At 73.2% G+C, this 111481-nt stretch carries 107 protein-coding genes and 1 riboswitch (1 of these 108 running past the window's edge); of the genes, 58 read left to right on the plus strand and 49 right to left on the minus strand.

Going from position 1 to position 111481, the window contains the following annotated elements; translation table 11 throughout:
* Positions 1-69 precede the first annotated feature (69 nt).
* Positions 70-2235 (minus strand): ATP-binding domain-containing protein, encoded by a 2166-nt coding sequence (locus tag AB0J76_RS23015; protein WP_364390390.1) that lies wholly within the window; start codon positions 2233-2235, stop codon positions 70-72.
* Positions 2236-2576: 341 nt separating this feature from the next.
* Between AB0J76_RS23015 and AB0J76_RS23020 the strand changes: the two genes are divergently transcribed.
* The 6 genes from AB0J76_RS23020 (at position 2577) to AB0J76_RS23045 (ending at position 9234) form a co-directional block, all read left to right on the plus strand.
* Positions 2577-3773 (plus strand): ROK family transcriptional regulator, encoded by a 1197-nt coding sequence (locus tag AB0J76_RS23020; RefSeq protein ID WP_352330747.1) that lies wholly within the window; start codon positions 2577-2579, stop codon positions 3771-3773.
* A gap of 64 nt (positions 3774-3837) precedes the next feature.
* Positions 3838-5169, plus strand: a complete 1332-nt coding sequence (locus AB0J76_RS23025) for an ABC transporter substrate-binding protein (protein WP_352330748.1) — start codon at positions 3838-3840, stop codon at positions 5167-5169.
* A 6-nt stretch (positions 5170-5175) separates the two neighbouring features.
* The gene (locus tag AB0J76_RS23030; protein WP_364390392.1) at positions 5176-6117 is read left to right on the plus strand and encodes a sugar ABC transporter permease; all 942 of its coding nucleotides are present in this window, start codon (positions 5176-5178) and stop codon (positions 6115-6117) included.
* On the plus strand, positions 6114-7004 hold the full coding sequence (locus AB0J76_RS23035) for a carbohydrate ABC transporter permease (protein WP_352326807.1): 891 nt from the start codon (positions 6114-6116) through the stop codon (positions 7002-7004). Before AB0J76_RS23030 ends, AB0J76_RS23035 begins: the two co-directional genes overlap by 4 nt.
* Positions 7001-8260: a 6-phospho-beta-glucosidase gene (locus AB0J76_RS23040; RefSeq protein WP_352326806.1), complete on the plus strand. Its 1260-nt coding sequence runs from the start codon at positions 7001-7003 to the stop codon at positions 8258-8260. Before AB0J76_RS23035 ends, AB0J76_RS23040 begins: the two co-directional genes overlap by 4 nt.
* Positions 8260-9234: a BadF/BadG/BcrA/BcrD ATPase family protein gene (locus tag AB0J76_RS23045; RefSeq protein WP_352326805.1), complete on the plus strand. Its 975-nt coding sequence runs from the start codon at positions 8260-8262 to the stop codon at positions 9232-9234. Before AB0J76_RS23040 ends, AB0J76_RS23045 begins: the two co-directional genes overlap by 1 nt.
* A 116-nt stretch (positions 9235-9350) precedes the next feature.
* Here the strand turns inward: AB0J76_RS23045 and AB0J76_RS23050 are convergent, their stop codons facing one another.
* From AB0J76_RS23050 to AB0J76_RS23070, 5 genes are all read right to left on the minus strand, one after another.
* Positions 9351-9836, minus strand: a complete 486-nt coding sequence (locus AB0J76_RS23050; RefSeq protein WP_352326804.1) for an Lrp/AsnC family transcriptional regulator — start codon at positions 9834-9836, stop codon at positions 9351-9353.
* Between the two features lie 23 nt (positions 9837-9859).
* Positions 9860-10453 (minus strand): ATP/GTP-binding protein, encoded by a 594-nt coding sequence (locus AB0J76_RS23055; RefSeq protein ID WP_352326803.1) that lies wholly within the window; start codon positions 10451-10453, stop codon positions 9860-9862.
* A gap of 248 nt (positions 10454-10701) precedes the next feature.
* Positions 10702-11568 carry a terpene synthase family protein gene (locus tag AB0J76_RS23060; protein WP_352326802.1) on the minus strand — a complete coding sequence of 289 codons (867 nt, stop codon included), beginning with the start codon at positions 11566-11568 and terminating at the stop codon, positions 10702-10704.
* A gap of 394 nt (positions 11569-11962) precedes the next feature.
* Positions 11963-12727, minus strand: a complete 765-nt coding sequence (locus AB0J76_RS23065) for a protein phosphatase 2C domain-containing protein (RefSeq protein WP_352326801.1) — start codon at positions 12725-12727, stop codon at positions 11963-11965.
* 4 nt (positions 12728-12731) lie between these two features.
* Entirely contained in the window at positions 12732-13847 is a 1116-nt protein-coding gene (locus AB0J76_RS23070; protein WP_352326800.1) for a Xaa-Pro peptidase family protein, read from the minus strand.
* A gap of 176 nt (positions 13848-14023) precedes the next feature.
* Here AB0J76_RS23070 and AB0J76_RS23075 point away from each other — a divergent pair, with 176 nt between their 5' ends.
* Both AB0J76_RS23075 and AB0J76_RS23080 read left to right on the plus strand, forming a co-directional pair.
* Positions 14024-15268, plus strand: a complete 1245-nt coding sequence (locus AB0J76_RS23075; protein ID WP_352326799.1) for a SpoIIE family protein phosphatase — start codon at positions 14024-14026, stop codon at positions 15266-15268.
* A 10-nt stretch (positions 15269-15278) separates the two neighbouring features.
* Positions 15279-16172, plus strand: coding sequence for a 5'-3' exonuclease H3TH domain-containing protein (locus AB0J76_RS23080; RefSeq protein ID WP_352326809.1), 894 nt, complete (start codon positions 15279-15281; stop codon positions 16170-16172).
* On the opposite strand, the gene menD is transcribed toward AB0J76_RS23080, so the two are convergent.
* Both menD and AB0J76_RS23090 read right to left on the minus strand, forming a co-directional pair.
* The gene (menD, locus tag AB0J76_RS23085; protein WP_352326798.1) at positions 16162-17823 is read right to left on the minus strand and encodes a 2-succinyl-5-enolpyruvyl-6-hydroxy-3-cyclohexene-1-carboxylic-acid synthase; all 1662 of its coding nucleotides are present in this window, start codon (positions 17821-17823) and stop codon (positions 16162-16164) included. The two genes, AB0J76_RS23080 and menD, sit on opposite strands and share 11 nt — an antisense overlap.
* The gene (locus tag AB0J76_RS23090; protein WP_364390397.1) at positions 17820-18746 is read right to left on the minus strand and encodes an o-succinylbenzoate synthase; all 927 of its coding nucleotides are present in this window, start codon (positions 18744-18746) and stop codon (positions 17820-17822) included. Before AB0J76_RS23090 ends, menD begins: the two co-directional genes overlap by 4 nt.
* Positions 18747-18795: 49 nt before the next feature.
* On the opposite strand from AB0J76_RS23090, the gene AB0J76_RS23095 reads away from it, so the two are divergent.
* The 3 genes from AB0J76_RS23095 (at position 18796) to AB0J76_RS23105 (ending at position 21844) form a co-directional block, all read left to right on the plus strand.
* Positions 18796-19941 (plus strand): AMP-binding protein, encoded by a 1146-nt coding sequence (locus AB0J76_RS23095; protein ID WP_352326796.1) that lies wholly within the window; start codon positions 18796-18798, stop codon positions 19939-19941.
* Positions 19942-19985: 44 nt separating this feature from the next.
* Positions 19986-20336 (plus strand): hypothetical protein, encoded by a 351-nt coding sequence (locus AB0J76_RS23100; protein WP_364390399.1) that lies wholly within the window; start codon positions 19986-19988, stop codon positions 20334-20336.
* 170 nt (positions 20337-20506) lie between these two features.
* Entirely contained in the window at positions 20507-21844 is a 1338-nt protein-coding gene (locus AB0J76_RS23105; protein WP_352331384.1) for an RNA polymerase sigma factor, read from the plus strand.
* Between the two features lie 189 nt (positions 21845-22033).
* Here the strand turns inward: AB0J76_RS23105 and AB0J76_RS23110 are convergent, their stop codons facing one another.
* Positions 22034-22432 (minus strand): hypothetical protein, encoded by a 399-nt coding sequence (locus AB0J76_RS23110; RefSeq protein WP_352331214.1) that lies wholly within the window; start codon positions 22430-22432, stop codon positions 22034-22036.
* 130 nt (positions 22433-22562) lie between these two features.
* On the opposite strand from AB0J76_RS23110, the gene AB0J76_RS23115 reads away from it, so the two are divergent.
* Both AB0J76_RS23115 and AB0J76_RS23120 read left to right on the plus strand, forming a co-directional pair.
* Complete coding sequence (locus AB0J76_RS23115; RefSeq protein WP_352331216.1) at positions 22563-23102, plus strand: TetR/AcrR family transcriptional regulator C-terminal domain-containing protein; 540 nt, start codon at positions 22563-22565, stop codon at positions 23100-23102.
* A gap of 198 nt (positions 23103-23300) precedes the next feature.
* Entirely contained in the window at positions 23301-23498 is a 198-nt protein-coding gene (locus tag AB0J76_RS23120; RefSeq protein ID WP_125637444.1) for a DUF5999 family protein, read from the plus strand.
* On the opposite strand, the gene AB0J76_RS23125 is transcribed toward AB0J76_RS23120, so the two are convergent.
* Positions 23455-24090: an alpha/beta family hydrolase gene (locus AB0J76_RS23125; RefSeq protein WP_364390401.1), complete on the minus strand. Its 636-nt coding sequence runs from the start codon at positions 24088-24090 to the stop codon at positions 23455-23457. The two genes, AB0J76_RS23120 and AB0J76_RS23125, sit on opposite strands and share 44 nt — an antisense overlap.
* An 82-nt stretch (positions 24091-24172) precedes the next feature.
* Between AB0J76_RS23125 and AB0J76_RS23130 the strand changes: the two genes are divergently transcribed.
* Positions 24173-24535 (plus strand): hypothetical protein, encoded by a 363-nt coding sequence (locus AB0J76_RS23130; RefSeq protein WP_352325608.1) that lies wholly within the window; start codon positions 24173-24175, stop codon positions 24533-24535.
* Positions 24536-24553: 18 nt separating this feature from the next.
* On the opposite strand, the gene AB0J76_RS23135 is transcribed toward AB0J76_RS23130, so the two are convergent.
* From AB0J76_RS23135 to AB0J76_RS23170, 8 genes are all read right to left on the minus strand, one after another.
* A complete protein-coding gene (locus tag AB0J76_RS23135; RefSeq protein WP_352325609.1) occupies positions 24554-25354 on the minus strand; it encodes a hypothetical protein in 801 nt (266 codons plus the stop codon).
* Positions 25355-25481: 127 nt separating this feature from the next.
* On the minus strand, positions 25482-28307 hold the full coding sequence (gene gcvP, locus AB0J76_RS23140) for an aminomethyl-transferring glycine dehydrogenase (RefSeq protein WP_364390404.1): 2826 nt from the start codon (positions 28305-28307) through the stop codon (positions 25482-25484).
* Between the two features lie 166 nt (positions 28308-28473).
* Positions 28474-28570: riboswitch (glycine riboswitch) on the minus strand.
* Positions 28571-28618: 48 nt separating this feature from the next.
* Positions 28619-29239: a MerR family transcriptional regulator gene (locus AB0J76_RS23145; RefSeq protein WP_352325612.1), complete on the minus strand. Its 621-nt coding sequence runs from the start codon at positions 29237-29239 to the stop codon at positions 28619-28621.
* A 147-nt stretch (positions 29240-29386) separates the two neighbouring features.
* Positions 29387-29857 (minus strand): bifunctional nuclease family protein, encoded by a 471-nt coding sequence (locus tag AB0J76_RS23150; RefSeq protein WP_090771501.1) that lies wholly within the window; start codon positions 29855-29857, stop codon positions 29387-29389.
* A 132-nt stretch (positions 29858-29989) separates the two neighbouring features.
* The gene (locus AB0J76_RS23155; protein WP_352325613.1) at positions 29990-30616 is read right to left on the minus strand and encodes a MerR family transcriptional regulator; all 627 of its coding nucleotides are present in this window, start codon (positions 30614-30616) and stop codon (positions 29990-29992) included.
* A 23-nt stretch (positions 30617-30639) separates the two neighbouring features.
* Complete coding sequence (locus AB0J76_RS23160; protein ID WP_352325615.1) at positions 30640-31152, minus strand: FHA domain-containing protein; 513 nt, start codon at positions 31150-31152, stop codon at positions 30640-30642.
* Between the two features lie 261 nt (positions 31153-31413).
* Positions 31414-33918, minus strand: a complete 2505-nt coding sequence (locus tag AB0J76_RS23165; RefSeq protein ID WP_352325616.1) for a mannose-1-phosphate guanyltransferase — start codon at positions 33916-33918, stop codon at positions 31414-31416.
* Between the two features lie 4 nt (positions 33919-33922).
* Positions 33923-34504 carry a CDP-alcohol phosphatidyltransferase family protein gene (locus AB0J76_RS23170; protein WP_352325617.1) on the minus strand — a complete coding sequence of 194 codons (582 nt, stop codon included), beginning with the start codon at positions 34502-34504 and terminating at the stop codon, positions 33923-33925.
* A 181-nt stretch (positions 34505-34685) separates the two neighbouring features.
* Here AB0J76_RS23170 and AB0J76_RS23175 point away from each other — a divergent pair, with 181 nt between their 5' ends.
* Entirely contained in the window at positions 34686-36320 is a 1635-nt protein-coding gene (locus AB0J76_RS23175) for a hypothetical protein (RefSeq protein ID WP_352325618.1), read from the plus strand.
* An 89-nt stretch (positions 36321-36409) separates the two neighbouring features.
* Here AB0J76_RS23175 and AB0J76_RS23180 read toward each other — a convergent pair whose 3' ends face one another.
* The 5 genes from AB0J76_RS23180 to AB0J76_RS23200 all read right to left on the minus strand — a co-directional run bounded on the left by AB0J76_RS23180 (position 36410) and on the right by AB0J76_RS23200 (position 40522).
* Entirely contained in the window at positions 36410-37159 is a 750-nt protein-coding gene (locus tag AB0J76_RS23180) for a GNAT family N-acetyltransferase (protein WP_364390407.1), read from the minus strand.
* Positions 37152-37742, minus strand: coding sequence for a phosphoribosylanthranilate isomerase (locus tag AB0J76_RS23185; protein ID WP_352325620.1), 591 nt, complete (start codon positions 37740-37742; stop codon positions 37152-37154). The genes AB0J76_RS23180 and AB0J76_RS23185 overlap by 8 nt, the downstream gene beginning before the upstream one ends.
* A gap of 10 nt (positions 37743-37752) precedes the next feature.
* Entirely contained in the window at positions 37753-38172 is a 420-nt protein-coding gene (locus tag AB0J76_RS23190) for a hypothetical protein (protein WP_352325622.1), read from the minus strand.
* A 62-nt stretch (positions 38173-38234) separates the two neighbouring features.
* Complete coding sequence (locus AB0J76_RS23195; protein WP_352325623.1) at positions 38235-38933, minus strand: response regulator transcription factor; 699 nt, start codon at positions 38931-38933, stop codon at positions 38235-38237.
* On the minus strand, positions 38930-40522 hold the full coding sequence (locus tag AB0J76_RS23200) for a histidine kinase (protein ID WP_352325624.1): 1593 nt from the start codon (positions 40520-40522) through the stop codon (positions 38930-38932). Before AB0J76_RS23200 ends, AB0J76_RS23195 begins: the two co-directional genes overlap by 4 nt.
* Before the next feature lie 128 nt (positions 40523-40650).
* Between AB0J76_RS23200 and AB0J76_RS23205 the strand changes: the two genes are divergently transcribed.
* Together AB0J76_RS23205 and AB0J76_RS23210 are read left to right on the plus strand one after the other, a co-directional pair.
* On the plus strand, positions 40651-41241 hold the full coding sequence (locus AB0J76_RS23205; RefSeq protein ID WP_352325625.1) for an SAM-dependent methyltransferase: 591 nt from the start codon (positions 40651-40653) through the stop codon (positions 41239-41241).
* Between the two features lie 26 nt (positions 41242-41267).
* Positions 41268-42449, plus strand: a complete 1182-nt coding sequence (locus AB0J76_RS23210; RefSeq protein WP_352325627.1) for an acyl-CoA dehydrogenase family protein — start codon at positions 41268-41270, stop codon at positions 42447-42449.
* Between the two features lie 6 nt (positions 42450-42455).
* Here AB0J76_RS23210 and AB0J76_RS23215 read toward each other — a convergent pair whose 3' ends face one another.
* The 4 genes from AB0J76_RS23215 to AB0J76_RS23230 are packed head-to-tail and all read right to left on the minus strand — an operon-like array spanning position 42456 to position 45438.
* Positions 42456-43007 (minus strand): hemerythrin domain-containing protein, encoded by a 552-nt coding sequence (locus AB0J76_RS23215; protein WP_352325628.1) that lies wholly within the window; start codon positions 43005-43007, stop codon positions 42456-42458.
* Between the two features lie 44 nt (positions 43008-43051).
* A complete protein-coding gene (locus AB0J76_RS23220) occupies positions 43052-43831 on the minus strand; it encodes an enoyl-CoA hydratase/isomerase family protein (RefSeq protein ID WP_364390411.1) in 780 nt (259 codons plus the stop codon).
* Positions 43828-44742, minus strand: coding sequence for an alpha/beta hydrolase (locus tag AB0J76_RS23225; RefSeq protein WP_364390413.1), 915 nt, complete (start codon positions 44740-44742; stop codon positions 43828-43830). Before AB0J76_RS23225 ends, AB0J76_RS23220 begins: the two co-directional genes overlap by 4 nt.
* 9 nt (positions 44743-44751) lie before the next feature.
* Entirely contained in the window at positions 44752-45438 is a 687-nt protein-coding gene (locus AB0J76_RS23230; protein ID WP_364390415.1) for a gamma-glutamyl-gamma-aminobutyrate hydrolase family protein, read from the minus strand.
* 349 nt (positions 45439-45787) lie between these two features.
* Between AB0J76_RS23230 and AB0J76_RS23235 the strand changes: the two genes are divergently transcribed.
* Positions 45788-46906: a globin domain-containing protein gene (locus AB0J76_RS23235; protein WP_352330101.1), complete on the plus strand. Its 1119-nt coding sequence runs from the start codon at positions 45788-45790 to the stop codon at positions 46904-46906.
* A gap of 19 nt (positions 46907-46925) precedes the next feature.
* Here the strand turns inward: AB0J76_RS23235 and AB0J76_RS23240 are convergent, their stop codons facing one another.
* The gene (locus AB0J76_RS23240; RefSeq protein WP_358009331.1) at positions 46926-47696 is read right to left on the minus strand and encodes a helix-turn-helix transcriptional regulator; all 771 of its coding nucleotides are present in this window, start codon (positions 47694-47696) and stop codon (positions 46926-46928) included.
* Between the two features lie 213 nt (positions 47697-47909).
* On the opposite strand from AB0J76_RS23240, the gene AB0J76_RS23245 reads away from it, so the two are divergent.
* Positions 47910-48989 (plus strand): exo-alpha-sialidase, encoded by a 1080-nt coding sequence (locus AB0J76_RS23245; protein ID WP_352330105.1) that lies wholly within the window; start codon positions 47910-47912, stop codon positions 48987-48989.
* Positions 48990-48992: 3 nt separating this feature from the next.
* Positions 48993-49313, plus strand: coding sequence for a hypothetical protein (locus tag AB0J76_RS23250; RefSeq protein WP_352330107.1), 321 nt, complete (start codon positions 48993-48995; stop codon positions 49311-49313).
* Positions 49314-49317: 4 nt separating this feature from the next.
* Here the strand turns inward: AB0J76_RS23250 and thyX are convergent, their stop codons facing one another.
* From thyX to AB0J76_RS23270, 4 genes are all read right to left on the minus strand, one after another.
* Positions 49318-50100: an FAD-dependent thymidylate synthase gene (thyX, locus tag AB0J76_RS23255; RefSeq protein ID WP_352330108.1), complete on the minus strand. Its 783-nt coding sequence runs from the start codon at positions 50098-50100 to the stop codon at positions 49318-49320.
* A 133-nt stretch (positions 50101-50233) separates the two neighbouring features.
* Positions 50234-52873, minus strand: coding sequence for a M4 family metallopeptidase (locus AB0J76_RS23260; RefSeq protein ID WP_364390418.1), 2640 nt, complete (start codon positions 52871-52873; stop codon positions 50234-50236).
* Between the two features lie 204 nt (positions 52874-53077).
* A complete protein-coding gene (locus tag AB0J76_RS23265; RefSeq protein WP_352327553.1) occupies positions 53078-54220 on the minus strand; it encodes an amidohydrolase family protein in 1143 nt (380 codons plus the stop codon).
* Between the two features lie 91 nt (positions 54221-54311).
* The gene (locus AB0J76_RS23270) at positions 54312-56438 is read right to left on the minus strand and encodes an anthranilate synthase component I (RefSeq protein WP_352327554.1); all 2127 of its coding nucleotides are present in this window, start codon (positions 56436-56438) and stop codon (positions 54312-54314) included.
* 238 nt (positions 56439-56676) lie between these two features.
* Between AB0J76_RS23270 and AB0J76_RS23275 the strand changes: the two genes are divergently transcribed.
* Together AB0J76_RS23275 and AB0J76_RS23280 are read left to right on the plus strand one after the other, a co-directional pair.
* Complete coding sequence (locus AB0J76_RS23275; protein ID WP_352327555.1) at positions 56677-58116, plus strand: glycosyltransferase family 39 protein; 1440 nt, start codon at positions 56677-56679, stop codon at positions 58114-58116.
* 138 nt (positions 58117-58254) lie between these two features.
* A complete protein-coding gene (locus AB0J76_RS23280) occupies positions 58255-61752 on the plus strand; it encodes a S8 family serine peptidase (RefSeq protein ID WP_352327556.1) in 3498 nt (1165 codons plus the stop codon).
* A gap of 141 nt (positions 61753-61893) precedes the next feature.
* Here AB0J76_RS23280 and AB0J76_RS23285 read toward each other — a convergent pair whose 3' ends face one another.
* Entirely contained in the window at positions 61894-62679 is a 786-nt protein-coding gene (locus tag AB0J76_RS23285; protein WP_352331113.1) for an SGNH/GDSL hydrolase family protein, read from the minus strand.
* Between the two features lie 89 nt (positions 62680-62768).
* On the opposite strand from AB0J76_RS23285, the gene AB0J76_RS23290 reads away from it, so the two are divergent.
* Positions 62769-64370 (plus strand): CocE/NonD family hydrolase, encoded by a 1602-nt coding sequence (locus AB0J76_RS23290; protein ID WP_364390422.1) that lies wholly within the window; start codon positions 62769-62771, stop codon positions 64368-64370.
* The gene (locus AB0J76_RS23295) at positions 64352-65296 is read left to right on the plus strand and encodes a WYL domain-containing protein (protein WP_352329970.1); all 945 of its coding nucleotides are present in this window, start codon (positions 64352-64354) and stop codon (positions 65294-65296) included. The genes AB0J76_RS23290 and AB0J76_RS23295 overlap by 19 nt, the downstream gene beginning before the upstream one ends.
* A gap of 61 nt (positions 65297-65357) precedes the next feature.
* Here the strand turns inward: AB0J76_RS23295 and AB0J76_RS23300 are convergent, their stop codons facing one another.
* Entirely contained in the window at positions 65358-66248 is an 891-nt protein-coding gene (locus AB0J76_RS23300; protein ID WP_352329971.1) for an SDR family oxidoreductase, read from the minus strand.
* Between the two features lie 78 nt (positions 66249-66326).
* Between AB0J76_RS23300 and AB0J76_RS23305 the strand changes: the two genes are divergently transcribed.
* From AB0J76_RS23305 to mctP, 4 genes are all read left to right on the plus strand, one after another.
* On the plus strand, positions 66327-66875 hold the full coding sequence (locus AB0J76_RS23305) for a VOC family protein (RefSeq protein ID WP_352329972.1): 549 nt from the start codon (positions 66327-66329) through the stop codon (positions 66873-66875).
* Positions 66875-67504 (plus strand): carboxymuconolactone decarboxylase family protein, encoded by a 630-nt coding sequence (locus AB0J76_RS23310; protein WP_352329974.1) that lies wholly within the window; start codon positions 66875-66877, stop codon positions 67502-67504. The genes AB0J76_RS23305 and AB0J76_RS23310 overlap by 1 nt, the downstream gene beginning before the upstream one ends.
* Before the next feature lie 228 nt (positions 67505-67732).
* The gene (locus AB0J76_RS23315; RefSeq protein WP_352329975.1) at positions 67733-67945 is read left to right on the plus strand and encodes a DUF3311 domain-containing protein; all 213 of its coding nucleotides are present in this window, start codon (positions 67733-67735) and stop codon (positions 67943-67945) included.
* A complete protein-coding gene (gene mctP, locus AB0J76_RS23320; RefSeq protein WP_352329977.1) occupies positions 67942-69537 on the plus strand; it encodes a monocarboxylate uptake permease MctP in 1596 nt (531 codons plus the stop codon). Before AB0J76_RS23315 ends, mctP begins: the two co-directional genes overlap by 4 nt.
* Before the next feature lie 3 nt (positions 69538-69540).
* On the opposite strand, the gene AB0J76_RS23325 is transcribed toward mctP, so the two are convergent.
* The gene (locus tag AB0J76_RS23325; protein ID WP_364390426.1) at positions 69541-69885 is read right to left on the minus strand and encodes a DUF6285 domain-containing protein; all 345 of its coding nucleotides are present in this window, start codon (positions 69883-69885) and stop codon (positions 69541-69543) included.
* Positions 69886-70229: 344 nt separating this feature from the next.
* On the opposite strand from AB0J76_RS23325, the gene AB0J76_RS23330 reads away from it, so the two are divergent.
* From AB0J76_RS23330 to AB0J76_RS23350, 5 genes are all read left to right on the plus strand, one after another.
* On the plus strand, positions 70230-70415 hold the full coding sequence (locus tag AB0J76_RS23330) for a hypothetical protein (RefSeq protein WP_364390428.1): 186 nt from the start codon (positions 70230-70232) through the stop codon (positions 70413-70415).
* 167 nt (positions 70416-70582) lie between these two features.
* Positions 70583-71428 (plus strand): hypothetical protein, encoded by an 846-nt coding sequence (locus AB0J76_RS23335; RefSeq protein ID WP_364390430.1) that lies wholly within the window; start codon positions 70583-70585, stop codon positions 71426-71428.
* 2 nt (positions 71429-71430) lie between these two features.
* Entirely contained in the window at positions 71431-72222 is a 792-nt protein-coding gene (locus AB0J76_RS23340) for a hypothetical protein (protein ID WP_352327739.1), read from the plus strand.
* A gap of 9 nt (positions 72223-72231) precedes the next feature.
* On the plus strand, positions 72232-73422 hold the full coding sequence (locus AB0J76_RS23345) for an acyl-CoA dehydrogenase family protein (RefSeq protein ID WP_352327738.1): 1191 nt from the start codon (positions 72232-72234) through the stop codon (positions 73420-73422).
* Positions 73419-74444: a phosphotransferase family protein gene (locus tag AB0J76_RS23350; protein WP_352327737.1), complete on the plus strand. Its 1026-nt coding sequence runs from the start codon at positions 73419-73421 to the stop codon at positions 74442-74444. Before AB0J76_RS23345 ends, AB0J76_RS23350 begins: the two co-directional genes overlap by 4 nt.
* A gap of 48 nt (positions 74445-74492) precedes the next feature.
* On the opposite strand, the gene AB0J76_RS23355 is transcribed toward AB0J76_RS23350, so the two are convergent.
* Together AB0J76_RS23355 and AB0J76_RS23360 are read right to left on the minus strand one after the other, a co-directional pair.
* A complete protein-coding gene (locus AB0J76_RS23355; protein ID WP_352327736.1) occupies positions 74493-75068 on the minus strand; it encodes a TetR/AcrR family transcriptional regulator in 576 nt (191 codons plus the stop codon).
* Positions 75065-75484: a hypothetical protein gene (locus AB0J76_RS23360; protein WP_352327735.1), complete on the minus strand. Its 420-nt coding sequence runs from the start codon at positions 75482-75484 to the stop codon at positions 75065-75067. Before AB0J76_RS23360 ends, AB0J76_RS23355 begins: the two co-directional genes overlap by 4 nt.
* A 55-nt stretch (positions 75485-75539) precedes the next feature.
* Between AB0J76_RS23360 and AB0J76_RS23365 the strand changes: the two genes are divergently transcribed.
* Genes AB0J76_RS23365 through AB0J76_RS23385 form a run of 5 tightly spaced genes read left to right on the plus strand, consistent with a single transcriptional unit; the run spans position 75540 to position 80866 of the window.
* On the plus strand, positions 75540-76220 hold the full coding sequence (locus AB0J76_RS23365) for a class I SAM-dependent methyltransferase (protein ID WP_352327734.1): 681 nt from the start codon (positions 75540-75542) through the stop codon (positions 76218-76220).
* Positions 76221-76270: 50 nt separating this feature from the next.
* The gene (locus AB0J76_RS23370) at positions 76271-77041 is read left to right on the plus strand and encodes a hypothetical protein (protein WP_352327733.1); all 771 of its coding nucleotides are present in this window, start codon (positions 76271-76273) and stop codon (positions 77039-77041) included.
* The gene (locus AB0J76_RS23375) at positions 77038-78168 is read left to right on the plus strand and encodes a hypothetical protein (RefSeq protein ID WP_352327732.1); all 1131 of its coding nucleotides are present in this window, start codon (positions 77038-77040) and stop codon (positions 78166-78168) included. The genes AB0J76_RS23370 and AB0J76_RS23375 overlap by 4 nt, the downstream gene beginning before the upstream one ends.
* Positions 78156-79592 carry a hypothetical protein gene (locus AB0J76_RS23380; RefSeq protein WP_364390434.1) on the plus strand — a complete coding sequence of 479 codons (1437 nt, stop codon included), beginning with the start codon at positions 78156-78158 and terminating at the stop codon, positions 79590-79592. Before AB0J76_RS23375 ends, AB0J76_RS23380 begins: the two co-directional genes overlap by 13 nt.
* The gene (locus AB0J76_RS23385) at positions 79583-80866 is read left to right on the plus strand and encodes an AAA family ATPase (RefSeq protein WP_352327730.1); all 1284 of its coding nucleotides are present in this window, start codon (positions 79583-79585) and stop codon (positions 80864-80866) included. The genes AB0J76_RS23380 and AB0J76_RS23385 overlap by 10 nt, the downstream gene beginning before the upstream one ends.
* A 23-nt stretch (positions 80867-80889) precedes the next feature.
* Here AB0J76_RS23385 and AB0J76_RS23390 read toward each other — a convergent pair whose 3' ends face one another.
* Positions 80890-81837, minus strand: a complete 948-nt coding sequence (locus tag AB0J76_RS23390) for a GNAT family N-acetyltransferase (protein WP_364390436.1) — start codon at positions 81835-81837, stop codon at positions 80890-80892.
* Between the two features lie 68 nt (positions 81838-81905).
* Here AB0J76_RS23390 and AB0J76_RS23395 point away from each other — a divergent pair, with 68 nt between their 5' ends.
* Positions 81906-82226, plus strand: coding sequence for an STAS domain-containing protein (locus AB0J76_RS23395; RefSeq protein WP_352330798.1), 321 nt, complete (start codon positions 81906-81908; stop codon positions 82224-82226).
* Here the strand turns inward: AB0J76_RS23395 and AB0J76_RS23400 are convergent.
* A complete protein-coding gene (locus AB0J76_RS23400) occupies positions 82207-83781 on the minus strand; it encodes an MDR family MFS transporter (protein WP_352330796.1) in 1575 nt (524 codons plus the stop codon). The genes AB0J76_RS23395 and AB0J76_RS23400 overlap by 20 nt on opposite strands.
* A gap of 100 nt (positions 83782-83881) precedes the next feature.
* Between AB0J76_RS23400 and AB0J76_RS23405 the strand changes: the two genes are divergently transcribed.
* On the plus strand, positions 83882-84430 hold the full coding sequence (locus AB0J76_RS23405; RefSeq protein ID WP_352330794.1) for a helix-turn-helix domain-containing protein: 549 nt from the start codon (positions 83882-83884) through the stop codon (positions 84428-84430).
* A 91-nt stretch (positions 84431-84521) separates the two neighbouring features.
* The gene (locus AB0J76_RS23410) at positions 84522-84953 is read left to right on the plus strand and encodes an ATP-binding protein (RefSeq protein WP_352330793.1); all 432 of its coding nucleotides are present in this window, start codon (positions 84522-84524) and stop codon (positions 84951-84953) included.
* Between the two features lie 182 nt (positions 84954-85135).
* On the opposite strand, the gene AB0J76_RS23415 is transcribed toward AB0J76_RS23410, so the two are convergent.
* Both AB0J76_RS23415 and AB0J76_RS23420 read right to left on the minus strand, forming a co-directional pair.
* The gene (locus tag AB0J76_RS23415; protein ID WP_352331442.1) at positions 85136-85513 is read right to left on the minus strand and encodes a hypothetical protein; all 378 of its coding nucleotides are present in this window, start codon (positions 85511-85513) and stop codon (positions 85136-85138) included.
* A gap of 58 nt (positions 85514-85571) precedes the next feature.
* The gene (locus AB0J76_RS23420) at positions 85572-86531 is read right to left on the minus strand and encodes a Ppx/GppA phosphatase family protein (RefSeq protein ID WP_352331440.1); all 960 of its coding nucleotides are present in this window, start codon (positions 86529-86531) and stop codon (positions 85572-85574) included.
* A 164-nt stretch (positions 86532-86695) separates the two neighbouring features.
* Between AB0J76_RS23420 and AB0J76_RS23425 the strand changes: the two genes are divergently transcribed.
* The gene (locus AB0J76_RS23425; protein ID WP_352325246.1) at positions 86696-87946 is read left to right on the plus strand and encodes a UDP-N-acetylglucosamine--N-acetylmuramyl-(pentapeptide) pyrophosphoryl-undecaprenol N-acetylglucosamine transferase; all 1251 of its coding nucleotides are present in this window, start codon (positions 86696-86698) and stop codon (positions 87944-87946) included.
* Here the strand turns inward: AB0J76_RS23425 and AB0J76_RS23430 are convergent.
* The 3 genes from AB0J76_RS23430 to AB0J76_RS23440 form a co-directional block, all read right to left on the minus strand.
* A complete protein-coding gene (locus AB0J76_RS23430; RefSeq protein ID WP_352325245.1) occupies positions 87916-88815 on the minus strand; it encodes a hypothetical protein in 900 nt (299 codons plus the stop codon). The genes AB0J76_RS23425 and AB0J76_RS23430 overlap by 31 nt on opposite strands.
* Before the next feature lie 61 nt (positions 88816-88876).
* The gene (locus tag AB0J76_RS23435) at positions 88877-89764 is read right to left on the minus strand and encodes a hypothetical protein (RefSeq protein WP_352325244.1); all 888 of its coding nucleotides are present in this window, start codon (positions 89762-89764) and stop codon (positions 88877-88879) included.
* Between the two features lie 49 nt (positions 89765-89813).
* Positions 89814-91274 (minus strand): hypothetical protein, encoded by a 1461-nt coding sequence (locus AB0J76_RS23440; RefSeq protein ID WP_352325243.1) that lies wholly within the window; start codon positions 91272-91274, stop codon positions 89814-89816.
* A 155-nt stretch (positions 91275-91429) separates the two neighbouring features.
* Between AB0J76_RS23440 and AB0J76_RS23445 the strand changes: the two genes are divergently transcribed.
* Together AB0J76_RS23445 and AB0J76_RS23450 are read left to right on the plus strand one after the other, a co-directional pair.
* Positions 91430-92086, plus strand: a complete 657-nt coding sequence (locus AB0J76_RS23445) for a response regulator transcription factor (RefSeq protein WP_352325242.1) — start codon at positions 91430-91432, stop codon at positions 92084-92086.
* Positions 92083-93222: a HAMP domain-containing sensor histidine kinase gene (locus AB0J76_RS23450; RefSeq protein WP_352325241.1), complete on the plus strand. Its 1140-nt coding sequence runs from the start codon at positions 92083-92085 to the stop codon at positions 93220-93222. Before AB0J76_RS23445 ends, AB0J76_RS23450 begins: the two co-directional genes overlap by 4 nt.
* Positions 93223-93261: 39 nt before the next feature.
* Here AB0J76_RS23450 and AB0J76_RS23455 read toward each other — a convergent pair whose 3' ends face one another.
* Together AB0J76_RS23455 and AB0J76_RS23460 are read right to left on the minus strand one after the other, a co-directional pair.
* Positions 93262-96087 carry a hypothetical protein gene (locus AB0J76_RS23455; protein WP_352325240.1) on the minus strand — a complete coding sequence of 942 codons (2826 nt, stop codon included), beginning with the start codon at positions 96085-96087 and terminating at the stop codon, positions 93262-93264.
* 75 nt (positions 96088-96162) lie between these two features.
* Positions 96163-98028, minus strand: coding sequence for a propionyl-CoA synthetase (locus AB0J76_RS23460; RefSeq protein ID WP_352325239.1), 1866 nt, complete (start codon positions 98026-98028; stop codon positions 96163-96165).
* A gap of 57 nt (positions 98029-98085) precedes the next feature.
* Between AB0J76_RS23460 and AB0J76_RS23465 the strand changes: the two genes are divergently transcribed.
* Both AB0J76_RS23465 and AB0J76_RS23470 read left to right on the plus strand, forming a co-directional pair.
* Positions 98086-98724, plus strand: coding sequence for a nucleotidyltransferase domain-containing protein (locus tag AB0J76_RS23465; protein WP_352325238.1), 639 nt, complete (start codon positions 98086-98088; stop codon positions 98722-98724).
* Entirely contained in the window at positions 98721-99476 is a 756-nt protein-coding gene (locus AB0J76_RS23470; RefSeq protein WP_352325237.1) for a nucleotidyltransferase domain-containing protein, read from the plus strand. Before AB0J76_RS23465 ends, AB0J76_RS23470 begins: the two co-directional genes overlap by 4 nt.
* 32 nt (positions 99477-99508) lie before the next feature.
* On the opposite strand, the gene AB0J76_RS23475 is transcribed toward AB0J76_RS23470, so the two are convergent.
* Positions 99509-100444, minus strand: coding sequence for a GNAT family N-acetyltransferase (locus AB0J76_RS23475; RefSeq protein WP_352325235.1), 936 nt, complete (start codon positions 100442-100444; stop codon positions 99509-99511).
* A 241-nt stretch (positions 100445-100685) separates the two neighbouring features.
* Here AB0J76_RS23475 and AB0J76_RS23480 point away from each other — a divergent pair, with 241 nt between their 5' ends.
* Positions 100686-101732, plus strand: a complete 1047-nt coding sequence (locus AB0J76_RS23480) for a hypothetical protein (RefSeq protein ID WP_352325234.1) — start codon at positions 100686-100688, stop codon at positions 101730-101732.
* Between the two features lie 154 nt (positions 101733-101886).
* Positions 101887-102402 (plus strand): hypothetical protein, encoded by a 516-nt coding sequence (locus AB0J76_RS23485; protein ID WP_352325233.1) that lies wholly within the window; start codon positions 101887-101889, stop codon positions 102400-102402.
* A 22-nt stretch (positions 102403-102424) separates the two neighbouring features.
* Here the strand turns inward: AB0J76_RS23485 and AB0J76_RS23490 are convergent, their stop codons facing one another.
* Positions 102425-103219 carry a methyltransferase domain-containing protein gene (locus tag AB0J76_RS23490; RefSeq protein WP_352325232.1) on the minus strand — a complete coding sequence of 265 codons (795 nt, stop codon included), beginning with the start codon at positions 103217-103219 and terminating at the stop codon, positions 102425-102427.
* 124 nt (positions 103220-103343) lie between these two features.
* On the opposite strand from AB0J76_RS23490, the gene def reads away from it, so the two are divergent.
* From def to AB0J76_RS23515, 5 genes are all read left to right on the plus strand, one after another.
* Complete coding sequence (gene def, locus AB0J76_RS23495) at positions 103344-103910, plus strand: peptide deformylase (RefSeq protein ID WP_352325231.1); 567 nt, start codon at positions 103344-103346, stop codon at positions 103908-103910.
* A gap of 7 nt (positions 103911-103917) precedes the next feature.
* On the plus strand, positions 103918-104538 hold the full coding sequence (locus AB0J76_RS23500) for an XRE family transcriptional regulator (protein WP_352325230.1): 621 nt from the start codon (positions 103918-103920) through the stop codon (positions 104536-104538).
* Positions 104531-105952: an aminotransferase class V-fold PLP-dependent enzyme gene (locus AB0J76_RS23505; protein ID WP_352325228.1), complete on the plus strand. Its 1422-nt coding sequence runs from the start codon at positions 104531-104533 to the stop codon at positions 105950-105952. Before AB0J76_RS23500 ends, AB0J76_RS23505 begins: the two co-directional genes overlap by 8 nt.
* Positions 105953-106083: 131 nt before the next feature.
* Positions 106084-106500 (plus strand): CBS domain-containing protein, encoded by a 417-nt coding sequence (locus tag AB0J76_RS23510; protein ID WP_352325227.1) that lies wholly within the window; start codon positions 106084-106086, stop codon positions 106498-106500.
* Positions 106501-106509: 9 nt separating this feature from the next.
* On the plus strand, positions 106510-106860 hold the full coding sequence (locus AB0J76_RS23515; RefSeq protein ID WP_352325226.1) for an MmcQ/YjbR family DNA-binding protein: 351 nt from the start codon (positions 106510-106512) through the stop codon (positions 106858-106860).
* Between the two features lie 15 nt (positions 106861-106875).
* On the opposite strand, the gene AB0J76_RS23520 is transcribed toward AB0J76_RS23515, so the two are convergent.
* Positions 106876-107730 carry a hypothetical protein gene (locus AB0J76_RS23520; RefSeq protein ID WP_352325247.1) on the minus strand — a complete coding sequence of 285 codons (855 nt, stop codon included), beginning with the start codon at positions 107728-107730 and terminating at the stop codon, positions 106876-106878.
* 108 nt (positions 107731-107838) lie between these two features.
* Here AB0J76_RS23520 and AB0J76_RS23525 point away from each other — a divergent pair, with 108 nt between their 5' ends.
* The 5 genes in view from AB0J76_RS23525 to AB0J76_RS23545 are tightly spaced (at most 32 nt apart) and all read left to right on the plus strand, a layout consistent with a single transcriptional unit that may run on beyond the window.
* Complete coding sequence (locus AB0J76_RS23525) at positions 107839-108600, plus strand: DeoR/GlpR family DNA-binding transcription regulator (protein WP_352329377.1); 762 nt, start codon at positions 107839-107841, stop codon at positions 108598-108600.
* On the plus strand, positions 108597-109580 hold the full coding sequence (pfkB, locus tag AB0J76_RS23530) for a 1-phosphofructokinase (RefSeq protein ID WP_352329379.1): 984 nt from the start codon (positions 108597-108599) through the stop codon (positions 109578-109580). Before AB0J76_RS23525 ends, pfkB begins: the two co-directional genes overlap by 4 nt.
* A 32-nt stretch (positions 109581-109612) precedes the next feature.
* On the plus strand, positions 109613-110818 hold the full coding sequence (locus AB0J76_RS23535) for a PTS mannitol transporter subunit IICB (RefSeq protein WP_352329381.1): 1206 nt from the start codon (positions 109613-109615) through the stop codon (positions 110816-110818).
* A gap of 3 nt (positions 110819-110821) precedes the next feature.
* The gene (locus AB0J76_RS23540; protein ID WP_352329383.1) at positions 110822-111130 is read left to right on the plus strand and encodes a PTS lactose transporter subunit IIB; all 309 of its coding nucleotides are present in this window, start codon (positions 110822-110824) and stop codon (positions 111128-111130) included.
* Positions 111123-111481 carry the 5' portion of a PTS sugar transporter subunit IIA gene (locus AB0J76_RS23545; RefSeq protein WP_352329385.1) on the plus strand. It continues 67 nt past the right edge of the window, so only the first 359 of its 426 coding nucleotides appear in the window; it begins with the start codon at positions 111123-111125; the stop codon falls past the right edge of the window. Before AB0J76_RS23540 ends, AB0J76_RS23545 begins: the two co-directional genes overlap by 8 nt.

Below are 111481 nucleotides of genomic sequence, written 5' to 3' on the forward strand. Positions count from 1 at the left end.
GTGTCCCGATCAGCGGGAACATCAAGTTTCCGCAGGTGGGACATGTTCGGCCTGCCATCGCAAAGCGGGTCAAAGCCCATTTGCCGACGTCGGGGACCTGCCCGGCAGGCCCGACAGCGCCTGCGACAACGGCCCTTCGTGGACGACGCCCAGCCGTTGCGTGGCACGGGTCAGAGCAACATACAGGTCGCTCGGCCCGCGTGGCGACTGGGCGGCGATGAGGTCCGGCTCGGCCACGATCACCGAGTCGAACTCCAGGCCCTTGGCGTCGGCCACGCCCATCACCGCCAGGGGCGCGTCCAGGGCGGCGGCCCCGGCGGCCCGTCCGGCGCCGGGCGTGACCACCGCGGCGCCCTCCACGGCCGCGACCAGCCGCGCGCCGAGCGTGTCCAGCAGCGCGTCGGGCACCACGACGGCGACCTTGCCGCCCTCCGCGACCTCCGCCCCGGCCAGCTCCGGCAGCGCGGACAGCGGCGCCGACCAGGGCCGCGCGCCGAGCTCGCGCACGGACGTCGGCGCCTGCAGGGCCGGGTCGATGGTGGCCAGCACCCGCGCGGCCACCTCCATGAGCTCCACGGGCGTGCGGTAGTTGACCGCCAGCCGCTCCTGACGCCAGCGCCCGGCCACGTACGGGTCGAGCACCTGCGCCCACGAGCGCGCCCCCGCCGCCGAGCCGGTCTGGGCGATGTCGCCGACGATCGTCATCGACCGCGTCGGGCAGCGCCGCATGACCGCCCGCCAGGCCATCGGCGACAGCTCCTGCGCCTCGTCCACGATCACGTGCCCGTAGGCCCAGGTGCGGTCGGCGGCGGCGCGTTCGGCGGTGGTGAGGTAGGGGCCGTCGCCGCGCTGGCGCTCGGCCAGCCGCTCGGCCTCCATGACGTCGGACAGGCCGGTCAGCTCCAGCACCTCGCGCGCGTAGGCCAGCTCGGCCTCGCGCTGGTGCTCCTCGGCCTGCCTCGCTGCGGCCAGCTCCTCCTCGGCCTGCATCGCCGAGGCGCGCAGCACGTGCTCGTCGATGTCGCCGAGCAGTTCGGCGGCCTCGTCCAACAGCGGCACGTCGGCGTCGGTCCACTCGGCCGAGTCGCGGCGCAGCAGCGCCCTCTCCGCGGGGCTCAGGACGCCCCCCGCCGCCTCGAGCCGCTCGGGTGACCCGTACAGGCCGAGCAGCAGCCGCTGGGGCGTCAGGTACGGCCACAGCCGGTTGAGGGCCGCCTTGACCACCGGCTCGGTCCGCAGCTCCTCGCGCAGGTCGGCCAGCTCGTCGTCGTCGATGAGCCCCTTGCCGATCTTGCGGGCCTGCTGCCGGGCCAGCGCGTTCAGCAGCGACCTGACGAACACCGCGCGCGCCTGGTTGTGCGGGCGGCGCGAGCGCACGGCCTTGTTCTTGGCCGCGTCGAGCATGGCGCGGTCGACGGTGAGCGTCAGCCGCCCCACCGTCAGCTCGACGGGCTTGCGCGGCACCTTCTGCCGCTCGCGCACCGCGCGCTCGATCACCTGGGCCATCCGCGCGTCGCCCTTGACCGCGGCCACCTCCGGACGGTCGCGCCGGGTGGCGGTCACGCCGGGGTACAGCTCGCCCACGGTGGACAGCAGCACGTCGGTCTCGCCGAGCGAGGGCAGGACCTGCTCGATGTAGCGCAGGAAGGTGAGGTTGGGGCCGAGGATGAGCACGCCGCGGCGCTCCAGGCGCTCCCTGTGGGTGTAGAGCAGGTAGGCGGCCCGGTGCAGGGCCACGACGGTCTTGCCCGTGCCGGGGCCGCCCTGCACGACCAGGACGCCGTTGAGGTCGCTGCGGATGACGCGGTCCTGCTCGGCCTGGATGGTGGCGACGATGTCGCGCATCCGGCCGGTGCGGCGCTCGTCGAGGGCGGCCAGCAGCGCGGCCTCGCCGTTGAGGGTGGCGCGATCGTCGTCGGTGAGCGCGTCGAGGTCGAGCAGGTCGTCGTCGACGCCGACGACGCTGCGTTCCCTGGTCTGCAGGTGGCGGCGCCTGGTCACGCCCATGGGCGCGGCGGGGGTGGCGCGGTAGAACGGCTGCGCGACGGGCGCGCGCCAGTCGATGAGCAGGCGGCGTTGCTCGTCGTCGGTGAGGCCGAGCTTGCCGATGTAGAGGCGGCCCTCCTCGACGTGGTCGAGCCGGCCGAAAACCAGGCCGCGCTCCACCGCCCAGAGCCGGGCCAGGCGCCCGGCGTACATGTCGGCGAAGGAGTCGCGCTCGGATCTGTTCTGCATCGTGCCGACGGCACCCGTGGCCAGCACCTCCTTGAGCCGGCGCTGGGTGCGCTCGCGCAGCTCGTCGAGGCGGTCGTACAGACCGGTGACGTAGGACTGCTCCTTGGCGAGCTCCGTTTGACGAGTTGCCGCCTGACCATTATTGTGGTTAATGGGACACTCCGGGCCATTCTGCTTGTTGTTGCGACAAACGATGACATTAGCACGCCTGTCGAGGCACTCCCATCTTCCCTTCCCCCTTCCGGGTCACGGCTTGGTTTCGCCCTCTTGACCAGCATGGGAGAACTCCCTATGTTCTCGAGTTAGGAAAGTTTCCTAACTTCGTCGAAGGGGTCCTCCTGATGAGCGGTCCGGTTCCGGGAACGCCCAGCCTGCTGCGCGCGATCAACGACCGCGCGGCCCTGCGGGCGCTCCTCGAGCGCGGGTCGCTGACCCGTCCGGAGCTGGGCGCGCTGACGGGCCTGTCCAAGCCCACCGCCTCCCAGCTCCTGTCGCGCCTCCAGGACGCCGGGCTGGTGGTCCTGGACGGCATCAGGGAGGGCCTGCCGGGCCGTACCGCCGAGGTCTACCGGATCAACCCGGCGGCGGCCTACGTGGGCGCCCTCGACGTCACCCCCGACCGCATCGAGGCCCGCGTCGCCGACATCACCGGCACCGTGGTGGGCTCGTACACGCTGCCCACGCCCCGGCGGCCGGGCGGCGAGCTGGTCGACCGGCTGGGCGCGGCGCTGGCCGGCGCGAACCCGCCGGACAAGCTGCACCGGGTCGTGATCGGCGTGCAGGCGGCGATCGACCCGGCCACCGGCCGGCTCGGCTACGCCGCCGCCAAGGACGTGCCCGGCTGGCAGATCGACGACCTCGTGCCCACCCTCAGCGCGGGTCTCGGCACGGCCGTGGACGTGGAGAACAACGTCAACCTCGTCGCCCTGGCCGAGCAGGCGCACGGCGCGGCGCGCGGGCACTCCGACTTCGTGCTGCTGTGGGCCGACGAGGGCATCGGCTCGGCCATCGTGCTCGGCGGGCGCATGCACAGGGGCGCGACCGGCGGCGCGGGCGAGGTGGGTTACATGCCGACCCCGGGCGCGCCGACCGCCCGCGAGGCCGGCCGCTACGCCAACCACGGCTACCAGGCGCTCACCGGCGGCCCGGCCGTGCTGCGGCTGCTGCGCTCCTACGGCGTGCACGGCACCGACTTCCGCCAGGCCATCGCCAAGGCGGTACGCGTCTCGGAGGGCTCGGGGCAGAAGGCCGACGACGCCAAGGCGGGGCTGCGCGACATCGCCGCCCGCCTGGCGGTGGGCCTGGCGGCCATCACCTCCGTCATCGACCCGGGCCTGATCGTGCTGACCGGCGGCGTCGTGCTGTCGGGCGGCGAGCCGTTGCGCGAGCTGGTCGAGCACGAGCTGCACGCCCTCACCATCCCCCGCCCCGTCGTGCGGCTGTCGCACGTGGAGGGCAACCCGGTGCTGGCCGGGGCGCTCGACCTGGCCCTGGACACCGTGCGCGACGAGGTCTTCAGCTCGACCGTCCCTTCCTAGAGCCTCTTTCTCCATCCCGTTCCACCCTCCCTTCATGATCCCCCAGCGGTAGGAGGCACCCCCCGTGCGCTTCGTCCCCCTGGCGGCCGTCGCGATCCTCGCGCTCGCCGCCTGCACCGCCGGCAGGGAGGCCGGGCCCTCGCTCGGCTCCCAGCCCAGACCCTCGGGCTCGGCCTCCGCGGCCCTCCCGGCGGCCACCATCCAGCTCTGGCACGGATTCTCCACCGACGCCGAGGTCAAGGCGTTCGAGGAGGCCATCGCCGGGTTCCACGCCAAGTTCCCGCAGATCACCGTCAAGGCCACCAAGGGCGTCCAGGACGACCAGATCACCCAGGCCATCCGGGGCGGCAACGCGCCGGACGTGGCGGCCTCCTTCACGACCGACAACGTCGCCCAGTGGTGCAGGTCGGGATCGTTCCAGGACCTCACCCCGGTCATCAAGCAGGACGGCATCGACCTGTCGGTGCTGCCCGAGGTGGCACGTTCCTACACCGGCTTCGGCGGCCGGCAGTGCACGCTGCCGCTGCTGGCCGACGCGTACGGCCTCTACTACAACAAGGCCCTGATGAAGGGCAACCAGCCGCCCAAGACGCTGACCGAGCTGGCCGAGCTGGCCAAGAAGCTGACCGTGCGGGACGCGAACGGCGACATCAAGGTGGCCGGGTTCGTCCCCAGCACGCAGTACTACGAGAACAGCCCGAGCCACCTGGCCCCCATGGTCGGCGCCACCTGGTACAACGCCGACGGCACCTCCGCCATCGGCACCGACCCGGCGTGGAAGGCCCTGCTGCGCTGGCAGAAGGAGCTCATCGACTGGTACGGCTACGACAAGCTGGAGAAGTTCCGCAAGAGCCTGGGCGACGAGTGGAGCGCCGACCACCCGTTCTACAAGGGCAAGATCGCGATGGTCCTGGACGGCGAATGGCGCAACGCCATGATCGCCAACGACGCCAAGAAGCTCGACTACGCCACCGCTCCCCTGCCGGTCGCCGACGACAAGCCCGACCTGTACGGCAGCGGCTTCACCGCCGGCACCGTCATCGGCGTCCCCAAGGGCGCCAAGAACCCGCAGCAGGCCTGGGAGCTGGTCAAGTACCTGACCACCGACACCAGCTCGCTGGTGACGCTCTCCAACGCCCTGCGCAACGTGCCCACGACCAAGGCCGCGATGGAATCGCCCGACCTGACCAAGGACGCGAACTTCGCCACCTTCCTCGACGTCTTCTCCCACCCCAAGACCTCGACGCTGCCGCCGAGCGTCAACAGCGTGTTCAACCAGGAGGCGCTGGCGACCTTCGTCGTCAAGTGGGAGAAGGGCGCGGTCACCGACCTCGACGCCGGGCTCAAGGGCGTGGACAAGCAGATCGACGACAAGCTGAAGCTGTCCGGGGGCTGATCGGCGATGGCCTCCTCCCCCCACGCCGCGCCGCCGAGGCGGCGCGGCGAGGGCCTGCGCGCCCTGCTGTGGTTGTCGCCGTGGATCGCCGGAGTGTCGATCTTCTTCGTCTATCCGCTGCTGTCCACGGTGTACTTCTCCTTCTACCGCTACGACATGACCAGCACGCCGGAGTTCATCGGGCTGGACAACTACGCCTACCTGCTGCACGACCCGCGGGTCGCGATGTCGGCCAAGAACACGCTGTGGCTGGTGGCGATCATGGTGCCGGCCACGGTGCTGTTCTCCCTGGCCCTGGCCCAGCTCGTGGTCCGGCTCAAGGCCGGCGTCGGCATCCTGCGGACGATCTTCTACCTGCCGTCGCTGGTCCCGCTGGCGGCCGGGACGATCACCTTCGTCTTCCTGATGAACCCGGCCACCGGGCCGTGGAACAAGTTCCTGGCCCTGTTCGGCATCCACGGGCCCGACTGGTTCGGCGACCCGGCCTGGTCCAAGCCGAGCCTGACGCTGCTGTCGCTGTGGAGCTGCGGCCAGCTCGCCGTGATCTTCATGGCGGCGCTGCTGGACGTCCCCCGGCACCTGTACGAGGCCGCCGCCATCGACGGCGCCGGCGCCTGGCGGCAGTTCCGCAGCGTGACGCTGCCGACGATCGCGCCGGTGCTGATGTTCGCCCTGGTCACCAACGTCATCTACGCCCTGCAGTACTTCACCCAGGCGATGATCGCCTCCCGGGTGGCCTCGGGCTCGACCGACTCCCCCGGCTCCACCTTCACCCCCGGCTACCCGGACGAGTCGCTGCTGACGCTGCCTCAGTGGCTCTTCCAGTCGGGCTTCCGCGACTGGACGATGGGCTACGCGTGCGTGCTGGCGCTGCTGCTGTTCGCCACATCGATGATCTTCACGTTGATCCTGCTGCGGCAGTTCCGCCGGGCCGAGGAGGCGATATGAGCGCGACCATGACCGCCCCCGCCCCGCCCGCGGCCCCCGCGCGGCGGCAGGGGGTCAGGGCGCGGCGGCGGCGCACGCTGATGTGGGTCGCCACGCACGCGACGGCGATCGTGCTGGCCCTGATGTTCCTGGCGCCGGTGGTGTTCCTGACGCTGACCGCGCTGATGACCGACGAGCAGGCGCTGACCGGCGACCTGTGGCCGCGCACGTGGAACTTCGACAACTTCGTGGTGGTGTTCGAGAAGTCGAAGCTGCTGCGCTGGGGGATCAACACGCTGCTGTACGCGGGCCTCGGCACGGTCTTCACGCTGGCCTCCTCGATCCCGGTGGCCTACGCGCTGGCCCGGTTCCGCTTCCGGGGGCGGCGGGCGGCGTTCCTGCTGGTGATCACCGCCATGATGCTGCCGCCGCAGGTCATCGCGGTGCCGATCTACCTGGTGTGGGCCCGGCTGGGGCTGACCGACAGCCTGTGGCCGCTGATCCTGCCGATGTTGTTCGGCGACGCGTTCTCGATCTTCCTGCTCCGCCAGTTCCTGATCACCATCCCGCGCGAGTACATCGACGCGGCGAAGGTGGACGGCTGCTCGGACTTCAGGACGCTGGTGCGGGTGATCCTGCCGATGGCCCGTCCGGCGGTCGCCGCCGTCGCCCTGTTCCAGTTCTTCTATTGCTGGAACGACTACTACGGCCCGCTGCTGTACGCCGGCGTCGAGCAGGAGGGCTGGACGCTCTCGCTCGGCCTGGCCACGTTCAAGGCGTTCCACAGCGTCCAGTGGAACCTCACCATGGCCGCCACCCTGCTGGTGACCGCCCCGGTGATCATCGTGTTCTTCCTCGCCCAGAAAGTCTTCATCGAGGGCGTGACCTTGACAGGAGTGAAGGGTTGAAACTCGCCGTGGTCGGGGGCGGCTCGACGTACACGCCGGAGCTGGTCGATGGGTTCGCGAGGCTGCGTGACGAGCTGCCCGTGACGGAGATCGCCCTCATCGATCCGGATCCGTCCCGTCTTGAGCTGGTGTCGGGGATGTCGCGGCGCATGCTGGCGCACGCCGGGCATCCGGCGCGCGTGCTGGCCACCTCCTCGGTGGCCGAGGGGGTCGCGGGGGCCCAGGTCGTGCTGTTCCAGCTCCGGGTGGGCGGGCAGGCGGCCAGGAACGTCGACGAGACGCTGCCGCTGGAGTGCGGCTGCGTGGGCCAGGAGACGACCGGCGCGGGCGGCCTGGCCAAGGCGCTGCGCACGGTCCCGGTCGTGCTGGAGCTGGCCGAGACCGTACGCCGGCAGGCCCCGGACGCCTGGATCATCGACTTCACCAACCCGGTCGGCATCGTCACCAGGGCGCTGCTCGACGCCGGCCACCGGGCCATCGGGCTGTGCAACGTCGCGATCGGCTTCCAGCGCCGCTTCGCCGCGGGGCTGGGCGTCGACCCCGGCCGCATCTCGCTGGGACACGTCGGGCTGAACCACCTGAGCTGGGAGCGTTCGGTCCATCTCGACGGCCGGGACGTGCTGCCCGACATCATCGACCGGGCCGGCGAGGAGATCGCCGATTCCCTCGGGCTGCGGGTGGAGCTCATCCGGCGGCTCGGCGTCATCCCGTCGTACTACCTGCGCTACTTCTACGCCCACGACGCGGTGGTGCGCGAGCAGCGCGCCAAGCCGTCCCGGGCCGCCGAGGTGGCGGAGATGGAGACGCGGCTGCTGGAGATGTACGGCGACCCGTCGGTGGTGACCAAGCCGGAGCTGCTGGACCGGCGGGGCGGCGCGTTCTACTCCGAGTCGGCGGTGGCGCTGATCGCCTCGCTGCTCGGCGACCGGGGCGACGCCCAGGTCGTCAACGTGCGCAACCAGGGCACCCTGCCCTTCCTGGACGACGACGCCGTCATCGAGGTGCCCGCGGCCATCACCGCCGCCGGCGCCGCGCCGCTGCCGGTGCCGCCCGTCGAGCCGCTGTACGCCGGGCTGATCGCGCACGTGTCGGCGTACGAGACCCTGGCCCTGGACGCCGCCCGCCGGGGCGGCGCGGACCGCGTGCGCGACGCCCTGCTGGCGCACCCGCTGATCGGCCAGGACGACGTCGCCGAGGAGCTGACCGGCCTGCTGCTGGCGGCCAACCGCGAGCACCTGCCCTGGACGGTGGGCTAGTGGCGGGCTCCCGGCTGCTCCTGGCCGTGGACGGCGGCAACAGCAAGACCGACGTCGCGGTGGTCGCGGACGACGGCGAGGTGGTCGCGACCGGCCGGGCGGGCCCCTTCGAGCCGCAGAGCGCGGGCGTGGCGGCGGCCGTGGACGTGGTGGCCGAGGCGGCGGCCCGCAGCGGCCTGCCGGCCCAGGCGTTCGGCCACGTGTCGGCCTGCCTGGCCGGGGCCGACTTCCCGGTGGAGGAGGAGGCGCTGGCCGCCGAGTTCGCCGCCCGCGGGTTCGCCGACGTGGTGGTGCGCAACGACACCTTCGCGCTGCTGCGGGCCGGCACGTCGGCCCCGTGGGGGGTCGCGGTGGTGTGCGGCGCGGGCATCAACGCGGTCGGCGTCTCCCCCGGCGGGCAGGTCGCCCGCTTCCCCTCGCTCGGCCGGATCAGCGGCGACTGGGGCGGCGGCCAGGGCGTGGCCGAGGAGGCGCTGTGGCACGCCGTGCGCGCCGAGGACGGCCGCGGCGCCCCGACGGCCCTGGCGGAGCTGGTCACGGCCCACTTCGGCACGGCCACCGTCGAGGAGCTGGTGCTCGACCTGCACTTCGGGCGCGTGGACGAAGGGCGGCTGCACGAGCTGGCCCCCGGCGTGCTGGCCGTCGCCGCGGCCGGGGACGCGGTCGCCCGGTCGCTGGTCCAGCGGCAGGCCGAGGAGGTGACCGTGATGGCCGAGGTGTGCCTGCGCCGGCTCGGCCTGCTGGGGACGCCGGTCGAGGTGGTGCTCGGCGGCGGCATGCTGGCGGCCCGGGACCCGCTGCTGACGCCGCTGCTGGAGTCGGCGTTCGCGGCCAGGGCGCCGCAGGCCGAGCTCGTGGTGGCCGACCTGCCGCCGGTGGCGGGGGCGGCGCTGCTGGGGCTGGAGCACCTGGGCGCTCCGGAGTCCGCGCTGGCCCGGCTGCGCTCGCACTTCGCGCTCCCGGTCACCCGCTGACCGGGCCGCCGGCGTGCGGGTGCCGCTCGTCGGGTACGTGCCCCGGACGCGGGCGCCGGTCCCTGCGGGGGGCGGCGCCCGTCGGGGCTGTCGGGGGAAGGCGATCCGGTGGGCTTTCAGGCGGACGCGTTCTGGTCGGGCTCGGGGGGCGTGACGTCGGGGGCGACGACGGGGGCACGGTGCTCGTAGGGCGTGCTCAGCACCACGGTGGTGCGGGTGGAGACGTTGGCCGAGGCGCGGATCTGCTGCAGCAGGTCCTCCAGCGCCACCGGCGAGGCCACCCGCACCTTCAGGATGTAGCTCTCGTCCCCGGCGACGCTGTGGCAGGCCTCGATGGCGCTCAGATGGGCCAGCCGCACGGGGGCGTCGTCGGGCGCGGCGGGGTCGATCGGCTTGATCGACACGAACGCGGTCAGCGACAGCCCGATCGCGTCGTGGTCGATGACGGCGGCGTAGCCGCGGACGACGCCGCGCTTCTCCAGGCGGCGTACGCGCTGGTGGACCGCGGAGACGGAGAGCCCGGTCTCCCTGGCCAGGTCGGTGAAACTCATGCGGCCGTCGTGGGCGAGCAGCGTGACGATCCGGCGGTCGATCTCCTCCATCGGTCAAAGGTAGCCGGTGATGGTCACGACATGGTCCCGACGGGAGCGACCCCTCGGTTCATCGCGTGCTCGACCAGGGTGATGAGCACCTGGCGGCCGGAGTCGCGCCGGCGGGCGTCGCACAGCACGATGGGCACGTCGGGTTCCAGCCCGATGGCCGAGCGCACCTCGCCGACGGTGAACGGGCGGGTGCCCTCGAAGCAGTTGAGCGCGATGATGAACGGCTGCTCGCGCTTCTCGAAGTAGTCGACGGCCGGGAAGCAGTCGGCCAGGCGGCGGGTGTCGGCCAGCACCACGGCGCCCAGCGCGCCCATGGCCAGCTCGTCCCACACGAACCAGAAACGTTCCTGCCCCGGGGTGCCGAACAGGTAGAGCATGTAGTCGTCGCGGATGGTGATGCGGCCGAAGTCCATCGCGACGGTGGTGGTCAGCTTGCGCTCGACGCCCGACAGGTCGTCGACGTGCGTGCCGACGTGGGTGAGCGCCTCTTCCGTGCGCAGCGGGCGGGTCTCGGAGACGGCGCCGACCATGGTGGTCTTGCCCGCGCCGAATCCGCCGGCGATCAAGATCTTGATCGCGGTCGGCAGCCGCCAACGGTCGACGCGACCGAATTCCATCCAGCACCGCCCGTACAGGTCCCGCGCACGTCCCGGCCTTCGCGCATGGTCAGTGATATCTGTCAAGGCGCGTGGTGAAGGCCGTTCGACGTGCCTGGCATCGAGCCACCCTAGCAACGCCACATTTTCCACTCAAGACATAAACTTTTACAACGAACCAAATGTCACGATTTATCGTCGGTAGTCCCATAAATCGCCTGGCGCGCGACGGGCGGTCAAGAGACTTGTCAGCTTATTCGACGAGATCGTTAGGTTACGGGGTCGAGGTCCGAAATGCCGGTGAAGCCGGCGTTGAAGCCGATCCGTCGGCCCAGGTAGGCGGCGGTCCGCGGGCTGCAGCCGCGCAGCGCCTCGATCAGGCCGGTCGCCTCGCGGGCCAGGCCGGCCATCGCCGCGGTGACCTCGCCGCCGGTGACCCCGAGCCCCAGCACGTTGAGGTCGCCCCAGCTCAGGTCCCTGCGGTAGGAGGCGACGTCGCCGAGCAGGTGCAGGTAGCGCTGCACCTGCCGGCTGACCGTCCGCAGCTCCTCCAGGTGGCCGGTGGTCCAGCCGTCGCCGGTGTAGATCCAGTGGGACAGGTCCACGAAGCAGGAGCCGCGGCTGTCGGCGTTGTCGAGGTAGCGCTCCAGCGTGGGCGCGGCCCGGGTGTCCCGCCACACCCAGGCCCTGGCCATCCCGTCCAGCGTCCGGGCGAGCTGGTCGTGCCAGAGCCGCCGCGCCGGCCCGAACCCCTCGACGGTGGCCAGCTCGTCGCGCAGGTCGGCCAGGAAGCGGGTGACCGGCGACCGCGGCACCGCGCCGCCGGCGACCTCCACGCACTCGCGCGTCAGCCGGTCGACCTGCTCGCGGGTGGTGGCGGTGTGGTCGACCAGACGGCCGACGGCCAGCACCCACAGGGCGCTGCGGTTGACCGCCTTCAGCCCGCCCGCGCCCGCCCAGGGGGCGCTGAAGGCCGTGCCGAGGGTCAGGGTCTGGTAGAACTCGGCGTCGAAGGCGGCGCCGGGGAACAGGCCGTCGTACAGCTGGGCGCAACGCCGCAGGTCCCTGCCGCACTCGGCGGCCAGGGCGCAGGTGCGGCCGAGCCGGTACGCCTCCTCGAGCTCCTCGCCGGGCACCCTAGGGCCACCCGCACGGTACACAGCTCATGGCGACGCCCCCCCAACAGCCGGCCGGACGAATGCACCTGCCGAAGAATTCTTTCATGATCACTTACCCCCATCAAGCCATTCCCACCTCCGCTAGCCGACGGCAGCCAGGCGGCACAGGCCAGTCGGAAGGACGCCGTCAGTCGGGAGCGGCGTCACCCACAAAGCCGCGTCACGCGCGGGTCAGGGCCGGGTGGGGGCGGCATCAGGTGGGGGTGGGTCGTCAGGTGGGCTGCGGCCTCGGGTGGCCGTGGGCCGGGCCTTCAGGTGTCTGTGGGCCTTCGGATGGCCGCGGGCGCTCAGATGGCCGCGGGCCGGCCCTCAGATGGGTGCGGGCCGCCCTCAGGTGCGGGCGGGGGCGAGGTCAAGGGGAAGGGAAGGCGGCCCAGAGGGCGGTGGCGTCGTCGTGGGGTTTGCCGCGTACCGCGCCGCGTTCGGCCTCCAGCCCCCGTACGGCCGAGATCACCGCCCCCGGCCCCCCGCCGGCCAGCTCGGCCAGCACGGACTCCCAGCTCCACCCGTACCACTCCACCAGCCGGGTCACCCCGTCGGTGAACAGCCCGGCGCCCAGCAGCCCGGACGCCTCCACGACCCCGCTGACCGCCTGACCGGCGGCCTCGGGACGGGTGGAGGCCACCCAGAACCCGCCCTCGGCGTTGCGCAGACGCCGCACCAGCTCCGGCGAGTACGGCCGCCCGCCCGGCAGCCGCTCCACCCGGTCGTCGCCGATGACCTCGGCCCCGCCGTCGGCCCGCGCGAGCACCACCGGGGAGTCCCCCAGCACGAGGTACTCCACCACTCCCCCGCCCAGGCGCACCATGGCCACGGTGGTGGACGGCGAGTCGGGGTCGCCCAGGTCGCACGTGCCCGCATGGGCGCCCATGGTGACGGAGATGGCCTCGGCCAGGATGTCGGCCAGCGACGCGCGCCCGCCGGCGGCCAGCCCCGCGGCCAGCGCCCCGCCGAGCCGCCCGACCAGCCAGGCGACCCCGTGGGCGCAGCCGCCGCCGGCCCCGGCCGCCGCCGTGGCCCCGTCGAGCACGACCGCCCACGAGGGCCCGGCCACCGCCAGGTCCTCGTTGGGCCGCGCCGACCCCGGCCGGGTGGCGTACCTGACCTCGGTGAACATGCCGTTACGGCTGGACGGTCACCAGCTCGCGCGGCGTGTTGTTCAGCCGCTCGCCGCCGGTCTCGGTGCAGACGACGATGTCCTCGATGCGGGCGCCGTGGCGACCGGGCAGGTAGATGCCAGGCTCGACGGAGAAGGCGAACCCGGCCTCCATCGGCTCGTCGTTGCCCGAGACGATGTAGGGCTCCTCGTGCGTCTCGATGCCGATGCCGTGGCCGGTGCGGTGGATGAAGTAGTCGCCGTAGCCGGCCTCGGCGATGACCTCGCGGGCCGCCGCGTCGATCGACTCGCACGACACGCCCGGCCGCACCGCGGCGCAGGCGGCGTCCTGGGCGCGGCGCAGCACCTCGTAGTAGGCGGCGAACTCGGCGGGCGGCTCGCCCACGCAGTAGGTGCGGGTGGAGTCGGAGCAGTAGCCGTTGTGGAGCTGGCCGCCGATGTCGACCACGACCGGCTCGCCGGCCTGGATCACCCGGTCGGAGACGTCGTGATGGGGGCTGGCGCCGTTGGGCCCGGAGGCGACGATGACGAAGTCGACCGTGGCGTGGCCGGCGGCCAGGATCGCCTCGGCGATGTCGCGGCCCACCTCGCGCTCGGTGCGGCCGGCGCGCAGCAGGCCGGGCACCTGCCGGTGGACCGCGTCGATGGCCTCGCCGGCCTCGCGCAGGGCGGCCACCTCGGCCGGCGACTTGCGCATGCGCAGGTCGCGCAGCACCGTGCCGGCCAGCACCTGCTCGGCCTCCGGCAGCACGTCGCGGAAGCGCAGCGACGACATGGCCCACATGCGGTCGGCCAGCCCCACCTTGGCCACCCGGCCCAGCCGGGAGGCGGCGATGCTGTAGGGGTCGTCGGTCTCGTCCCAGGCCACGAACTCCAGCCCGAGCCGGGAGGCGGGCGAGGCCTGCGCGGCGGGCAGCTCAAGGCGGGGCACCATCATGTACGCCTCCCCCGAGGCGGGCACCACGAGGCAGGTCAGCCGCTCCAGCGGCTTGGCGTCATAGCCGCTGACATAGCGCAGGTCGGGCCCGGGGGTGAGCAGCAGGGCGTCGAGGCCGGCCTTGGCGGTGGCCTCCTGCACGGCGGCAAGACGGGACACGGGATACAGGTCTGAGGACGTCACGAGCCAAATCTACTCGGACGCCCGGCGCCCCCACTCCAGCAGGCCGCTTGTCCGCCGAGGGCTAAAATCCGCGAAAACTTCTCACAACATGGGAGCCCATGACTACACTCCGTTCCACATTGATCACGTAGTGTGGGACCAATTGTCCAGTTCCACTGCACTTTGAGAGTGAGGCCATGGTCGACTTCGCAGGCGCGGCAGAGCTGGTCAGGGAGGCCCCGCACGGGCGGGCGCGCGGGGCGGGGGCGGAGCTGCTGGCCGTCCGGCTGGCCCACGCCGAGCGGCTGGGCAACATGGGCTGGGCCGAATGGAACCTGCGCACCGGGGCCGCCATCTGGTCCGACCAGGTCTACGCGATCTTCGGAAGAGACCGTGAGGAGGGGCCGCTGTCCCTTCCCGACCTGGCCGCCATGGTCGAGCCCGCCGACCTCGACGCGCTCGACCGGCTGCTGTGGCACGTGGTGGAGGGCGTCGAGCCCGTGCACGCCGAGTTCCGCGTCAGGCGCGGCACGGGCGAGCTGCGCGATCTGCGCGTCGTGCTCGAACCGCTGATGTCGCCCGGCGGTCCGGTCGGCATGCACGGCGTCATCCAGGACATCACCGGCCGCCGCAGGGCCGAGCGCATGATGTCGGAGTCGCGCCGCCAGCTCCTGGAGGCCCGCGAGCAGGCGGCCGAGGAGCGCAACGTGATGCTGGCGCTGCGCGAGGCCATCCTGCCCGCGCCCACCGGCTGCCTCGACCTGCCGGGGGCCAGGATCGCCGTCCGCTACGTGCCGGCCGAGAAGACCGCCAGTCTGGGCGGCGACTGGTTCGAGGCCGCGACCACGCCCGACGGCCGCCTGCTGCTGGCCATCGGCGACGTGTCGGGCCACGGGCTGCCCGCCATCGCCCACATGGCCCACCTGCGCCACGCCCTCGTCGGCCTCACCATGACCGGCCGGCCCGCCGACCGCCTGCTGTCGTGGCTCAACGACCTCGTCCTGCACCAGCTGAAGGACACCACCGCCACGGCCGTCATCGGCCACCTCGACCCCGAGACGCTGCTGTTCACCTGGGGGCAGGCGGGCAACCTCGACCCGATCCTGGTGCGCGGGGGCCGGGCGGCCCGGCTGGGCAGGCCGGGGGGCGTGCTGCTCGGCGCGGTCTCCGGGCGGCCCTACGAGCTGGCCCGCACCCGGCTGCGCCCCGGTGACCTGCTGCTGATGTTCACCGACGGGCTGGTCGAGCGGCGCACCCGCGACATCGACGTCGGCCTTGAGCTGGTGCTGGCGGCCGCCGGCGGCCTGTCCGCCCACGATCTAGAAGCCGGGCTCGACCGCCTCCTGGCCGACATCGGCGGCCCCAACCCCGAGGACGACGCGTGCCTGCTGGCCGTCGCCGTCCCGGAGCCGGACGGGAGGGCGGCGGGAGTGCGACCATAGACGGGTGCTCATGCTTCTGGACACACCGTCCCTCTACTTCCGCGCCTTCTACGGCGTGCCCGAGTCGGTCAAGGCGCCCGACGGCTCCCCGGTCAACGCGGTGCGCGGGCTCATCGACATGATCGCCACGCTGGTCCGTCAGCATTCACCGGCGGCGCTGGCCGCCACCATGGACGCCGACTGGCGGCCCGCCTTCCGGGTGGCGGCGATCCCCACCTACAAGGCGCACCGGGTGGCCCACGGCGACGTCGAGGAGGTGCCCGAGGCGCTGGTGCCGCAGATCGCCGTGATCAACCAGGTCCTCGACGCCGTGGGCATCGCCCGTCCCGAGTCGCCCGGCTACGAGGCCGACGACGTGATCGGCACCCTCACCCACCAGGCGCGGGGCGCCGTCGAGATCGTCACCGGCGACCGCGACCTGTTCCAGCTCGTCGACGACTCCCGCCCGGTCCGCGTCCTGTACACCGCGCGCGGCATCCGCAACCTGCAGTTCGTCGACGAGGCGTTCGTCACCGCCAAGTACGGCGTCCCCGGCCGCGCCTACGCCGACTTCGCCACCCTGCGCGGCGACCCCAGCGACGGCCTGCCCGGCGTGCCCGGCGTCGGCGAGAAGACGGCGGCGGCCCTGATCACCCGGTTCGGCTCGCTCGCCGCGCTGCTGGAGGCGCTCGACTCCGGCGTCACCGAGGGCTTCCCGGCCGGCAGCCGCAACCGCCTGGCCGCGGCCCGCGACTACCTCGACGCCGCGCCCGCCGTGGTGCAGGTGGCCTCCGACGCGCCGCTGCCCGCCGCCGACCTGACGCTGCCGGACAAGCCGCGCGACCCGGAGGCCCTGGTGGCCCTGGCCGACCGCTACGGCCTCGACAGCCCGCTCAACCGCCTGCTGGAGGCGCTCAGGAGCTGAGGAACTCCCGCACGGCGTCCTGGGCCGCCTCGCGCAGGCGGCCGTGCACAGCGGCGTTCTCCTCGCGGTCGGTGCGCACCTCCACCACCCGCGGCCCCTCGCCGCGCATGGCCTTGGACAGCTCGCTGACGTCCCCGAGCAGCGTGTACGGCGTCCCGCTCGCGGCGGCGGCGTAGGCCAGGTCCACGCCGTGCGGCGTGCCGAAGACCCGCTCGAACGGGTCGCGCACCGCCGCCTGCGGCAGCAGCGAGAAGATGCCGCCGCCGTCGTTGTTGACGACGACCATGCACAGGTCCGGCCTGGGCTCGCGGGGGCCGAGGATCAGCCCGTTCTGGTCGTGCAGGAATGACAGGTCGCCGAGCAGCGCGTACGAGGGCCCGTTGTGCGCCAGCGCGGCGCCCATGGCGGTGGACACCAGCCCGTCGATGCCGGAGGCGCCCCGGCTGGCCATCAGCCTGATGCCGCGCCGCGGCCGCATGAACTGGTCGAGGTCCCTGATCGGCATCGAGGAGCCGCAGAACAGCAGCGCGCCGTTGGGCAGCGCGTCGGCCAGGTCGCGGGCCAGGCGCGGCTCGGAGGTGCCGGAGACGTCGAGGACCGCGTCGAGGGCCGACCGGACGGCCGTGTCGGCCTGCCGCCAGGCGTGCAGCCAGCTGTCGTCGCCGGAGGCCACCGGGATCTCCACGGCCTGCGCTACCTGGGTGGCCGACCGGGTGGGGTCGGGCCAGCGGTCGAGGTCGGGGGCGACCACGATGTGCTCGTCCGTGCGCTTCAGCCACGACAGCAGCGGCCGCGACAACCCCGGCCGGCCCAGCGTGACGACCACGTCGGGGCGGTGGGAGTCGGCGAACTCGGGCGTGCCGAGCAGGTAGTGGTAGCTGGAGATGGAGTGGTCGCCGTAGCGGGCGCCGCCGTTGGGCTCCGACAGCACCGGCCAGCCGGCCATGCCGGCGGCGGCCACGTAACGCCGGACGTTGGCCGCGCCGTCGCCGACGACGAGCACGCCGCGCCTGGTGGGCGGGATGTGCAGGGCGATGGGCGGGGGCGCGACGCGGGCCCGCACCCAGGGGCCGTTCGCGCCGCCGTCGAGCGGCTCGGACCAGCTCGTGTCGCCATCGGGGATCAGCGGCTCCCGGAAGGCCAGGTTGAGGTGCACGGGGCCGGGGTTGGCCGCCCCTGCGGCCCGCTGGTAGGCGCGGCAGGCCAGCGAACGCCAGTAGGCGACCATGCCGGGACGGTCTTCCGGCACGCCGACCTCGGCGAACCAGCGGACTGCGGTGCCGTACAGCTTGACCTGGTCGATCGTCTGGTTGGCGCCGGTGCCGCGCAGCTCGGGCGGACGGTCGGCGGTCAGGACGAGCAGCGGCACGCCCGACTCGTCGGCCTCGATCACCGCCGGATGGAAGTTGGCCGCGGCCGTGCCGGAGGAGCAGATCAGCGCCACCGGCCGCTCGGAGCGCTTGGCCAGGCCGAGCGCCAGGAAGGAGGCCGAGCGCTCGTCGATGCGCACGTGCAGGCGCACCCGCGACTCGGCGTGCAGCGCCAGGGCGAGGGGGGCCGAGCGGGAGCCGGGGGCGAGCACCACGTCGGTCAGGCCACAGCGCACCAGCTCGTCGACGAGCACGGTGGCCAGCGCGGTTGCGGGGTTCAAAGTGACGCCTCCTGCATCCGGCCGAGCCACTGGGGAGATTCAATCTCAAATTCCGACAAATGCTGAAAATTCACCGAGGGGCGGCGCACCGGGAGCCATCCGTCCACGGGCACCAGCGAGTCCTCCACCACGTCGCCGGCCAGCAACGACATCGTGCCGAGCCCGCACGCGTACGGCAGCGACGGCAGCGCCGCCGCCAGCGCGACCCCCGCGGCCAGCCCCACGGACGTCTCCACGGCGCTGGAGACCACGGCGGGCAGCCCGCACGACTCCACCACCCGCAGCGCGGCGCGCACCCCGCCCAGCGGCTGCACCTTGACCACCGCGATGTCGGCCGCCTCGGCCGCCCTGACCCGCAGCGGGTCCTCGGCACGCCGGATCGACTCGTCGGCCGCGATCGGCACGTCGACCGCCCTGCGCACCGCCGCCAGCTCCTCCAGGGTCGCGCACGGCTGCTCGGCGTACTCCAGGCCGAACCGGTCGAGCCGCTTGAGCCGGGTGACGGCCTCGTCGACCTCCCAGGCGCCGTTGACGTCGACCCTCAGCCGCCCGGACGGCCCCAGGGCGTCACGCACCGCCTCCACCCGCGCCAGGTCGTCGGCGAACGTCTGGCCGCGCTCGGCCACCTTGACCTTCGCCGTGCCGCAGCCGGAACGCCGCACCAGCTCGTGGGCCTGCTCGGCGTCGACCGCCGGGACGGTGGCGTTGACCGGGACGCGGTCGCGCACCGGCTCGGGCCACCCGTCGAAGGCGGCCTCACGGGCGCACGCCAGCCAGCGGGCGCACTCGCGCGGACCGTACTCGGGGAAGGGGGAGAACTCGCCCCAGCCCGCCGGGCCGTGCAGCAGCACGCCCTCCCTGACGGTCTGCCCGCGAAACCGCGTCCGCATCGGAATCCGGAAGACCACGGGAGAACGCGTCACGACCCTACCCTGCACCTGTGTCCGACCTGTCGCCATTAACCTTACGAGCATGTGGAGGAACCCGTCGCATCCGGACCGTCCGCTGCATGCCATTGTGCAGCCTCCCGGCCCCGGCCTTCTCACCGCGATCCGCGACGCCCTCTCCGGCGACGGCCCGGCCGTCCTGCCGCTCCAGCCCGGCCACGAGCACCAGGTCCTCCAGGCTCTGCGGCCCACGCACGCCGGCGGCGAGCCGCGGCCCGGCGGCGAGGGCGTCCCGGGCGACGTGGCGGTGGTCATCGCCACCAGCGGCAGCACCGGCGCGCCCAAGGGCGTGCAGCTGTCGGCCTCCGCCCTGCGCGCCTCGGCGTCGGCGTCGCTGAGCAGGATCGGGGCCGCCGAGGGCGACCGGTGGTTGTGCTGCCTGCCCGTCTCCCACGTCTCCGGCCTGCAGGTGCTGGTCCGCGCCCTGCTGTCGGGCAGCGAGCCGATCATCCACCCCTCCTTCGACGTGCGGGCCGTGCTGTCCTCGGGCGCCCACCACGTCTCCCTGGTGCCGACGCAGCTCCACCGGCTGGTCGAGACGGGCGCCGACCTGTCGGTGTTCCGCACGATCCTGCTCGGCGGCGCGGCGCCCAGGGCGGGGCTGGTCGAGCGGGCCGTGGAGCTCGGCGCCCGGGTGGTCACCACGTACGGGATGAGCGAGACGTGCGGCGGCTGCGTCTACGACGGCCGCCCCCTTTACGATGTAGATCTCAAAATCGGCGAGGACGGCCTGATCAGGATCGCCGGGCCCGTGCTCTTCTCCGGCTACCGCTTCGCCGGGCGCACCGGCTTCGACGGCGACTGGTTCGTCACCTCCGACCTCGGCGAGCTCAGCGGCGGCCGGCTGCGCGTGCTCGGCCGAGCCGACGACGTCGTCAACACCGGCGGCGAGAAGGTCGTGGCCGCCGTGGTGAGCGCGGTGCTCGGCACGCATCCCGAGGTCGCCGACGTCGCCGTGGCCGGCCTGCCCGACCCGGAGTGGGGCGAGGCGGTCACGGCGTTCGTGGTGCCGGCCGACCCCGCCGCGCCGCCCACGCTGGCCGAGCTGCGCGCCTACTGCCGCGACCGGCTGCCCGCCCACGCCGCGCCCCGCGACCTGCGTCTCCTCCCCCGTCTGCCGCTGCTGCCCAACGGCAAGACCGATCTCGTACGGCTGCGTACAGGAACCTGACGCGGCGCGGCTGCGTCATAACGGGGAGAAGGAAGGGAGCCTTCATGAACCAGACCCGCAAGATGTGGGCGTCCGCGGCGGTCGTCGGCGTGATCGTCGTCGGTGGCGCGTCGGTCGCGGCGGCCGCCTCGGCGGGCAAGCTCGACGCCGTCGCCAGGGAGACCCGGGCCGTGGTCGATCAGCAGGTCGACCAGGCAGCCGACCCGGCGGCCGAGCAGACGTCGCCGACCGGCCGCCCGGCGCCCTCGCCCGGCGACCCCGAGGGCGTCGTGGTCTCCACGGAGGTCAATCCCGATCCGCGCGAGGTCATCGACTACTGGACCGACAAGCGCATGGAAGAGGCCGAGCCGATGCCCATGCCGGAGGGGACCGGAAGCTTCGAGGTGGCGGAGTAGTTCCCGCCTTCCGGGGGTGGCGCACCCTGTGGGCGTTCCGCCCCTTTTTCAGCCCTCCGGGAACAAATAGCGGTGGATGGCGTTATTGATACTGGTGCGCCGAGCGGAGTGACCACCGCCCCACCACAACCTGCCTGATCGCTTCGACTCCGTACGGAGGAGGTGTCCTCATGCCCAGAACCGCCGTGGCGACCCCACCCGCGACTCTCGACCAGCTCATTGAACGAGGGCGAGCCCAGGGTCACCTTTCTCTGGCGGAGCTGCGCGACGCGTTCGCCGAGGCCGGCATCAGCCCCTCTGAAGGCCGCACGATCCTGCGTGAGCTCTCGGAGGCCGGTGTGAGCCTGGCTGCCGAGAACGAGCCGTCGCTGGCCAAGACCGCCGCCAGAAAGACCACCCAGAAGACCGCGAGCAAGAGCGCCCCCAAGCCGAGGAAGGCTTCCGGGGCAAAGGCTACCGGCCGCACGGCCGCCGAGGCAAAAAACCCGGTGGACGGCAAGCCGGAGCACGAGGAGGACGTGGCCCCCGACGACCTCGAGCTGACGGCCGAGGACGCCGAGATCGAGAACGAGGCCATGGACCTGGACGACAACCAGTCCGTGATGGGCGACTCGGTCCACACGTACCTGAAGTCGATCGGCCGCCGTACCCTGCTCACCGCCGCCCAGGAGGTCGAGCTGGCCCGCCGGATCGAGGCCGGCCTGTACGCCGAGTACAAGCTGGAGACCGACCCCGACGTGCCGCCGTCCGTGCGCGACGACCTGCACCTGGTCATCGAGGACGGCCGGCAGGCCAAGGACCACATGCTGGAGGCCAACCTGCGCCTGGTGGTCTCGGTGGCCAAGAAGTACACCGACCGCGGCATGTCCCTGCTGGACGTCGTCCAGGAGGGCAACCTGGGACTGATCAGGGCCGTGGAGAAGTTCGACTACACCAAGGGCTTCAAGTTCTCCACCTACGCCATGTGGTGGATCCGGCAGGCCATCCAGCGCGGCTTCGCCGACTCGGCCCGGACGATCCGGCTGCCCGTGCACGTGCTGGAGATGCTCTCCAAGCTGTCGCGGATCGAGCGGGACATGCACCAGAGGCTGGGCCGCGAGCCCACGCCCGAGGAGCTGGCCGTCGAGCTCGACAAGACGCCGGACCAGATCGAGGAGCTGCTGCGCACCAGCCGCCAGCCGATCTCGCTGAACGCGACCATCGGCGAGGACGGCGAGACCACGATCGGCGACCTCATCGAGGACGTCGACTCGCCGGAGGCGTCGGAGATCGTCGACCGCCAGCTGCTGGGCGACCAGCTGCGCGGCGTGCTCGACAACCTCTCGCCGCGCGAGGCGAAGATCATGGCCCTGCGGTTCGGCCTGGTGGACGGCAAGCCGCACACGCTGGACGAGATCGGCAAGCACCTCGGCCTCACCCGCGAGCGCATCCGCCAGCTGGAGAAGGAGTCGCTGTCGAAGCTGCGCCACCCGAGCAACACCCGCCCGCTGCTCGACTGGGCCAGCTGACCCGCACCGCCCCGGCCGCCGCCGTCAGCCCCTGACGGCGACGGCCCAGCAACGCGGACCCCGGCCGTCAGGACCTGGCGGTGACGGGCCCGGAACGCGAGCCCCGGCCGTCAGGACCTGACGGTGACGGGTCCGGAACGCACGAAGAGCCCCGGCGCGCGCGGCGCCGGGGCTTTCGGGTTCCTTCGGTCAGACGGTGGCGGGCACCGGCCGGGGCACGCGCGGGATGCCCCACATGCGGTTCTCCTCGCGCAGCGTGCGCAGCCGGTCGACCTCGGCCGTCCACATGGCCCCGCGGGGGGTGGCCCTGGCCTTGCGGCGCGCGATGCGGTCGTCGTACGAGCGCACGCCGAACGTGGCCCGCTGCCCGGCCTCGGCGGCCCGCAGCGCCTCGGTCAGCGCGACGTCGAACGCCCGGCCCGCGGCCAGCAGCTCGATCTCGTCGGCCGCGGCCGCACGCAGGTCGCGCACGATCTGCTCGGCCTGCCTGGCCTTGTCAAGCAGCTGCGGGAAGCCCTTGGAGATCTCCTGGTCCGCGTGGTAGCGAACCTCGGCCTCCCGGCTCACCCGCGGACGGAAAAACGCCATCGACCCTGCCCTTCACGCAGTCTTTGCTGTTCAACCCACAAGGGTACGCCGTCCGACACCGCCTCCGAACACCGGGCGACGGACGGGGCCGCCCAGTAAGATGATCACCATGCCCGCAAAGAGACCTCCCGTGCCACTCTCCCGCGAGCGCATCATCGAGGCCGCACTCCACATCGCCGACAGCCAGGGGTTGCGCCGGCTCACCATGCGCCGGCTGGGCGACGCCCTGGAGGTGGAGGCCATGGCCATCTACCACCACCTGCCCCGCGGCAAGGAGGCGCTGATGGACGCGCTGGCCGAGCACGTCACGACCGTGCACGTGGAGCAGGCGGCCACCTGGCAGGAGACGGCCAGGGCGTGGTGCCGGGCGGGCCGGGAGCTGCTGCGCGAACATCCGGGCGTGCTCGCCCTGGCGCTGACCAAGCCGCCCAAGGGCGCCACCGCGGTGGCCATCAGGGAGCAGACCGAGCAACTGGCCGACGGCGGCCTGAGCGACGCCCCGGAGGCCGTGCGCGCGCTGCGGGCGTTCGTGTTCGGCAGCGTGGCGGTCGAAGTCCAGCAATCCGGATGGGCTGACCCAGAAGTCGATGAATGGGTCAGGAGGGACGAAAGAGCGGATGTCGACTTCGAAAGAGGGCTCGACGCTTTGCTCAAGGGGTTGCAAACGTAGTGCGCGTGTCGCGCTTGGCCCGTTATCCTGCATAAGGCACGCTGTGTCGAAGGTCACACGACCGGGGGATCCTCCTGTAACAGTCCGAACGGGCTATGTCGGACCGTGTGACACACGTCGCACACTTGCCAGAACAACAAACCCGAGCGGCTCCCGTCCCTCTCCCGGGAGCACCCACGAGATATCGGAGGCACGCCGATGTGCCCGCACGACCCGGCCTGTCCGTCTGCCGAGGCGCCGGACCGCGAGGCAGCACGCACCCTCGCATGCCACCCCGAGCAGGGGTGGAGCCTTCTCTGCAACGGCGTCGTCCTGTTCGAGGACACCGGGGAGCTGCTGCCCAGCGGCACCGTCATCGCGCCGCACCGGCCCGACCCCCTGGTGGGCGCCGCCTGACGGCGGCGTAGCCGCCGATCCACCGGGCCACGACCTCGCCCACCCGGGCGGGGTCCCGCTTCAGGTCGTGGCCCTCGCCCGGCAGCACCACCAGCCGGGCGCAGTCCGCGGGATCCGGCACTCCGAACGGATCCCGGTCCCCGTTGACCACCAGCACGTCGACCCCGGCCCCGCGCAGCTCCTCGGCCCTGGAACGCTCCGGCTTGCCGGGCGGGTGCAGCGGGAAGGCCAGCGCCACCACCGCCGCCGCGCCCACCGCCGAGGCCGTACGGCAGGCCACCCGCGCGCCGTTGCTCCGGCCGCCCTGCACCAGCGGCAGCCCCGGCCACCCGGCGCGCAACTCACCCAGCACCGCTTCCCAGGCCTCGTCCTGCCGGGCGGCCGAGCCCGGCGCCCGCGCCCCCGCGACCCGGAACGCCTGCGACACCCTGGCCACGGTCGCGCCCACCCCGAGCGCGGCGTCGCGGACGGCCAGCAGGTCGGGCGCGTCCACTCCCCCGGCCGAGCCGTGGGTCAGCACCAGCAGCAGCCGGGCCTCGGCTGCCTCGTCGACCTGCACCAGCGCCGGCCCCCGCGGAGTCATGATCTCCATGGCAGCACCGTACCTGGGGAGGATCCGCCGTTGGCTCCCAGGTCTGATGACGGCGCGCCGGACAACCGGGATGATGGCTTTCATGTCAGAGATGCGCCCGATCCGGGACGACCTGCAGGCCACCCTCGACGCCCGCCGCGACCTCGGCCCCGACTACGAGGCCGCGCTCGTCGAGTCCTTCGTCGAACGGCTCGACGCCACCATCGCCGCCCGCGTCCAGGCCGAGCTGAGCGGCCAGGGCCTCGCGCCGGTCAAGGCCAAGGCGAAGCAGCGGCAGAACAATGGCGCCGCCATCATCCCCGTCGCGCTGGGCTCGATGGGTCTCGGCATCCCGCTGACCGCCATCGCGGCGGGCAACTCGGGGCTGGTCGGCCTGACGATCACGTGGCTGGCGATCGTCGCCATCAACGTGGCCGCCGCCGTGGCCATCATGCGCCGCGGCTGAGCCTTCCCCTCACGGCACTCAGGTGTCGCGGTGGAAACGCAGCCGGACCTCGGCGGCCATGGTCCGGTCCTCGTGTTCGAGGCCGTAGGTCCACACCTGGCCGGCGTCCTCGGTGCGCCCGCGCAGCGGCAGCGTGCGCGCCAGCAGCTCGATGGCCAGCGCGCCCGTCTGGGGGTCGGCCCCGCTCTCGACGGCCTCGGCGAACTCGGCGCAGGCCAGTTCCAGGTGCGCGATGCCGAGCAGCACCCGCAGCCCCGGCAGCTCCCGCGCCGGGGCGAACTCCAGCGCGTCCAGCAGCAGCCCGGCGGCCTCCCCCGGGTCGCCGTACTCCAGCAGCGTCTCGGCGAGCTGGCGGGCCGCGTGCGCGGCGGCCTCGGCGTCGCCTGAGTCGAGGCTCGCGTCGAGGGCGGAGCGCAGCTCCTTGCCGGCCTCCTGGGGGCTGCCGGCCAGCCGGGCCAGCGCGAGGTGCGCCAGCGGGACGTAGGCCGGCGTGCCGACGCCGAGCACCGCCTGCCAGGCGGCCCTGGCCTGGTCGTCGCGGCCCTCGCGCTCGAACCCCTGGGCCAGGTGGCAGGCGGCCTGCGCGGCGTACTCGGGATGGCCGGTGGCCAGCGCGGTGCGGGCCGCGGCGCGGGCGGCCTCGGTGTCGCCGCGCTCGTCGAGCACCACGGCCAGCCCCACGGCCGCCTGGGCCCGGTCGGGGCTGTCGGGGTCGGCGACCAGCTCGGTCAGGATCGCCGCCGCACCCTCCAGGTCGCCCCCCTCGGCCAGGCGGCGGGCGGTGTCGAGGGGCGGGGTCTGCAGCTCTGAGAACGTCAAGAGAGCTCCTTCCGGCGACGGATCGCACCGAGCCTAACGGCTCGTCGCGATCATGTCTGCTCACTTGACGGTGCCGGACTGGGCCGGGTCCGGCGCGGGCCCCCGGGCGGGGACCCGCGCGGGCGGATCAGTCCTCGTACGCCTCCAGCGGCGGGCAGGAGCACACCAGGTTGCGGTCGCCGTACGCCTGGTCGATGCGGCGCACGGGCACCCAGTACTTGCCCTCGCGCAGCGATGCCAGCGGGTAGGCCGCCTCGGTCCGCGAGTACGGGTGGGCCCACTCGTCGGCGGTGACCGACTCGGCCGTGTGCGGCGCGTTGCGCAGCGGGTTGTCGGTCGTGTCGTAGTCGCCGGAGGCCACCTTGGCGATCTCACCGCGAATGGCGATCATGGCGTCCACGAACCGGTCGAGCTCGTCGAGGTCCTCGCTCTCGGTCGGCTCGATCATCAGCGTCCCGGCCACCGGGAAGGACATGGTCGGCGCGTGGAAGCCGTAGTCGATCAGGCGCTTGGCCACGTCGTCGACGGTGACGCCGGTCTCCTTGGTGATCTGGCGCAGGTCCACGATGCACTCGTGGGCCACCAGGCCGCCACGGCCGGTGTAGAGCACCGGGTAGTGCGGGGCCAGCCGCCGGGCCAGGTAGTTGGCCGACAGGATGGCCTGCTCGGTGGCCGCGGTGAGGCCCTCGGAGCCCATCATCCGCACGTACGCCCACGAGATCGGCAGGATGCCCGCCGAGCCGTACGGGGCCGCCGAGACCGGGCCGACCGGGCTGCCGTCGCGCAGCGGGTGGCCGGGCAGGTAGGCCGCCAGGTGGCCGCGGACCGCGACCGGGCCGACGCCGGGGCCGCCGCCGCCGTGCGGGATGCAGAACGTCTTGTGCAGGTTGAGGTGGGACACGTCGGCGCCGAACTCACCCGGCTTGGCCAGGCCCACCAGGGCGTTGAGGTTGGCGCCGTCGACGTAGACCTGGCCGCCGGCCTCGTGCACCTTGGCGCACACCTCGGTGATCGACTCCTCGTACACGCCGTGCGTGGACGGGTACGTCACCATGATCGCGGCGAGCTTGTCGCGGTGCTTGGCGATCTTGGCGTCGAGGTCGGCCAGGTCGATGTTCCCGTCGCTGTCGCAGGCCACGACCACGACCCGCATGCCGGCCATGACGGCGCTGGCCGCGTTCGTGCCGTGGGCCGAGGACGGGATCAGGCACACGTCCCGCCCGGTGTCGCCGTTGGCCTGGTGGTAGGCGCGGATGGCCAGCAGGCCGGCGAACTCGCCCTGGGAGCCGGCGTTCGGCTGGATGGAGACGGCGTCGTAGCCGGTCACCTCGGCCAGCCAGCCCTCCAGGGTGCCGATGAGCTCCCGGTAGCCCTCGGTCTGGGCCTCCGGCGCGTACGGGTGCACGCCGGCGAACTCCGGCCAGGTGATCGGCTCCATCTCGGTGGTCGCGTTCAGCTTCATCGTGCACGAGCCGAGCGGGATCATCGAACGGTCGAGCGCGATGTCCTTGTCCTGGAGCCTGCGCAGGTAGCGCAGCATCGCGGTCTCGGAGCGGTGGCTGTGGAAGACCGGGTGGGTCAGGTAGTCCGACTCGCGCAGCAGCCCGTCCGGCAGCGCGTCGGCCTCCAGCGCCACCTCCTCGCGCTCGACGCCGAAGGCGGCCCACACCTTGACCAGCTCGGCCGCGCCGGTCTTCTCGTCGCAGGCGATCGAGACGTGGTCGTCGTCGGCCTGCCACAGGTTGACGCCCCGCTCGGCGGCGGCGGCCACCACCTCGGCGGCCCTGCCGGGCACGCGGACGAGCACGGTGTCGAAGAACTCGCCGTGCACGACCTCCAGGCCGGCCTCGCGCAGCCCGCCGGCCAGCGCGACGGCGTGCCGGTGCACGCGGTGCGCGATCCGGCGCAGGCCCTCGGGGCCGTGGTAGACGGCGTACATGCCGGCGATCACGGCCAGCAGGACCTGGGCGGTGCAGATGTTGCTGGTGGCCTTCTCGCGGCGGATGTGCTGCTCGCGGGTCTGCAGGGCCAGCCGGTAGGCGGGGTCGCCGTCGACGTCGACCGACACGCCGACCAGGCGGCCGGGCATCTGCCGCTGCAGGCCCTCGCGTACGGACATGTAGGCCGCGTGCGGCCCGCCGAACCCGAAGGAGACGCCGAAGCGCTGGGAGGAGCCGACGGCGATGTCGGCGCCCAGCTCGCCGGGGGCGGCCACGAGCGTGAGGGCCAGCAGGTCGGCGGCGGCCACGACGAGCGCGCCCGCCTCGTGCGCCCTGGCGGCCACGTCGCGGAAGTCGCGCAGGCGGCCCGAGGCGCCCGGGTACTGGACGAGCACGCCGAAGCACTCGGGCAGCTCGCCGTCGAGGTCGTGCTCGACCAGCGTGATGCCGAGCGGCTCGGCGCGGGTGGCCAGCACGGCTTTGGTCTGGGGCAGCGTGTCGGCGTCGACGACGAACACGTCGCTCTTGGACTTGCCGGCGCGGCGGGCCAGCGTCATGGCCTCGGCCGCGGCGGTGGCCTCGTCCAGCAGGGAGGCGCCGGCGACGTCGAGGCCGGTCAGGTCGGAGACGACCGTCTGGAAGTTCAGCAGCGCCTCCAGGCGCCCCTGCGAGATCTCCGGCTGGTACGGCGTATAGGCGGTGTACCAGCCCGGGTTCTCCAGCAGGTTGCGCCGGATGACGGCGGGCGTGACGGTGTCGTAGTAGCCCAGGCCGATCATGGAGGTCAGCACCCGGTTGCGGGAGGCCAGTTCGCGCAGCTCGGCGATGGCCTCGGTCTCGCTCGCGGCGGCCGGCAGCTTGAGCCGGTCCTTGACCCTGATGGCCTCGGGCACGGCCACGGCCACCAGATCGCCGACGGACTCGAAGCCCACGGCCTCGAGCATGCGCTGCTGCTCGGACTCCGATGGGCCGATGTGCCTGGACGAGAACGGCGGAGCGGACAGGTCGGTCATGGAGGTTGCCTCCCGAGGCTTGGAGACCGGCGCCAGGGCGCGGGCGAGTGCCGGATCTCCCCCTCTGTCATCGCGACGTCATCGCGACCTGAGAGCTTCACCCCACCGTGGGGCTTGCACCGTCGGTGAGGTGCGCCTGGCGGGCGCACCTGCTTTCCAGAGTTGCCTCACCCGAGCGGTACGGGATGCCTGAGAGATTCCGGGGAGGGTTGCTCCTTCGGCGCCCCAGGACCGAAGCCCAGGGACTCTCCCGCACGGGGTCATCAGCCTTACTCTGTCCTAGATTACTACGGTGTGTTCAGCGGTTCAGCTCACCCCGTGCGGCGTGCGCGACGCCGCTTGGCGAGCTCGTCAGCGGGATGGTCGGCCGGGACGGTGTCCTCGACCGCCGCCCGTTCCCCCGGCAGCTCCGCGAGGGAGCCCTCGACCTCTCGCCAGACCCGGCCGAGCGCGATGCCGAACACGCCCTGGCCGCCCTGGAGCAGATCGATCACCTCGTCGGCCGAGGTGCACTCGTAGACGCTGACACCGTCGCTCATGAGCGTGATCTGCGCGAGGTCGGCGACCCCGCGGTCACGCAGATGCTGCACGGCGGTGCGGATCTGCTGCAACGACACCCCGGTGTCGAGCAGCCGCTTGACGACCTTGAGCACCAGGATGTCGCGGAAGCTGTAGAGCCGCTGCGAGCCCGAGCCGTGCGCGGCTCTTATCGTGGGCTCGACCAGGCCCGTGCGCGCCCAGTAGTCGAGCTGCCTGTAGGTGATGCCGGCCGCCGAGCAGGCTGTGGGCCCGCGGTATCCGATGTCGTCGGGCACGGTCGCAGGCTGCTCGTCGAAGAGCAGGCCCTGCTCTCCGGCACGCTGCCGCGCGCTCTCGCGCCGCACCGGATCTTCCTGGCCGGCCGTCTTTCCCTCGCCGCTGCTGACCGCCACGCGGACCTCCGGCTTTCTCTCATCCCATGGCCTGATCTGGGGGTTCGTAAAGGGCGACCACGGGTTTCACTTGCACCGTAGGACCGTGACCATGCTCAGTCAACGATCCGGCTCGGCGCGTCGTGAAGCGTAAATGCACTGAAATACCTACCCCGCCCTGCCGAAGTCCTCGGGAGTGATCGTGTCAAGGAACTCCCTGAACTTCTCCACCTCGTCCTCCTGGTCGTCAGGGATGATCACACCGGCCTCCTGGACGACCTCTTCGCTGGCGAAGATGCGCGCACCGGTGCGCAGCGCCAGGGCGATCGAGTCGGAGGGCCGGGCGCTGACCTCCACGCCGTTGGAGAACACCAGGTCGGCGAAGAAGATGCCGTCACGCAGGGCCACGATGTTGACCGCGCGCAGCCCGACGCCGAGCGCGCTCAGCACGTCCCTGAACAGGTCGTGCGTGAGCGGCCGGGGCGGCGGCTCCTCGGCCTGCGCCAGGGCGATCGCGGTCGCCTCGGTCATGCCGATCCAGATCGGAAGGAACCGTTCCCCGTGTGCCTCCTTGAGCAAGACGATCGGCTGATTTGTGGGCATCTCAACTCGAACGCCCACGACCTCCATCTGCAACACGGGCTGCTCCGTATTCGACCGGCCGGTCGCCCGGCACAGCTGTTGACTGGGTCGTTTCTGCTACACGCTTGTGTATTTCAACGTAACACCCGGCAGGCGTGGAATGTGCCCCGGCCTTCCAGCTCCGTGCCCTCAACGGCCCAGGACAGACCTGACGCCGAGGCGCACCAGGGAGGCGTGCAGGTCGAGCAGGAGGGTGGACAACTCCCTGGCAGCCTCGTCGGCCTCGCCGATGGCGCCGGGCGCGCGCCGCTTGAGTATGGGCGCGACGGTCTGCTCGACCAGCCCGCACTCCCGCTCGGCGGCGGCCTTGACCGCGCGCAGGTGGCGGGCGTGCAGGCCGAAACGGGCCAGGGCGCCGACGGTGCGCGCGATCTTCAGCGCCTCCTCGTCGTAGCGCCTGGCCACGGGGGCGAGCAGGCCGTAGTCCTCCAGCTCGGCGAGGGTCTCCTCGTCGATGCCGGCCGCCTCCAGCAGCTGGGCCCGGTCGTAGCGGATCTCCTGGGCCTGCTGCACCGCGCGCGGACGGCCGAAGCTCTCGGCCATCCTGTCCTTGATCACCCGAAGCGGCAGGTAGTGGTCGCGCTGCTCGGTCAGGATGAACCGCAACTGCTCGACGTGGAGATGGGTGAACTTGCGGTAGCCCGAGGGGCTGCGCTCGGGCTCGATCAGCCCCTCACCCTCCAAGAAGCGGATCTTGGACACGGTGACGTCGGGGAACTCGCCCTGCAGCAGGGCGAGCACCTCCCCGATGCTCATGTGCGAGCGTGCCGCCTGTGAGCTCATGCGCCGGCGTTGACCCTCATCAGGAAGACGAGGCGGAACTTGCCGATCTGCACCTCGTCTCCGGAGTGCAGGGGGACCTCCTCGATGCGCTCCCGGTTGACGTAGGTGCCGTTGAGGCTGCCCACGTCGCGTACGGAGAACTGGCCGCCGCGGTGGCGGTAGAACTCGACGTGGCGGCGCGAGACGGTGATGTCGTCGAGGAAGATGTCGCTCTCCGGGTGGCGCCCGGTCGTGGTGAGGTCCTTGTCCAGCCGGAACCGGCTGCCCTGGTTGGGCCCTCTGGTCACCGTGAGCAACGCCGTGCCGGGCGGGAGCTGTTCGACCAGCGCCCGTTCGGCCAGGAGCATGTCGCCTGTCTCAGCCTCGTACGCCTCGATTCCCGCGACCGAGATCGTCGACGTGGTGTCCCCGGAGACCTCGGGTCTGGTCAGCGGTGACCCACAGCGGGAACAGAAACGGGCATCCTCGGGGTTGGCGTGCCCGCACTGCGTGCAGTAGACGCTCGGCATCGATCGGCTCGGCCTCCTACCGCGAAGACGCGGCGACGGTGCTGGGGACGCGCCTGCCTTCGCTCTTCAAGTTTGCGAATGCCGCAACTTACGCTGATCAGCGGCAAAGGTCAAGGCGGGGCGCTGGACTGCGGTTCGGACGCTGACAAAGTTACCGCCGCCCCCACCCCGTGGTCCATGCCGCCGCGCGTTTCTACATTACGATCTTGCGGCACTCCGCGCGCACATCTCGGGCGAAGGCTTTTCCGCTACTCTACGTGATCAGACGGCCGCCTGCTCGACCACGCGGGCCCACCGTTCGAGCAACGCCTGCGCGCCGTCCATGTCGGGGGCCTCGGCCCACAGGTCGGTGACCGGCTCGGCGGCGGCGGGCAGGATCAGCACCCACGACCCGTCGTCGCGGGCGACGCGCACGCCGTCGGTGGTGTCCACGCGCCAGCCGTCGGGCTCGGCCTCGGCTGCCTCGATGACCGAGCGCATCACCGCGCCCTTGGCCGCCCACTGGGTCGGGACGCTCCGCCGCAGCAGCTTGACCTCGGGGATCCTGGCGTCGATCTGGCTGAGCGACAGCCGGGTGCGGGCCACCAGCCCCAGCAGGCGCATGAACGCGGCCAGGCCGTCGATGGCCGGGCTGAACTCCGGCACGACGAACCCGCCGCGCCCGTCGGCCGCGAAGATCATGTCGGGGCCCTGGGCGGCGGAGGTCAGGGCGTCGAGCGCGGTCGAGGTCCACTGCACCTGCACGCCGTGGAAGCGGCAGACCTGCTCGGCGACCCGGGTGGTGGTGACCGGCAGGGCCACCCGGCCGCCCCGGCGCTCGGCCGCCACCAGGTCCAGCACGACCAGCAGGGCGCGTTCCTCGCTGATGAGCTGGCCGGTCTCGTCCACCAGCGCGATGCGTTCGCCGACCGGGTCGAAGCGCACCCCGAACGCCGCCCGCGAGGAGCTGACCAGCTCCGACAGGCGTTGCAGGTCGCGGCGGCGCTCGGCCAGCGTCTCGGTGGGCGAGACGTCGTCCAGCCGGGCGTTGACGGTGAGCACCTCGACGCCGGCGCGGCTGAGCAGCGTGGGCATCACCAGGGAGGAGGTGCCGCCGGCGCAGTCGACCACGACCTTCATGTCCTTGACGCCGGTGACGCCGATGGCCCGCATCAGCTCGTGCGTGTAGCCCTCGACGGCCCTGGCCGGGTAGTGCAGCTCGGCGATCTCGCCGGGGAAGGCCCGCCGGTACTCCTGGCGGGAGAAGACGCGCTCCAGCTTGCGCTGGGCGGCCGGGGGCAGGTCGGCGCCGCGGTCGTCCATGATGACGATGTCGACGCTCTGCGGGTCGCCGGGCGTGGTGCGCAGGGCGATGCCGCCGGCGGCCGACTCGCGCGCGGTGTGGAAGCGGGCCACCGGCAGCGGCGCGGCCTCCAGGTCCAGGACGTTGATCGCGGCGGCGGTCAGGGCGCCGATGACGGCCCGCTTGAGCGCCCTGGCGGCCAGCGAGCAGTCGCGGGAGGTGACGACGTAGGCGCCCTTGCGCAGGGTGGTGGCGTACGCGCCGGCCAGCCGGACGCACAGCTCGGCGGTGATCTCGACGTTGACCAGGCCGCTGACCCCGCGCGGGCCGAACAGGTTGCGCTGGCCGCGCGACTCCCAGATGACGCTGGTGTTGACGACCGCGCCGGCCTCGATGGTCTTGAACGGGTAGACCTTGACGCCGCTGGAGACGTACGCCTCGGCCTCGATGACGCACTCGTCGCCGATGACGGCGTTCTCCTCGACGCGGGCGCCGCCCATCACGTCGGTGCTCTTGCCGATGACGCAGCCGCGCAGGTGGGCGCCGGGACCGAGGTAGACGTTGTCGTGGACGACCGCGCGGTGCAGGAAGGCGCCCTCGCGCACGACCGCGTTGTTGCCGAGCACGGTGTACTCGCGCAGCTCGGCGCCCGCCTCCACCTTGGCGTAGTCGCCGATCAGCAGCGGTCCCTTCAGGACGGCGTCGGGGTCGACCGTGGCCGAGTCGGCCACCCAGACGCCCGGGGAGAGCTCGAAGCCGCCGATGTCGAGGCGGACCCGGCCGGACAGCGCGTCGGCCTGGGCCTTGAGGTAGCTGGCGTGGGTGCCGACGTCCTCCCAGTAGCCGTCGGCGACGTAGCCGTAGATGGGGGCGCCGCGTTCCAGGAGGGCGGGGAAGACGTCCGAGGACCAGTCGACCGGTTCGCCGTCGGCGACGGCGTCGAGGATCTCGGGCTCCATGACGTAGATGCCGGTGTTGACGGTGTCGGAGAAGACCTGGCCCCAGGTGGGCTTCTCCAGGAAGCGCTGCACGCGTCCGCTCTCGTCGACGATGATGATCCCGAATTCGAGCGGGTTGGGAACGCGTTTCAGACCGATGGTGACAAGAGCCGAATTTTCGCGATGAAAACGGATCATGTCGGATAAGTCGATATCGGTGAGGGCGTCGCCGGAGATGACCAGGAAGCGGTCGTCGCGCAGGCGGGCGGCGGCGTTCTTGACGCTGCCCGCGGTGCCGAGCGGCAGGTCCTCCGTGGCGTACTGGAGGTTCATGCCCAGCTCGTCGCCGTCGCCGAAGTAGTTGCGCACGAGGGCGGCCAGGAACTGCAGGGTGACGACCGTCTCGGTGATGCCGTGCCGTTTGAGCAGGCGCAGGACGTGTTCCATGATCGGGCGGTTGGCCACCGGGAGCAGAGGTTTGGGCTGGTTGGCGGTCATCGGACGCAGCCGAGTCCCCTCCCCGCCCGCCATGACGACCGCCTTCACCCGATCACTCCTTCGTGGTCGCGGTTACGAGTTGGCGCACCTGCACCACATACAGGATCCCTGCCCACCAATACAGGCCCGTGCCCCAGAGCGCGAAGGCCCACCCGGCAATTCGCGCTATATCGGCATACCACCCGGTGTGGGAGGCGAGGAAGAGCAGCGGGAAGGCGTACATGAGGTTGAACATGGCGGCCTTGCCCAGGAAATGCACCTGAAGTGCCTTATATCCGTGTTTGCGAAGTACGGGGAACGAACAGGCGACGAAGAGCTCCCGCGCCACGATGACGGCCACCAGCCACCACGGGATGACCTCGCGCAGCAGCAACGCCAGGATCGTGGCGAAGACGTACAGCTTGTCGGCGGCCGGGTCGATCACCCGGCCGAGCTTGCTGGTCTGGTTGAACGCGCGAGCGATCTTGCCGTCGAGCCAGTCGGTGAACCCGGCCACGATGAGGATGGCGATGGCCCACCCGTCCGCCCTGGGCCCCAGAACCAACCAGAGGAACACGGGCACGCCGAGCAGGCGCAGGAAGCTCAGCAGGTTGGGAACCGTCCAGATCCGGTCCTCGGCGGAAGTTTCGCTCACGCAGAGACCCTACTGCGTGGAACTCGGGCACAGACGCCCCACCAGGGACCATTCCCCGCCCGCACTCCCCCGCCCGGACGCGGGGGCCGACGGGGGTTGGTGGCGTTTCGCGGCATGTGGGGGCGGGAAAAGGCTGGATGATCGATCCCCCCGCGTCGCCGGCCTGCCTTGGGGGGATCGGATGTGGCCCTGGGAGTCCGGCGTGCTGCGGGACGCGCCGGAGATCGCCTTGTTCCTCTGCCTGGCCCTCGGGTTCGCCCTGGGCAGGCTCAGGTTCCGCGGCGTGGCCCTCGGCGGCGTGGCCGGGACGCTGGCCGCCGCCCTCGCCGTCGGGCTGCTGACCGGCGGCGTCGAGGTCCACCAGCAGGTGCGCGTGATCGCCTTCTCGATCTTCGCCTTCACCCTCGGCTACACCCTCGGGCCCGCCTTCTTCGCGGCGTTCTCCGGGCGCAACCTGCGGTACCTGTGGTTCACGGTCGTCGAGGTCGTCGGGGCGCTGGCGGTGGCGGCGCTGGCGGCGGACGCGCTCGGGCTCGACCCGGGCGTCACGGCCGGGCTGGTCGCCGGGGCGGCGGCCGGGCCGGTGGCGTTGGGCACGGCGGCCGACGCCCTGCAGGGCGCCGGGGTCGCGCAGCAGGCGCTCGGGCCCGCGTACGTCCTGTCCTACCTCCTCGCCCTGGTCACCATCGCGCTGCTGACCGTCAGGGCCGCGCCCGCGGCGCTCCGGTTCGACCCCCGGGAGGAGGCCGCGGCGCTGTGGCGGCGGCTGGACGGCGCGGAGGAGACGCCGCCGCCGGCGGTGCTGGGCCGGGCCCACCAGGTCACCACCGGCGAGGGCCGGACGGTCGGGCAGGCGGAGATCGCGATGGGCACCCGGGTCTCGGTGGAGCGGCTGCGCAGGAACGGCCGCCCGATCCCGTTCGGCCCCGACACGCTGCTGCGGCGGGACGACGAGGTGGTGGTCGTCGGGGTGCGGCAGGACGTCGTCAACGCCGGCGCGGTGGTCGGGCCCGAGGTGCCGGGCGGGCGGGAGCTCGACCTGGACCTGGAGGTGGCCGACGTCATGCTCGGGGGCAGGCCGCCGGCGACCGTGCGCGAGCTGCGCGCCGGGCTGTCCGGTCAGGGGGTGCAGGACCTGCACGTGTGCGAGGTGCGGCGGGTGGGGTGCCGGTTGCCGGTCCGGCCCGGCACGCAGCTGTGCGCCGGTGACGTGGTGCGGGTGACCGGGCTGAAGCGGGACGTGGACCGGGCGGCGTCCTGGCTCGGGGCGCGGGCGGACGCCGGGCGGCGGGCCGACGTCGTCTACCTGGCCGCCGGGCTGGTGGCGGGGCTGGTGGCGGGCCTGGCGGGCGGCCTGACGGCGTCGCTCGGCTGCCTGGCGGCCGGGCTGGTGTTCGGCCGGGCACGGGCGGGACGGGCCGGCTTCGGGCAGTACGACGCGGGCGCCGCGCGGGTGGTGGGCGAGGTGGCGCTCGGCGTGTTCGTGGCGGCGCTCGGGCTGTCGGCGGGGCCGGCGGCGGTGGAGCTGGTGGCGCGGCACGCCTGGCAGGCGGCCCTGGGCGCGGTCGCCACGGCCGCCGTGCCGGTGGTGATCTCGCTGGCCATGGGGGCCAAGCTGATGATGGTCCCGCCGCCGCTGGTGCTGGGCGCGGTGACCGGGCAGCACGGCCTGACGGCCGTCCTGGGCGGGGTGCGCGCGATGTCGGGGAACGGGACGCCGCTGCTGGCGTACACGGTGGTGCACGCCTTGTCGGGAGCCGTGCTGGCCCTGCTCGGGCCCGCCGCGGTGGCCCTGACCCGCTGGCTGGGCACCTGAGCGCGCCACCAGGCCCGTCCGGGCGGTCGGGCCAGGCGGTCGGGACGGGCGGTCAGGTCGGGGGCAGGCCGGGCGGTCGGGCCGGGCGGTCAGGTGCGCAGGAAGGCGTGGGTGTGGCCGACCGGCTCGAAGCCGAGGCGGGCGTAGAACTCGCGCGGCCAGTCGGCGGCGTCGGCGACCAGGAACGTCAGCTCGGCGCCGGCCGTGGCGGCCGTCAGCGCGGTCAGCAGGACGCGGGCGAAGCCCTGGCCGCGGTGGCGCTCCATGGTGTAGACGTTCTCGATCTGGGCGACGCCCTCGTGCACGTAGAGGTCGGCGTGGGCGGCGATCTCACCGCCGGGGGCGCGTACGGCGTGGAACTCGACCACGTCAGCGGCGGACGCGCGGGCCGCGGCGCGGGCGGCGAGCCCGTCGACCACGCTCTGCGGCGCCTGCGGCAGCGACGCGCGCCACTCCTCGCGCAGCACGGGCAGCAGCTCCTCCAGCGTCAGCCGCTCAGTGGCAGCCGCGGACGCGGAGGGGCTTGCGCCGCGGAAGGCCATGACGACGTTCGTCTCGTGGCTGTATCCGGCGGCGGCGAAGGCGGGCCGGAACTCATGGCCCAGCCGGTCGTCGTCGACGCACACCAGCCGGTGGCCGAGCCCGGCGAGCCGCTCCTCGGCGGCCGCGAGCACCGGCCCCGGGGCGCCGCTGCAGACCACGAGCTTGTTGTCGTCGTGCGACATCGGGTAGCGCGCGTCGAGCACCGCGAACCCGCCGGGGACCGGCGCCACGACGGGCGCCTTGCGGCGGGCGAAGCCGTGCAGGAAGGAAAGGGCCCGCGCCAGCTCGTCAGCCACCGCGCGCGGCCCGCAGGAAGGCCCTGATCAGGGCGGAGTCCTTGACGCCCGGCGCGGTCTCGACGCCGCTGGACACGTCGACCCCCCACGGGCCGGCGGCCTCGACGGCCTCGGCGACGTTGGCCGGGTCGAGCCCGCCGGCCAGCATCCACCGGCCGGACGGGCGGCCGCGCACCGCCGCCCAGTCCCAGGGCTCCCCCGAGCCGGGGCGCGGGGCGTCGACGATGAGCAGGTCTTCGTCGTAGGCGCCGCATCGCAGGTCGGCGGCGGCGTCGACGGCCCGCACGAGCGGCCGGCCGAGGTCTTTCAGCGCGGTGAAGTCGGCGTGGGGGTGGTGGCCGTGGAGCTGCACGGCGCGCACGCCCGAGGCCAGCGCGGCGGCCCGGACCTCCTCGGGGGTCTCGCCCCGGAAGACGCCCACGGTGAGCACGTGGGCCGGGATCGGCGCGGCCAGCTCGGCCGCCCGCTCCGGCGTGACCCTGCGCGGGCTCCGGGTGAGCACGAACCCGATGGCGTCGGCGCCAGCCTCGACGGCGGCCTCGACGTGCTCGGGCTCGCTCAACCCGCAGATCTTCACATACACACCTCAGACCTTAGCGGCGCCGCGCCGCCGACGGCGACCACGACCAGATCAGCAGCGCGCCGATGAGGCCGAACAGCAGCACCCCGTTGGGCACGTGGGCGCCCAGCCAGAGCCAGGTGACGTGCTGGAGCCCGCCGACGACGAACAGCGCGACGCTGGCCCACACCGGCCAGCCCGCGCCGCGGCCGGGCCGCCAGACGAGGATCGCCAGCACGATCTGCACGAGCGCCACCAGGTGGACGACCATGCCCGCCATGACGTGCGTCTCGGCCACCGGCCCGCCGCCCGCCGACACGGCCTGCCCGGCGAACGAGGCGGCCACGAGCAGCGCGGCGGCCTGGGCGATGATGGCGACGCGCAGGCTGTAGAGCAGGCCGGCCGACACCTGCCGGGTCGTGCCGGGACGCGGCATGACCTGTGTCTCCCCCATGATGTGGATCCTTTCTGCGAACGAAGGACCCATATCGTGTCGAGGGCGGCCGCATACGGTCGTCAGCCTGCGGGATGACCCCCCGGTCCCCCACGTGGCGGACGGACCGGCCGGAAGGCGGCGTCCACGAGACCGGTGCGGTGGGCGACCACGGCGGCCTGGATGCGGTTGCGCAGGCCGAGCTTGTCCATGGCGGCGGCGATGTGCGTCTTGACGGTGGTGACGCCGACGTGCAGCTCCTCGGCGATCTCGGCGTTGGACAGGCCGGTGCCGACCAGGGCGAGCACCTCCAGCTCCCGCTCGGTCAGCCCGGACGGCGGCGGCGCGGCGGCCTGCTCCTCGGCGGCCAGGAACCGTTCCACGACCCGGCGCAGCACCGAGGGGGCCAGCAGCTGCTCCCCCGCGGCGGCCCTGCGCACGGCGTCGACCATGCGTTCCGGCTCGTCGTCCTTGACCAGGAAGCCGACGGCGCCGGCGCGCAGGGCGGCGTGCACGTCGGCGTCCTCGGCGAAGGTGGTGAGCACGACCACGCGGGCCGCCGGGCGGGCCGCCAGCACCCGCCTGGTCGCCTCCAGGCCGTCGACGCGGGGCATGCGCAGGTCCATGAGGATGACGTCGGGCACGTGGCGTTCGGCCAGGCGGACGGCCTCGGCGCCGTCCTCGGCCTCGCCCACGACCTCCATGTCCCCCGCGGCCTGCAGCAACATGCGCACGCCCGCGCGGACCAGCGCCTGGTCGTCGGCGACCAGCACGCGGATCACGCGGCGTTCCTGGCGGGCAGGCTGGCCAGCAGCAGCCAGCCGCCGTCGCCGTCGGGGCCGGCGCTGAGGGTGCCGCCGAGGGCGCGCACCCGCTCGCGCATGCCGGCCAGGCCGCGGCCGGAGGAGGGCAGCCGCTCGATGGCGGTGGGCGGGCGGCCGTTGCGGATCTCGATGGACAACCCTTCCTGCGCGGGGGCGACGGTGACGCGGACCCGGGTGCCGGGCCCGGCGTGTTTCAGCACGTTGGTGAGACCTTCCTGGACGATGCGCGCGGCGGAGGCGCGGGCGATGAGCGGGGCGCGGTCGCTGGCCGGGTCGAGGTCGAGATCGACGACGAGGCCGGCGGCGGCCATGCGTTCGGCGGACTCGCGGACCACGTCGGCGGGGTTGGCCAGCAGGTCGGGGCCGCGGTCGGGGTCGCGCAGCAGGTCGAGCAGGTCACGCAGGTCCTGAAGCACCTGGTGGCCGGTCTCGCGGATGTCGGACAGCGCGTCGGCGACCGGCCCGTCGGGCGCGGTGTAGCGGGCGGCGCTGGCGCGCAGCACCATGGCGCCGACGTGGTGGGCCACGATGTCGTGCACGTCGCGGGCGATGCGCTCGCGCTCGGCGAGCTGGTCGGCGCGCACCTGGGCGACCGCCAGCCGGGCCGACTCCTCGGCGCGCAGGCGTTCGGCGGCGGCGGCGGCCTGCCGCATGCCGAGGTAGCGGCCGATCGCGATGGGCGTGGCGACCAGCGTCATCAGCACGCCGACGCGCAGCGGGGTGACCTCGGTGCCCTCGCCGACGACGGCGATGGCGGCCAGCAGGCAGCCGGTGAGGTACGCGGCCCCCGTCCAGGCCCAGGAGGCCACGCGCATGGAGAACACGCCGATCGCGATGAGCGTGAGGATCAGGCAGGTGTTGACGGCGTCGTTCAGGTAGGTGTCGGCGGCGATCAGCAGCACGGCCTGCAGCAGCAGGACCAGGCCGGGCAGGCGCCGGGCGACGCCGAGCGACAGCCCGCCGACCACGGCCAGCAGGCCGATCACCCACACGGGCAGGGCGCCGCTGTGCCAGGAGGTCCAGGTGCTGAGCACGGTGATGGCCACACCGCCGGCGGCCAGCAGCGCGTCGGGCGTGACGTCGCGCTCCTCCAGCCGCTCGGCCGAGCTGCGCAGGTAGGCCCCGAGCACGGTGGGGAAGACGGGCAGCAGCACCGAGTACATCCAGGTGTTGCCGGTCATCGCGATGCCGGGGTCGGCGATGTTGACCGCCGTGGCCAGGACGGTGGCGCCCACACCGGCCATGGCGGGCCGCCACGGGACGCGGAAGCCGACCACGCCGAGCGCGACGCAGATGAGGATCTGCGCGGTGTTGGAGGTGTAGGAGCCGAGCTGGTCGCTGAGCACGAGAAAGGCGGCCAGGTAGAGGGTGACGGCCAGCGGCCGCCGCCGTACGAACCCCATGGGCAGGCCCACCAGGAGGGCCATGGGGATGTTCATCGCCGCCGGCAGGTACGCGGTGTCGCCCGCGTGGGCCGTCGTCAACAGGTCCAGCCCCACGCCAGATGCCGCGAGCAGGACATCGAGCGGCACACCACGCCAACGCATGGCCTCACGCTATCCACCCTCGCCCGATAGCTGATCCTCCGTGCGGAGGACCCCGTCTCCTCCTAGTGGCCGCAGGTTCGTCCAGAGGAGGGAGCGCAGAGGGTGATCTTCCCGATACGTTCGGGGCCATGTCCAACGACACCGCAATGTTCCTCGGCCAGTTCCTGCGCGCCCCCGCCGTGATCGGCGCCGTCGCCCCGAGTTCGCGCCGGCTGGCCGCGGCCGTCTGCGCGCCGGTGCCGGAGCGTGGCGAGCCGACCGTGGTGGAGCTCGGTCCTGGCACGGGCCCGTTCACGGCGGAGATCCAGCAGCGGCTGGCCGGGCGCGGCCACCACCTGGCCGTCGAGGTGAACGAGCGGCTCGCGGGGCTGCTCGCGGCGCGTTTCCCCGCCGTGGACGTGGCCCACGCGGACGCCGCGCGCCTGGGCGAGCTGCTGGCCGGGCGCGGGCTGGGCCACGCCGACGTCGTGGTGAGCGGCCTGCCGTGGGCGGCCTTCCCCACGGAGCTGCAGCACGAGCTGCTGGACGCGGTGACGTCGGTGATGAGCCCCGGCGCCGCCTTCACCACCTTCTCCTACATCCACGCCATCCCGCTGAGCTCGGCCCGGCGGTTCCGGGCGCTGCTGGCCGAGCGGTTCGAGGAGGTCGTGCCCGGACGTACGGTGTGGCGCAACACGCCGCCGGCCTTCGTCTTCCACGCCCGCAGACCTCGACCCTGAACAGAACGAGATTCTACGATGGCGTGATGGATTTCACCCTTCCCGAGAGCGCCCAGGCCGTCCAGCGCGGCGTCGCCGAGATCTGCGCCCGCTACGACCTCGACTACTGGCAGCGGTGCGAGAGCGACAAGCGCTGGCCGGAGGAGGTCTGGGCCGACCTGGCCAAGGGCGGCTGGCTGGGCCTGGCCGTGCCGGAGGAGTACGGCGGTGGCGGGCAGGGGCTGCTGGAGCTGGCGGTGGCCACCGAGACGCTGGCGAGCTCGGGCGCGGCGGGCGGGTCGGCCTTCACGTACGTGCTCACCCCCGGCTTCGGCGCGCTCACCCTGGCCCGGCACGGCACCGCCGAGCAGCGGGCCGAGCTGCTGCCCCGGCTGGCCACGGGCGAGGTCGAGACGTGCTTCGCCCTGACCGAGCCGGACGCCGGCTCCAACTCGCTGGCGATCACCACCTCGGCCCGCCGGGACGGCGGCGACTACGTGCTCAACGGCCAGAAGATCTGGATCACCGGCGTGCAGCGCGCCACCTGGATGTTGCTGGTGACCAGGACGGTCCCGGCGGCCGAGGCCAGGCCGCGCACCCACGGGCTGACCGTGTTCCTGGTGAACGTGCCCGACGCGGTCGCCGCCGGGCAGCTGTCCTTCCGGCCGATCCCCAAGATGGGCGCGAACACCACGCCGTCCAACATGGTGTTCGTCGACGACCTGCGGGTGCCCGCCACCAGCGTGGTCGGCGAGGTGGACGGCGGCGCGGCCGTGTTGTGGGACATCCTCAACCCCGAGCGGGTGCTGCTGGCCGCCTCCGCGTTGGGCGGCGCCGAGGTGGCGCTGCGGGTGGCGGTCGGCTACGCCAAGGAGCGCGAGGTGTTCGGCCGCCCGATCGGCGCCAACCAGGCCATCGCGTTCCCGCTGGCGCAGGTCAAGGCCAAGATCGAGCTGGCCCGGCTGATGCTGTACAAGGCGGCCTGGTCCTTCGACCGGCGGCTGCCGTGCGGCACCGAGGCCAACATCGCCAAGCTGACCGCCTCCCAGGCCGCGTGGGAGGCGGCCGACGCCGCGTTCCAGACGCACGGCGGCATGGCGTACTCGCTGGAGTACCCGGTGGCCAGGTTGCTGGCCGACGCCCGTATCGGAAGGGTGGCACCCGTGACGGAGGAGCTTCTGCTCAACTACCTCGCGACACAGGTGCTCGGGTTGCCCCGGAGTTTCTGACGGCCCTCAGGCCCTGCCCGTCGCCTTGCGGATCACGTCGCGGGCCCTGTCCATGATCGCGGCGGGCGGGCCCGCCAGCAGGTTCTTCGGCGCGGTCTCGACGCCGGCGTGCGGATGCGTGGGCGCGATCGCCTCGGCGGCCTTGACCCCGATCGCCATCGCGTGCAGCTCCTTCTCGCCGGCGGCCTGCCTCAGCCTGGGGAACTCCTCGCGTTCCTCGGCCTCGGCGTGCTCGACGACGGCCTTGCGCAGCGTGGCCAGGTTGGCCGCGAACTGCGGGTCGTCGACGCCCGCCCGCTCCATCTGGGTGAGCATGTCCTTGGCCGCGTTCTCCTCGGCCAGGCGCTCGTCCACCAGGTCGTCGCCGTCGTCGACGTGGCGGCGCGCGTAGGGGTGGACGATCTCCTCCTCTGCTGTCTCGTGGACGGCCAGCAGGCGCACCAGCTTCTGGAAAGCCGCTGCTTTGTCCTCGGGGGCAGCGTTCTCGACCTCCGTGAACTGGCTCTTGATCTGCTCGTGCTGGCGCACCAGCAGGTCGACCACATCGTTGTCCGTCATGGAAGTGCGCCTACCCCGGGCCCGGACAAGCACACGCGCCGGGCTCAGCCGAAGGCGGGCGGCCGCTTCTCGCGCACCGCGCGCACGCCCTCGACCACGTCGGGGCCGGTGAAGCCGAGGAACTCCATCGCCAGCGAGGCGTCGAAGGACGGGCCGGCCAGGCGCAGCCAGTTGTTGAGCGAGTACTTGGTCAGCCGGATCGCCTCCTGGGAGCCCTGGGCGAGCCGGACCGCGATCTCCATGGCCTTGTCGTGCACCTGGTCGTCGTCGACGCACAGGCTGACCAGGCCCATGCGCTCGGCCTGCTCGCCGGTGACGGGCTCGCACAGCAGCAGGTGGTACTTGGCCTTGGCCATGCCGCACAGCAGCGGCCAGATGATCGCGGCGTGGTCGCCGGCGGCGACGCCGAGCCGGGTGTGGCCGTCGATGATGCGCGCGGTGCGGCCGGCGACCGAGACGTCGGCCAGCAGCGCCACCGCGAGCCCGGCGCCCACGGCCGGGCCCTGGACGGCCGAGACGATCGGCTTGGAGCAGTTGAGCACGTTGTAGACGATGTCGCGGGCCTCGGCGAACACGCGCATCCGGGTGGCGTGGTCGCGGGTCATCTCCTCGATCATCGACAGGTCGCCGCCGGCCGAGAACGCCGTGCCCTCGCCCCTGACCACGATCGACCGGACGGTGTCGTCGCGGTCGGCCTCGCGCCAGATCTCGCTCAGCTCGCGGTGGCCGGTCATGTCGACGGCGTTGAGCCTGCCGGGCTCGCTGATCGTGACGCGCAGCACGCCCTCGGCCGGGGTGTCGAGCTTGAGCTTGGTGTAGGTCACAGGTGCTCCCGCAGGCGGTCGGCGATGTACTGCCTGGCCTCGGCCGCCTGGTCGAACAGGCCGGGCAGGCCGAAGAAGCCGTGGACGGCGCCGTCGAACCTGCGCGCCTCCACCGGCACGCCGGCGTCGGCCAGGCGGCGGGCGTAGTGTTCGCCCTCGTCCCGGAGCACGTCGTACTCGGCGGTGAGGACGGTGGCCGGCGGCAGGCCGGTCAGGTCGGCGATGCGCAGCGGGCTCAGCAGCGGGTCGGCGGGGTCGGCGCCGGCCGCGTAGCGCTCGGCGAACCAGGCCATCTCGGCGGCGTCGAGGCCGAAGCCCTTGGCGTAGGCGCGGTAGCTGGGGGTGTCCATGGCCGTGTCGAGCACCGGGCAGACCAGCGCCTGGTGGGCCAGCCGGATGCCGGACCCGGCGGCCCGCCAGGCGGCGACGGCGGCCAGGTTGCCGCCCGCGCTGTCGCCGACGACGGCCACGCTGCCGTTGCTCTGGTAGAAGGCGGGCCTGGCGAAGACGTCGCGCACGACAGTCCAGGCGTCGTCGGCGGCGGCCGGGAAGGGGTGTTCCGGGGCCAGCCGGTAGTCGGCCGAGACGACCACGGCGCCGGTGCGCAGGGCCAGGTCGCGGCCGAGCGCGTCGTTGCGCCTGACGCTGCCGAAGACCCAGCCGCCGCCGTGGAAGTAGACCACGACGGGCAGCAGGCCGTCGCCGGGGTCGGCGCGGTAGATGCGGATCGGCACGTCGCCGGCCAGCTCGTCGCGGACGAACGGGAGGTTGGTCAGCGGCCCCCGCTGGGCCGCGAGGCCGTCGTGCGCGCGCATCTCCTGGATCGTGGCCAGGTCGAGCGTGGCCAGGTCGGTGTTGAGGTCCGACGGGTAGAGGGCGACGTAGTCCCGCGCCTGGGGGTGCAGCGGCATGAGCGCAGCCTAGCGGGCCGCCTCGACGAACGCATCGAAGAGCCGATTGTCCCCGCCGCGTTCGGGATGCCACTGGACGCCGACGCAGAACCGGTGGCCCTGGAGCTCGACGCCCTCGACGATCTGGTCGTCGGCCCAGGCCACCGCGAGCAGGCCGCTGCCCAGGCGGCGCACGGACTGGTGGTGCGGCGCGACCGCCTCGACGTGGTCGCCGACGGCCTTGCCGAGCCTGCTCGACACGCTCACCTGGATGTCGTGGACCGCGCCCGGCGCGCCGTGCCGCTCGTGGCCGAGCACCTCGGGCAGCCAAGGGATCACCGTGCCGCCCCGGGCGACGTTGAGGACGTGCAGGCCGCGGGCGATCGCCAGGATCGGCAGGCCGGCCCGGACGGCGGCCCCGGCCAGGGCCAGCTCGTACCGGTCGCGGTGGGGCTGCGGCTCGGGCGCCCGCTCGTCGTGCTCGCCGCCGTAGGCCGCGGCCCCGAGGCCGGCGCCGCCGGCCAGCAGGACGCCGGACAGGCCGCCGACGTGGTCGCCGGCGAGGTGGGGGTCCAGCGGCGGCAGCAGCACCGGCACGCCGCCGGCCCGCTCGATCGCCTTGGCGTAGGACGGCGGTGACAGCACGGCCTCGCGCACCCAGTCGCCCCAGCGGGCGGCCTCCAGGTAGGCGGTGATGCCGATGAGCGGTCGGGACATGCGGATCTCCAGGGGCGGGTCAGGGCAGGCGGGAGGCCGTCCCGGCGGTCAGCCGGGCCTCGCCGGGCCGGGGTGGAGGACCGCCATGGCGGGATGCTACGCCTGCGCCGTCCGGCGGGAAACAGCGGAAACCGAAAGACGAAAATCACTTTTATTCGTTTTCTCCGCCGGAAAAGCCCATATCGCAATTGGGGTGAATCGGTTGTGACGCATCAGAGGTGGTGTAAGACTCATTTCCGAGCGCGCCGGATGTGCCGGGGCACGCAGCGCGTTCACGACCCGGAGCCGTCAGGAGGTGGCCGACGCGGCCGGAATCGAATTTCCGGCCCAATGGGGTGGGGTTGAGTGCATGTCGTTGAATCCGCGACTGGTGAAGGAGAGCTTCTCACTCGTCGAGCCCGTGGCCGACAAGGCGACCGCGTACTTCTACGGGCGGCTGTTCGCCGCGAGCCCGCACCTGCGGGGGATGTTCCCGCCCGCGATGGACGTCCAGCGCGACCGGCTGTTCGGCGCGCTGACCAGGATCGTGTGGAGCCTGGACAGCCCGGACGGCCTGGCCGCCTACCTCGGCCAGCTCGGCAGGGACCATCGCAAGTACGGGGTGCTCGCCGAGCACTACACGGCCGTCGGCACCGCCCTGCTGGCCACGATCCGGCGCTTCGCCGCCGAGGTGTGGAACGACGAGATCGAGGCGGCGTGGGTGTCGGCGTACACGGCGGCGGCGAACCTGATGATCGAGTCGGCCGAGTCGCAGGCGGGCGTCACGCCGGCCTGGTGGCCGGCCGAGGTCGTCGACCACGAGCTGCGCCGTCCCGACATCGCGGTGATCACGCTGCGGCCCGCGCAGCGGCTGCCGTACACGGCGGGCCAGTACGTCACCGTCCAGACCGCGCGCTGGCCGCGGGTGTGGCGCACGTTCTCCATCGCCAACGCGCCGCGCCCGGACGAGACGGTCACGCTGCACGTGCGCTCGGTGCCGGGCGGCTGGGTGTCCACGGCGCTGACCAGGCACACCAGGATCGGCGACACGGTCATGCTCGGGCCGCCGATGGGCACGATGACGCCGCGCGAGCACAGCGCCCGCGACCTGCTGTGCGTGGCCGGCGGCACCGGGCTGGCCCCGCTGAAGGCGATCGTCGAGCACGTCATCGCCTCGGGCCGCCGGCCGCGGATCCACCTGCTGCACGGCGCGCGCACCGCCGACGAGCTGTACGACCTGCCCGACCTGCTGGCGATGCAGGCGTCCTTCCCGTGGCTGCAGGTGCTGCCGGTGGTCTCGGGCGACCCCTCCTACGCCGGGATGCGCGGCCACCTGCCCGAGGTGACCGGGCGTTTCCACTCCTGGTGCGAGCACGACGTCTACGTCTGCGGCCCGGGCGGCATGGTGGACGGCACCGTGCGCCGCCTGCGGGCCGACGGCGTGCCGCTGTCGCGCATCCACCGCGACGTCGTCCCGGGGGAACGCTAGAACGTCCTCGCCGGGGGCGTCAGGAGGCCGCCGGGTCGCGGCGGAAGGCGGCGGCGGTCTCCTCGTCGGCCGGCCAGAACGTCTCGATGGCCAGCTCCGAGACGGTCACGTCCATCGGCGTGCCGAAGGTGGCGATGGTGGTGAACATCGACAACACGCGGTCGCCGTCGGCGATGCGCAGCGGCAGCAGGATGTCGCCCGGTCCCGGCACGTGGGCCACGTTGAGGTTGACGCCGGGGTAGGTGTAGGCGGCCAGCTCGTCGTGCAGCTCGGCCAGGCGGCCGTCCGCCGACGCCTCGGCCTGCCTGCGGAGCTGGTGCAGCAGGTAGGCGCGGACCTCGGCCAGGTTCAGCAGCCTGCCGCCCATCGCGTCGGGGTGCAGCGACAGCCGCATCACGTTGACCGGCTCGGCCAGCAGCTCGGCGGGCACGCCGGCCATGAACATGGCGGCCGCCGAGTTGGCCGCCACCAGGTTCCACGCCGCGTCCACGACCAGCGCCGGGTACGGCTCGTGCCCGGCCAGGATCTTGTCCAGCGCCTGGCGGACGACGGCCATCTCCGGGGCGCGCACCTCACGCTCGGGGAAGACCGGCGCGAACCCGGCGGCGACCAGCAGCCGGTTGCGGTGGCGCAGCGGCACGTCCAGCTCCTCGGCCAGCCGCATCACCATCTCGCGGCTGGGCCGGGCGCGGCCGGTCTCCAGGAAGCTGACGTGCCGGGAGGAGACGTCGGCCTCGATGGCCAGGTCGAGCTGGCTCACCCGGCGCCGCTGCCGCCACGAACGCAACAAATCACCAAAAGTCTCTTCTTGTATCGCTACTGCTCCCATGTCAGGAAATCTAGCGCTGCGAGGGAAGTATCACGATTACCTGCCAGGTAATGCCCGTGCCGCTCCGGCCGTCCGGGGACGGCCGGGGGGCAGGCGTGCGGCAAATCTCCCAGTCCTCGGCACCGCCGCCGCGCGCGTGGCACGATGGCGGCAAGCGAACATGGGAGCGATGCTATGAGTGACGCAGTCCTCGCGATCGGCACCCGCAAGGGCCTGTTCCTCGCCCGTTCGGCGGGCGGCGGCCCGTTCGAGATCGAGCCGATCCGGTTCTCCACGGTCGCGGTGCCCTCGGTGGCCATCGACACCCGGGGAGGCACACCCCGGTTGCTGGCCGGTATCGAATACGGCCATTTCGGTCCGTCCGTGATGTACTCCGATGATCTCGGCGAGACCTGGGACGAGGCCCCCCAGCCGCCCATCGCCTTCCCCGACAAGACCGACGCGACGCTGGCCCGGGTGTGGCAGCTCACGCCCTCGCCGTCGGAGCCGGGCGTGGTGTGGGCCGGCGTGGAGCCGGCCGCGCTGTTCCGCTCGGAGGACAACGGCGTCAGCTACCGGCTGGTCGAGGGCCTGTGGGACCATCCCCACCGGCCGCGATGGCAGCCGGGCGGCGGCGGGCTGTGCCTGCACACGATCGTCCCCCATCCCACCGACCCCGAGGTCATGGGCATCGCGATCTCGGCGGCCGGCTTCTACCGCACCCGCGACGGCGGCATGTCGTGGGAGGCCGCCAACCAGGGCATCCGGGCGCCCTTCCTGCCGGAAGGGCAGCAGTACCCCGAGTTCGGGCAGTGCGTGCACAAGGTCTGCCTCGACCCCGCCCGGCCCGACCGGCTCTACCTGCAGCACCACTTCGGCGTCTACCGCAGCGACGACTTCGGCGGCAGCTGGCACGACATCGGCACCGCGCTGCCCTCCGACTTCGGCTTCCCCATCGTGGTCCACCCCACCCGCCCCGACACGATCTTCGTGCTGCCGCTGACGGCCGACGTCGACCGCACCCCGGTCGGCCACCGCTACCGGGTCTGCCGCAGCCAGGACGCCGGCGCCACGTGGCAGGAGCTGGGCGAGGGCCTGCCCGAGGGTCCGGTGCACGCCACCGTGCTGCGCGACGCGATGACCGCCTCCCCCGCCGGGCTGTTCTTCGGCACCCGCGACGGCGAGGTCCACTGCTCGCGCGACGACGGCGAGAGCTGGTCGCAGGTCGCCCGCCACCTGCCCGACGTGCTGAGCGTGCGCGCGGCGGTGCTCTGACCGATGGCCAGGTCATTCACCAAGCCCGTGACGATGGTCGTGTTCGTGCTGCCCAGCTCGCTGCGACGGTGGGTGAGCGGGCGCACCGAGGTGAAGGTGTTCGCGGTCGGCGCCGACCGTGACTCCCCGCCCACGCTCGGCTCGGCGCTCGACATGCTGCGGCGCACCCATCCGCTGCTGGAGGAGCGGCTGCGCGACGACTACGGCCGCATCCGGCGGCACATCAGCATGATCGTGTGCGGGGAGAACGCCCGCGGGCTCGGCGGCCTGGACTGCGCCCTGCCGCCGGGCGCCGAGGTCTACGTGCTGCCCGCGCTCGCCTGACGCCTCAGACCTTGCGCCAGCCCGGCACCCAGGCCCCGTCCTCGACGACGTAGTCGCCGAACAGGGCGGGCGCCTCCTTGCGCATGAGCTCGCCGATGCGCTGGAACAGCAGGCGGATCTCCTCCTCCGCGCCGACGGCGGTGCGGGCCTCGATCGTGTGCCGCAGCGTGCGCACGTTGGCCGTCCAGACCAGGCCGGTGGCCAGGCCCTCGGGGGCGAAGCGGCGCATGAACGACGTGCGGTGCTTCTTCTCCGAGAACGGCACGCCCTCCTCGTCGAGCCCGAAGTGCCCGGCCATCCAGAGCTGGAACTGCTCCAGCTGCTCCAGCACGGCCGTGGCCCGCTTCATCAGCTCGGGGTCCTGCTGGGCCCACTCGGGGAACCAGAACGGCAGCTCGTCGAGCCGGACGAAGCGCAGCGACTCCTGGGAGATGGCCACGCCGGGCCGGTGGCGCACCAGCTCGTGCGTCAGGACGCGGCTGACGTTGTGCAGCACGAAGCTGAAGCTGACGTGTTCGAGGACCGAGCCGTGCGCGCTGGCCAGGATGTTGCGCAGGTAGTCGTCCTGGTTCTCCCTGATGCGCACCACGTTGGGGTTGAGGCCCGGCTCGAAGGAACGGTAGCAGAGGCGGCCGGCGAACTCGGCGAGGTTCTGGGCGTCGAGGTCGCCGCGGTCGAGCCGCTCCAGCCAGCTCTCGCCGCCGACCTCGGCGAGGTAACGGCCGAGCTCGTCGTAGTCAAGCTCAGGACGGGCGACGATGAAGACCTCGGGTTCGACACTGCGCATAAGGGAGCCCCCCGCTCGGGTTCTGTGGTTTGTGACGGGCTCAAGCAAACCAGCTCCCGGGGCTGCGCGCGACTCGGCGCCCGCCGTCCCCCTCCGGAGGAACGGCGGGCGCTTGGCCGGGGCCCTTGCCAGGTCAGCAGCGGTGCGCGGGCCTGTCGCGGGTCACCAGGTCGGTGTCGCCGGCGGTCCCGTCCAGCCACAGGACACGGCCCGCCGCGCCGGCGGCGAACAGCGCCTGCTCCCCGCGGTTGCAGGAGTAGCGCTCAAGGGCCCCGCCGGTGACCGGAACCTGGTAGATCTTCGTCAGGTTCGCGTTCTCCAGCGTGGTCCCGTCCGGCTGCACGCCGACGGTCACCCGCGACTCGCTCGCGTCGAGCCAGGTGGCGTACGGCGCCTGCGGCCCGTCCGGCACGACCGGCGTCTGGCCGGTGCCGTCCAGGGCGGCCCGCATGACGCCCATCCGGCCGTCGCGGTCGGCGTCGTAGAGCCAGACGACGTGCCCGGCGGTCAGCGCCGGGCGGATCGACAGCGACGGGATCGCGCCGGTCGGCGGCACCTCGGGCACCACGACCTCCTTGCCGGTCGCCAGGTCGTGCACGACGGGCGTGCTGTGACCGCCGCCGGAGCCGAAGCTCACCCGCACGTAGACGAGCCGGCCGCCGGTGACCGACGGCATGTACCCGGCCACGCCCTGGTCGGCGGTGAGGTTGACCGGGGCGGCGTTCCCGCGCTTGAGCCACAGCTCGACCTCGCCGGTCGCGGGGTCCTCGCCGGACCAGGCCACGGCGTCGCCCGAGACCGCGACGGCGTAGACGTAGCCCGTGGTCTCGTGCAGGACGGTGGACGGCGCCGAGGCGTCGAGCGGCCGGGAGCGGACCTGGAAGCGGCCCGACGCGGCGTCGAGGGCGACCCACGCGGCGCGCCTGCCGTCAGTGGCGGGCGTCCAGTCCCAGCGGCCGTCGTCGGACACGGTGGTCGCGGGGCCGCCGCTCACGCGTCCGGTCCTGATGACGGTGGGGCCGTTCGCGTCGGGGGTGTTGTCGGTGACGGCGTACCGGTCACCGGCCAGGGCGGGCGGGTCGATGGCGTCGGTGAGGCCGTCCAGGACGACGCGGCTGTCGGTGCGGATCAGCCGCTCCCAGCCGGGCCTGATGCCGTGCCGCTCGAAGGCCAGCGCGATCGCCAGCCGCTCGCGCGCCGGCAGCCGGGCGGCGCGGGCGGCCGACTCGACGGCGCGGCGGCCGTCGGCGAAGTCGTCGAGCGGGGTCATGTACTCCGTCAGCGCCTTGTAGACGATCTTGTCGAAGCCGGCGCCGAGCTTCTCCCTGACGTCCCACAGGGCGCCGGAGAAGATCGTGGAGTTGAGGTGCACGCCGCCCGCGTCGATCGCGGTGGTGACGCCGAGGTAGTCCTCGGCGGCGTCGCGGTCGTCGTCGAGGTCGCGGGTGGCGCATTGGGCGGGCGGCAGGCTCTTGCACAGGTCCTCGCCGAGCAGGCTGGCGTCGGGGTCGCTCATCGGGATGCCGAGCGCGCCGGTCTGGATGGCGTTGCCGAAGTAGTCGGCCAGGCCCTCGTTCATCGCGCCCGACTGGCCCTGGTATACCAGGTCGGCGCTGTGGGTGATGACGCCGTGGGTCATCTCGTGGCCGACGACGTCGAGGCCGGCGGCGAAGGAGTGCAGGTCGGCGCCGCCGCCGCCGTAGACCATCTTGGTGCCGTCCCAGAAGGCGTTCTCGAACGGGCTGCCGTAGTAGGTGACATTGACGACCGAGTACATCGTGCCGCCCTTGCCGTCGAGCCCGTCGCGGCCGAGCCCCTTGTAGTACTCGTAGACCTTGCCCGCGCCCCACTGGGCGTCCACGGCTCCGCTCTCGGTGTGCTCGGGGCCGAAGGCGGGCGTGGGCGACTTGGCGAGCTCGGTGCCCGCCGGCACGCCGGGGTCGAGGAACTGCTGCACGTCGGCGCCGGCGGCGTCGTAGGTGAGGATCTCGCCGGTGGTGCCGTTCCACATCGGGCGGGCGCGGTCGCGCAGCTCGTACGCGCCGTCGGCCCGCTGGTAGACGTTGAGCGGGACGGTCCTGCCGTGCGCGGTCTGCCCGCTGCCGGTCGCCGGGCCTTCCATGCGCAGCCGGTCCAGGGCGAACAGCGGGCGGCCGGAGTGGGCGTCCACGTAGGCGTCCAGCAGGACGGGCCGCTTCCTGGCCGCGTCGGCGCCGGTCAGGGTGACGTGCCAGGCCAGCACGCCCTTGCCGCGCGGCAGCACGACGAGCTCGCCGGGCGTGGCCTTGACCGTGGCGCGGACCTGGTCGTCCCGGACGAGCCGGGCGCGGGCCAGCCGGGCCGCCAGGGCGGGGGTGACCGTGGGCGTGGTGTTCACGTCGAGCTCGGTGAGGAAGCGGCCGCCGGCGCCGGTCACCTCGCGGCCGGCGCCGTCCCTGCGGAAGCGCACCAGGTACTGGGCGCCGAAGACGGGCAGGTTCCGGTACCGCTGGGCGAACCTGACGGTCTCGTCCTGGCCGTTCACGACCGTGCGCAGCGGCACCAGGTCGGCGGGGTCGAGGTGGTAGCGCGGGTCGGCCAGGTGCGCCTTGGCCGCGGCGACGAGGTCGGCCCCGGCGGCGGGCTCGGCCAGCCCGCTCACCTCGGCGGGGGCCCGGGTGCCGGCCCGGGACTCCACCTGCGGCTGCGGCGGGTCGTCAGCCGCCGCGACACCGGGAACGGCCAGCGCGAGCGACAGGGCTGCGGCCGTGAGGACGAAGGGACGCCAGGACACGACACCTCCAGGTGTGGCGTAGGGGGTCTGGCGTCCACGATCATCACAGCAATATTGACAAACAGACAAATCACAATTTGATTACCGAAAATGTAAATTTCCGATTAGTGATGGAAATGTCGTGAATTAATGGCATTCCGCTACGGCGACAACGCGCACCGCCGCCACCGGCGACGCGCGGGCGGACGGGCGGGCACGCGGGCGTCAGAGGCGGTACACCCGGCGGGCGTTGCCCGAGCCGATCATGTGGGCGATCCTGGCCGCGTCGGCCGGGCTCCACTCCCCCGCCTCCAGCCTGGCCAGCAGGGCCGCGCCCAGCGCCTGCCGGTGGTACAGGGCGCCGAGGTAGCCGGTCTCGGCCACGCCGCGGCAACCGGAGCTGAACAGCTGTTTGTGGAACGGCGCCAGCTCCAGCAGCTCGTCCATGACGCGGGCCGAGGCGGCGGCGTGCGGCAGGGCCGGGCCGACGTCGACGTAGACGTGCGGGTAGACGCCCGCCAGGTAGGCGGCGGTGCGGTGGTAGGGGTAGCAGTCGAGCAGGATGACCGGCACGCCGAGGGGCTGCAACGCGTCCATGAGGGCGCTGAGCCTGGCCGGGTCCGTACGGTGCAGGTCGGGGCCGCGCCCGCCGAACCCGGCCTGGAACTGGACCGGCAGCCCCCGCTCGCGGGCCACGTCGATCGCGCTCCACAGCAGGTGGCGCAGCAGCACCGGGTCGGTCAGCGGCCGTTTGGGGTCGGCCAGGCGGCGGTTGGCGCCGGCGATGACCGAGCCGGTGCTCGGCCTGGCCGGGTCGAAGTCGAGCCCGCAGCGGCCCGCGATGACCGTCTTGAGCCCGACCGCCCTGGCGGCCCTGGCCGACAGCTCGTCGGCCAGGCCGTCGAGGTAGTCGACGGCGAGCTGCGCCGACTCGGCGACGTCCTGCTCGATCTGCTCGATCCGGACGATCTCGTCGGCGGCGGCTCCGCCGTGGCGGCCCATCTCGGCCGCCGACAGCAGGTCGATGTCCTCGTCGCCGGTGTCCACCAGGAACGCCACCACCCCGGCCCCGGCCAGCAGGCGCCGGTTGACCTCGCCGGCGCCCAGCTCGGCCCGCCGGGCGAGGTAGACGGCCGGGGGCGCGTGCGGCTCCAGGCCGAGCAGCGGGGCGCACCAGCGGCGCAGGCTCATGCCGAACGGCGAGTCGAAATGCGTGGTGCCGGGCGGGGCCGGGGCGCCGCCGGCGTTGATCAGCGGCTCGAACTGGGCCCGGGTCAGGTCGTCCCGGCGAACCCCGTGACAGTGGTGGTCGACGAGCGGGGCGAGCAGCGCGTCACGCACCGTGTCGGGCAGGGCTACGGGGAGCATGCGGAGACTCTAGGGGAGCCCCGCACGCCCCCGCGGACGTTTTGCCCTACGACAGGAACACCCTGCCCCTTCCCAGACGAACCGGCCCGGGTCAGCGCCGGGTGAGGCGCAGCACGTTCGCGATGATCTTCGCGCCCGCGCCGCCCTCCTGGGTGAGGATCGACTCGGGGTGGAACTGCACGGCGAAGCGCCGCCGCTCGACGTCCTCGATGGCCATGACGTTGCCGTCGGGCGTGAGCGCGGTCGGGGTGAAGCCGACCACGCCGGGCCGCTTGGCGTGCAGCGAGTGGTAGCGGGCCGCGGTGAACTCCTCGGGCAGCCCCGCCAGCAGCGCGCTGTCGCCGAGGCGGCTGACCTGGCCGCGCTTGCCGTGCTCGGGGTAGTCGAGCAGCTCCAGCGAGCCGCCGGCGTGCTCGACCATGGCCTGCAGGCCCAGGCACACGCCGAAGACGGGCAGGTCGCGGGCGTAGATCTCGTCGATGAGCGCCGCCATGCCGAAGTCGGACGGCCAGCCGGGGCCGGGCGAGAGCACGACCAGGTCGGGCGCGACGTCGTCGATGGTGTGGGCCGGGAAGCCGTGGCGCAGCGTCACCACGTCGGCCCCCTCCTGGCGGAAGTAGTCGGCCAGCGTGTTGACGAAGGAGTCCTCGTGGTCGACGAGCAGCACCTTCATGCCGGCCCCCGGCTGCTCCCTGACCACGGCGGGCGGGACGGCGCCGGGCTGGTTGACCGCGGCCAGGGCGCCGAGCAGGGCGCTGGCCTTGAGCTCGGTCTCGCGCTCCTCGGCCTCGGGGTCGGAGTCGAACAGCAGGGTCGCCCCGGCCCGGACGGTGGCCACGCCGTTCTTGATCTGGGCGGTGCGCAGGGTCAGGCCGGTGTTCATGGAGCCGTCGAAGCCGATGAAGCCGATGGCGCCGCCGTACCAGCGGCGGGTGGTGGCCTCGTGGTCCTCGATGAACTGCATGGCCCACGTCTTGGGGGCGCCGGTGACGGTGACGGCCCACATGTGGGTGAGGAAGGCGTCGAGGGCGTCGAACTCGGGACGCAGCCGGCCCTCGATGTGGTCGACGGTGTGGATCAGGCGCGAGTAGAGCTCGATCTGGCGGCGGCCGATGACCTTGACCGTGCCGGGGACGCAGATGCGCGACTTGTCGTTGCGGTCGACGTCGGTGCACATGGTCAGCTCCGACTCCTCCTTGACGCTGCTCAGGAGGGTGCGGATGGCCTCGGCGTCCTCGACCGGGTTGCTGCCGCGGGCGATGGTGCCGGAGATGGGGCAGGTCTCGACGCGGTCGCCGTTGACCCGGACGTACATCTCGGGCGAGGCGCCCACGAGGTGCTCGCCGTCGCCGAGGCTGATGATGAACTCGTACGGCGCCGGGTTGCTGTGGCGCAGGCTGCGGTAGAAGGCCGACGGGTCGGTGCAGACGGCGTGGAAGACCTGGCCGGGCACGACCTCGAACAGGTCGCCGCGCTTGAACCGCTCCTTGGCGGCGGCCACGACCTTGGCGTACTCGCCGCGCACGGGGTCCTTCGGCAGCTCGCCGGGGACGACCTGCGGGACGGAGGTGCCGGTGCGCTCCAGGCCGCGGGTGGTGGCGCCGTCGACGGTGAACTCGTAGCGGTACTCGACGCTGGTCTCGCGCTGGCGGTCGATGACGACGATCCGGTCGGGCAGGTGGAGCACCAGGTCGCGCTGGTCGTCGGGACGGGCCAGCTCCTGCCGGATGGGCTCGAACTGGAAGGCCAGGTCGTAGCCGAAGGAGCCGTAGAGGCCGAGGTGGGGGTCGTCGCCCGCGAAGGCGGCGATGACCTCGCGGATCGCGGTGAACACGGTGGGCCGGCGGCTGCGCATCTCCTCCGGCAGCAGGTCCTCGGACTCGGGGACGTGCACCTCGACGCGGTCGGGCGTCGGCTCGCTGACCGGCTTGCCCGCGGCCAGCAGGCAGGAGGCCACCGCGGGCAGCACGACCCTGCCGCGCTCGTTGAGCGCGGTCGCCGAGATGACCCGCCCCTTGGCGACCAGCTCCAGGCAGGGGTCGACGTAGCCGAAGGCCCATCGGCTGTAGCGGCCCGGGTAGTCCATGCCCGACGAGAAGGCGCCGCCGCGCCGCTCGCCGAGCGCGGTGACGATCTCTTCGAGCGCCTCTTCCGACACGTCGCGTGCCTCGCGCTCGACGCCGACGCCCCCGGCGGTGGTATATCCGCTGCTCTCCACTTGCTGCCCCTTACCACGTCACATCATGAGGCCCCGGGGGCGGACACGAGAAAGGCCGCCATCCGGGGCGGCCGTCCTTTGAGAGGAATGCGAAAACGCGCCGCCTAGGAGCGGCGCCACCACTGGATCTGAGGGCGATTTCGCATGCCCCCAGGTTAACCGCCGGACCAAGATCGCGCAACGCGACACCCGCTCCGGCAGTGACAAACGGCGGGTAATGGATCTAGCCTCGACGTCCATGGAACGGCCCTGGGCGTGGCGTCCGGTGACGGTGACCGCGGTCCTGACCGCCGGCGTGGCCCTCGCACTGAGCCCCTGGTACGGCTACCACCGCGACGAGCTGTACTTCCGGGTCCTGGCCGGCCACCCGGCCTGGGGGTACGTCGACCAGCCCCCGCTGACGCCGATGCTGGCCAAGGCGGCGCTCGGGCTGTTCGGCGACACGGTGACGGCGCTGCGGGTGTTCCCCGCGCTGGCCGCGGCGGCCGTGGTCGTGCTGGTGGCGCTGGTGGCCCGGGAGCTGGGCGGCGACCGGCTCGCCCAGACGATGGCCGCCGTGGGCGCGGCGACCGGGGCGTACACGCTGATCGCGGCGCACACGCTGCTGACGGTCAGCTTCGACCTGCCGCTGTGGACGGCGGCGATCCTGTTCGCGCTCCGGGCGCTGCTGCGCGGGCAGCCGCGCTGGTGGCTCGCGGCGGGCGCGGTGATCGGGCTGGCCACCTACAACAAGCACCTTATCGCGCTGCTGGTGCTGGGCCTGGCGGCGGGCCTGCTGATCGCCGGGCCGCGGCGGGCGCTGGCCGGGCCGTGGTTGTGGGGCGGCGCGCTGCTCGCCGCCGTGCTGGCCGCGCCGAACCTGGTCTACCAGGCCACGCACGGCTGGCCGCAGTTGTCGATGGCCGCCGCGCTCAGCGCCGACAAGGGCGCCGAGATGCGGGTGATGTTCGTGCCGATGCAGCTCACGCTGTTCGGGCCGGTGGTGTCGGTGGTCGCGGCGCTGGGGTTCGTCCGGTTGTGGCGCGACCGGCGGGTGCGGGCGCTGGCCGTGGCCTATCCGGTGACGGCGGTGCTGACGCTGGTCAGCGGCGGGCGCTTCGACTACACCGCGGGGCTGATCGTGGCGCTGTTCGCGGCCGGGTGCGTGAGCGTGTCGCGGGCGCGGGCCGGGCGGGTGCGCGCGGCGTGGGCGTTCCTCGCGGTCAACGCGGCGGCCTGCGCGGTGCTCGCGCTGCCGCTCGTGCCGGTCGGCGCGCTGGCCGGCACGCCGGTGCCGGCGATCAACGAGGTGGCCCGCGAGTCGGTCGGCTGGCCGCGCTTCGCCGCGGCCGTCGGCGGCGTGCTGCGGGCGCTGCCGCCGGACGAGCGGGCCCGCGCGGTGGTCGTGACGGGCAACTACGGCGAGTACGGCGCCCTTGCCCGGGCGGGCCTGACCCGCGTGTACTCCGGCCACAACCAGCTCTGGGCGTACGGCCCGCCGCCGGACGACGCGACCGTGACGATCCTGGTGAACGCGGGCGGCCGGGCCCGCGCGATGTTCGGCTCCTGCGAGCAGAAGGCCCGCGTGGACAACGGCGCGGACGTCGACAACGAGGAGCAGGGCATGCCGGTGTGGCTGTGCCGGGATCCCGTGCGGCCGTGGTCCGCCACCTGGCCGATGTGGCGACATTTCAGCTGACCACATTACATTTCGGGACTTATCCGAGCTTGTTAGGATCAGCGCCCTTGCTTTCCCGACAGGATCTCTTCACCCTTCTCGACAGAGGCGGAAAGATCACCTCTTCCTCACCGTCGTGAACGTCGTGAAGGAGAGCACGTGCGCAACACCCTCACCTGGCGTGCGATCCTGACCGGGATCGTCACCGCCGCCGCCCTGGCCGTCCCCCAGGCCCCGGCGCACGCGGCGCCCGATCCCGGCAAGATCTCCCAGGCCGTCCAGGCCGACCTGGACGAGGACGGCAAGGCCACCTTCTGGGTCCGGATGAAGGGCACCGCCGACCTCGGCGCCGCCCGCCGGGCCGCCACCAAACGGGCCAGGACGCAGCTGGTCTACCAGGCCAAGACCGAGCGGGCCAAGGCTTCGCAGGCCGGGCTGGTCAAGCTGCTGGAGGCCCAGAAGGCCGACTACACCTCGTACTGGATCGTCGACGCCGTACGGGTGACCGCGGACGCCAAGCTGGCGGCGGCGATCAGCGAGCTGCCCGAGGTGGACCGGATCGACCCGGTCACCGTCGTGGCGCTGCCCGAGCCGGTGACCGGCCGGGCCGAGCCCAGGGCCGGCGCGGTCGAGTGGAACGTCGACCGGATCGGCGCCCCGCGGGTGTGGAGCGAGCTGGGCGACCGGGGCGAGGGCATCGTGGTCGCCTCGATCGACTCCGGCGTCCAGTACGACCACCCCGACCTGGCCGCGAGCTACCGGGGCAGGAACCCCGACGGCTCCTACACCCACGACTACAACTGGTTCGACCCGGCGCGCGTCTGCCCGTCGGCGGCGCCGTGCGACAACAACGGCCACGGCACGCACGTCATGGGCACGATGGCGGGCGCGAACGGCATCGGCGTGGCGCCCGGCGTGCGCTGGATCGCCGCCAAGGGCTGCGAGGTCAACACCTGCACCGACGCCTCGCTGCTGGCCGCCGGCCAGTGGGTGCTGGCCCCGACCGACCTGAACGGCGCCAACCCGCGTCCCGACCTCGCGCCGGACATCGTCAACAACTCGTGGGGCGGCAACGGGTTCGACCCCTGGTACGTCGAGACCGTCCAGGCGTGGGTGGCCGCGGGCATCTTCCCCGCCTTCGCCAACGGCAACGAGGGCCCGGCCTGCCGCACCAGCGGCTCGCCCGGCCAGTACGCCATCAGCTACAGCGCGGGCGGCTTCGATGTCAACAACGTGCTGTACGCCAGGTCGAGCAAGGGCGAGGGCCAGGACGGCGAGATCAAGCCGAACATCGCGGCCCCCGCGGTGAACGTGCGCTCCTCGGTCCCGGACGACGACTACGACTCCTACACCGGCACCTCGATGGCCTCGCCGCACGTGGCCGCCACGGTGGCGCTGATCTGGTCGGCGGCGCCCCGGCTGCAGGGCGACGTGGCCGCGACCCGGCCGCTGCTGGACCGCACGGCGATCGACGTGGCCGACACGAGCTGCGGCGGCACCGCGGCCGACAACAACGTCTGGGGCGAGGGCCGCCTGGACGCCTACGCCGCCGTCCAGGCCGCGCCGGACGAGGGGCTGGGCGAGCTGCGCGGCACGGTCACCGCGGCGGGCGAGCCGGTGCCGGGCGTGACGGTCAAGGTGACCGGGCCGCTGGCCCGCTCGGTGGTCACCGGCCAGGACGGCACGTACACGATCCCGCGCCTGCTGCCCGGCGAGTACGCGCTGACGGCGGAGAAGTTCGGCTACGACCGCGGGAGCGCCACGGCCACGGTGACCGCCGATCAGGTCACGACCGGCGACGTGACGCTCGTCCGGCAGCCGTCCGGCACGCTGTCGGGCACGGTCAGCACGGCCGGCGTGCCCGAGCCGGGCGCGACCGTGGCCGCCGGCGGCACGCCGGTGAGCGCGGTCACCGACGCCTCCGGCCGGTACACGATGACGCTGCCGCGCGGGACGTACACGCTGACGGTCACGCCGGTCTCGCGCTGCTCCAGCGGCGCGAGCGCGCAGGTCGCCGTGGACGGCGACACGGTGAGGGACGTGGAGCTGCCGCTGCGCGGCGACGGCTTCGGCTACACCTGCCGGGCGGCGGCGCAGCCGTACGTCGCCGGGACCGAGAAGCTGGCGCTGACCGGCGACGACGAGGCCGTGCAGGTGACGCTGCCGTTCGCCGTCCCGTTCTACGGCACCGGGCAGTCCAGGGCGTGGATCAGCACGAACGGGTTCGTCACCTTCGCCGCCGACCGGGTCACCACGGGCAGCAACAGCCGCCTGCCGGGCACGGGCACGCCGAACAACGCGGTCTACCCGTACTGGGACGACCTGAAGGTGGACGCCGAGGCGGGCGTCTACACCGGCGTGGTAGGCACCGCCCCGCACCGCCAGTACGTCGTGGAGTGGCGCAACGTCACCTTCTACAGCGCGACCGGCGAGCGGGTGTCGTTCGCGGCGCTGCTGGGCGAGGACGGCTCGGTCTCCTTCCGGTACAAGGACGTCGAGAGCGAGCGTGACCAGGGCTCCAGCGCCACGGTCGGCATCGAGAACGCGGCCGGCACGGACGCGCTGCTCTACTCCTACGAGGAGGCGGCGCTGGCCACCGGCCGCGGCGTGACGTTCACCGCGAGCCGGCACGGCCTGGTGACCGGCGTGGTCACCGACGCCAACGACGGCCAGCCGCTGGCCGGGGCGTCGGTGAAGCTGGGCGACGCGGCCTCGTTCACGACCGGCGCGGACGGGTCGTTCTTCGGGCAGGTCCCGGCGGGCGACCACGACGTGGTGGTGGCCAAGGAGAACTACGGCACCTTCACCAAGCCCGTCACGGTCGCGCCCGGCACGCTGACCAGGATCGACACCGCTCTGGTCACCGGCCGGGTGAGCGCCTCGGCCGCCGAGCTGACCGCGGTGACGCCCGCCGGGGCGACCAGGACGCGCACGCTGGAGCTGACGAACCTGGGCTCCCCCACCGCCTACACGGTGACCAGCGACGCCGACTGGGCGTCGGTCACGCCGCAGGCGGGCGAGCTGGCCAAGGGCCAGAAGGCGACGCTGCGGGTGACGCTCTCCGCCGCCGGGGTGACGCCCGGCGGGATGCGCACCGGCAAGCTGGTCGTCAAGTCGGCCAGCGGGCGGCAGCCGGCCATCGAGATCAAGGTGACCGTGGTGGTGCCCAAGTTCCAGGTGGCCGTCGACGCCGGCGGGTCGAAGGCGCTGACCGACGCCGACGGCGACGCCTGGTCGCCCGACCGCCGCTGGACCCAGGGCGGGTACGGCTACGTGGCGACCTCGTCCAAGACGGCGAGCACGTCCAGGACCATCGCGGGCACCGCCGACCAGGCGCTGTTTCGGACGGCCAGGGAGGGCATGCTGGAGTACCGGTTCGACGGCGTGCCCGCCGGGACGTACACGGTGGAGCTGGACTTCGCCGAGGTGAAGAGCACGCAGATGGGCAAGCGGGTCTTCGACGTGCTCGTCGAGGGCCAGCTCGCGATCCCGGCGCTGGACCTGGCGCTGGAGGCGGGCACGTACACGGCGGTGGCCAGGCAGTACACGGTGAAGGTGACCGACGGTCAGCTCAACGTGCGCTTCGCCGCCCGGCAGGGGGCCACGCTGGTCAACGGCGTGCGCGTCTCCGAGCGCCCGGACAAGGCGCTGCCCTGACCGTCCGGGGTCCCGCCGTTCCTGGTGCGGCGGGGCCCCGGGCCGGCGGCCGGTCCCGGCCGGATCGGCGGCCGGTCCCGGCCGGATCGGTGGCCGGGACCGGCGGCGGGCCTGAAGAAGGGGCCGGGAACCGGGCCTGGGTCAGGGGGCGGCGGTCGGCAGCGGGGCGAGGTCGGGGCGCTTGGGCGCGACGCCGTCGCCCGAGGAGCGGCGGTTGATGCGCCTGCCGATCCACGGGCCGAGGTAGGTCCTGGCCCAGCGCAGGTCCTCGCGGCGGGCGGCCGTCCAGACCGGCGGCCGCCTGGCCGGGTACGCCTCGCGCCAGTCCTCCGCCACCGGCACGCCGAGCACCTCGGCGGCCCGCAGCGCCACCCGGCGGTGGCCGTCGGGGCTGAGGTGCAGGCGGTCGGCGTTCCAGGCGCGCGGGTCGCGCAGGACCTGCATCGGCCACAGGTCCACCAGCAGCGCGTCGTAGCGGCGGGCGATGTCGTGGATGTGCAGGTTGTAGACCTCGATCTTGGAGTGGGCCAGCCGCATCACCGGCACGTGCCGCAGGTCGAAGCCGGTGAACATGAGCACCCGGCTGCCCGCCTCGGTGAGCGTCCTGACGCCCGCCTCCAGCCGCCTGGCCACGGACGCCGGTCCGCTGCCCGGCCGCAGGATGTCGTTGCCCCCGGCGCACAGCGAGACCAGGTCGGCGCCGAGCTCGACCGCCTTCGGCACCTGCTCCGACACGATCTGCTCGATCAGCCGGCCGCGGACGGCGAGGTTGGCGTACCGCAGTCCGGGCTCCCCGGCCTGGCGGCGGTCGGCCTCGATGTGCTCGGCCAGCCGGTCGGCCCAGCCGCGGAACCCGTGGTCGGCCGGGTCCTCAAGTCCTTCGGTGAAGCTGTCCCCTAGGGCGACATACGAAGTGATTCGTCCCATGACCGGATAGTTTGCCAAGGACCTTTGTCCCTACGCGACCGTAACCCCCGGCTACCACCTGTCCCGTCACATCTGTTACTGGTTAGGACATGAGACGCGTGCGGCTGCGGCGGGACATCCCCGTCCCGATGCCCGACGGTGTGACGCTGCTGGCCGACCACTACGCCCCGGCTCATGGGCGGCCGGCCCCGGCGGTGCTGATCCGCTCGCCGTACGGCCGGCGCGGCCTGTTCGGCTGGATGTACGGCCGCGGCTTCGCCAGGAACGGCTTCCACGTGCTCATCCAGAGCTGCCGCGGCGGCTTCGGCTCCGGCGGCAGCCTCGACCCGCTCGGCGACGAGCACGACGACGGCCTGGCCACCATCGCCTGGCTGCGCCGGCAGCCCTGGTACGGCGGCTCGTTCGCCATGTTCGGCCCCTCCTACCTGGGTTACGCCCAATGGGCCGTCGCCGCCGAGGCCGGGCCCGAGCTCAAGGCCATGGCCACGCAGATCACCGCCTCCCAGTTCAGGGACGCCGCCTACGTGGGCGGCGCGTTCGCGCTGGAGTCGACGCTGAGCTGGACCACGCTGACCGACACCATGACGCGCCGCTTCGTCGGCGGGGCCGCGATGCTGACCGCCCCCAGGCTGACCCGCCGGGCCGTGTTGTCGGGGCGGCCGGTGGCCGAGCTGGACGTGGCCTCGGCGGGCCGGCCGCTGCGCTTCTTCCGCGACCTGCTGGCCCACCACGCCGACCCGGCGGTGCCGTACTGGCACAAGCGCGACTTCTCCCTCAAGGTCGGCGAGGTGGAGGCGGCGGTCACCATGCTCGGCGGCTGGTACGACGTCTTCCTGCCCTGGCAGCTCAAGGACTACGCGGCGATGCGGGCGGCCGGGCGGCGGCCGTACCTGACGATCGGGCCCTGGTACCACGTCGACTCCCGGCACGGGCGGCCCTCGATGGCCGAGGCGCTGGCCTGGTTCCGCGCCCACCTCATGGACGACCCGTCCGGCCTGCGGACCGACCCGGTGCGGCTGTACGTCACCGGGGCCGGCGAGTGGCGCGACTACCCCGACTGGCCGGTGCCGGGCGTGCGGGAGCAGCGCTGGCACCTGCGGCCGGGCGGCGGGCTGGACCCGCGCGAGCCCGAGGAGGACGGGTCCGACCGGTTCCGCTACCACCCCGCCCACCCGACGCCGGCGATCGGCGGCCCCGTGCTGCTGGCCGACTCCAGGCCGCGTGACCAGCGCCGCCTGGAGGCCCGGCGCGACGTGCTGGTCTACAGCTCCGCGGCGCTGGAGGCCGACGTGGAGATGATCGGCCCGGTGCACGCCGACGTCTACGTCCGGTCCAGCACGCCGCACGTGGACGTCGTGGTCCGGGTCTGCGACGTGCACCCCGACGGGCGCTCGCTCAACCTGTGCGAGGGCGTGCGCCGGCTGGGCCCGCACACCGCCGACGAAGGGAACGGCGACGGTGTGCGCCGGGTACGGGTGGAGTTGTGGCCGATCGGCCACCGGTTCCGCCGCGACCACCGGATCCGGGTGCACGTGGCGGCCGGCGCGTACCCGACGATCGCCCGCAACCCGGGCACCGGCGAGCCGGTGGGCGCGCCCGGCGGCCCGATGGTGCCGGCCGACGTCGAGGTGTTCCACTCCCCCGCCCGCCCCTCGGCCGTGGTGCTGCCGCTGTGCGCGCCGCGCGGCTGATGTCGCTGGTCCTGCTGTTGCAGGCCAGGGGCGGGATGACGGCGGCCGAGCTGGCCAGGGAGCTGGAGGTCTCCGAGCGCACGGTGCACCGCGACGTGCTGGCGCTGTCGGAGGCGGGCGTGCCGGTCTACGCCGACCGCGGGCGCGGCGGCGGCTACCGGCTGCTGGACGGCTACCGCACCCGGCTGACCGGGCTGGACCGGGCCGAGGCCGAGGCGCTGTTCCTGTCGGGGGTGCCCGCGGCGCTGCGCGAGATGGGGTTGCAGGAGGTGGCCGCGACGGCCCGGCTCAAGGCCGCCGCGGCGCTGTCCCCCTCGCTGCGCGACGCGCCGGCCACGGCCGCGCAGCGTTTCCACCTGGACGCGCCCGGCTGGTACGCCGCCGACACGCCGCCGCCCCCGGCGCTGGCCCCGCTGGCCAGGGCGGTGTGGAACGACCTGCCGGTCACCGTGGTCTACAAGGAGCGCACGCGGGAGCTGGAGCCGTACGGGCTGGTGCTGAAGGCGGGCGCCTGGTACCTGGTGGCCCGCCTGCGCGAACGGTTCCTGATCTTCCGGGTGGACCGCATGGGGGACGTCCGCGCCCGCGAGCCGCGTTTCGAGCGGGACGCGGACTTCGACCTGGCCGCGTTCTGGGCCGGGCAGGCGGCCGAGTTCAGCCGTTCCCTGCTCAGGGACGTGATCACGTTGCGGCTGACCCCGGCCGGCCGGCGCATGCTGCGGTACGTCGCCGACCCGGCCGCCCTGGACGACGCGCTGGCCTCGCTCCAGCCGGACGGGACCGTGCGGCTGGCCGTGGAGTCGGTGCAGGTGGCCTTCACCCAGGTGCTGCGGTTCGGCCCGGAGGCCGAGGTGCTGGCGCCGGAGGAGCTGCGCGCCCAGGTCGCCGACGCCGCCGCCCGCATGGCCGATCTCTACCGGCGCTGAGAACGCCCGCGTGGCTGGGCTTCCACCGGCTGCGAAGGGCTGCCCGGCCGCGTGGCGGGCGTCAGCGGTAGTCCTCCCAGCCGCCTTCGCCGCCCTTCTCCATGACCTCGGCGATGTAGCGCCACACCTGCGGCCGGCTGCCGTCCACGTCGGTGACGCCGTACGCCTCGGCCAGCTCGCCGCTGGTCACCGAGGACCCCGACCACCTGCGCCGGTCGGGGTCCTGGGCGAGGGCGGCCACGCCGCGACCGACGTAGGCGGGGGTCTCGGAGACCATCCACGCGCTGTCCGCCTTCGCCTCGCGCCAGTTCTCCTCGGTGACGCCGAAGCCGTCCAGCATCGCCTCCGAGCGCAGGAACCCGGGCGTGACGGCCACCGCCGTCCCGCCGTACGGGCGCAGCTCGTGGGACCAGGCGAAGGCCAGCCGGTTGACCGACAGCTTGGCCAGGTCGAAGTAGACGTTCTCGCGGTAGCGGGTCCGGTGGAACTCCCAGGTGCCGTCGGTGACCTCCACGACCAGGCCGCCCTCGTGCCGGATCAGCAGCGGCAGCAGATGGCGGGCGCTGATGAGGTGGGTGTCGACGGCCAGCCTGAGCAGGCGCAGCCCGTCGTCCAGGTCCTGCTCCCAGACGGGGGTCTCCCACTTCCACAGGCGGTCGCCGCCCCACACGTCGTTGACCAGCACGTCCAGCCGGCCCTGTTCCCGCTCGACGCGGGCGGCCAGCTCGGCCACCGCCGCCGGGTCCAAAAAGTCGACGGGGACCGCGATGCCCGTCCCGCCCGCCGCGCTCACCAGCTCGGCGGTCTCCTCGATCGTCTCCGGACGGTTCATCTCCGAACGGCGCTCGCGCGTGCTCCGTCCGGCGCAGTAGACCGTCGCTCCGGCCGCCCCGAGGGCGACCGCCATTCCTCGTCCCGTTCCGCGGGTCGCGCCCGCCACCACCACAATCACGGGCACGATCGTGGCCCGAATACCCGCCACCTACTGTCATGTTTTCCGGCAGAACGCTGTGATAAGTAGTTGATTACCATGAACAGCGAATTCGAGCTCCGCGGGGTCAACCACATCGCCCTGGTCTGCTCGGACATGAAGCAGACCGTCGACTTCTACTCCGGCGTGCTGGGCATGCCGCTGATCAAGACGATCGAGCTGCCCCTGGGCTGGGGCCAGCACTTCTTCTTCGACTGCGGCGGCGGCAACGCGCTGGCCTTCTTCTGGTTCCCCGACGCGCCCGAGGGCGTGCCGGGGGTCTCGGCGCCCAGGAACCTGCCGGACCGGGGCGAGTTGCTCTCGGCGGTCGGCTCGATGAACCACATCGCCTTCGACGTGCCGCCCGAGCGCATCGAGGAGTACCGCGAGCGGCTGGTGGCCAAGGGCATCGACGTGGGCGTGCTGCTCAACCACGACGACAGCGAGTTCGGCGTGGCGCCCGCGATGCACGAGGGCGTCTTCGTCCGGTCCATCTACTTCAAGGACCCCGACGGGATCCTGGTGGAGTTCGCCGCCTGGACGCGGCCGGTCGGGCAGCCGGGCGACGTCCGGCACGAGCCCAGGACCGCCGCCGACCGGACCGTCTGATGCCGCGGCTGCGCCGGGTGCCGCCCGAGGAGGTGACCGACCCCGTCGTCCGGTTCTTCCACGACCGGCTGCTGTCGCCCGACGGCACGGGGACCGCGACCGGCTCGCCGGGCGACTGGTGGACGGTCTTCGCCCTCGACCCCAAGATCTTCCGCCACTGCGTCAAGGGTTTCCAGATCTACCGGGAGTCGCGCCTGGACCCGGTGCTGCGCGAGCTGGGGCAGACCAGGGCGGGCTGGGCGCGGCAGAGCCAGTTCGTCTACTCCCAGCACTGCAAGCAGCTCAGGGCGCTCGGCGTGCCCGAGGAGAAGGTACGGGCGGTGGCCTCCTGGCAGGTCAGCGACCGGTTCGGCGAGCTGGAGCGGGCGGTGCTGGCCTACACCGACGGCCTGGTGCTCGACGGCGGCCGGGTGCACGACGACGTGTTCGACGTGCTGCGCGCCCACCTGCCCGACGAGCAGATCCTGGAGCTGACCTACATCGTCTGCCTGTACGAGATGCACGCCACCATGGCGCGGGCGCTGCGGCTGGAGTTCGACGACCGCCCCGATCCGATCACCGAGGTGCCCGCCCCCGAGGGGTACGGCACGCGCGACATCGCCGACGAAGTGACCGTTCGTCGCGAGTAGCCGACCATTCGCCGATCGCCCGGTTCCGCGCGGCCCGGGAGCGACTTAACGTGCCGTTGGCGAGGGGTGGCTTGGTCTCACATATTGAGATTTCATCTCGACATTTAGGCCAAACCGTAATGTTCCGGACATTGGGTTTAATACCACCGGAAAGCTAATCTCCCTCCATTGACGACGTTGTCAGGAGCCGGTCAACACGCCGCTCCTGATCCCCCAATCGGAGGGCCGATGACTACCGGGGAATCCGGGCAGCCGCCGCGTACCGACCGCAGCCCGTGGAACTGGCTGCTGGTCGTGCCGATCGTGCTGCCGCTGCTGACGTTCCTGTTCAACTCCGACGAGCCGCGCCTGCTCGGCTTCCCGCTGTTCTACTGGCTGCAGCTCGCCTTCATCGTGGTCGGCGTCGGCTGCACCACGATCGTCTACAGGATGACCAAATGAGCGGGCACGTGACCGAGCTGGTCGTCTTCGGGCTGCTGTTCATCCTGGTCAGCGGCATGGGCTTCGTGGCGGCCCGCTGGCGGCGGCCCACCGACCTGGCCAGCCTCAACGAGTGGGGCCTCGGCGGCCGCAGCTTCGGCTCGTGGGTCACCTGGTTCCTGGTCGGCGGCGACCTGTACACCGCCTACACGTTCGTGGCCGTGCCCGCGCTGGTGTTCAGCTCCGGCGCGCTCGGCTTCTACGCGCTGCCCTACACCGTGGTGGTCTACCCGCTGGTGTTCCTGGTGCTGGCGCGGATGTGGTCGGTCTCGCACGTGCACGGGTTCGTCACGCCGGCCGACTTCGTCCGGGCCCGGTTCGGGTCGCCGACGCTGGCGCTGCTGATCGCCATCACCGGGCTGGTGGCCACGATGCCGTACATCGCGCTGCAGCTCGTCGGCATCGAGGCCGTGCTGAAGTCGATGGGCATCACCGGGCACCTGCCGATCATCATCGCCTTCGCGATCCTGGCGGCCTACACCTACCAGTCGGGCCTGCGCGCGCCGGCGCTGATCGCCTTCGTCAAGGACGCGCTGATCTACATCGTGATCCTCGCCGCGGTCATCTACATCCCGGCCAAGCTGGGCGGCTGGGGCAACATCTTCGACATGGCGCAGGCCAAGTTCGACAAGACCCCCGCGCCGGGCGACGGCATCCTGCTCAACGGCGCCAACCAGCTCCAGTACGTCACGCTGGCCTTCGGCTCGGCCCTGGCGCTGTTCCTCTACCCGCACAGCCTCACCGGCGTGCTGGCCTCCAAGAACCGCAACGTCATCAAGCGCAACATGTCGGCGCTGCCCGCCTACAGCTTCGTGCTCGGCCTGATCGCGCTGCTGGGCTTCATGGCCATCGCGGCCGGCACCAAGCCGGTCGGCGGCGACCCGAACACGATCGTGCCGAACCTGTTCGACCAGCTCTTCCCCGACTGGTTCGCCGGCGTGGCGTTCGCGGCCATCGGCATCGGCGCGCTGGTGCCGGCGGCGATCATGTCGATCGCGGCGGCGAACCTGTTCACCCGCAACATCTACCGCGAGTACATCAACAAGGAGGCCACCGACGCCCAGGAGGCCAACGTCTCCAAGGTCGTCTCGCTGGTGGTCAAGGTGGGCGCGGTGCTGTGCATCCTGCTGCTCGACCCGCAGTTCTCGATCGACCTGCAGCTCATCGGCGGCGTGATCATCCTGCAGACGCTGCCGTCGGTGGCGCTCGGCCTGTACACCCGCTGGTTCCACAAGGGCGGCCTGATGGCCGGCTGGGCCGCGGGCCTGGCGGCGGGCATGTGGATGCTCTACCTCATCCCCAACCCGGCCAAGGGCAAGGAGCACTTCGGCGGCTCGGCCTTCGGCCTGTCGAACCTGGGCCTGGACACCAAGATGACCATCTACGCGGGCTTCCTCGCGCTGATCGTCAACCTGGTCGTGGCCGCGGTCGCCACGCTGATCTTCCGGGCGGCCAAGGTGGCCGACGGCGCGGACGCCACCCGGCGCGGCGACTACTTCGCCGACGAGGGTGACCCAGGCGTCAAGGACCTGGACCTGGCCGGGTCCCACTGACGCTCACGGCCGCTGGAGGTAGCCGGGATCGGCCACCTCCAGCTTGGCCCGGACGGCCTGGACCAGGGCGGCGGTGACCGCGTCGTCGCCGTCGAAGCGGCCCGCGCGGACGGCGGCGGCCAGCTCGGCGTCGTCGGCCACGCCCAGCGCCGCCAGCCGCGCGGCGTGCTCGGCGGCCTGGTCCGGGCCCAGCTCGATCTCCCGCTCCACCATGGCGAGCACGTTGATCGCCACCCGCGTGTGGAAGCGCACCCGCCCCTCGACCGCGGGCAGCACGTCGTCCCGCAGGAACCCGCGGACGGCCGCGACGAGCTGCGCGGCGGTGGGCACGTCATGGGGCTGCGCCATCGGCGGCACTCCCGTCAGCTCGGCTGCGCAGCCGTACGCCCGCGCACGGCCAGTCGTCAGCCCCAGGCATAGGGATCACCGCCCTGCCTGTCAAGGCCCCCGGCCCACGGATGACCTTTCTCCACCCCCGGGACGACAGACCTCCGCCCGCGATCGGCGTGTCTCTACCGAGCCGCCCATACCGGCGGTGGCGGGCCCCCGCGCGACGATGGCACGCTTCCCGAGCGGCCCGGCCCTCCGGGGTCACGCGGACGGCCCGGACGGCTGGGAAAGTCGCCCGGCGCAGCTCCCGGCCCCCCGGCTCCCCGGGCCGCTCAGCCGCAGTCAACCCGAGGGAGCGCAGCATGAACGACGACGTACGCGTCAAGGCCTGCCGCATCAACGACCACGTGGAGCTCATCCACGACTCCTCCCCGGACGTCGTCCTGGAGATCCCGCGCCGCGACTGGCAGAACTTCCTGGAGGCGGTCAGGTCGGGCGCGTTCGAGCTGGAGGTCCTGCCCCGCAAGGCCGAGGAGAACGCGGCCTGACCCCGTCCCCTCCGAAGGGCCCGGCGGCCGCGGACGTCCCGCGGCCGCCGGGCCCTTTCCCGTGCCACGGCGCGTCTGCGCGGTCCTGGCGGCCGCGGGCGGCACGATGGGGAGCCGGTTCTGTCGGTGGGCACGCGTACGGTCGTCCCAACCGGACGGTGGGTGATATGTCGGTGACCGAGGAGCAGGCCGCAGTGCTCGCCCTGACCAGGGCCACCGCCGGGCCGTGGCACCACACCGCGCGGGTCGTGGAGGCCGCGGGCAGCGCGCTGCGGCTGGTCCGCGGCGACCTCGGCGGCCTCGGCGGGCACGACAGGGCGCACGCCGCGCGGGTCCTCGCGCGGCTGCGGCCGGGCGACCTCGGCCGGGCCGAGGCGCTCATCGCCTCCTGTCCCGCCGCGCTGGTGACGGTGCTCGACGACGACTACCCGGGCAACCTGGCCTACGCCTACAACCTCCAGCCGTTCCTGTGGGTGCGCGGCCGGCTGGAGGGCGGCGACCACCGGTCGGTGGCGGTCACCGGCGACGCCCCCGGCGCCTGCGCCGCGGCCCGCGCGCTGGCCGCGGCCGGTCTGACCGTCGTGTGCGACGGGCCGCGCACCGCCGCTGCGGCGGCGGCCGGCGGCCGCGCGATCGTCGTCGCCCCGCACGACGGTCAGCCGATGGCCGTCGTCGGCGGGCCGGGCGGCGGGCGGCCGGTCACCGGCGGGCCGGGGGTCGTCGTGGCGGTGTCGCCGTTCTGGCCGGGCACGGCCGCCACGGCCCGGACGCGGGCGGTGACCGGGCTGGTGACCAGCGGGCTGGCCGCCGCGCTCTACGCCGCCGGCGCGGGCGACGGCGAGCGGGCGGCGATGGCGCTGTCCCAGGGCAAGCACGTCTTCGCCGCGCCGGGCCTGCCCTGGACGCCCCGGCTGGCCTACCGGGGAGGAGTCACTGTCGTAGCGGGCATTGACGAGCTGGCGCGCCAGGCGGTCAATCTTGTAGATGTGACCCGGCTGACGACCGTCTTCTGACCGTGGGCGACGCCCGTGCGGTGACCGAGGCGTACCTGCAGATCTTCCGCAACGTCCCGGCCGCCGGCCCCGGCGTCTGCCGGATCTGCCACACCGGCGCCGGCGGGCCGTCCGGGCTCTGCGTCACCTGCGGGGTCACCACCCAGGGCCTGTACCGTCACACCGAGCACGTGGTGCCCGTCTCGCTGTGCGTGCGCGACGGCGACGGCGCCCAGCTGCACGCGATCGTGACCCGGCGCAGGGACCCGCCGGGCAGCGTGCGGCGGGTGCCGTTCCTGGCCGCCACCGTGGCGCGTTTCCACCGGGCCCACTCCGCGTGCCTGACCCGGCTGGCCGGCGGCCCCTTCACGATGGTCACCACCCTGCCCAGCACCCGGCTCGACCGGCCCATCGAGGTCTTCGGCCCGATGCCGCGGATCGTGGACCTGGTCGGCGACCTGCGGGGGCTGCACCGTCCGGTGCTGATGGCCGGTTCGGCGCAGGCGGCCGAGAACCTCGCGCGGCGGCGTTCGGACGAGCGGGCCTTCCAGGTGCTGGGCCGCGTCGACGGCGCGCGGGTGCTGCTGGTGGACGACCTGTTCGTCTCGGGCGCGCACGTCCAGAGCGCGGCCTCGGCGCTCTACCTGGCCGGGGCCCGGGCGGTGGTCGCGCTGGTGATCGCGCGGCTGGTCTTCCCGCGCGCCGGCGGCGAGACCGCCCGCCTGTGGGAGCGGGCCTGCGCCGAGCGGTTCGACTTCGGCCGCTGCTGCTGCGCGGGCGCGCCGACCGTTGACCGCGCAACGGATTTCGGTTGAGATCACCCCATGAGCTTCGCCGTACCGGAGCACGTCCGGCCGATCCGCGACGCCGTGCGCGCGTTCATGACCGAGCGCGTCGAACCGGCCGAGGAGGTGCTGCACGAGGGCGGGCCGCGGGCCGCCGCCACCATGGCCGGGCTGCGGGACGAGGCCAGGAAAGAGGGCCTGTGGGCGCTCGGCCACCCGCGCGAGCTGGGCGGCGGCGGGCTGCCGTTCCTCGACTACGTCTACGTCAACGAGGTCCAGGGCCGCAGCGAGTACGGGCAGCTCGCCCTCGGCACGTTCACGCTGCAGGACTCGCTCATGCTGCACGAGCACGCCTCCCCCGGGCAGCGCGAGCGCTACCTGGAGCCGCTGGTGCGCGGCGACATCTCGCCCAGCTTCGCGATGACCGAACCGGAGGTCTCCAGCAGCGACCCCACCCAGCTCACCACCTCCGCCGTGCTCGACGGCGACGAATGGGTGATCAACGGGCACAAGTGGTTCACGACGGGCGCGTCGGTGGCGGCGTACACGACCGTGATGTGCCGGACCGAGCCGGACGCGCCGCCCCACCGGGCCTTCTCCATGATCCTCGTGCCGACGGACACGCCCGGCTACACGATCGTGCGCGAGACCCCGGTGCTCGGCCTCGGCGGCGCGCACTGCGAGGTGCGCTACGAGGACGTGCGGGTGCCGGCCGCGAACCTGCTGGGCGAGCGCGGGCACGGCTTCGCCATCGCCCAGCGGCGGCTCGGGCCCGGCCGCATCTTCCACTGCATGCGCTGGCTCGGGCAGGCGCAGCGGGCCTTCGACCTGATGTGCCGGCGGCTGCACGAGCGCACCGCCTTCGGCGAGCCGCTGGCGGCCAAGCAGCTCATGCGGCAGCACGTGTTCGACTCCTACACCGAGATCCAGGCCGCCCGCCTGCTCACGCTCCAGGCCGCCGAGGCCGTGGACGCCGGCTCGCAGGCCCGCGTCGAGATCGGCGCGATCAAGGTGGTGGGGGCGCGCATGCTGCACAACGTCATCGACCGGGCCGTCCAGGTGTACGGCGCGGCCGGTCTGACCCCCGACACGCCGCTGGACCGCATGTACCGGCACGCCCGCGCCGCGCGCGTCTACGACGGCCCCGACGAGGTGCACATCGACGCGGTCGGCCGCCGCCTCCTGGGTGCGTACGCGGCCGGCGGCGCCTGGGAGTTCGGCCCGCGATGAACCGCGTCGAGGCGATCGCCCGCGAGGTGTACGGCCCGGACGCGGCCGTCCCGTACGCGGTCAGGCTGACCGGCGGGGCCTCCAGGGAGACCTGGGCCCTGGACGTGGTCGTCCCGGGCGGCGACCGGCACGAGCTGGTGCTCCGGCTCGACGGGCCGGGGGCCGCCCTGGAGGCGGGGACGGGGCTGGCCGAGGAGGCGCGGCTGATGCGGGCGGCGGCCGAGGCCGGGGTGCCCGTCCCGCACGTCGTGGCCGCCGCCGGCCCACCAGCTGGCCCACCCACCGACTCGCCCACCAGCCGGCCCCCTGGGCCGCCCGCCCGGCCGCACGCCGGGCCGTACGTCCTGATGAGCCGGATCCCCGGCGAGACCATCCCGCGCCGGATCCTGCGGGACGAGGCGTACCGGGAGGCCAGGCCGAAACTGGCCGCCCAGTGCGGGCGGGCGCTGGCGGCCATCCACCGCATGCCACTGTCCTGCCTGCCAGAAACCGCGTCCGCGCCACAGGCCGTGCCTGGTGACCCGCTGCGCCGCTGGCGCGACGTGCTCGACCTGACCGGCGAGCCGCACCCGGTGTTCGAGCTGGCCCTGCGGAGGCTGGCGGCCGACCGGCCGCCCGCCGCCCCGGCGGCCGTCGTGCACGGCGACTTCCGCAACGGCAACCTGATCGTCGGCCCGGAGGGCGTCAGGGCCGTGCTCGACTGGGAGCTGGCCCACGCCGGCGACCCGCTGGAGGACCTGGGCTGGCTGTGCGTCAAGGCGTGGCGGTTCGGCTCGCCGCTGCCCGTGGGCGGGTTCGGCGGCTACGCCGAGCTGACCGCCGCCTACGAGGAGGCCGGCGGGCGGCCCGTCGACCTGGACGCGCTGCGCTGGTGGGAGACGTTCGGGGTGCTGAAATGGGGGATCATCTGCGTCATGCAGACCATGCGGCACGTGCGCGGCGGCGCCTCCTCGGTGGAGCTGGCCGCCCTCGGCCGCCGCGCCTGCCAGAACGAGTGGGACCTGCTCGGCCTGCTGACCTGACCTTGCCACCCGGCTACCCGGCCGCCCGACCACCCGGCCGCCGGGCTCTCAGCCTCCGGCGACGGCCGCCGCGATCACGTCGACCAGCCCCTCCACCACCTGCGCGCGGTCGACCTCCGGATGCTCCAGCCACCAGTCGCCCGTGGTCTGCACCATGCCGACGAACGCGTGGCCGAGCACCTGCGCCCGCACCGGGTCGGCCACCACCCGCTCGTCGGCCAGCACCCGGCCCAGCTCCTCGCCCAGACCGCGCACGAGCGAGGTCATGTGGGAGCGGATGCGGGTGTCCTCGGCGCTGGCCCGGTGGAACAGGAAGCGGTAGAGGTCGAGGTTGGCCGAGATCAGGTCGAGATAGACGCCGATGGCGGCGCGGGCCCGGGCCCGCAGGTCGGTGCCGGGCCCGGCGAACTGCGGGCGGAGCTGGGCGATGACCGTGCGCACGTGGCGGTCGGCCAGCGCCTGGTACAGGCCGCTCTTGTCGCCGAAGTGGCGGTAGAGGACGGGTTTGGTGATGCCGGCCTCGGCGGCGATGGCCGCCATCGACACCTCGGGGCCCTCGGTCAGGATGGCCCGGTCGGCGGCGTCGAGCAGCGCCCTGCGCCGGTCGGGGTCCCGTCTGCTCATCTGCTCAGGATAGATCGCAGACGACGCGGCAGCAGCGCCGAGAAGACCAGTAACGCGCCGGTGTAGGCGTACAGGCCGGTGGCCCCGGCGAGGGTGCCGGACGGCTCGGCCCACGGCGGCTCCCACAGGCCGGGCAGCGCGCCCGCCAGGCCGATCGCGGCCCGCAGGTCGAGGGCGAACAGCACGCCCGCCACCGCCAGCGGCAGCCCGCAGGCCAGCGCCGCTGCCGGCCAGGCGGCCAGCACCGCGACGATCAGGGCCGCCGCCGCCAGCAACCCCGGCCCGGCGGGGGCCGGGGCGAAGGCCGCCTGCCCGGCCCGCAGCGCTCTGGCGCCCGCCTCGGTCAGGTAGTAGACGGGGGGAACGGCGGCCAGGCCCACGCCGACGCCGATCAGAACTCGTACCTCACCGGTCACAGAGGCCATCGTCCCCCGCTCACGGACGGCTCACGCGGCGGTTAGCTTTTTGGTCATGAAGAACAGCGGAACAGGCCCGGGCGCCATCACCCCCGACGGATCCCCTGTCGAGTTCTACACCCTCCTCCAGCCCGGCCGCGACGCCGACGTCGTCATCCAGGAGACCCCGCCGGGCGGGTCCGTCCTGGAGCTGGGCGCCGGCGTCGGCAGGGTCACCCACGCGCTCGTCGAGGCCGGGTTACAGGTCGTGGCCGTGGACGAGTCCGCCGAGATGCTGGCGCACGTGCGCGAGGCCGAGACCGTGCACGCGCGGCTCCAGGACCTGCGGCTCGACCGGCGCTTCGACACCGTCACGCTGGCCTCGCAGCTCGTCAACGTCGTCGACGTGGAGGTCAGGCGATCCTTCCTGGCGGCGTGCGCGCGGCACGTCAAGCCGGGCGGGGCGGTGCTCGTCCAGTGGATGACGGCCGAGCGGCACGACGCCTGGCGGGCCGGCTCGGGCAGGAAGGACGGCGACGTCACGATCACCCTGGCGGAGGTCGAGCAGATCTCCCCCGGCGTGTTCGCGGCGACCATGCGCTACGAGCACGGCGACCGGGTCTGGACCCAGTCGTTCACCTCGCGCCGCATGACCGACGACGAGCTGGCCGACGCCCTGGCCGCCGAGGGGCTGCGGCTGGAGCGGTTCCTCACCGAGGACCGCACGTGGTTCCTGGCCCGGCCCTTTACATCGTAGATTTCGGTGTAAATACTGGGAAATACTGGAACTGTTGATACCCTCGCGCCATGAGTGACCCGCTGGACGAGCTGGAGCGGCGGATCGACGGGCTCCGGGCCGGCGTGCGCAAGGCCATGCGCGTCAGGGACGGCGCGACGGCCCGCGTCCTGCGCGCCGAGCTGCGCGCCGCCGAGCGGGCCTGGGACGCCCTGGTGAGCGGCGAGCAGCCGCGCGCCAGGGCGGCAGGGCCCCGGCTGGTCACCGTGCGCGAGCAGGTGCACCAGGCGCTCGCGCTGCTCGGGGCCTGCGCGCAGCCGCGCCTGGTGGTGGCGGTCAGCGGCGCGTTCTTCGCCGGCACCATCCGCAGCGCCCAGCTCACCAGCCTGCGCCGCGACGAGGAGCGCTCGTTCCGGTCCACGCCGCACGGCAGGCCGTACTACCTGTGCGCGGCGCTGACCGACCGCCTCTCCCCCGCCCGCGGCCTGCTGACGCTCAGCACCTGGCCGCTGGAGCGGCGGGTGGTCGGCCCGCTCAGCCCCCGCGTCGACTTCCTGACCTGCGCCATCGCGGTGGCCACGCACGACAGCGACGACGAGCGGGCCCTGCGCTTACTGGCGCGGATGGCCAGGAACGTGCCCGGCGCCACGGCCGCCGACCTCGGCCCGCCCGACCGCCGGCGGATCGCCGAGGCGGCCAGGGCCGAGCTGGCGGTGCACGCAGAACGCGACACGCGCGACCGCGCCGAGCTGGCACGACGCGCCACATCCCAGCTCGGTGACGTGGCCAGGCTCTTCGGCGCCGCTACGCTGGGCACGATCAAGGAGGAGACAGCGACGTGAGCGGCTTGAGACGCGAGGACGGCCCGGCCCACCGGCTCGACGCGCTGCGCGGCACGACGCCGCCCAAGCCGCACGACGCCAGAGCGATCGCGGCCCTGGCCGCCAACCCCGGCTGCACCCGCCGGGCCCTCATGGACGGCGCCGGCGTCGACAAGGACGCCGCGGCCCGCCACCTGGGCTTCCCCGCGCCGTTCGGCCAGTCGCCGTTCGCGATCACCCGTGGGAACGCGTTCGAGGCGCTGGTCAAGGCCGACGGCTGCGCCGAGCTGCTGCGCCTGCTGCGCGAGGTGCTGCACCTGCCGGTCGCCGAGGTGGCCTACCACGACGTGGAGAACGTCGGCGCCCACCTGCGCCACACCCACACCCGCGCCCTGTTCGACCGGGCGGCGCGCGGCGACCAGGACGCCGGCACGCTGTTCGACCACCCGCTGCTCAGCCTGGAGATCGCCGGCCACACCGCGTTCCTCGAACCCGACGTGGTGGCCTTCCAGCTAGGCGGGCGGTTCCACGTGGTGGAGATCAAGTCGTTCGCGGTGGTCGACGGGCAGGCCGAGCCGGCCGCGGTGGCCGCCGCCGCCCGCCAGGCCGCCGTCTACGTGCTGGCGCTGCGCACGATGCTGGCGGAGCTGGGGCACGACCCGCTCACCGTCTCCCACGACGTGGTGCTGGTGTGCCCCGAGAACTTCGCCAACCGGCCGGTGGCCACCCTGGTCGACGTGCGCAGGCAGCTCGCCGTGCTGCGCCGTCAGCTCACCCGGATGACCGGACTGGACCGGCTGCTCGCGGCGCTGCCCGACGACCTCAGCTTCGACCTGCGGCCCGGCGAGGACGGCCGGCCCACCCGCCCGGTCGCCGAGCTGGCCGACGCGCTGCGCAGGACCACCGCCCGCTACGCGCCCGACTGCCTGTCCGCGTGCGACCTGTGCTTCTTCTGCCGCGACGAGGCCCGCCAGGAGGGCGCCTCCGACCTGCTCGGCCGCCAGGTGCGCGACGAGCTGGGCGGGGTCGCCTCGGTGGCCGAGGCGCTGGGCCTGGCCGACGGCCTGCGCGACCCGGCCGACGGCCAGGAGGAGATCGCCGGCCTGCTCCGCAACGCCGAACGCCTGCGCAGGGAGTGCCTCAGTTGAGCCTGCTCACCTCGCTCGCCCGGCTGCGCGCCCTGCGGGAGGGCATCGCCCAGCCCGTCGCCACGGTCCGCCACTGCCACGTCAGCGCGCGGCCGATGGTGTTCATCCCGCTCAAGCTGTCGGGCGAGGCCGCCGCGCCGCTGGCCGCCATGCTCGGCACCGACCGCGACCGGCCGCGCCTGCTCGTCGTCACCCAGCCGCGCAACCGTGAGCTGCGCTTCGCCTGGGCCGCCGAGCTGGCCGGGGTGCTGCTGCCGTACGTCGAGGGGTTCACCGCCGACACCGAGACGGTCGAGCGCAAGAACGCCGACCCCTACGAGCGGGCGCTCGACGCGCCGCAGCTCGTCCTGCCGAACCAGGCGGGCGTCGGCTTCACCAGGCTGCTCGGCCGCTCCACGCGCTTCCGCAGGCCCGACGGGCCCTACCCGGTGCCGCCGGAGGTGCCGCTGCTGGGGCGGTGGCTGACGTACTTCGCCGAGCGGGCCGCCTTCCCGGGCTCGTCGCTGACGCTGGCCGCCACCGAGGAGCTGGGCCGCCACTGGGCCAGCGGGCAGAGCGCGCTGGAGGACGCCAACCTGGCCGCGCTGCTGTCCTGGATCACCGAAGGCCCTTCCGACGACGCCGAGGACCCGCTGATCTGGCCGCCCGCCGGGCCCGCGACCGATCCCGGCTTCGACGCCGAGGTGCTCGCGCCGGCCATCGACAGCGAGTCGCCCGAGCGGGTCGCCGAGGCGCTGCGCACCCAGCTCGAACCCACCTGGCGGCTGATGTGGCAGGCGCTCGACCTGCTGGCCGGGCTGGAGCCGGGCGCGAGCGTGGCCCAGCGCTGGGAGCAGGACCGCGGCTCGTTCAGCGCCATGGCCGCCCACATCGCCGAGGGCGCGCCGCCGCAGGCCAGGCGCGACGGCGCGGTGGCCGCCGCGGCCAAGCTGGCCCGCATGGAACGTGCCCAGGCCGCCTACGACGTGCAGCGCGCCTACGACGACCCGCTGGTGATGGCCGAGTACCGGCTGACCGGCGAGGCGTTCGCCGGCGAGGTGGTCGAGACCGTCCCCGACAACGTCGAGGGCGAGGGCCGCTCGCGCAAGCTGCGTCCGCTGGTGGTGCTCAAGACCGACGACCCGGTACGCCTGCCGCCCGGCGCCTCGCTCGGCACCCCGCAGCGCCGCGGCCAGGGCGCCGAGCTGGTGGAGGCCCACGGCGGGCTGGTCACCCTGAAGATCACCAAGGGCATGGGCCGGGGGAAGACGCCCGCCCCCGGCGCCGTGCCGGAGATCGGCGAGCGGGTCTGCTACACCTCGCTGACCGACGACTTCCAGGGCTCGCCGGCGCTGCCCGAGGCCGAGGCCACGCCGTGGACGCACGGCGGGCCGCCGCAGGAGTACATCCCCGACGACGAGGACGCCCAGGAGGAATGGTCGTGAGCGAGAGCCCGGAGCAGGTGATCGCGAACGTCCTGGCCGACCTGCCCAGGAACCGCGGCGTCGTGGTCGACTCCCCGCCCGGCGCCGGCAAGTCCACGCTGGTCGTGCGGGCCGCCGCGCACATCGCCGCCACCGGCGAGCCGCTGATGATCGTCGCCCAGACGAACGAGCAGGTCGACGACCTGGTGGCCCGCATCTCCGACAAACACCCGCACCTGAAGGTCGGACGGCTGTCGGCCGGCGGCTACGTGCCCCACCCGCGCATGCTGGAGCTGGCCGGCGTCACCGTCGGCACCAGGATCCAGGACCTCGGCGACCCCGACATCGTCATCGCCACGGCCGACAAGTGGGCGTGGATCTCCGGCCGGGTGTGGCCGTGGGCCATCGTGGACGAGGCGTACCAGATGCGCTCGGACAAGCTGCTGCGCATCGCGGGACTGTTCGAGCGGGCGCTGTTCGTCGGCGACCCCGGGCAGCTCGACCCGTTCTCGATCGTCGACGGCGACCGCTGGTCAGGGTTGTCGTGGGACCCGTTGCAGAGCGCGGTGGCGGTGCTGCTGCGGCACAACCCGGAGCTGCCGGTCCACCGGCTGCCGGTGTCCTGGCGGCTGCCAGCCTCGGCCGCGCCGGTGGTGTCGAAGGCGTTCTACCCGTTCACCGGGTTCCGGTCGGGCACCTCGGCGGGCGACCGGCGGCTCGAACTGACCGCCGGCGGCATGGGCACCGTGCACGACCGCGCGCTGGAGGAGGCCGCCCGGTCGGGGTGGGCGCTGCTGGAGCTGCCCGAGCGGCACACCGTGCGCACCGACGGCGAGGCCGTGCAGGCCGTGGCGCTGCTGGCGGCGCGGCTGCTGCAGCGCGGCGCCGTGGCCGCCTCCGAGCAGGGCGAGCGGCCGGTGACCGCCGACCGGATCGCGGTCGGGGCGGCCCACCGCGACCAGGTGGCCGCGATCAGGAACGCCGGGCTGCCGCCGGAGATCACCGTGGACACCGCCAACCGCCTCCAGGGCCGCGAGTACGACGTGACGATCGTGCTGCACCCGCTGTCGGGCCGGCGCGACGCCACCGCCTTCCACCTGGAGTCGGGGCGGCTGTGCGTGCTGGCCTCACGCCACCGGCACGCCTGCGTGATGGTGGCGCGGGCGGGCATCGCCGAGCTGCTGGACGCCCACCCCTCGGCCGAGCCGGTGCAGCTGGGGGTGCCGGTGAAGTTCCCCGACGGCTGGGAGGCCAACCAGTCGGTGCTGGAGCACCTGGCCCGCCACCGGGTCTAGCGGGAACCGGTGACGGGACGGCGTCAGAGGCGGCGCCGCCAGACGTCGATGGCCAGCACGCGGCGCATGCCCGCCGACTCGTACAGGCCCAGCGCGGGGGTGGTGTTGTTGCTGTCCACGTGCAGGATCGTGCCCTTGCGGCCCCTGGCGCCGTCGGCGGCGAAGGCGTGCCGGAGCAGGAAGCGGCCCAGGCCCCGGCCGCGGAAGCGGGGGTGCACGGCGAGCGTGGCGACGTAGCCGCAGTCTTCGTCGGGGACGAACTGGTTGCTGCCGATCAGCACCCCGGCGGGCTCCCCGTCGATCCTGGCCAGGGTGAGCTGGCTCCAGTCGGTGACGCTCATGGCCTGGCGGCGCTCGTACCAGTGGTCGTAGTCGACGGAGACGAAGCCGAAGTGCTCGGCGAAGCCGATCTGGTGCACCGCGTGCGCGGCGCGGCGGGTCTCCTCGTCCTCGCCCGAGTGCAGGGTGAGGCCGGGCGGCGGGGCGGGCGGCTCGACCGGGGGCGTGTGGTCGGCGCGCATGCGGTGGAAGCTGGTGCCGGGCTCGAAGCCCTGCTCCTTGGCGTAGGACTGCTTGTCCTGGTCGACGCGGTAGATGCCGATGTCGAGGGTGACGCCGTCGTGGCCGCGCTCGGCGCCGAGCTCGCGGGCGCGGGCGGTGACCGCGCGCCACAGCTCCTGCCGCAGGTCGTCCAGGCCGTCCGGACCGGCCAGGCCGGGGCGGGTGATGACCTCGATGTTGACCAGGTCGCTGTCGCCCACCCGGCAGGCCCAGGCCCAGCCGGTCAGGCGGCCGGTCTCGTCGCGGGCCAGCCAGCCGTCCCTGTCGAGGTCGAAGCCCGGCTCGGCCAGCTCGTCGGCGATGTCGTCGAGCGTCATGTCGGGCGACCCGATGACGTCGGTGTCGTAGGCCGCGACCAGCTCGTGGATGGCCGCGGCGTCGTCGACCCGGGGACGGCTCAAGATGTGCATGGGGAGGATTGTGCACACTTCGCCACCCCGGCGCCTCCCATTTTTCCCGGGGTGGCTAGGCTGGCCTGGTGGTCGACAGGAAGCCGCTGCACATCGAGGTCGCCACCACCGGCGCGGCGACCGTCGCGCTCGCCCTCAGCGGCGACCTCGACTACGAGTCCGTCAGCCGGCTGGGCGACCTCCCCATCCCGGCGGGCTGCACCGCGATCGACGTCGACCTGTCCCGGCTGACCTTCGTCGACTCCTCCGGCCTGGCCGGGCTCGTCCGCCTCCAGCTGAGGGCCGCCGACGCCGGCGCCGTGGTGCGGGTGGTGGCGCTGACGCCCTATCTGCGCAGCCTGTTCCTGCTGACGGCGATCGACCGGCTGTTCAGCCTGCCGCCGGGCTGACCGCCTCCTGCGGGGCCGCCTCCGCGGGAGCGCCGCCGCGCAGCGGGATCTCCTTGATGAAGGCCGCCAGCAGCGGCACCACGACGGCGAAGGCGATGGCCCACCAGAACACGCCGGAGATCGAGGTCGCCAGCGACTCCAGGATCCCGGTGCGCATCTGCGCGGGGAGCTGTCCGAGCTGCTTGGGGTCCATCCTGGCGCCGCCGCCCGAGGTCATGCGCTCGGCCGCCTGGGCGCCGAAGCGGCCGGTCAGCTCCGACAGGTAGTGGTTGTTGAAGATCGCGCCGAACAGCGAGACGCCGAACGAGCCGCCGATCGACCGGAAGAACGTGGTGGCGCTGCTGGAGACGCCGAGGTCCTTCTGCTCGACGCTGTTCTGCGCGATGAGCATGGTGGTCTGCATGAGGAAGCCCATGCCGAGGCCGAGCACGGCGATGTAGAGGCCGGTCTGCCAGGAGGCCGTGTCGACGCCCATCGTGGACAGCAGCCACATGCCGGCGGCCATGCCGACGCCGCCGACGATCGGGTAGATCTTGTACTTGCCGGTGCTGGTGATGGCCTTGCCGACGAACAGCGACACGACCATGGCCGAGGCCATCATGGGCAGCAGCAGCAGGCCGGAGTTCGTGGCCGTGGCGCCCTGGACGGTCTGCTGGAACAGCGGCAGGAAGTTGATCGCGCCGAACATGGCGAAGCCGAGCAGGAAGCCGATGCCCGAGATCAGGGTGAAGTTGCGGTTGCGGAACAGCTGCAGCGGCATGATGGGCTCGGCCACGCGGCGCTCGACCACGATGAAGCCGGCCAGGAAGACCACGGCGACCGCGATCAGGGTGAGGATCTGCCAGGAGCCCCAGGTGTACTCGTTGCCGCCCCAGGTGGTGATGAGCACCATCGCGGTGATGCTGACCGACAGCAGCACCGCGCCCGCCCAGTCGATGCGCACCTTGTTGTGCGTGCGGGGCAGGTGGAGGTTGAGCACGAGCAGCACCAGCGCGACCGCGCCGACCGGCAGGTTCACGTAGAAGGCCCAGCGCCAGTCGAGGTGGTCGGTGATGAAGCCGCCGACCAGCGGGCCGGCGATCATCGCCAGCGACATGACGCCGGCCATGATGCCCTGGTACTGGCCGCGCTCGCGGGGCGGCACCAGGTCGCCGATGATGGCCATGACGTTGACCATGAGGCCGCCGGCGCCGAGGCCCTGGATCGCGCGGAAGGCGATCAGCTCGGTCATGCCGTCGGCGGGGCCCCCGAGCATGGAGGAGCCGGCCATGCCGCACAGCGCCGAGCCGATCATGAAGATGACGACCGAGGTGAGGAAGATGGTCTTGCGGCCGTACAGGTCGCCGATCTTGCCCCAGATCGGCGTCGAGACGGTCGTGCCCAGGACGTAGGCGGTCACCACCCAGGACAGATGGGTCAGGCCGCCTAACTCGCCCACGATGCGCGGCATGGCCGTGCCCACGATCATGTTGTCCAGCATGGCCAGCACCATGGCCAGCATCAGGCCCGGCAGGACGACCATGACCTCGCGGCGCCGTCCGACTGCCTCCGCCACTGCACACCCCCAGCTTTGATCTTGCTTACTTGCCGACCGGCAAGCTTAGAATAAGCTAGATACTTACTTGCCGACCGTCAAGTCGAAATCAAGGTGCAAAGTGCGGGAAGACACGCGGGCGCGGATCCAGGAGATCGCGCTGAAACTCTTCACGGAGCAGGGCTACGAGGCGACCTCGCTGCGCGAGATCGCCGAAGAGCTGGGCGTGACCAAGGCCGCGCTGTACTACCACTTCAAGACCAAGGAGGACATCATCGGCAGCCTCGTCGACCTCCGGGTCGCCGAGCTGCAGGAGCTGCTGGAGTGGGCCAGGAACGCGCCGAAGACCCCCGAGACCCGCCGCGAGCTGCTCGAGCGTTACGCCGAACGGCTGCGCCAGCCCCGCTACCTGGCCGTCGCCCGATTCCTGGAGAGCAACCAGACGGCGATGCGCAACCATCCCCAGCTCGCCAAGATGCGCGACACGATGATGGAGCTCACCGCCGAGATGAGCGACGCCGGCGCCACGCCCACCGAGCGCATCAGCCGCTCGCTGGCGCTGTTCGCGCTGCACGCGGGCAAGTGGCTGTCGATGGCCGGCGAGGGGCTGACCGAGGAGGAGATCGACAAGGCGTGCATGGAGGTGGCGCTGCGGCTCGTGGAGCAGTAGCGACCCCTGGGGCACTTCACCGGCGGACGGACGATTGGCGCGCGGAATCCGGGGCAGAAGGCTCGCACGCATCCAGACGGGAGGAGACGCAGTGGAGGCGACGATAGCGCTCCGACTGCCCAGGGATGCGGCGAGCGTCCCGCTGATCAGGCAGATGCTGGACGGCACGCTGCGCTCGCTCGGCGTCGAGGCCCAGATTCGCGACGACATCGAGTTGATGCTGACCGAGGCGTGCGCGAACGTGGTCAAGCACGCGGCGCCCAGCGACGACTACACCGTCAGCGCCTGCGTGTGCGACGACCTGTGCGTCATCAAGGTCGTCGACACGGGGGGCGGTTTCGATCCGAACAAGGTGATGGAACCCGGCCCGGGGGCCGAGCACGGCCGCGGACTCCAGATCATGCGCGCGCTCGCCGACGACATCCGGTTCACCAACGTGCGCGAGAACGGGGCGATGGTCTGCCTGGAGAAGAAGCTGCGCTTCGCCCCTGGGGCGGCGGGACAGCATCTCATCGCCAGGTGACCCGCACACCGGGGCCGGGGGGCCCCCGACACCGGCGACCCGCCCCGAACAAAAAAAAAAATCAAAAAATAAAATACGAGAAAGCGGGGGGGGGGGGCCCACCAACCTCCCGCCCTGCCCCCCCCCCCCGGGGGGGGGGCCCCCCGCCCCCGCCCCCCCCCGGCCCTTTCACTGTTCGTTCCTCACTGTTCGTTGCCGGAGACGGCGGTGGTGGTCAGGCCGGAGGGCCTGCGAACGCGGGCGCTCCGGCCGGGACGGCTCACGTCGGGACGCCGGTCGCCCCCGCGGATCACGGGCGCGAGCCGGAGACGGCGGCTCACCAGGGGCGTGCCGCCGCTCAGCTTCGCCCGCAGCCGCGCGGGCGCCTCGGGGGCGCTGAGTTTCAGCGTCAACCGTGCCCCTCGGCGGGTCAGCCGCCGCCACAACGTGTGCCAGTCCACCATCGTTCCGGCCAGCGCGGCCATCGCCAGCATCGCGACCACCGCGATGACCAGGACGGCCAGGACGATGAGGACGAAGACGATCACCAGGGAGCCGATCGTACCGAGGACTGTCAACATTGGGCGAAAAGTGCCCGCTCACCAGCGAATTATGCCAATTTTTTGGGATATATCGGCCTTACTCGGCAATCCCCGTCGACTGGTCCAGCCGTCCGGGCAGCAGGTCGAGCCGGCGCAGTATCACGCCCTCGCGCAGCGCCCACGGGCACACCTCCAGCCGCTCCACCTCGAACAGGTCCATGGCCGCGTCGGCCACCAGCGCCCCGGCCGCCAGCTGCGCGGCCCGGCCCTCCGACACCCCGGACAGCTCGGCCCGCTCGGCGGAGCTCATGCCGGTCAGCCTGGCCGCCCAGGACGCCATGTCGGCGCGGGAGAGGGCGCGCGAGACGTACGGGCCCTCGCTGGAGGCCGCCGCGCCGGCGATCCTGGCGAGCTGCTTGAAGGTCTTGGAGGTGGCCACGGCGCGGTCGGGCTCGCCGTACCTGGCCACGTCGCCGACCGTGCGGGCGATCTCCGTACGGACGTGCTTGCGCAGCTTGCGCACCTCCTCGGCGGAGGGCGGGTCGCCGGTGAACCAGTCGCGCGTCAGCCGCCCGGCGCCGAGCGGCAGCGACACCGCGACGTCGGGCTCCTCGTCCACCCCGGCGGCGATCTCCAGCGAGCCGCCGCCGATGTCGAAGGCCAGCAGCCGCCCGGACGACCACCCGAACCACCGGCGCACCGCGAGGAACGTCAGCCGGGCCTCGTCGCGCCCGGACAGCACCGCGATGTGCACGCCGCAGCGCTTGTCGATCTCGGCGAGCACCTGCTCGCCGTTGGCCGACTCGCGCACGGCGGAGGTGGCGAAGGCGAGCAGGTCCTCCACCCCCTTGTCCTCGGCCAGGCGCACCGCCTCCTCGACGAACGCGCCGAGCCGTTCGATGCCCTCGGGCGCGAGCCTGTTGTCCGCACCCAGGTACTGGGTCAGGCGCAGCTCTTCCTTGTGGGAGTAGGCGGGCATGGGCCGCGCGCCCCGGTGGGCGTCGACGACGAGTAAATGGACGGTGTTCGAGCCGATGTCCAGCACGCCTAGTCGCATGGGAAAACGCTACCGGTCTGCGGCTTTTCGGGCGAAGCCGGATCTGCCCCGGCCGGGCGGGGCAGATCCGGGCGGCCGTCACCGGGCCGCCGCGCGCCCGTCGAACACGCCCGGCGGCCGGACCGGGCACACGGGCTTCCGCCGCGCGGCCATAGTCTGATCGCATGTCACGAACCCTGCGACTGCTGATCACCGGCGGCGGCACCGGCGGTCACACCTATCCGGCCCTGACGACCCTGTCGGCCGTCCAGCGACGTCAGGTGCCGCACGACGTGCTGTGGGTGGGCACGGAGAACGGCCTGGAGGCCCGGATCACGGCCGAGCACGGCATCCCGTTCAAGGCGATCACCACGGGCAAGCTGCGCCGCCGTCCGAACCTCAAGGAGCTCGGCACCAACATCGCCGACGTGTTCCGCATCCCCGTCGGGGTGTTCCAGGCGGTGGGGCACGCCGCCCGCTACCTGCCCGACGTGGTGCTGTCCACCGGCGGGTACGTGGCGGTGCCGATCGGCGTGGCGGCCAAGCTGATCCGCCGCCCGCTGGTCATGCACGAGCAGACGACCGTGGTGGGCCTGGCCAACCGCATCCTGGCCCGGCTGGCGACCCGGATCGCGCTGTCGCACGAGTCGTCGCTGGAGTACCTGCCGCCGTCGGCACGGGCGAAGGCCGTGGTGACCGGCAACCCGGTGCGGCCGGAGCTGCTGCAGGGCAACCGGGCGGCGGCCTACGACCTGTTCGGGCTGACGTTCGAGGTGCCGCTGATCTACGTGACCGGCGGGGCGCAGGGCAGCAAGCAGATCAACACGCTGATCGCCGAGATCCTGCCGCGGTTGCTGCCGCACGCGCAGGTCGTCCACCAGTGCGGGCCGGCCTGGATCGACCAGATGCGGGCGGTCGAGGTGCCGCCCGGCCTGGCCGACCGTTACCACCCGGTGCCGTACGTGGGGGCCGAGCTGCCCGACCTGTTCGCCGCGGCCGACGTGGTGATCTCGCGCAGCGGCGCGGGCACGGTGTCGGAGCTGACCGCGATCGGCAAGCCGTCGCTGCTGATCCCGCTGATCCCGACCGGCGGCGACGAGCAGCGCAAGAACGCCGGCTACCTGGTCTCGGCGGGGGCCGCGCGGGCGTTGCTGGAGCCGCGGCCGACGGCCGAGCAGCTGCTGGCCGAGCTGATGCCGATGCTGGCCGATCCGGGGCTGCGCGCGGCGATGGGGCAGGCGGCGGCCAAGCTGGGCCGCCTCGACGCCGCCGACGCCCTGTGCGACCTGCTCCTGGAGGCCGCCCACGGCGGAACCCGCCCACCGCACGCCGCCGGCTCCCCCGCGCCGCACGGCCAGGGCGGTCAGGCCGGTCAGGCCGGTCAGGGCTTCGGAGTCCAGGGCGGTCAGGGTTCGGGAGGGCCCGGCTCCAGGTAGCGGAAGGCCTCGTGGGCGGAGCTGACGCTCCGCCTCAGCGCCTGGTCCAGGCGGTCGGCGTCCTCGGTCAGGCGGGTCAGCTCGTCCATCGCGGCCTCGCCCGCGCCGGTCTCGGCGACGAGCTCCTCGTACTCGTGCAGCCGGGCGCGCAGCTCGGCGATCTGCTGGCGGGCCCGGTAGGCGCGTTCGGCCTCGGCCACGTTGGCGGCGTACCGCTCCAGGGCCTCCACCCGGGCCACGACGGCCTGCTCGCTGCTGTCCAGCGCCCTGGTGAGGGGTTCGGCCACGGCCGCCACCTCGGGCGCGCTCTCCCCCGACAGCGTCTGCCGGTGCCGGGCGCGCAGGCCGGACAGCTTGGCCAGCAGGCGGGCGATCTCCCACTCCTGGGCGGGCAGCATCACCGCGTTGCGCACGTCGTCCAGCAGCCCTTCGAGGTTGACCCGCGACTGCGACACCGTGGCGACCGCCCGCTGGGCCCGGCGCAGCAGCCTGCGCGAGGACTCGTCGAGGTCGTCGAGGAGCACGTACCGGCCCTCGTGCCGGACGGCTTGGGCGTGCACCCGCCGCTCGTGCTCGGCCTCCTCCCCCTCCGGCGTCTCGGTGCGGACGAACGTCACGATCATCAGCGGGATGGCGAGCAGCACGAGCAACAGCGGCCCCAGCGAGCGGCCGAGCCCTCCGGCGCCCAGCAGCAGGCCGAGGCAGACGGTCGCCCCGCAGACCGCGCCGAGCCGCCAGTACGGCGCGGCGGGCAGGCCCGGAGCGTCCGGGACCCAGCCCCTGCGCGTCCTGAGCAGCAGCCGCCGGTTGTCCCTGAGCAGCCGCGCGTCGGCCGGCGGCACGCCGGGATCGACGATCACGTCGGCCATGATGTCGGATCGGATGGGGATTCACCTCCTGCGAGGGCGGTTCCGCCCGGCCACCGGCATGTCAGCTCTCCAGGTACCGGAACGCCTCGTGCGCCGACCGCACGCTGCGCCGCAACACCTGCTCCAGGTGGTCGGCGTCCTCGGCGAGCCGGTCGATCTCCGGGACGGCCAGCGCGTCGGCGCCGGTCTCGGCCAGCAGCTCCTCGTAGCGCGGCAGGCGGGCGCGCAGCTCCTCGATCTGGCCGCGGGCGTGGAAGGCGCGTTCGGCCTCGGCGACGTGCCCGGCGTAACGTTCCAGGGCCTCGACACGGGCGATCATGGCGGCCTCGCTGGTGGCCAGGGCCCTGTCCAGCGGCTCGATCACGGCGGCCACCTCGGGGGCGACGCCCCTGGACACCAGCGCGGCGTGCTCGGCGCGTAAGGCCGACAGCTTGGCCAGCAGGCGGGCGATCTCCCACTCCTGGGCGGGCAGCATCACCGCGTTGCGGGCGTCGTCGAGCAGCCCCTCGGCGTTGACGTGCGAGCGCAGCACCGAACCGATGGCCCGCTGCGCCCTGGTCAGCACGTCCGCGGCGGCCTGGTCGAAGTCCTCGGGCAGCAGGTAGCGGTCCCGGTACGGGCGGGCCCGCTCGTACACCGCGCGGTCGCGTGACACGTCGTGCTCGGGCAGCTCGCTGATCGACGCGATCTTGACCAGGACGATGAAGACGAACGTGCCCAGCAACGTGAACCCGGCGGCCGGGTGGGACAGGGCCAGCAGCACGGCCATGAGCGCGACCACCCCGGGCGTGGCGGCCAGCAGGGCGAGGCTGGAGACGTTCCGGCACCGGCCCGGGCGCGCGTCGGCCGGCGGCACCCAGCCCGACCGGATCCTGGACAGCAGCCGAGTGTTGGCCCGCAGCATCCCCGCGACCTCCGGAGGAACCTCCGGATCGACGACCACACCCACGCTCTGTCCCGGCACCTTGGCGCCCCCAACGCTCGTGATGCAGTGGATATTACGTATTTTTTCGCAAGGATGTCAGCCTCTGAAAGGTCAGGCCCGGAAACCCCCAGGTCCGCGGTCCCGCCCCCGCGACGGCCAGAGCGGCGGACACGCAGGCGAAGGGGATGGCGGGCAGGACGTACCGGTGGTCGAAGTCGAGGGCGGCCACCGGGGCCACCAGCAGGAACGCCGCCATGGCCCACGGCAGCAGGGCGGCGCGGCGGCGTCCGGCCGAGCCGAGGCCGCCGGCCAGGAGCAGCACGCCGAAGACCGTGCCGTGCAGGAACCAGGGGTAGGGGTAGGCGGCCAGGATCGAGGCGTACGGCTCGACGGAGCTCATGCCGCGGATGCCGGGGTCGTACTCCGAGCGCACCTTCGCGACGAGGGGCTGCTGCTCGGGCAGCGGCCAGGAGCCGCGGGGGAAGGTGGTGGAGGGGTTCATCCGCCGGGGGTGGGGCACCGGCGACCAGGTGAAGGCGAGTGAGGTGTCGCGGGCCACCTCGCGCAGGTAGTCCAGCGGCTGGGCGGCGATGGCGCGCAGCGCGAAGGACCTGGCCAGGTCGTTGTGGGCGAACCGGTCGCCCGGCAGCCGGTTGAGCGAGGCGCCGGGGGCCCAGACGTACTCCGAGGCGGCGTCGGCGACGGTGCCGTTCGGGCAGAGCGGGGCCTCGGCGGGCGGCGGCTGGATGATCGAGCAGTCGGCGAAGGTCATGGTCCTGGCCCACAGGGCGACGCCGTCGGAGCCGCTGAGGGCGAACCGGCCGTGGTGCTGGGCGTACCAGCCGGCGTAGGCCGCCAGTGGCAGCGCGCCGGCCAGCACCAGCGCGGCCACCCGCCGCCAGGGTGCGCGGCGCAGCACCAGCCAGCCGGCCGCCAGGGCGAGCAGCGGCACGGCGGCGGTCCTGGTCAGCCCGGCCAGGGCGAGCAGCAGCCCGGCCACCGCCGCGGCCCGCGCCGACGGCACCGCGGGCAGGCCGCGCGGCGCGTCCGAGGGGGCCCGGCGCCACATCAGCACCACCAGCGCGGCGGTGATCAGGAAGATGACCTGGAGGTCCGACAGCACGGCGTGCTCCAGCCGGACGAAGGACGGGTCGAACAGCACCGGCACGGTCGCCAGGGCGGCCCCCCAGCCGGGCAGCGAACGGCGGCGCAGCAACGCGTAGATCATCACGCCGACCCCGAGCCCCATGGCGTGCTGCACCCCGGCGACCAGCTCCACGCTGTGGAAGGGCCGCAGGGCCCACAGGAACCAGGAGTACCCGGCTGGGTGGAAGGCCGCCTGCGGCCGCAGGTGCACGGCGGTGTCCAGGTACGTGAAGGAGTCGTACCAGTACAGCTGCGCCGTGTCGTACCCGAGCATGACCAGCACGCGCAGTGCGGCGGCCAGCGCCAGCACGCAGGCGAACAGCCCGTGGCCGCGCGGGCGGCGCGCGGCGGGCGCGAGCGGACGCGTTCCGGCCAGGGTGGCTGCCATGACCTTCTCCCCCGTGGCCGACCGGGCCGGTCCCGGTCGTCAGGGAGGCAGTCCAGCGGGACGCCGATAACCTGAGCGTCACCGGAACTGGTTACGCCCGCGTTATGCGGTCTGATCCAGACTTGCGGCATTTAAGATCTTTTTGGGGGCTACAGGTGCGGGTTCTGATCGCCGAGGACGAGCGCATGCTCGCCGACTCGATCGCCGAGGGGTTACGGGGCGAGGCGCTCGCCGTCGACGTCGCCTATGACGGGGAGGCGGCGCTGGAACGGCTCGGCGTGCACGACTACGACGTGCTGATCCTCGACAGGGACCTGCCGGGGGTGCACGGCGACGAGGTGTGCCGGACGGTGGTGGAGCAGGATCGGCTGGTCAGGGTGCTCATGCTGACCGCCTCCGGCGACGTGCGCTCGCGGGTGTCGGGGTTGTCGCTGGGGGCCGACGACTACCTGCCCAAGCCGTTCGCGTTCGAGGAGCTGGTGGCGCGGGTGCACGCGCTCGGGCGGCGCGCCCGCCGGGCCGACCCGCCGATGCTGGAGCGGGCGGGCGTGCGGCTGGACTGGGCGCACCGGCAGGTGTTCCGCGACGGCGTGTACGTGCCGCTGGCCCGCAAGGAGTTCGGCGTGCTGGCCGAGCTGCTGCGCGCCCAGGGCGCGGTGGTCTCGGCCGAGGACCTGCTGGAGAAGGTCTGGGACGAGCACATCGACCCGTTCACCAACACCGTGCGGACCACGATGATGAAGCTGCGCAAGAAGCTCGGCGAACCGCAGGTGATCGAGACCGTCCCCGGATCGGGGTACCGCATCCCATGACCGTGCGCATGCGTTTCGCCCTGGCCTGCGCCGGGGTGTTCCTCTTCCTCGGCGCCCTGACGGTGACCGGGGTGTACTTCGTCGTCCGGTCGCAGCTGGAGTACCGGGCGGACCTGATCAGGCCCGACTTCCCCCGGGAGTACTCCTACGGCGACTCCTACGAGGCCGCCTACCGCAACGCGATGCGGGTGCGCGCGGCCTACCAGCGCGAGACGCTGAGCTGCGTGCGCACGGTGGGCGGGATCGTCGTGCTGGCCGCCACGGCCGGCGCGTTCGGGGTCGGCTGGCGGGCGGCGGGCTGGGTGCTGCGCCCGGTCAAGACGGTGACCGAGACCGCCCGCCGGGTCGCCCAGAGCCACGACCTGACCGAGCGCATCGCCTACGAGGGCCCGCGCGACGAGGTCAAGGAGCTCACCGAGATCTACGACACCATGCTCGACCGGCTGGCCCGCTCCTTCGACGGGCAGCGCCGGTTCGTCGCCAACGCCTCGCACGAGCTGCGCACCCCGCTGACGATCAACCGCACCCTGGTGGACGTCGCGGTGCGCCGCCCCGACGCCACCGACGACGTCAAGCGGCTCGGCGAGTCGCTGCTGCTGGTCAACGCCCGGCACGAACGCCTCATCGACGGCCTGCTGGCGCTGGCCGAGGGCGAGCAGGCGGTGCTGGACCGGCGGCCCTTCGACCTGACCGACGTCGCCGAGCACGTGCTCGACCAGGCCGGCGAGGAGGCGGCCGAGCGGGACGTGACGATCCACCGGCTGCTGGACTCGGCGCCAACGACGGGCGAGGCGGTGCTGGTCGAGCGGCTGGTGCAGAACCTGGTGGAGAACGCGATCCGGCACAACCAGCCCAAGGGCGAGGTGTGGGTGACGACGCGGCGGCGGGCCGAGCAGGTCGAGCTGGTGGTGGCCAACACCGGGCTGCACGTGCCGCCGTACGAGATCGAGACGATCTTCCAGCCGTTCCGGCGGCTGCACGGCGACCGGCTGCGCTCGGAGCGGGGCAGCGGGCTCGGCCTGTCGATCGTGCGGGTCATCGCCGAGGCCCACGAGGGCACGGTCACCGCCAGGCCGCGCGACGAGGGCGGCCTGACGATCACCGTGGAGCTGCCGGTGGACCCGTCCGCGCCCTGACATCCGGCGCGCCGCCGTCGATGAAGCCGCTTCGATGGATCAGTCGCCGCCCTGGCGGATCTGCCAGAGTTCCTCCTCCGGCACGCCCGCCTTGACCAGTTGCTCCCAGGTCGCCACGCGTTCGGTCGGGTCGGCCAGCACCAGGCCGAGCAGCGGGCGCAGCTCGGCGTGGTCGGCGCCGTCCTCGCGCCACAACGCGCCCAGCGCCCGGTGCACCGCCGGGGACCGCACGGCCGCCGTCTCCACCAGCTCCCGCAGGACGGCCACCCGGTCGTGGAAGCGCAGCGCGCGCCCCTCCCCCACGGCCAGCATCAGCAGGTCGAGCAGCCTGCGGTGGCGGGGCGCGTGACCGGTGGCGGCGGCGGCGATCGCGTCGCCCATCGCCGTGCCCTCGCCGCCGCCGAGGATCACCTCCTCCTGGCCCCGCCCGGCGGCGCGATGCGCCGACAGGGCGTTGACCAGGCCCGTCCAGCCCTCGTGCCCGAGCTGGCCCTTCCACAGGTGGCTGAAGGACGCCCAGCGGCCCAGCGGGTCGGGGCCGCCCAGGATGTGCGAGACGGCCACCGGCTCCGGCGAGGCGGCCACGATGAGCAGCGCCAGGTTGGCCGAGTAGGCGGCCAGGCGGCGGGTGACGGGATGGCGTACCGGCTCGAAGCCGGTGAAGCAGCGGCGGCGGCGCTCGTACAGGGACCGGCGCAGCAGCCCGGCCAGGTGGGTCACGCACCGGGCGCGGACGGCCGCCGGCACCTCGTCCAGCAGCTCCAGGATGAACCCGACCGTCGGGCCGCGCTCGGCCAGGCAGGAGAACGACGTGACCGCGTAGAGCAGGTCGTCGTCCACGCTCTGGGCCAGGGCCAGCGGCTCGTCCCCGGCCAGGCGGCGGCGCCGGTCGAGGTCGCGCAGCGCGTACACGGTCAGCCAGGCCGTCAGGAACTCGCCGAAGGTGGAGTGGAGGAAGGAGTGGCCGTCCCGGCGGATGAAGAAGAAGCGCTCGGTGGCCCGGCGGGCCCAGTCGACGGGCGGCCGCGGCTCGCCGGGCTCGTAGGGCTCGTCCTGGCCGCCTTCGCACAGGGCGGGCAGGTCGCGGGCGAGGTCCTCCTCGGTGATGACCTGCCGGCCGCGGGCGAGCATGGACAGGGCGACCGTGCCGAGCAGGACGAGCTCGCTGTCGATCAGCACCCGCTGCGGGGTGGCGGTCTCGCGCTCGGTGAAGTCGCGCAGCAGCACCTCGTACAGGCGGGCGCGGCCGATCGGGCGGTGCTCGCGCTGCAGGGCGTTGCCGCCGGCGTCGTAGAGCGCGAGCAGCAGCAGGAGCAGCGGCTGCCGGGCCATCTCGCCCTGGGCCAGCGCGGTCGCCGCGGGCAGGGGCTTCAGGTCGCGCCGGGCCAGCAGGGCGCGGTTGGCCTGGTCCCAGATGTCGAGCCACTGGCGCACCTGGTCGTCCTCGAACGGCTGGAGCTGCAGCGCCAGCAGCCCGTCGGGGAACCTGATGCGGTCGGCCACCACGGTCCGGCTGGTCACGATCACCACGACGGGCCGCCCCAGCGCGGCCTCGCGGCGCTGGAACTCCTGGAGATGCCCGAGATAGTCGTAGCGGTTGACGCCGCCCTGCAGCAGCTCGTCGAAGCCGTCGAGCAGGATCACCGGCAGCGCGCCCTCGCCCGCGGCGACCAGGTCGGCGTAGGCGACCTCCTCCTCCAGCACGGCGGCGACGGCCTGCTCGATCTGCTCGGCGACCGGCGCGCGCGGCGAGACGCGCGGCAGCTCCACCCGGATCGGCAGGAACTCCGACCTGGCCAGCCGGGCGCCGAGCACCTCGGTCAGCTTGGACTTGCCCGAGCCGGGCTCGCCGAGCACCAGCAGCGGCGCCTGGGTGGCGCGCAGCGAGGTGAGGTGGCCGACGAGGAACGCCTCGGCGTCGGGCAGCAGGCGCTGGTCCCGCCACCAGCTGACGGAGGAGGGGTCGGACTCGCGGGTCAGCTCGGCGACCCGGCAGCGCGGACTGAGGTAGCCCTCGCCGAGCAGCGGGAGCGAGACGTCCTCGGGCAGCTTCCCGGCGGCCAGCAGGGGACGGTCGAGCGCGTTCGCGGCCATCCTGACCCGGTGGATCATGGGACGGTCGCCGACCCGCGGCGGGGCCAGCTCGGCCAGCAGCCAGGCCACCCGCGACAGGCCGGTGCCCGGCGTCTGGCGGTCGGCGACCAGGCTGCGCACGCCGAACTCGTGGCTGTCCAGGGACAACGAGCGGAAGTCCTCGTCGTAGATGCGCAGCGCGTGCGCGGGCGGGCCCTCGGCCAGCATGCGGGGTAACAGGAGCTGGTCGTCGACGGGCAGCTCGTCCCACACGCTGAGGCCGCCGACGAACCCGGCCATCGCCTCCGACATGCGCAGGTGGGCGCGTTCGACGGCCTGGCGGGTCTCGGCGAAGGGCACGTGCGGCTCGGGGGTGGGCAGGCGTTCCATGAGGAGACCGGCCACCAGGCGGGCGAAGCGCTCGGGGGTGGGCACGCCGTGGGAGATCTTGTCGGCCCGGTCGAGCTGCTCCAGGGTGAAGGGCAGCTTGGCCTCCCCGAGCGCCTCGAACCAGGCCGACACGACGATCACCGCGTGCGCGGCGGCCAGGCGCTGGGTGCGGGTGTAACGGTCCACGCCGCCCTTCAGCTCGGGCATCCTGCGGATGACCTCCTCGCCGTAGCGCACGACGTCGGAACGCAGGTCGGCCAGGCCCATGGTGAGCAGCCCGCCCCCGGCCAGCGCCCACCCCGTGCGGGCGGCGGCCGCGGCGAAGCCGACCACCTTGACGAGCCTGCCCTCCTTGCAGCCGAGCACCCTCAGGGCGTCGGCGTAACTCGGGGTCTCGATCATCAGCCTTCTCTCCGGGACCGGGAGGTCCCATCATGCGCCGGGAGGGGCCCCGGCGCTGCCCGGATGCCCGCTCCGCTATGGGCCTTTCACCGCGTCGGCGATCTCCGGCAGCACGCCGGGGTCCTCGATGGTGGACGGCGTGGCGTACGGCCGGCCGTCGGCGATGTCGCGCATCGTGGCGCGAAGGATCTTGCCCGAGCGCGTCTTGGGCAGCCGGGCGACCACCACGGCCCGGCGGAAGGCGGCGACCGGCCCGACGCGCTCGCGCACCAGGGCGGTCAGCTCGCGCTCGACGTCGGCCGGGTCGCGGCCGGAGCCGGACTTGAGCACCACGAACCCGACCGGGAGCTGGCCCTTCAGCGCGTCGGCCACCCCGATCACCGCGCACTCGGCGACGTCGGGATGGGCGGCGATCACCTCCTCCATCGCGCCCGTGGACAGGCGGTGGCCGGCCACGTTGATCACGTCGTCGATGCGGCCCATGACGTAGAGGTAGCCGTCGGCGTCGATGTGGCCGCCGTCGCCGGTCAGGTAGTGGCCGGGGTAGCGGGACAGGTAGGAGGCCTGGAAGCGCTCCTCGTCCCGGTAGAGGGTGGGCAGGCAGCCGGGCGGCAGCGGCAGCCGGACGGTGACCGCGCCCTCCACGCCGGGCGGGCACTCGCGGCCCTCGGCGTCGAGCACGCGCACGTCGTAGCCGGGGACGGGTTTCGTCGGCGAGCCCGGCTTGATCGGCAGGGTCTCGATGCCGACGCAGTTGGCCGCGACCGGCCAGCCGGTCTCGGTCTGCCACCAGTGGTCGATGACGGGGACGCCGAGCAGGTCGCTGGCCCAGTGGTAGGTGTCGGGGTCGAGGCGCTCACCGGCGAGGAAGAGGTGCCGCAACCCGGACAGGTCCCACTTCTTCGCGAAACTGCCGGTGGGATCTTCCTTCCTGATGGCCCTGATCGCGGTGGGCGCGGTGAACAGCGTGCGCACGTCGTGCTGGGCGGTCACCCGCCAGAACGCGCCGGGGTCGGGCGTGCCGACGGGCTTGCCCTCGTACAGCACGGTGGTGCAGCCGGTCAGCAGCGGCGCGTAGACGATGTAGGAGTGGCCGACGACCCAGCCGACGTCGGAGGCGGCCCAGAAGACCTCGCCGGGGGCAGCGCCGTAGACGTTGGTCATGCTCCAGCGCAGCGCGACCGCGTGGCCGCCGTTGTCACGCACCACGCCCTTGGGCAGGCCGGTGGTGCCGGAGGTGTAGAGCACGTAGAGCGGGTCGGTGGCGGCCACGCTGACGCACCCGGCGGGCTCGGCGGCGCGCACGGCCTCGTGCCAGTCGAGGTCGCGGCCGGGCGTGAGCTCGGCCGGGCCCTGCGGGCGCTGCAGGATCACGCAGTGGGCGGGCCGGTGGGCGGCCTGGTCGAGGGCGGCGTCGAGCAGCGGCTTGTAGGCCACGACCCGGGCCGGCTCGATGCCGCAGGAGGCCGAGAGCACGACCTTGGGCTCGGCGTGCTCGATGCGCAGGGCCAGTTCCCTGGCCGCGAAGCCGCCGAACACCACCGAGTGCACCGCGCCGAGCCGGGCGCAGGCCAGCATCGCGACGACCGCCTCGGGCACCATCGGCATGTAGATCACGACGGTGTCGCCGGCCGTCACGCCGAGCGCCTTCAGCATGCCCGCCGTCCGCGCCACCTCGTCGAGCAGCTCGCCGTAGGTGATCGTGCGGATGGCGCCGGTGACCGGGCTGTCGTGGATCAGCGCCGCCTGCTCGCCGCGGCCGGCCGCGACGTGCCGGTCGAGCGCGTTGTGGCAGGTGTTGAGCCGTCCGTCGGGGAACCACCGCTTCCCGTCGCTGACGACGGCGGGCGCGACGTCCCAGTCGATGTCGCGCGCCGCCTGCGCCCAGAACTCCTCCGGGCGCTGGATGCTCCGCCGGTAAGCCTCGTCATAGCCGCCCACTTTTCGATCAGACCAGCCGCCGGCCCCCGAACGCAAGCCCCGTGGGAGGGTGTCCGGATGAATGACGATCTCATCCTGTCCGTCGTGACGGGCTCACGGGCGTACGGGCTGGAGACCGCGGCGTCCGACACCGACCGGCGCGGCGTGTTCGTGGCCCCCACCGCGGACTTCTGGCGGCTGGCCAAGCCGCCCACGCACCGCGACGGGCCGTTGCCCGAGCAGTTCTCGTGGGAGGTGGAGCGCTTCTGCGTGCTGGCCCTGGAGGCCAACCCGACGGTGCTGGAGTGCCTGTGGTCGCCGATCGTGGAGGTGGCCACCCCGGCCGGGCGGCGGCTGCTGGAGCTGCGCGGGGCGTTCGTGTCGCGGCGGGCGCGGCAGACCTTCGCCGGGTACGCCGTCGACCAGTTCCGGCGTCTCGACCCGGCCGCGCCCAGGTGGAAGCAGGCCATGCACATGCTGCGGCTGCTGCTCAGCGGCCTGCACCTGATGCGGCACGGCGAGCCGCTGGTCGATGTCGGGGCGCACCGCGAACGGCTGCTGGCGGTCCGGCGCGGCGAGGTCCCGTGGGCGGAGGTGGACGCCTGGCGGGCCGGGCTGGCGGCGGAGCTGGCCGCCGCGCCCTGCGTCCTGCCGGAGCGTCCGGACCGTGAACGTGTGGAGGACTTCCTGGTGGGCGTGCGGAAGGAGCACCTGTGAACGCGCTGCCGTCCTGGTTACCGTCGTGGCTGCCGGAGATCCCCGGTGAGCAGCCGTACCCGGTGGCGTTCGCCACCGTGAGCGGCGCCCACCTGTACGGCTTCCCGTCCGTGGACTCCGACGTGGACCTGCGTGGCGTGCACGTGCTGCCGGTCGAGGAGGTGGCCGGGCTGCGCACCGGGCCGCAGACACTGGACCGGACGTGGACGCGCGAGGGCGTCGAGGTGGACCTGGTCACCCACGACCTGGTCAAGTTCTGCCGGCTGCTGCTCGGCCGCAACGGCTACGTGCTCGAACAGCTCCTGTCGCCGCTGGTGGTGGCCTCATCGCCGGTGCACGAGGAGCTGGTGGCGCTGGCGGCCGGGTGCGTGACGCGGCACCACGCCCACCACTACCTGGGGTTCGCGCGTACGCAGTGGCGGTTGTTCGGGCGTACGGGCGAGCTGAAGCCGCTGCTGTACACCTTCCGCGTGCTGGCGACGGGCACCCACCTCATGCGCACCGGGGAGCTGGAGGCCGACCTGACCCGGCTGCTGCCGTACGGGCCGCCGTACCTGCCGGAGCTGGTGGCGGCCAAGCGGGAGGCGGAGCACGGCGCGGCGCCGCAGGTGGCGGGCGTGGCCGACGACGTGGCGCGGATGACGGCCGCGCTGGAGGCGGCGCGCGAGGGCTCGGCGCTGCCCGAGCGGGCCACCGCGGGCGACGCCCTGCACGACCTGGCCGTGCGCGCGCGCCTGGCGTCCCGCCCCTGACGGGCGCGGCGGGTCAGGGACGGGACGGGTGGTCAGGCGGCGCCGGGGTCGGCCGACAAGACGAGCCGGACCGAGACGTTCTCGTACCCGGCGCGTTCGAACGCCCTCGCCATCGGGACGTTGCCCGCATCGGTGTCGGCCATGATCCCCGGCACGCCGCGTTCGGCGTGGAAGCGGGTGATCTCGCCGAGCAGCTCGTCGACGTAGCCGCGGCCCCGGTGCGCGGGCACCACGCCGAGGTAGCCGACCACGGGCCCGGCGTCGTTGGCCGAGGGCAGCGCGACGCCGACCAGGTCGCCGCTCTTGTCGTAGGCCAGCCGCCACCAGGACCGCTCGCCCCGCATCGAGCGGTTGTCGCGGACGTCCTCGCGGGCCTGCTCCACGGGGTCCATGGTCATCAGGGCCTGGCGGGTGTGGAAGTCGAGGGTGCCCTCGGCGACCTGGCGGAAGGCGTCCACGAAGACCTCGTCGTCGTCATCGCCGCGGAAGACCAGCCGGTCGGACGGCTCGGGCACGGGCGAGCCGGGCGTCCAGGCGTAGCGCAGGCGTTCCAGCTCCTCGGTCAGCCCGGCGCGGCCGGCGGCCTCCCAGCGCCAGGCGATGGCCGCCGACGCCTTCGGGTCCTCACGCCAGCCGTTGGAGACGAAGACGTGGTACTCCGGCGTGCGGCCGAACGCGGCGTGCGCGTGGCGCAGCAGCTCACCGGCCAGCCCCACCCGGTCCTCGACCGAGGGGTGGACGTAGACGCAGTCGAGGGCGAGCGGTCGCTCCTCGCCGGCGAAGCCCCACCAGACGGCGCGGGCCAGGATCTCGCCGTTCTCCTCGGCGAGCCAGATGCGGTCGTAGCGGTAGTTGCTGCTCTCCAGGAAGGAGAGCAGCCGGTCGGGATGGGCCCAGCTGATGGATTCGTCGACGACGCAGCCGAGCAGGCGGTCGAGGTCAGCCTCGGCCGCGGGACGGAAAAGCACAGTTCCTCCGAGAAATGAAAACCACACTTACACTGCCAAACATCTCAGTGCCTCCCTTCTCCCGACATTTCGCAGCACTTTAGTCCACCCCGCCGCCGCCCGCCCGCCGTTTTCCCGGACGTGATCTTCCCCTCGTGGCCGGAGGGCGACGTGAGTACGCTGGACCGCGTCCAGTTTCCGGCGTTTCGCGATCCGGCGGGACGATTCCGACCCGGCCGACGATGAGGACAGGATGGGCTCCGTGAGGTCCTACGACGACGACGCGCTGCCGCTGCAACCGCCGATCCGGCTGCCCGACGCCGCCACCCTGGCCTCCGCGGTCCGCGCCGCGCCGCTCGCCGGCGAGCTGAAGGCCCTGCTCGACCCGCCCGACGCCCCGCAGGCCGACCCCGACGCCCTGCAGGCCGGGCAAGGCGACGCCCCGCAGGCCGGGCAGGGCGACGAGCAGGGAGAGGAGCAGGGCGACGAGCGGGCCGGCGACGCGCGGGTGCTGGAGGCGTGGGCGCGGGTGTGCCGGGCGCGGCTGGCCGCCGACGAGCGGCTGCTGCTGGAGCTCATCCGCATGTTCCTGTCCAGGGAGCCGGTCGCCGGGCGGGTGCCTCAGGCGCTGACCGACCTGGGGCTGGTGCGGCAGGCGGAGCCGTACACGCTGAGCTGGCTCGGGCTGTGGGTGGCGCGGCTGATCATCGCCGAGACCGCCGGGCAGGAGATCCCCGTCATGGGGACGCTGGCCGGCGCCGACGCCGCCACGCTGCTGCACGGCCTGCGCTCCTACCCCGAGGCCGAGCGGAGCGAGGAGCTGACGGGCTGGCTGGCCGGCCGCGACCGCGAGCGGGCCGCCGCCGAGATCGCCGGGGCGCTGGCGGGGGTGAGCCCGCTGAGCCGGGCGGTCGGCGTCGAGCTGCTGGAGTCGAGCCTCGGCGAGGAGGGCCGCCGGGCGCTGCGCGGGCTGCTGGAGGAGCCCCGGCTGGGCGCGGTGGTCGCGGCCAGGACGGGCCGGGAGGACCGGCGGCCCACCCCCGACGAGATCGCCTGGGTGCTGGTGGACATGGCGGCGGCGCTGCTGGAGTTCGGCGGCGGCGAGGCGGGCGAGGTGATCGACTCGATCGCCATGGGGATGGACGCGGAGGAGCAGGCGGGCACGATCGCGATCCTCGCCTTCGGCGACCACCCGTGGACGGGACGGGTGCTGCGGGTCGTCATCGACCACCACCCGGACGAGCGAGTCACGGCCGCGGCCCGCAAGGCCCTGCGCCGCCTGCGCGGCCTCGCCGACATCCGCACCTGACGGGCCACGGCCGGGGGGACGCGGCTGCGAGGGGAACAGGGCTGGGGGACGCGGCTGGGGGACGCGGCTGGGGGACGCGGCCGGAGGGACAGGACTGCGGGGAGACGGCTGCGGGCCCGCGGGGGCGGCGGCCCGGGCCGGTAGAGTCGGCTTGATGACGAAGCATACGATCTCCCCGCAGAGCGGCATCCTGGGCGACGGCTTCGGCTGCGACTGCGGCGCGGTGCTGGCCGGGCGGATGGCGGCCGAGCTGCACGCCGCCGAGAACGGCCGGTGCTCGGCCTGTCTCGGCTCGGCGGTGGAGCAGCTGGCCCCCGACCTGACGCGCGGGTGCACGGTCTGCGCGGCGACCGGGGGCCGCAAGGAGCAGCTCACCTGGCAGCTCGCCCACACCGAGGCCGAGGAGCTGATCACGATGACCGTGGTGCGCGGCATCGTGGCGGGGCTCGACGGGCCGTTCCGCCTGTCGGAGATCGCCGACACGGTGCGGGCCGGGTTCGGGCTGCCGGCCGGGCGGCTGCCGGTGGGGCCTCGGGTGCGCGACCTGCTGCTCCAGCTCCAGGCGGCGGGCGAGATCGCCATGTTGTCGGCCCCCGACGAGCTGCTGGGCACCGACCAGGTGCTCTACCGCGACCCCCAGTGGCAGCGCACCCGCACCCTCGGCCTCTGAACCACGCCACACGCTCGGCGGGTCAGGGGCGGCAGAGGATCTCGCCGTGCAGGACCGAGAGCCAGGCGTCGTCGTCGGCGGCCCATTCCAGCCAGCCTTCGGCCATGCGCTCCAGGTCGGACCCGGTGGCCGCGCCCGTGGCGAGCGCCTGCTCGGCCAGGGCCGACCGCCGGACGCGGTCGGCCCACATGCCGCCCCACCACGCGCGGTCGTCGGGGGTGGCGAAGCACCAGGTGGAGGAGGTGGCGGTGATCTCCTGGAAGCCGGCGGCGCGGGCCCAGGACAGCAGGCGCCGCCCGGCGTCCGGCTCGCCGCCGTTCGCGCGGGCGAGGCGCTGGTAGAGGGCCATCCAGTCGTCCAGCGCGGGCAGGCGCGGGTACCAGGCGAAGGCCGAGTAGTCGCTGTCCCTGGCCGCGACGTACCCGCCGGGCTTGGTCACCCGGCGCATCTCGCGCAGCGCCCGCACCGGGTCTCCCACGTGCTGGAGCACCTGGTGGGCGTGGACCAGGCAGAAGGTGTCGTCGGGGAAGTCGAGGGCGTGCGCGTCGGCGACGGCGAAGTCCACGTTGCCCAGCCCGCGCGCGCCGATCTCGGCCCTGGCCAGCGCCAGGGCGTCCTCGGTGACCTCCGACGCCGTCACGTGGGCCACCAGTGCGGCCAGGTCCGCGGTGATCGTGCCGGGCCCGCTGCCCACGTCGAGGACCTTCATCGCGGGCTGGAGGTGCGGCAGCAGGTACGCGGCCGAGTTCTCCGCGGTGCGCCACCGGTGCGAGCGCAGGACGGACTCGTGGTGCCCGTGGGTGTAGACGGCGTCCATCGAAAGACTCCTTCACGACGATGTGTGCTCCGACCCTAGCGCGAGTCTCATCTATCGAGAGAAAGTGTCTTTCTATCTGAGACGGCATCGCGCGTCCGGCGTCGCTCATAGACTGGTCGCGGCAATGTCCCGGCAAAAGGAAGGCGTGGTCGTGGGAGAGGTCCGGCCGATCGTGCACGTGGGCGATCCGGTGCTGCACAATCCGTGCGAGCCGGTCACCCGGTTCGACGGCGAGCTGGCGGCGCTGGTCGACGACATGTTCGCGAGCATGTACGCGGCCGAGGGCGTGGGCCTGGCCGCCAACCAGATCGGCGTGCCGCTGCGCGTGTTCGTCTACGACTGCCCCGACGCCGAGGGGGTCGGCCACAAGGGCGTCGTGGTCAACCCGTCCCTGGAGCTGCCCGGCCTCGGCGAGCGCCGCCTCGATCCCGACGACGAGGGCTGTCTGTCGGTCCCCGGCCAGTTCGCCCCGCTCCCCCGGCCCGACCACGCCACCGTCCACGGCTTCGACGCCGAGGGGCGGCCGGTCACCGTCGAGGGCACCGGCCTGCTGGCCCGCTGCCTCCAGCACGAGACCGACCATCTCGACGGCTACCTGTACATCGACCGCCTGCCGGCCAAACGCCGCAAGCAGGTGCTGGCAGCCTACGAGCAGACCAAGGCCGCTAAAGAGGACGTTTCTCCGCTATAGTGGAGGAATGCAAGGTGAAGGCGTGCTGTCCAGCGGGCTGTCCCTGGCCGAGCTGGGCGGGCGCATCCGCGCCGAGCGGCGCGGGCGCGGGTTGTCCGTCGAGCGCCTGGCCGAGCTGAGCGGCATCAGCCGGAGCATGGTCTCCGACGTCGAGCGCGGCGCCAAGTCGCCGACCGTGCTGGTGCTCGACCGCCTGGCCACGGCCCTCGGCACGTCGATCTCCCGGCTCCTCGACGAACCGGCCCGCGAGGACGTGCGCGTGCTGCGGCACGACCGGCAGCGGGTGCTGCGCGACCCGTCGGGCTGGGAACGGCGGGTGTTGTCGCCGGTGCTGGCCGAGGTGGAGTTCGAGTTCATGCGGACCACGATCGGCCCCGGCGTGGACGCGGGCGAGTTCGCCCCGCACGCCAAGGGCTCGCGCGAGTACCTCGCCGTCGAACGCGGCACGCTGCGCCTGACGATCGACGACCGGCCGTACGAGCTGGCGGCCGGCGACTCGGCCGCCTACCCCGGCGACCACCGCCACGCCTTCGCCAACGACGGGACCGCCGACTGCGTCTTCTACCTGGCCATGGAGCTGGGTGGCGGCGGCCACCACGAGACCTGGAGGGATTCCCCGCATGGATGAGCTGCGCCGCGCCGGCGTCAGGGCTGCCGAGATCGCGGCCGCCCATCTGGAGGGCGTCCCGGCCGGGCCGGTGTGGCGGCCGGTGCCCGCCGCCGAGCGCGCCTGGCTGGGCGAGCTGCCGCTGCCCGACGCCGGGCGTCCGCTCGACGCGCTGCTCGACGACGTGAGCGCCCATGTGCTGCCGTACCCGATGGGCAACGGGCACCCGCGCTTCTTCGGCTGGGTGAACTCGCCGCCCTCCCCCGCGGGGGTGGTGGTCGAGCCGCTGGCCGCCGCGCTCAACCCGAGCTGCGCGGGCGGCGACCACGCGGGCCCGCTGCTGGAGCGCACGGTGGTGCGCTGGCTGGCCGAGCTGGTCGGCTTCCCGCACCCGCCCGGCGGGGGCCTGCTGACCAGCGGCGCGTCGATGGCCACGATCGTCTGCCTGGCCACGGCCCGGCAGCAGGCCGCGCTCGCCGACGGCTGGGACGCCCGCGAGGAGGGCCTGCACGGCCGCCCGCCCATGGTCCTGTACGTCACCGAGGAGGGCCACAGCTGCCTGCACAAGGCGGCCCAGCTGCTCGGCCTCGGCGCCCGGAACGTCCGCAAGGTGCCGGTGGACGCCACCTTCCGCATGGACGTCGGCGCGCTGCGCACGATGATCGCCGACGACCTGGCGGCGGGCCTGCGGCCGTTCTGCGTGGCGGGCAGCGCGGGCACCGTCAACTCCGGTGCGGTCGATCCGCTCGACGCCATCGCCGACGTGGCCGCCGAGCACGGGCTCTGGTTCCACGTGGACGGCGCCTACGGCGCGCTCGGCGTGCTCGACGCGCGTTCGGCGCCCGCCTACGCGGGGCTGGACCGGGCCGACTCGCTGGCCCTCGACCCGCACAAGTGGCTCGGCGTCCCGGTCGGCTGCGGCTGCGCGCTGCTGCGCGACCCGGCCGCCGCGCGGGCCGCCTTCAGCCTGGTGCCGTCGTACCTGATCGACGACAACGCCGACGACCTGGGCTGGTTCGCCGAGTACGGGCCCGAGCAGACCCGCCCGTTCCGGGCGCTGAAGACCTGGGCGACGCTGTCGTACCTGGGCAGGGAGGGCGTCACGCGCCTGGTCGAGCACACCGCCGGGCTGGCGCGCACGCTGGCCGCCATGGTCGAGCAGGCCCCGGACTTCGAGCTGCTCGCGCCGGTCGCCACCTCCATCACGGCCTTCCGCCACACGCCCGCGACGGGCGAACCCGGCGAACCCGGCGGGCTCGACGCGCTCAACCGGGCCCTGCCGGGCGCGGTCCAGGCGCGCGGCAACGCCTTCCTCACCGGCACCCGCCTCGGCGGCCGGGACGCGCTGCGCGCCTGCTTCCTGCATCCCGACACCACCGAGGACGACCTGGCGATCCTGCTGGAGGAGATCCGCCTGGCGGCGAAGACGCTCTGAGGCCCGGTAAAGGGCTCCTCCACGGACGTACCGGACACGCATGGCCGGACGCCGGGATCCGACAAAGCCCTGTGAGCGCTCCCCCGGCCCGGGTAGTAAGCGGCCGGGACGTGAGCAATCAGGAGGATCCCATGGCAGAGACCGTGGCAGACGTGATGACTTCGCACCCGGCGACGGTCGAGTGCGACCAGCCGGTGTCGGCCGCCGCGGCGCTCATGCGCGACAACGACGCGGGCGCGGTGATCGTCAACGAGAACGGGCGCATGAAGGGCATCGTCACCGACCGGGACATCACGATCCGGGTGGTGGCCGACGAGCGGGGGCCGGAGACGCCGGTCAGGGAGGCGTGCAGCCCGTCGGTCGAGGCGGTCGGGCCCGACACGAGCATCGACCAGGCCGTGCAGATCATGCGCTCGCACGCCGTGCGCCGCCTTCCGGTCGTCGAGGACGGCCGTCCCGTCGGCATCGTGAGCCTGGGCGACCTGGCGGTGGAGCGCGACCCGGACTCCGCGCTCGCCGACATCTCGGCCGCGGAGGGCAACCGCTAACGTGGCTGTGTGATCACCGTCGAGGACGTCCGGCGCTTCGCGCGCACCCTGCCGCGCTCGTCCGAGCACCTGATCCGGGACCGGGTCAAGTTCCGCGTGGGAAAGATCGTCTACGTGGCGTTCTCGCGGGACGAGACGCTGATGGGCTTCGGGTTCCCCAAGGAGGAACGCGAGGCCCTGGTCGCGGCCGAGCCGGACAAGTTCCTCATGCCCGGCGAGTCCGACCTGCGCTTCAACTGGGTGGTCGCCCGCATGGACGCCCTCGACGTGGCGGAGATGCGCGAGCTGGTGCTGGAGGCGTGGCGCATGTGCGTCCCGAAGAAGGTCCGCCTGGAACAGCAACTCCGGACCGGCTCCTGAGCCGTCCCGCCGCGGCTACGACACCGAGCGGTGGAGGGCCGCGGTCAGGTCGGTGACGCGTTTGACCGAGCCGCTCCACGCGCTGCCCGCCGGGTGCGCGGTGAGCACCGCCATGACCAGGCGGTCGCCGGCGCCGGCCAGGCCCGTCGTGTGCAGCACGGGCCGGCCGTAGTCGGGCACGCCCGAGCCGGTGGCGCGCTGCGCGATCCACGAGACGGGCGCGGCCAGGGCCTTGGGGTCGCACTTGCCGGGCGGCGTCGTGCCGAAGCCCGACCAGCCCTGCTTGACCGCCCACGGCCTCGGCACCGCGCGCGGGATGCCGAAGGTCTGGTCGAAGCCGTCGGTGCCGCACGGCGTGGCGGCGCGCAGGTGGCCGAGGATGATGTCGCGCACCCGGGCGTCGGCGGTGTCGAGCAGGTAGCGGTAGGTCCGGACGACGTCGTACGCGCTGAGCGAGGTGTAGCCCCAGAAGCCGGGCTTGGACGCGGGCGGCGGGGTGGTGTCGGACAGCCCGAGCCGGCGGGCGGTCCGGACGATGATCTGCCCCTTGCCGTCGCGGTCCCAGAACGCCGAGGCGGCGTCGTCGTCGCTGGAGCGCAACATGATCTTCAGCAGCCGGGCGTCGGCCGGCGGCACGCTCTTGCGCCGCTCCAGGTAGTCGATCGCGATGAGGATCTTGACGACCGACGCCGAGCGGAACTTGCGGTGGGCGTTCCGGACGGCGACGATCCTGCCCGCCTTCCTGTCGAACACCACCCAGGCCGCCGTGGTGCCCGGGGGCACCTGGATCGGGCGGGCGACGGCGGCGTGGGCGGGCGTGGCCAGGGCCACGACGGGGACGACCGCCGCCGCGGCGGCCAGGGGCTTCATTCGCACCCGCCTATAACTACCAGATTGTGTCGTCCACCCCTTGACCGTCCAACGAAAGCGGGTATAAACACAGGAGAAACCAAACAGAAACGGCGGTGAACCAACATCATGTACGCCGAGGAGCGGCAGCAGGAGATCCTCCGCAGAGCGCGGGACGCGGGCCGCGTCGACGTGGTGCGGCTGGCCGCCGAGCTCGACGTGACCACCGAGACGATCCGCCGCGACCTGACCGCGCTGGAGCGGGCGGGCGTGCTGCGCCGGGTGCACGGCGGCGCGATCCCCGTGGAACGCCTGGGGTTCGAGCCCGCGCTGGCCGCCCGCGACGAGGTGATGACCGCGGAGAAGGAGCGCATCGCCAAGGCGGCCCTGGCCGAGCTGCCCGAGGACGGCTCGGTCATCATCGACGCCGGCACCACCACCGGCCGCCTGGTCCAGGCGCTGCCCGCCGACCGCGAGCTCACCGTGATCGTCAACTCGCCGCCGCTGGCCACCGTCCTGGCATCGCGGGCCAACCTCCAGGTGATCGTGCTGGGCGGGCGGCTGCGCGGCAAGACGCTGGCCACGGTCGACGACTGGGCGCTGCGCCCGCTGGCCCACCTCAACGTCGACGTCGCGTTCATGGGCGCCAACGGCTGCTCGCCCGACCGGGGCCTGACCACGCCCGACCCGGCCGAGGCGGCGATCAAGCGGGCCATGGTCCGGGCCGCGCAGCGCAGCGTGCTGCTGGCCGACCACACCAAGTTCGGCAACACCTACCTGGCCACGTTCGCCGAGCTGGGCGAGATCGACGTGGTGATCACCGACGCCGGGATCGACCCGGCGCTGGCCGCCGACGTCGCCGCGGCCGGGCCGGAGGTGATCCGGGCGTGATCCTCACGTTGACGCTCAACCCGAGCCTCGACCGCACGATCGAGATCGCCGCCCTGGCCAGGGGCGCGGTGATCCGGGCCGCGCGGGCCCGGCTCGACCCGGGCGGCAAGGGCGTCAACGTCTCGCGGGCGCTGCTGGCCAACGGCGTCGCCGCCCGCGCCGTGCTGCCCTTCGCCGGGGACGAGGGCGCGCAGCTCGTCCGCCTGCTGGCCGCCGAGGGCCTGGACATGGTCACCGTCCCCGTGGCGGGCACGACCCGGTCCAACGTCGCGCTCGCCGAGCCCGACGGCACCGTCACCAAGATCAACGAGCCGGGGCCCGCGTTGTCGGCGGCCGAGCTGGACACGATCGCCGAGACCGTGCTGGCCGCGGCGCGGGAGGCCGACTGGGTGGTGGCCTCGGGCAGCCTGCCGCCCGGGGCGCCCGCCGACGTCTACGCCCGGCTGTGCCGCCGATTCGCCGCCGCGGGCCTGCGCGTCGCCGTGGACACCAGCGGCCCGGCCCTGGCCCGTGCGCTGGAGGCCGGTCCGGCGCTGGTCAAGCCGAACCTCGACGAGCTGGCCGCGGTGACCGGCCGGCCGTTGTGCCGGGTCGGCGACGTGGTCGAGGCGGCGGCCGGGCTGCGCGCCGCGGGCGCCCGCACGGTGCTGGCCAGCCTCGGGGCCGACGGCGCCGTCCTCGTCCAGGACGACGGCGTCTGGTACGGCGAGGCCGCGGTCACCGGGCCGCGCAGCTCCGTCGGGGCCGGCGACGCCATGCTGGCCGGGTTCCTGGCCGCGGGCGGGCACGGCGTCCCCGCCCTGGCCGAGGCGCTGGCCTGGGGCGCGGCGGCGGTCCGGCTGCCCGGCAGCAGGATGCCCGGCCCCGCCGACATCGACCGCGCCGGGGTGCGCACGGGAGCCCCCGACCCGGCCCGCCCGCTCACCGTCCCGCACGCGCCGCCCGTCCCGGAGCCGGTCGCCCCCGCACCGCACGGCTGATCCACTGCTCATCCCCCCGAAGGAGCACGTCCATGGCCGACAGTTACACCCCTCCGGTCTACGGCACCGGAGTCAAGGCCACCATCCAGCGTCTAGGCGGCCATCTGGCCGGGATGATCATGCCGAACATCGGCGCGTTCATCGCCTGGGGCCTGATCACCGCGTTGTTCATCCCCACCGGCTGGCTGCCGGACAAGGAGCTGGCCGCGCTGGTCGACCCGGTCATCAAGTCCCTGCTGCCGATCCTCATCGCCTACACCGGCGGCCGCATGGTCCACGGGCAGCGCGGCGCGGTCGTCGGCGCGGTGGCGGCGATGGGCGTGGTCGTGGGCTCGGACATCCCGATGTTCCTCGGCGCGATGATCGTCGGCCCGCTCGCCGCAGTGATCCTGAAATATGTGGACAAGTTCACTGAGCAGCGGACCCGGGCCGGGTTCGAGATGCTGGTGGACAACTTCACCGCCGGCATCGTGGGCGCCGCGATGGCCGTGGCCGGGGTGCTGGGCATCGGGCCGGTCGTCCGGGTCGTCACCGATGCGGCGGGCCAGGCGGTCGAATGGCTGATCACCAACAACCTGCTGCCGGTGGCCTCGTTGCTGATCGAGCCGGCCAAGGTGCTGTTCCTGAACAACGCGGTCAACCACGGCGTGCTCGGGCCGCTGGGGGTGGCCGAGGCGGTGCGGCAGGGCAGGTCGATCCTGTTCATGCTGGAGTCGAACCCCGGCCCCGGGCTCGGGCTGCTGGTGGCGTACCTGCTGTTCGGGCCGCGTCCGCTGCGGCCAAGCACGCCCGCCGCGATGATCATCCACTTCTTCGGCGGCATCCACGAGATCTACTTCCCGTACGTGCTGATGAAGCCGCGGCTCATCCTGGCCGTCATCGCGGGCGGGGCGGCCGGCGTGTTCACCTTCATGATCACCGGCGCGGGCCTGGTCGCCACGCCGTCCCCCGGCAGCATCTTCGCCTACCTCGCGGTGACGCCGCGCGGCGGCTGGCTCGGCTCGATCGCCGGGATCGCGGTGGCCGCGGCCGTCTCGTTCGCCGTCGCCGCCGTGCTGCTGGGCTTCGGCCGGGGCGAGAAGGAGCCGGAGCCGGACGCCCCCGGCCCGCAGGACGCCGTCGCGGACCCGCCGGCGCCCGAACCCGCGAGCCCCGAGACCGCGACTTCCGAGCCCGCGAGCCCCGAACCCGCCGGCACCCGACCCGTCAGGACCGAACCCGTCAGCAAGGAGGCGTGAGCCGTGGCCGGCATCGACAGCAAGGACATCCACAAGATCGTCGTGGCCTGCGACGCGGGCATGGGCAGCAGCGTCATGCTCGCCTCCCAGCTCCGCAAGCAGCTCAAGGAGAGCGGCGTCACCGTCGAGCACACGCCGGTGAGCTCCATCCCCGCCGACGCCGACGTCGTCGTGTGCCACTCCGGGCTGGCCGCCCGGGCCAGGGCCGCCGCGCCGGGCAAGGCGCTGGTGTCCTTCCAGGTCTTCCTCGGCGACCCGGCGGTGACCGCGCTGGTGAACACCATCAGGAACGGCGGCGCCGTCGATGCGTGAGGACCTGCTCGACGCGCGGGCGATCCTGCTGCACGAGAGCGCGGCCTCGCGCGAGGAGGCCGTCCGCCGGTGCGGGCGGGTGCTGGTGGAGGTGGGGGCGGTCGCGGAGCCGTACGTCGAGGCGATGCTCGAACGCGAGCGCACGATCTCCACCTACGTCGGCGAGGGGGTGGCCGTCCCGCACGGCACGGCCGCCTCCAAGCGGGACGTCACGCGCGACGCGATCTGCGTCGTGCGCTTCCCCGGCGGGATCGACTGGGACGGCGAGCGCGTCACGCTGTGCGTGGGCATCGCCGCGGCCGGCGACGGGCACGTGCCGCTGCTGGCGGCGCTGGCCGAGATCCTGCTCGA

The sequence above is a fragment of the Nonomuraea sp. NPDC049624 genome (assembly GCF_040675255.1).
Taxonomy (GTDB): domain Bacteria; phylum Actinomycetota; class Actinomycetes; order Streptosporangiales; family Streptosporangiaceae; genus Nonomuraea.

Bases quoted from the DNA above. Each gene is read 5' to 3' on its own strand.
- AB0J76_RS23015 (WP_364390390.1), bottom strand. From the start codon at position 2,235: ATGCAGAACAGATCCGAGCGCGACTCCTTCGCCGACATGTACGCCGGG.
- AB0J76_RS23020 (WP_352330747.1), top strand. From the start codon at position 2,577: ATGAGCGGTCCGGTTCCGGGAACGCCCAGCCTGCTGCGCGCGATCAAC.
- AB0J76_RS23030 (WP_364390392.1), top strand. From the start codon at position 5,176: ATGGCCTCCTCCCCCCACGCCGCGCCGCCGAGGCGGCGCGGCGAGGGC.
- AB0J76_RS23035 (WP_352326807.1), top strand. From the start codon at position 6,114: ATGAGCGCGACCATGACCGCCCCCGCCCCGCCCGCGGCCCCCGCGCGG.
- AB0J76_RS23050 (WP_352326804.1), bottom strand. From the start codon at position 9,836: ATGGAGGAGATCGACCGCCGGATCGTCACGCTGCTCGCCCACGACGGC.
- AB0J76_RS23055 (WP_352326803.1), bottom strand. From the start codon at position 10,453: ATGGAATTCGGTCGCGTCGACCGTTGGCGGCTGCCGACCGCGATCAAG.
- AB0J76_RS23065 (WP_352326801.1), bottom strand. From the start codon at position 12,727: ATGTTCACCGAGGTCAGGTACGCCACCCGGCCGGGGTCGGCGCGGCCC.
- AB0J76_RS23075 (WP_352326799.1), top strand. From the start codon at position 14,024: ATGGTCGACTTCGCAGGCGCGGCAGAGCTGGTCAGGGAGGCCCCGCAC.
- AB0J76_RS23080 (WP_352326809.1), top strand. From the start codon at position 15,279: ATGCTTCTGGACACACCGTCCCTCTACTTCCGCGCCTTCTACGGCGTG.
- AB0J76_RS23095 (WP_352326796.1), top strand. From the start codon at position 18,796: ATGTGGAGGAACCCGTCGCATCCGGACCGTCCGCTGCATGCCATTGTG.
- AB0J76_RS23100 (WP_364390399.1), top strand. From the start codon at position 19,986: ATGAACCAGACCCGCAAGATGTGGGCGTCCGCGGCGGTCGTCGGCGTG.
- AB0J76_RS23105 (WP_352331384.1), top strand. From the start codon at position 20,507: ATGCCCAGAACCGCCGTGGCGACCCCACCCGCGACTCTCGACCAGCTC.
- AB0J76_RS23110 (WP_352331214.1), bottom strand. From the start codon at position 22,432: ATGGCGTTTTTCCGTCCGCGGGTGAGCCGGGAGGCCGAGGTTCGCTAC.
- AB0J76_RS23120 (WP_125637444.1), top strand. From the start codon at position 23,301: ATGTGCCCGCACGACCCGGCCTGTCCGTCTGCCGAGGCGCCGGACCGC.
- AB0J76_RS23125 (WP_364390401.1), bottom strand. From the start codon at position 24,090: ATGGAGATCATGACTCCGCGGGGGCCGGCGCTGGTGCAGGTCGACGAG.
- AB0J76_RS23130 (WP_352325608.1), top strand. From the start codon at position 24,173: ATGTCAGAGATGCGCCCGATCCGGGACGACCTGCAGGCCACCCTCGAC.
- gcvP (WP_364390404.1), bottom strand. From the start codon at position 28,307: ATGACCGACCTGTCCGCTCCGCCGTTCTCGTCCAGGCACATCGGCCCA.
- AB0J76_RS23155 (WP_352325613.1), bottom strand. From the start codon at position 30,616: ATGAGCATCGGGGAGGTGCTCGCCCTGCTGCAGGGCGAGTTCCCCGAC.
- AB0J76_RS23160 (WP_352325615.1), bottom strand. From the start codon at position 31,152: ATGCCGAGCGTCTACTGCACGCAGTGCGGGCACGCCAACCCCGAGGAT.
- AB0J76_RS23175 (WP_352325618.1), top strand. From the start codon at position 34,686: ATGTGGCCCTGGGAGTCCGGCGTGCTGCGGGACGCGCCGGAGATCGCC.
- AB0J76_RS23190 (WP_352325622.1), bottom strand. From the start codon at position 38,172: ATGGGGGAGACACAGGTCATGCCGCGTCCCGGCACGACCCGGCAGGTG.
- AB0J76_RS23200 (WP_352325624.1), bottom strand. From the start codon at position 40,522: ATGCGTTGGCGTGGTGTGCCGCTCGATGTCCTGCTCGCGGCATCTGGC.
- AB0J76_RS23205 (WP_352325625.1), top strand. From the start codon at position 40,651: ATGTCCAACGACACCGCAATGTTCCTCGGCCAGTTCCTGCGCGCCCCC.
- AB0J76_RS23210 (WP_352325627.1), top strand. From the start codon at position 41,268: ATGGATTTCACCCTTCCCGAGAGCGCCCAGGCCGTCCAGCGCGGCGTC.
- AB0J76_RS23215 (WP_352325628.1), bottom strand. From the start codon at position 43,007: ATGACGGACAACGATGTGGTCGACCTGCTGGTGCGCCAGCACGAGCAG.
- AB0J76_RS23225 (WP_364390413.1), bottom strand. From the start codon at position 44,742: ATGCCGCTGCACCCCCAGGCGCGGGACTACGTCGCCCTCTACCCGTCG.
- AB0J76_RS23230 (WP_364390415.1), bottom strand. From the start codon at position 45,438: ATGTCCCGACCGCTCATCGGCATCACCGCCTACCTGGAGGCCGCCCGC.
- AB0J76_RS23235 (WP_352330101.1), top strand. From the start codon at position 45,788: ATGTCGTTGAATCCGCGACTGGTGAAGGAGAGCTTCTCACTCGTCGAG.
- AB0J76_RS23245 (WP_352330105.1), top strand. From the start codon at position 47,910: ATGAGTGACGCAGTCCTCGCGATCGGCACCCGCAAGGGCCTGTTCCTC.
- AB0J76_RS23250 (WP_352330107.1), top strand. From the start codon at position 48,993: ATGGCCAGGTCATTCACCAAGCCCGTGACGATGGTCGTGTTCGTGCTG.
- thyX (WP_352330108.1), bottom strand. From the start codon at position 50,100: ATGCGCAGTGTCGAACCCGAGGTCTTCATCGTCGCCCGTCCTGAGCTT.
- AB0J76_RS23265 (WP_352327553.1), bottom strand. From the start codon at position 54,220: ATGCTCCCCGTAGCCCTGCCCGACACGGTGCGTGACGCGCTGCTCGCC.
- AB0J76_RS23275 (WP_352327555.1), top strand. From the start codon at position 56,677: ATGGAACGGCCCTGGGCGTGGCGTCCGGTGACGGTGACCGCGGTCCTG.
- AB0J76_RS23285 (WP_352331113.1), bottom strand. From the start codon at position 62,679: ATGGGACGAATCACTTCGTATGTCGCCCTAGGGGACAGCTTCACCGAA.
- AB0J76_RS23290 (WP_364390422.1), top strand. From the start codon at position 62,769: ATGAGACGCGTGCGGCTGCGGCGGGACATCCCCGTCCCGATGCCCGAC.
- AB0J76_RS23305 (WP_352329972.1), top strand. From the start codon at position 66,327: ATGAACAGCGAATTCGAGCTCCGCGGGGTCAACCACATCGCCCTGGTC.
- AB0J76_RS23310 (WP_352329974.1), top strand. From the start codon at position 66,875: ATGCCGCGGCTGCGCCGGGTGCCGCCCGAGGAGGTGACCGACCCCGTC.
- AB0J76_RS23315 (WP_352329975.1), top strand. From the start codon at position 67,733: ATGACTACCGGGGAATCCGGGCAGCCGCCGCGTACCGACCGCAGCCCG.
- mctP (WP_352329977.1), top strand. From the start codon at position 67,942: ATGAGCGGGCACGTGACCGAGCTGGTCGTCTTCGGGCTGCTGTTCATC.
- AB0J76_RS23325 (WP_364390426.1), bottom strand. From the start codon at position 69,885: ATGGCGCAGCCCCATGACGTGCCCACCGCCGCGCAGCTCGTCGCGGCC.
- AB0J76_RS23330 (WP_364390428.1), top strand. From the start codon at position 70,230: ATGAACGACGACGTACGCGTCAAGGCCTGCCGCATCAACGACCACGTG.
- AB0J76_RS23335 (WP_364390430.1), top strand. From the start codon at position 70,583: ATGTCGGTGACCGAGGAGCAGGCCGCAGTGCTCGCCCTGACCAGGGCC.
- AB0J76_RS23345 (WP_352327738.1), top strand. From the start codon at position 72,232: ATGAGCTTCGCCGTACCGGAGCACGTCCGGCCGATCCGCGACGCCGTG.
- AB0J76_RS23350 (WP_352327737.1), top strand. From the start codon at position 73,419: ATGAACCGCGTCGAGGCGATCGCCCGCGAGGTGTACGGCCCGGACGCG.
- AB0J76_RS23355 (WP_352327736.1), bottom strand. From the start codon at position 75,068: ATGAGCAGACGGGACCCCGACCGGCGCAGGGCGCTGCTCGACGCCGCC.
- AB0J76_RS23365 (WP_352327734.1), top strand. From the start codon at position 75,540: ATGAAGAACAGCGGAACAGGCCCGGGCGCCATCACCCCCGACGGATCC.
- AB0J76_RS23370 (WP_352327733.1), top strand. From the start codon at position 76,271: ATGAGTGACCCGCTGGACGAGCTGGAGCGGCGGATCGACGGGCTCCGG.
- AB0J76_RS23385 (WP_352327730.1), top strand. From the start codon at position 79,583: ATGGTCGTGAGCGAGAGCCCGGAGCAGGTGATCGCGAACGTCCTGGCC.
- AB0J76_RS23390 (WP_364390436.1), bottom strand. From the start codon at position 81,837: ATGCACATCTTGAGCCGTCCCCGGGTCGACGACGCCGCGGCCATCCAC.
- AB0J76_RS23415 (WP_352331442.1), bottom strand. From the start codon at position 85,513: ATGTTGACAGTCCTCGGTACGATCGGCTCCCTGGTGATCGTCTTCGTC.
- AB0J76_RS23420 (WP_352331440.1), bottom strand. From the start codon at position 86,531: ATGCGACTAGGCGTGCTGGACATCGGCTCGAACACCGTCCATTTACTC.
- AB0J76_RS23425 (WP_352325246.1), top strand. From the start codon at position 86,696: ATGTCACGAACCCTGCGACTGCTGATCACCGGCGGCGGCACCGGCGGT.
- AB0J76_RS23430 (WP_352325245.1), bottom strand. From the start codon at position 88,815: ATGGCCGACGTGATCGTCGATCCCGGCGTGCCGCCGGCCGACGCGCGG.
- AB0J76_RS23440 (WP_352325243.1), bottom strand. From the start codon at position 91,274: ATGGCAGCCACCCTGGCCGGAACGCGTCCGCTCGCGCCCGCCGCGCGC.
- AB0J76_RS23450 (WP_352325241.1), top strand. From the start codon at position 92,083: ATGACCGTGCGCATGCGTTTCGCCCTGGCCTGCGCCGGGGTGTTCCTC.
- AB0J76_RS23455 (WP_352325240.1), bottom strand. From the start codon at position 96,087: ATGATCGAGACCCCGAGTTACGCCGACGCCCTGAGGGTGCTCGGCTGC.
- AB0J76_RS23465 (WP_352325238.1), top strand. From the start codon at position 98,086: ATGAATGACGATCTCATCCTGTCCGTCGTGACGGGCTCACGGGCGTAC.
- AB0J76_RS23485 (WP_352325233.1), top strand. From the start codon at position 101,887: ATGACGAAGCATACGATCTCCCCGCAGAGCGGCATCCTGGGCGACGGC.
- AB0J76_RS23490 (WP_352325232.1), bottom strand. From the start codon at position 103,219: ATGGACGCCGTCTACACCCACGGGCACCACGAGTCCGTCCTGCGCTCG.
- def (WP_352325231.1), top strand. From the start codon at position 103,344: ATGTCCCGGCAAAAGGAAGGCGTGGTCGTGGGAGAGGTCCGGCCGATC.
- AB0J76_RS23500 (WP_352325230.1), top strand. From the start codon at position 103,918: ATGCAAGGTGAAGGCGTGCTGTCCAGCGGGCTGTCCCTGGCCGAGCTG.
- AB0J76_RS23505 (WP_352325228.1), top strand. From the start codon at position 104,531: ATGGATGAGCTGCGCCGCGCCGGCGTCAGGGCTGCCGAGATCGCGGCC.
- AB0J76_RS23510 (WP_352325227.1), top strand. From the start codon at position 106,084: ATGGCAGAGACCGTGGCAGACGTGATGACTTCGCACCCGGCGACGGTC.
- AB0J76_RS23520 (WP_352325247.1), bottom strand. From the start codon at position 107,730: ATGAAGCCCCTGGCCGCCGCGGCGGCGGTCGTCCCCGTCGTGGCCCTG.
- AB0J76_RS23525 (WP_352329377.1), top strand. From the start codon at position 107,839: ATGTACGCCGAGGAGCGGCAGCAGGAGATCCTCCGCAGAGCGCGGGAC.
- AB0J76_RS23535 (WP_352329381.1), top strand. From the start codon at position 109,613: ATGGCCGACAGTTACACCCCTCCGGTCTACGGCACCGGAGTCAAGGCC.